Annotated in this window: 105 protein-coding genes, 1 tRNA gene and 7 pseudogenes (2 of these 113 running past the window's edge); 42 read left to right on the top strand and 71 right to left on the bottom strand. The window is 63.2% G+C overall.

Going from position 1 to position 114,005, the window contains the following annotated elements; all coding sequences use genetic code 11:
• Window positions 1-431 carry the 5' portion of a zinc ribbon domain-containing protein gene (locus DU484_RS20710; RefSeq protein WP_114605511.1) on the bottom strand. 100 nt of this gene lie to the left of the window's left edge, so the window shows 431 of its 531 coding nt (coding positions 1-431); the start codon lies at window positions 429-431; the stop codon falls past the left edge of the window.
• A 520-nt stretch (window positions 432-951) separates the two neighbouring features.
• Between DU484_RS20710 and DU484_RS07165 the strand changes: the two genes are divergently transcribed.
• The gene (locus tag DU484_RS07165; RefSeq protein ID WP_114605510.1) at window positions 952-2,526 is read left to right on the top strand and encodes a carboxypeptidase regulatory-like domain-containing protein; all 1,575 of its coding nucleotides are present in this window, start codon (window positions 952-954) and stop codon (window positions 2,524-2,526) included.
• A 26-nt stretch (window positions 2,527-2,552) separates the two neighbouring features.
• On the opposite strand, the pseudogene DU484_RS07160 reads toward DU484_RS07165, so the two are convergent.
• Window positions 2,553-3,401, bottom strand: a pseudogene (locus DU484_RS07160) (RNA-guided endonuclease InsQ/TnpB family protein); the annotation flags it as partial.
• Window positions 3,402-3,536: 135 nt separating this feature from the next.
• On the opposite strand from DU484_RS07160, the gene DU484_RS07155 reads away from it, so the two are divergent.
• A complete protein-coding gene (locus tag DU484_RS07155) occupies window positions 3,537-4,787 on the top strand; it encodes an RNA-guided endonuclease InsQ/TnpB family protein (protein WP_114605509.1) in 1,251 nt (416 codons plus the stop codon).
• 57 nt (window positions 4,788-4,844) lie between these two features.
• Here the strand turns inward: DU484_RS07155 and DU484_RS20705 are convergent.
• The 6 genes and pseudogenes from DU484_RS20705 to DU484_RS07130 form a co-directional block, all read right to left on the bottom strand.
• Window positions 4,845-5,253 (bottom strand): annotated as a pseudogene (locus tag DU484_RS20705) (RNA-guided endonuclease TnpB family protein); the annotation flags it as partial.
• A 1,152-nt stretch (window positions 5,254-6,405) separates the two neighbouring features.
• On the bottom strand, window positions 6,406-6,996 hold the full coding sequence (locus DU484_RS07145; RefSeq protein WP_187347779.1) for a Cdc6/Cdc18 family protein: 591 nt from the start codon (window positions 6,994-6,996) through the stop codon (window positions 6,406-6,408).
• Window positions 6,975-7,439 (bottom strand): AAA family ATPase, encoded by a 465-nt coding sequence (locus tag DU484_RS07140; protein WP_157969527.1) that lies wholly within the window; start codon window positions 7,437-7,439, stop codon window positions 6,975-6,977. The genes DU484_RS07145 and DU484_RS07140 overlap by 22 nt, the downstream gene beginning before the upstream one ends.
• Window positions 7,440-7,499: 60 nt before the next feature.
• Complete coding sequence (locus DU484_RS07135; protein ID WP_114605505.1) at window positions 7,500-7,790, bottom strand: hypothetical protein; 291 nt, start codon at window positions 7,788-7,790, stop codon at window positions 7,500-7,502.
• A 120-nt stretch (window positions 7,791-7,910) separates the two neighbouring features.
• Complete coding sequence (locus DU484_RS19490) at window positions 7,911-9,131, bottom strand: hypothetical protein (protein ID WP_157969526.1); 1,221 nt, start codon at window positions 9,129-9,131, stop codon at window positions 7,911-7,913.
• Window positions 9,132-9,178: 47 nt separating this feature from the next.
• Window positions 9,179-9,469 carry a hypothetical protein gene (locus DU484_RS07130; RefSeq protein WP_114605504.1) on the bottom strand — a complete coding sequence of 97 codons (291 nt, stop codon included), beginning with the start codon at window positions 9,467-9,469 and terminating at the stop codon, window positions 9,179-9,181.
• Between the two features lie 113 nt (window positions 9,470-9,582).
• Between DU484_RS07130 and DU484_RS07125 the strand changes: the two genes are divergently transcribed.
• The 3 genes from DU484_RS07125 (at window position 9,583) to DU484_RS19480 (ending at window position 11,261) form a co-directional block, all read left to right on the top strand.
• Window positions 9,583-9,930, top strand: a complete 348-nt coding sequence (locus tag DU484_RS07125; RefSeq protein WP_114605503.1) for a hypothetical protein — start codon at window positions 9,583-9,585, stop codon at window positions 9,928-9,930.
• 71 nt (window positions 9,931-10,001) lie between these two features.
• A complete protein-coding gene (locus DU484_RS19485; RefSeq protein ID WP_157969525.1) occupies window positions 10,002-10,433 on the top strand; it encodes a hypothetical protein in 432 nt (143 codons plus the stop codon).
• Between the two features lie 366 nt (window positions 10,434-10,799).
• Entirely contained in the window at window positions 10,800-11,261 is a 462-nt protein-coding gene (locus tag DU484_RS19480) for a hypothetical protein (RefSeq protein WP_157969524.1), read from the top strand.
• Between the two features lie 20 nt (window positions 11,262-11,281).
• Here DU484_RS19480 and DU484_RS07120 read toward each other — a convergent pair whose 3' ends face one another.
• Entirely contained in the window at window positions 11,282-12,112 is an 831-nt protein-coding gene (locus tag DU484_RS07120) for an IS5 family transposase (RefSeq protein WP_114605502.1), read from the bottom strand.
• 146 nt (window positions 12,113-12,258) lie between these two features.
• On the opposite strand from DU484_RS07120, the gene DU484_RS07115 reads away from it, so the two are divergent.
• The 3 genes from DU484_RS07115 to DU484_RS07105 all read left to right on the top strand — a co-directional run bounded on the left by DU484_RS07115 (window position 12,259) and on the right by DU484_RS07105 (window position 17,827).
• Entirely contained in the window at window positions 12,259-14,376 is a 2,118-nt protein-coding gene (locus DU484_RS07115; protein WP_114605501.1) for a hypothetical protein, read from the top strand.
• Window positions 14,377-14,612: 236 nt separating this feature from the next.
• Window positions 14,613-14,957 carry a hypothetical protein gene (locus DU484_RS07110; protein WP_114605500.1) on the top strand — a complete coding sequence of 115 codons (345 nt, stop codon included), beginning with the start codon at window positions 14,613-14,615 and terminating at the stop codon, window positions 14,955-14,957.
• A 269-nt stretch (window positions 14,958-15,226) separates the two neighbouring features.
• Window positions 15,227-17,827: an outer membrane protein assembly factor BamB family protein gene (locus tag DU484_RS07105; protein ID WP_114605499.1), complete on the top strand. Its 2,601-nt coding sequence runs from the start codon at window positions 15,227-15,229 to the stop codon at window positions 17,825-17,827.
• Window positions 17,828-18,790: 963 nt separating this feature from the next.
• On the opposite strand, the gene DU484_RS19475 is transcribed toward DU484_RS07105, so the two are convergent.
• Window positions 18,791-20,797, bottom strand: a complete 2,007-nt coding sequence (locus tag DU484_RS19475) for a carboxypeptidase regulatory-like domain-containing protein (RefSeq protein WP_187347778.1) — start codon at window positions 20,795-20,797, stop codon at window positions 18,791-18,793.
• Window positions 20,798-20,944: 147 nt separating this feature from the next.
• Window positions 20,945-24,397 carry a hypothetical protein gene (locus tag DU484_RS07090; RefSeq protein ID WP_157969522.1) on the bottom strand — a complete coding sequence of 1,151 codons (3,453 nt, stop codon included), beginning with the start codon at window positions 24,395-24,397 and terminating at the stop codon, window positions 20,945-20,947.
• 350 nt (window positions 24,398-24,747) lie between these two features.
• Between DU484_RS07090 and DU484_RS07085 the strand changes: the two are divergent.
• Together DU484_RS07085 and DU484_RS07080 are read left to right on the top strand one after the other, a co-directional pair.
• Window positions 24,748-25,146, top strand: a pseudogene (locus tag DU484_RS07085) (DDE-type integrase/transposase/recombinase); the annotation flags it as partial.
• Between the two features lie 164 nt (window positions 25,147-25,310).
• Window positions 25,311-26,435, top strand: a complete 1,125-nt coding sequence (locus DU484_RS07080) for a hypothetical protein (protein WP_114605497.1) — start codon at window positions 25,311-25,313, stop codon at window positions 26,433-26,435.
• A 184-nt stretch (window positions 26,436-26,619) separates the two neighbouring features.
• Here the strand turns inward: DU484_RS07080 and DU484_RS07075 are convergent, their stop codons facing one another.
• Window positions 26,620-26,943, bottom strand: coding sequence for a HalOD1 output domain-containing protein (locus DU484_RS07075; protein ID WP_114605496.1), 324 nt, complete (start codon window positions 26,941-26,943; stop codon window positions 26,620-26,622).
• Window positions 26,944-27,181: 238 nt separating this feature from the next.
• Between DU484_RS07075 and DU484_RS07070 the strand changes: the two genes are divergently transcribed.
• Window positions 27,182-28,438, top strand: coding sequence for an RNA-guided endonuclease InsQ/TnpB family protein (locus tag DU484_RS07070; RefSeq protein WP_114606731.1), 1,257 nt, complete (start codon window positions 27,182-27,184; stop codon window positions 28,436-28,438).
• Window positions 28,439-28,551: 113 nt separating this feature from the next.
• Here DU484_RS07070 and DU484_RS19470 read toward each other — a convergent pair whose 3' ends face one another.
• Together DU484_RS19470 and DU484_RS20700 are read right to left on the bottom strand one after the other, a co-directional pair.
• Window positions 28,552-30,093, bottom strand: coding sequence for a hypothetical protein (locus tag DU484_RS19470; protein ID WP_157969521.1), 1,542 nt, complete (start codon window positions 30,091-30,093; stop codon window positions 28,552-28,554).
• A gap of 63 nt (window positions 30,094-30,156) precedes the next feature.
• Window positions 30,157-30,342, bottom strand: a pseudogene (locus tag DU484_RS20700) (RNA-guided endonuclease TnpB family protein); the annotation flags it as partial.
• Between the two features lie 152 nt (window positions 30,343-30,494).
• Here DU484_RS20700 and DU484_RS07055 point away from each other — a divergent pair.
• Window positions 30,495-31,811 (top strand): RNA-guided endonuclease InsQ/TnpB family protein, encoded by a 1,317-nt coding sequence (locus DU484_RS07055; protein ID WP_262342884.1) that lies wholly within the window; start codon window positions 30,495-30,497, stop codon window positions 31,809-31,811.
• Window positions 31,812-32,607: 796 nt separating this feature from the next.
• Here DU484_RS07055 and DU484_RS20335 read toward each other — a convergent pair.
• Window positions 32,608-33,021 (bottom strand): annotated as a pseudogene (locus DU484_RS20335) (zinc ribbon domain-containing protein); the annotation flags it as partial.
• 350 nt (window positions 33,022-33,371) lie between these two features.
• Complete coding sequence (locus DU484_RS07040) at window positions 33,372-34,061, bottom strand: DUF4352 domain-containing protein (RefSeq protein ID WP_157969276.1); 690 nt, start codon at window positions 34,059-34,061, stop codon at window positions 33,372-33,374.
• Between the two features lie 178 nt (window positions 34,062-34,239).
• Between DU484_RS07040 and DU484_RS07035 the strand changes: the two are divergent.
• Window positions 34,240-34,879 (top strand): annotated as a pseudogene (locus DU484_RS07035) (IS6 family transposase).
• A 107-nt stretch (window positions 34,880-34,986) separates the two neighbouring features.
• Here DU484_RS07035 and DU484_RS07030 read toward each other — a convergent pair.
• The 8 genes from DU484_RS07030 to DU484_RS06995 all read right to left on the bottom strand — a co-directional run bounded on the left by DU484_RS07030 (window position 34,987) and on the right by DU484_RS06995 (window position 44,658).
• Window positions 34,987-35,089, bottom strand: a tRNA-Gln gene (locus DU484_RS07030).
• A 61-nt stretch (window positions 35,090-35,150) separates the two neighbouring features.
• Window positions 35,151-35,531 carry an HNH endonuclease gene (locus tag DU484_RS20330; protein ID WP_262342883.1) on the bottom strand — a complete coding sequence of 127 codons (381 nt, stop codon included), beginning with the start codon at window positions 35,529-35,531 and terminating at the stop codon, window positions 35,151-35,153.
• Window positions 35,532-35,959: 428 nt separating this feature from the next.
• Window positions 35,960-36,394, bottom strand: a complete 435-nt coding sequence (locus DU484_RS07020; RefSeq protein WP_114605492.1) for a metal-dependent transcriptional regulator — start codon at window positions 36,392-36,394, stop codon at window positions 35,960-35,962.
• Window positions 36,391-36,882, bottom strand: coding sequence for a ferritin family protein (locus DU484_RS07015; protein ID WP_114606730.1), 492 nt, complete (start codon window positions 36,880-36,882; stop codon window positions 36,391-36,393). The genes DU484_RS07020 and DU484_RS07015 overlap by 4 nt, the downstream gene beginning before the upstream one ends.
• A gap of 90 nt (window positions 36,883-36,972) precedes the next feature.
• Complete coding sequence (gene sufD / locus DU484_RS07010; RefSeq protein WP_114605491.1) at window positions 36,973-38,187, bottom strand: Fe-S cluster assembly protein SufD; 1,215 nt, start codon at window positions 38,185-38,187, stop codon at window positions 36,973-36,975.
• Between the two features lie 2 nt (window positions 38,188-38,189).
• Complete coding sequence (gene sufB, locus DU484_RS07005; protein WP_114605490.1) at window positions 38,190-39,620, bottom strand: Fe-S cluster assembly protein SufB; 1,431 nt, start codon at window positions 39,618-39,620, stop codon at window positions 38,190-38,192.
• A 26-nt stretch (window positions 39,621-39,646) separates the two neighbouring features.
• Window positions 39,647-40,567, bottom strand: coding sequence for an ABC transporter ATP-binding protein (locus tag DU484_RS07000; protein WP_114605489.1), 921 nt, complete (start codon window positions 40,565-40,567; stop codon window positions 39,647-39,649).
• Window positions 40,568-40,671: 104 nt separating this feature from the next.
• The gene (locus DU484_RS06995; protein ID WP_114605488.1) at window positions 40,672-44,658 is read right to left on the bottom strand and encodes a DNA polymerase domain-containing protein; all 3,987 of its coding nucleotides are present in this window, start codon (window positions 44,656-44,658) and stop codon (window positions 40,672-40,674) included.
• 90 nt (window positions 44,659-44,748) lie between these two features.
• On the opposite strand from DU484_RS06995, the gene DU484_RS06990 reads away from it, so the two are divergent.
• From DU484_RS06990 to DU484_RS06980, 3 genes are read left to right on the top strand one after another with little or no spacing between them, the layout of a single operon-like run.
• Entirely contained in the window at window positions 44,749-44,955 is a 207-nt protein-coding gene (locus DU484_RS06990) for a DUF7331 family protein (RefSeq protein WP_245957295.1), read from the top strand.
• Between the two features lie 42 nt (window positions 44,956-44,997).
• A complete protein-coding gene (locus DU484_RS06985; protein ID WP_114605487.1) occupies window positions 44,998-45,360 on the top strand; it encodes a DUF7322 domain-containing protein in 363 nt (120 codons plus the stop codon).
• Between the two features lie 25 nt (window positions 45,361-45,385).
• Window positions 45,386-45,817: a DUF7346 family protein gene (locus tag DU484_RS06980; protein WP_114605486.1), complete on the top strand. Its 432-nt coding sequence runs from the start codon at window positions 45,386-45,388 to the stop codon at window positions 45,815-45,817.
• A gap of 101 nt (window positions 45,818-45,918) precedes the next feature.
• Here the strand turns inward: DU484_RS06980 and rad50 are convergent, their stop codons facing one another.
• Both rad50 and DU484_RS06970 read right to left on the bottom strand, forming a co-directional pair.
• Window positions 45,919-48,603 carry a DNA double-strand break repair ATPase Rad50 gene (gene rad50 / locus DU484_RS06975; protein WP_114605485.1) on the bottom strand — a complete coding sequence of 895 codons (2,685 nt, stop codon included), beginning with the start codon at window positions 48,601-48,603 and terminating at the stop codon, window positions 45,919-45,921.
• A complete protein-coding gene (locus DU484_RS06970) occupies window positions 48,600-49,925 on the bottom strand; it encodes a metallophosphoesterase family protein (RefSeq protein WP_114605484.1) in 1,326 nt (441 codons plus the stop codon). The genes rad50 and DU484_RS06970 overlap by 4 nt, the downstream gene beginning before the upstream one ends.
• 133 nt (window positions 49,926-50,058) lie before the next feature.
• On the opposite strand from DU484_RS06970, the gene DU484_RS06965 reads away from it, so the two are divergent.
• A complete protein-coding gene (locus DU484_RS06965; RefSeq protein WP_114605483.1) occupies window positions 50,059-50,370 on the top strand; it encodes a hypothetical protein in 312 nt (103 codons plus the stop codon).
• Here DU484_RS06965 and DU484_RS06960 read toward each other — a convergent pair.
• A complete protein-coding gene (locus DU484_RS06960; protein ID WP_049935510.1) occupies window positions 50,360-50,620 on the bottom strand; it encodes a MarR family transcriptional regulator in 261 nt (86 codons plus the stop codon). The two genes, DU484_RS06965 and DU484_RS06960, sit on opposite strands and share 11 nt — an antisense overlap.
• A 140-nt stretch (window positions 50,621-50,760) precedes the next feature.
• On the opposite strand from DU484_RS06960, the gene pan1 reads away from it, so the two are divergent.
• Window positions 50,761-51,975 (top strand): proteasome-activating nucleotidase Pan1, encoded by a 1,215-nt coding sequence (gene pan1, locus DU484_RS06955; RefSeq protein WP_114605482.1) that lies wholly within the window; start codon window positions 50,761-50,763, stop codon window positions 51,973-51,975.
• A gap of 13 nt (window positions 51,976-51,988) precedes the next feature.
• Here the strand turns inward: pan1 and DU484_RS20325 are convergent, their stop codons facing one another.
• On the bottom strand, window positions 51,989-52,111 hold the full coding sequence (locus DU484_RS20325; RefSeq protein ID WP_262342882.1) for a hypothetical protein: 123 nt from the start codon (window positions 52,109-52,111) through the stop codon (window positions 51,989-51,991).
• A gap of 165 nt (window positions 52,112-52,276) precedes the next feature.
• Here DU484_RS20325 and DU484_RS06950 point away from each other — a divergent pair, with 165 nt between their 5' ends.
• The gene (locus DU484_RS06950; protein ID WP_114585390.1) at window positions 52,277-52,705 is read left to right on the top strand and encodes a DUF5796 family protein; all 429 of its coding nucleotides are present in this window, start codon (window positions 52,277-52,279) and stop codon (window positions 52,703-52,705) included.
• Here the strand turns inward: DU484_RS06950 and DU484_RS19955 are convergent, their stop codons facing one another.
• Window positions 52,706-52,846 carry a DUF7128 family protein gene (locus tag DU484_RS19955; protein ID WP_187347777.1) on the bottom strand — a complete coding sequence of 47 codons (141 nt, stop codon included), beginning with the start codon at window positions 52,844-52,846 and terminating at the stop codon, window positions 52,706-52,708.
• A gap of 48 nt (window positions 52,847-52,894) precedes the next feature.
• A complete protein-coding gene (locus DU484_RS06945; RefSeq protein ID WP_114585389.1) occupies window positions 52,895-54,223 on the bottom strand; it encodes an adenylosuccinate synthase in 1,329 nt (442 codons plus the stop codon).
• Between the two features lie 213 nt (window positions 54,224-54,436).
• Between DU484_RS06945 and DU484_RS06940 the strand changes: the two genes are divergently transcribed.
• Window positions 54,437-54,742 carry a hypothetical protein gene (locus DU484_RS06940; protein WP_114448036.1) on the top strand — a complete coding sequence of 102 codons (306 nt, stop codon included), beginning with the start codon at window positions 54,437-54,439 and terminating at the stop codon, window positions 54,740-54,742.
• Here the strand turns inward: DU484_RS06940 and DU484_RS06935 are convergent.
• From DU484_RS06935 to DU484_RS06920, 4 genes are all read right to left on the bottom strand, one after another.
• Window positions 54,739-56,673, bottom strand: coding sequence for a DUF7527 domain-containing protein (locus DU484_RS06935; RefSeq protein WP_114605481.1), 1,935 nt, complete (start codon window positions 56,671-56,673; stop codon window positions 54,739-54,741). The two genes, DU484_RS06940 and DU484_RS06935, sit on opposite strands and share 4 nt — an antisense overlap.
• A gap of 83 nt (window positions 56,674-56,756) precedes the next feature.
• Window positions 56,757-56,981: a CDGSH iron-sulfur domain-containing protein gene (locus DU484_RS06930; protein ID WP_114585387.1), complete on the bottom strand. Its 225-nt coding sequence runs from the start codon at window positions 56,979-56,981 to the stop codon at window positions 56,757-56,759.
• A 24-nt stretch (window positions 56,982-57,005) separates the two neighbouring features.
• Entirely contained in the window at window positions 57,006-57,236 is a 231-nt protein-coding gene (locus DU484_RS06925) for a DUF7385 family protein (protein ID WP_114585386.1), read from the bottom strand.
• Window positions 57,237-57,372: 136 nt separating this feature from the next.
• The gene (locus DU484_RS06920; RefSeq protein WP_114585385.1) at window positions 57,373-58,224 is read right to left on the bottom strand and encodes a cytochrome c oxidase subunit 3; all 852 of its coding nucleotides are present in this window, start codon (window positions 58,222-58,224) and stop codon (window positions 57,373-57,375) included.
• Window positions 58,225-58,321: 97 nt separating this feature from the next.
• Between DU484_RS06920 and DU484_RS06915 the strand changes: the two genes are divergently transcribed.
• Both DU484_RS06915 and DU484_RS06910 read left to right on the top strand, forming a co-directional pair.
• Complete coding sequence (locus tag DU484_RS06915) at window positions 58,322-59,704, top strand: hypothetical protein (protein ID WP_222844886.1); 1,383 nt, start codon at window positions 58,322-58,324, stop codon at window positions 59,702-59,704.
• A 2-nt stretch (window positions 59,705-59,706) separates the two neighbouring features.
• On the top strand, window positions 59,707-59,970 hold the full coding sequence (locus DU484_RS06910) for a DUF7410 domain-containing protein (protein WP_114585384.1): 264 nt from the start codon (window positions 59,707-59,709) through the stop codon (window positions 59,968-59,970).
• Here DU484_RS06910 and DU484_RS06905 read toward each other — a convergent pair.
• Window positions 59,967-61,040 carry a phytoene/squalene synthase family protein gene (locus DU484_RS06905; protein ID WP_114605480.1) on the bottom strand — a complete coding sequence of 358 codons (1,074 nt, stop codon included), beginning with the start codon at window positions 61,038-61,040 and terminating at the stop codon, window positions 59,967-59,969. The two genes, DU484_RS06910 and DU484_RS06905, sit on opposite strands and share 4 nt — an antisense overlap.
• A gap of 114 nt (window positions 61,041-61,154) precedes the next feature.
• On the opposite strand from DU484_RS06905, the gene DU484_RS06900 reads away from it, so the two are divergent.
• Window positions 61,155-62,438, top strand: coding sequence for an LEA type 2 family protein (locus DU484_RS06900; protein ID WP_114605479.1), 1,284 nt, complete (start codon window positions 61,155-61,157; stop codon window positions 62,436-62,438).
• 17 nt (window positions 62,439-62,455) lie between these two features.
• On the opposite strand, the gene DU484_RS06895 is transcribed toward DU484_RS06900, so the two are convergent.
• The 3 genes from DU484_RS06895 to DU484_RS06885 form a co-directional block, all read right to left on the bottom strand.
• On the bottom strand, window positions 62,456-63,487 hold the full coding sequence (locus DU484_RS06895; protein WP_114585381.1) for a phosphate signaling complex PhoU family protein: 1,032 nt from the start codon (window positions 63,485-63,487) through the stop codon (window positions 62,456-62,458).
• 80 nt (window positions 63,488-63,567) lie between these two features.
• A complete protein-coding gene (locus DU484_RS06890; protein ID WP_114605478.1) occupies window positions 63,568-64,626 on the bottom strand; it encodes an ATP-NAD kinase family protein in 1,059 nt (352 codons plus the stop codon).
• 211 nt (window positions 64,627-64,837) lie between these two features.
• Complete coding sequence (locus DU484_RS06885; protein WP_114605477.1) at window positions 64,838-65,521, bottom strand: competence/damage-inducible protein A; 684 nt, start codon at window positions 65,519-65,521, stop codon at window positions 64,838-64,840.
• 138 nt (window positions 65,522-65,659) lie between these two features.
• Here DU484_RS06885 and DU484_RS06880 point away from each other — a divergent pair, with 138 nt between their 5' ends.
• Complete coding sequence (locus tag DU484_RS06880) at window positions 65,660-66,040, top strand: DUF5684 domain-containing protein (protein WP_114605476.1); 381 nt, start codon at window positions 65,660-65,662, stop codon at window positions 66,038-66,040.
• A gap of 77 nt (window positions 66,041-66,117) precedes the next feature.
• Here DU484_RS06880 and DU484_RS06875 read toward each other — a convergent pair whose 3' ends face one another.
• The 7 genes from DU484_RS06875 to metG form a co-directional block, all read right to left on the bottom strand.
• Window positions 66,118-66,906 carry a DUF5803 family protein gene (locus DU484_RS06875; RefSeq protein ID WP_114585377.1) on the bottom strand — a complete coding sequence of 263 codons (789 nt, stop codon included), beginning with the start codon at window positions 66,904-66,906 and terminating at the stop codon, window positions 66,118-66,120.
• 3 nt (window positions 66,907-66,909) lie between these two features.
• The gene (locus DU484_RS06870) at window positions 66,910-67,578 is read right to left on the bottom strand and encodes a DUF2110 family protein (RefSeq protein WP_114585376.1); all 669 of its coding nucleotides are present in this window, start codon (window positions 67,576-67,578) and stop codon (window positions 66,910-66,912) included.
• A complete protein-coding gene (locus tag DU484_RS06865; RefSeq protein WP_114448050.1) occupies window positions 67,578-68,102 on the bottom strand; it encodes a transcription factor in 525 nt (174 codons plus the stop codon). The genes DU484_RS06870 and DU484_RS06865 overlap by 1 nt, the downstream gene beginning before the upstream one ends.
• Before the next feature lie 48 nt (window positions 68,103-68,150).
• The gene (locus DU484_RS06860) at window positions 68,151-68,768 is read right to left on the bottom strand and encodes an NfeD family protein (protein WP_114585375.1); all 618 of its coding nucleotides are present in this window, start codon (window positions 68,766-68,768) and stop codon (window positions 68,151-68,153) included.
• Window positions 68,769-68,840: 72 nt separating this feature from the next.
• Entirely contained in the window at window positions 68,841-69,035 is a 195-nt protein-coding gene (locus DU484_RS06855) for a DUF7312 domain-containing protein (protein ID WP_114585374.1), read from the bottom strand.
• Window positions 69,036-69,080: 45 nt separating this feature from the next.
• Window positions 69,081-70,835, bottom strand: coding sequence for a pyruvate kinase (gene pyk / locus DU484_RS06850; RefSeq protein ID WP_114605475.1), 1,755 nt, complete (start codon window positions 70,833-70,835; stop codon window positions 69,081-69,083).
• Between the two features lie 66 nt (window positions 70,836-70,901).
• Window positions 70,902-72,977, bottom strand: coding sequence for a methionine--tRNA ligase (gene metG, locus DU484_RS06845; protein WP_114605474.1), 2,076 nt, complete (start codon window positions 72,975-72,977; stop codon window positions 70,902-70,904).
• Between the two features lie 85 nt (window positions 72,978-73,062).
• On the opposite strand from metG, the gene DU484_RS19465 reads away from it, so the two are divergent.
• Window positions 73,063-73,239, top strand: a complete 177-nt coding sequence (locus DU484_RS19465) for a hypothetical protein (protein ID WP_157969275.1) — start codon at window positions 73,063-73,065, stop codon at window positions 73,237-73,239.
• A 12-nt stretch (window positions 73,240-73,251) separates the two neighbouring features.
• Here the strand turns inward: DU484_RS19465 and DU484_RS06840 are convergent, their stop codons facing one another.
• Window positions 73,252-74,007: a class I SAM-dependent methyltransferase gene (locus DU484_RS06840; protein ID WP_114585371.1), complete on the bottom strand. Its 756-nt coding sequence runs from the start codon at window positions 74,005-74,007 to the stop codon at window positions 73,252-73,254.
• An 80-nt stretch (window positions 74,008-74,087) separates the two neighbouring features.
• Between DU484_RS06840 and DU484_RS06835 the strand changes: the two genes are divergently transcribed.
• Together DU484_RS06835 and DU484_RS06830 are read left to right on the top strand one after the other, a co-directional pair.
• Complete coding sequence (locus DU484_RS06835) at window positions 74,088-75,248, top strand: pyridoxal phosphate-dependent aminotransferase (protein WP_262342881.1); 1,161 nt, start codon at window positions 74,088-74,090, stop codon at window positions 75,246-75,248.
• Window positions 75,249-75,288: 40 nt separating this feature from the next.
• Window positions 75,289-76,353 (top strand): molybdopterin-dependent oxidoreductase, encoded by a 1,065-nt coding sequence (locus tag DU484_RS06830; protein WP_114605473.1) that lies wholly within the window; start codon window positions 75,289-75,291, stop codon window positions 76,351-76,353.
• Here the strand turns inward: DU484_RS06830 and DU484_RS06825 are convergent.
• A complete protein-coding gene (locus tag DU484_RS06825) occupies window positions 76,348-77,100 on the bottom strand; it encodes a 4-phosphopantoate--beta-alanine ligase (RefSeq protein ID WP_114605472.1) in 753 nt (250 codons plus the stop codon). The genes DU484_RS06830 and DU484_RS06825 overlap by 6 nt on opposite strands.
• Before the next feature lie 121 nt (window positions 77,101-77,221).
• On the bottom strand, window positions 77,222-78,082 hold the full coding sequence (locus DU484_RS06820; protein ID WP_114605471.1) for a pantoate kinase: 861 nt from the start codon (window positions 78,080-78,082) through the stop codon (window positions 77,222-77,224).
• 97 nt (window positions 78,083-78,179) lie between these two features.
• Between DU484_RS06820 and DU484_RS06815 the strand changes: the two genes are divergently transcribed.
• Entirely contained in the window at window positions 78,180-78,758 is a 579-nt protein-coding gene (locus DU484_RS06815; RefSeq protein WP_114585367.1) for an LURP-one-related/scramblase family protein, read from the top strand.
• A gap of 168 nt (window positions 78,759-78,926) precedes the next feature.
• On the opposite strand, the gene aspS is transcribed toward DU484_RS06815, so the two are convergent.
• The gene (gene aspS, locus DU484_RS06810) at window positions 78,927-80,228 is read right to left on the bottom strand and encodes an aspartate--tRNA(Asn) ligase (RefSeq protein ID WP_114585366.1); all 1,302 of its coding nucleotides are present in this window, start codon (window positions 80,226-80,228) and stop codon (window positions 78,927-78,929) included.
• Between the two features lie 57 nt (window positions 80,229-80,285).
• Window positions 80,286-81,389: a mandelate racemase/muconate lactonizing enzyme family protein gene (locus tag DU484_RS06805; protein ID WP_187347776.1), complete on the bottom strand. Its 1,104-nt coding sequence runs from the start codon at window positions 81,387-81,389 to the stop codon at window positions 80,286-80,288.
• A 198-nt stretch (window positions 81,390-81,587) separates the two neighbouring features.
• Here DU484_RS06805 and DU484_RS19950 point away from each other — a divergent pair, with 198 nt between their 5' ends.
• Together DU484_RS19950 and DU484_RS06800 are read left to right on the top strand one after the other, a co-directional pair.
• Complete coding sequence (locus DU484_RS19950) at window positions 81,588-81,911, top strand: helix-turn-helix transcriptional regulator (protein ID WP_187347775.1); 324 nt, start codon at window positions 81,588-81,590, stop codon at window positions 81,909-81,911.
• Window positions 81,912-81,960: 49 nt separating this feature from the next.
• Window positions 81,961-82,221: a hypothetical protein gene (locus DU484_RS06800; RefSeq protein WP_114585364.1), complete on the top strand. Its 261-nt coding sequence runs from the start codon at window positions 81,961-81,963 to the stop codon at window positions 82,219-82,221.
• A gap of 6 nt (window positions 82,222-82,227) precedes the next feature.
• Here the strand turns inward: DU484_RS06800 and DU484_RS06795 are convergent, their stop codons facing one another.
• The 6 genes from DU484_RS06795 to DU484_RS06770 all read right to left on the bottom strand — a co-directional run bounded on the left by DU484_RS06795 (window position 82,228) and on the right by DU484_RS06770 (window position 88,120).
• Window positions 82,228-82,941: a phosphoglycerol geranylgeranyltransferase gene (locus DU484_RS06795; protein WP_114585363.1), complete on the bottom strand. Its 714-nt coding sequence runs from the start codon at window positions 82,939-82,941 to the stop codon at window positions 82,228-82,230.
• Between the two features lie 156 nt (window positions 82,942-83,097).
• Window positions 83,098-85,614 carry a DNA topoisomerase I gene (locus DU484_RS06790; RefSeq protein ID WP_114605470.1) on the bottom strand — a complete coding sequence of 839 codons (2,517 nt, stop codon included), beginning with the start codon at window positions 85,612-85,614 and terminating at the stop codon, window positions 83,098-83,100.
• Between the two features lie 102 nt (window positions 85,615-85,716).
• Window positions 85,717-85,959, bottom strand: a complete 243-nt coding sequence (locus tag DU484_RS06785; protein WP_114585361.1) for a hypothetical protein — start codon at window positions 85,957-85,959, stop codon at window positions 85,717-85,719.
• Window positions 85,956-87,083: a PASTA domain-containing protein gene (locus DU484_RS06780; RefSeq protein ID WP_114605469.1), complete on the bottom strand. Its 1,128-nt coding sequence runs from the start codon at window positions 87,081-87,083 to the stop codon at window positions 85,956-85,958. The genes DU484_RS06785 and DU484_RS06780 overlap by 4 nt, the downstream gene beginning before the upstream one ends.
• Window positions 87,084-87,467 carry a hypothetical protein gene (locus DU484_RS06775; protein WP_114585359.1) on the bottom strand — a complete coding sequence of 128 codons (384 nt, stop codon included), beginning with the start codon at window positions 87,465-87,467 and terminating at the stop codon, window positions 87,084-87,086. It abuts the gene before it with no gap.
• Window positions 87,464-88,120: a hypothetical protein gene (locus DU484_RS06770; RefSeq protein WP_114585358.1), complete on the bottom strand. Its 657-nt coding sequence runs from the start codon at window positions 88,118-88,120 to the stop codon at window positions 87,464-87,466. Before DU484_RS06770 ends, DU484_RS06775 begins: the two co-directional genes overlap by 4 nt.
• A gap of 242 nt (window positions 88,121-88,362) precedes the next feature.
• Here DU484_RS06770 and DU484_RS20695 point away from each other — a divergent pair.
• The 3 genes and pseudogenes from DU484_RS20695 to DU484_RS06760 all read left to right on the top strand — a co-directional run.
• Window positions 88,363-88,554: pseudogene (locus DU484_RS20695) on the top strand (helix-turn-helix domain-containing protein); the annotation flags it as partial.
• Between the two features lie 59 nt (window positions 88,555-88,613).
• Entirely contained in the window at window positions 88,614-88,880 is a 267-nt protein-coding gene (locus tag DU484_RS20120; RefSeq protein WP_222844884.1) for a helix-turn-helix domain-containing protein, read from the top strand.
• 63 nt (window positions 88,881-88,943) lie between these two features.
• Complete coding sequence (locus DU484_RS06760; protein WP_114605468.1) at window positions 88,944-89,303, top strand: group I truncated hemoglobin; 360 nt, start codon at window positions 88,944-88,946, stop codon at window positions 89,301-89,303.
• A 130-nt stretch (window positions 89,304-89,433) separates the two neighbouring features.
• On the opposite strand, the gene DU484_RS06755 is transcribed toward DU484_RS06760, so the two are convergent.
• The 9 genes from DU484_RS06755 to DU484_RS06715 form a co-directional block, all read right to left on the bottom strand.
• Window positions 89,434-89,979, bottom strand: a complete 546-nt coding sequence (locus tag DU484_RS06755) for a DUF7529 family protein (RefSeq protein WP_114605467.1) — start codon at window positions 89,977-89,979, stop codon at window positions 89,434-89,436.
• Between the two features lie 126 nt (window positions 89,980-90,105).
• The gene (locus tag DU484_RS06750) at window positions 90,106-90,522 is read right to left on the bottom strand and encodes a DUF7555 family protein (protein ID WP_114605466.1); all 417 of its coding nucleotides are present in this window, start codon (window positions 90,520-90,522) and stop codon (window positions 90,106-90,108) included.
• Window positions 90,523-90,598: 76 nt separating this feature from the next.
• Window positions 90,599-93,091 carry an ABC transporter ATP-binding protein gene (locus DU484_RS06745; protein WP_114605465.1) on the bottom strand — a complete coding sequence of 831 codons (2,493 nt, stop codon included), beginning with the start codon at window positions 93,089-93,091 and terminating at the stop codon, window positions 90,599-90,601.
• Window positions 93,088-94,578: an ABC transporter permease gene (locus tag DU484_RS06740; protein ID WP_114585353.1), complete on the bottom strand. Its 1,491-nt coding sequence runs from the start codon at window positions 94,576-94,578 to the stop codon at window positions 93,088-93,090. The genes DU484_RS06745 and DU484_RS06740 overlap by 4 nt, the downstream gene beginning before the upstream one ends.
• A gap of 4 nt (window positions 94,579-94,582) precedes the next feature.
• Window positions 94,583-95,629, bottom strand: a complete 1,047-nt coding sequence (locus tag DU484_RS06735) for an ABC transporter permease (RefSeq protein WP_114585352.1) — start codon at window positions 95,627-95,629, stop codon at window positions 94,583-94,585.
• 99 nt (window positions 95,630-95,728) lie between these two features.
• The gene (locus DU484_RS06730; protein WP_114585351.1) at window positions 95,729-97,528 is read right to left on the bottom strand and encodes an ABC transporter substrate-binding protein; all 1,800 of its coding nucleotides are present in this window, start codon (window positions 97,526-97,528) and stop codon (window positions 95,729-95,731) included.
• Window positions 97,529-97,678: 150 nt separating this feature from the next.
• Window positions 97,679-99,169 carry an Asp-tRNA(Asn)/Glu-tRNA(Gln) amidotransferase subunit GatB gene (gene gatB, locus DU484_RS06725; protein ID WP_114605464.1) on the bottom strand — a complete coding sequence of 497 codons (1,491 nt, stop codon included), beginning with the start codon at window positions 99,167-99,169 and terminating at the stop codon, window positions 97,679-97,681.
• 31 nt (window positions 99,170-99,200) lie between these two features.
• Window positions 99,201-100,235 carry a hypothetical protein gene (locus DU484_RS06720; protein ID WP_114605463.1) on the bottom strand — a complete coding sequence of 345 codons (1,035 nt, stop codon included), beginning with the start codon at window positions 100,233-100,235 and terminating at the stop codon, window positions 99,201-99,203.
• Window positions 100,236-100,271: 36 nt separating this feature from the next.
• On the bottom strand, window positions 100,272-100,451 hold the full coding sequence (locus DU484_RS06715) for a hypothetical protein (RefSeq protein WP_114605462.1): 180 nt from the start codon (window positions 100,449-100,451) through the stop codon (window positions 100,272-100,274).
• A 75-nt stretch (window positions 100,452-100,526) separates the two neighbouring features.
• Between DU484_RS06715 and DU484_RS06710 the strand changes: the two genes are divergently transcribed.
• The 4 genes from DU484_RS06710 (at window position 100,527) to DU484_RS06695 (ending at window position 104,405) form a co-directional block, all read left to right on the top strand.
• Window positions 100,527-101,693 (top strand): acyl-CoA dehydrogenase family protein, encoded by a 1,167-nt coding sequence (locus DU484_RS06710; RefSeq protein WP_114605461.1) that lies wholly within the window; start codon window positions 100,527-100,529, stop codon window positions 101,691-101,693.
• A complete protein-coding gene (locus tag DU484_RS06705; protein WP_114585346.1) occupies window positions 101,693-103,432 on the top strand; it encodes an acyl-CoA carboxylase subunit beta in 1,740 nt (579 codons plus the stop codon). The genes DU484_RS06710 and DU484_RS06705 overlap by 1 nt, the downstream gene beginning before the upstream one ends.
• A gap of 159 nt (window positions 103,433-103,591) precedes the next feature.
• A complete protein-coding gene (locus tag DU484_RS06700) occupies window positions 103,592-104,044 on the top strand; it encodes a MaoC family dehydratase (protein ID WP_114605460.1) in 453 nt (150 codons plus the stop codon).
• Between the two features lie 145 nt (window positions 104,045-104,189).
• Window positions 104,190-104,405, top strand: coding sequence for a DUF7511 domain-containing protein (locus DU484_RS06695; protein ID WP_114585344.1), 216 nt, complete (start codon window positions 104,190-104,192; stop codon window positions 104,403-104,405).
• Here DU484_RS06695 and DU484_RS06690 read toward each other — a convergent pair.
• Complete coding sequence (locus DU484_RS06690; RefSeq protein ID WP_114585343.1) at window positions 104,402-105,355, bottom strand: 3-hydroxyacyl-CoA dehydrogenase family protein; 954 nt, start codon at window positions 105,353-105,355, stop codon at window positions 104,402-104,404. The two genes, DU484_RS06695 and DU484_RS06690, sit on opposite strands and share 4 nt — an antisense overlap.
• A gap of 91 nt (window positions 105,356-105,446) precedes the next feature.
• On the opposite strand from DU484_RS06690, the gene DU484_RS06685 reads away from it, so the two are divergent.
• Both DU484_RS06685 and DU484_RS06680 read left to right on the top strand, forming a co-directional pair.
• Window positions 105,447-105,683: a DUF7542 family protein gene (locus DU484_RS06685; RefSeq protein WP_114605459.1), complete on the top strand. Its 237-nt coding sequence runs from the start codon at window positions 105,447-105,449 to the stop codon at window positions 105,681-105,683.
• A 58-nt stretch (window positions 105,684-105,741) separates the two neighbouring features.
• Complete coding sequence (locus DU484_RS06680) at window positions 105,742-106,140, top strand: acyl-CoA thioesterase (protein ID WP_114585341.1); 399 nt, start codon at window positions 105,742-105,744, stop codon at window positions 106,138-106,140.
• Here DU484_RS06680 and DU484_RS06675 read toward each other — a convergent pair.
• Together DU484_RS06675 and DU484_RS06670 are read right to left on the bottom strand one after the other, a co-directional pair.
• Window positions 106,137-108,191, bottom strand: coding sequence for a DEAD/DEAH box helicase (locus DU484_RS06675; protein WP_114585340.1), 2,055 nt, complete (start codon window positions 108,189-108,191; stop codon window positions 106,137-106,139). The genes DU484_RS06680 and DU484_RS06675 overlap by 4 nt on opposite strands.
• 78 nt (window positions 108,192-108,269) lie before the next feature.
• Window positions 108,270-108,650: a cupin domain-containing protein gene (locus DU484_RS06670; protein WP_114605458.1), complete on the bottom strand. Its 381-nt coding sequence runs from the start codon at window positions 108,648-108,650 to the stop codon at window positions 108,270-108,272.
• Between the two features lie 96 nt (window positions 108,651-108,746).
• Between DU484_RS06670 and DU484_RS06665 the strand changes: the two genes are divergently transcribed.
• Complete coding sequence (locus DU484_RS06665) at window positions 108,747-109,142, top strand: VOC family protein (protein WP_114605457.1); 396 nt, start codon at window positions 108,747-108,749, stop codon at window positions 109,140-109,142.
• 85 nt (window positions 109,143-109,227) lie between these two features.
• Here the strand turns inward: DU484_RS06665 and phnE are convergent, their stop codons facing one another.
• From phnE to DU484_RS06650, 3 genes are read right to left on the bottom strand one after another with little or no spacing between them, the layout of a single operon-like run.
• The gene (phnE, locus tag DU484_RS06660) at window positions 109,228-110,223 is read right to left on the bottom strand and encodes a phosphonate ABC transporter, permease protein PhnE (RefSeq protein WP_114605456.1); all 996 of its coding nucleotides are present in this window, start codon (window positions 110,221-110,223) and stop codon (window positions 109,228-109,230) included.
• Complete coding sequence (phnC, locus tag DU484_RS06655; RefSeq protein ID WP_114605455.1) at window positions 110,220-111,020, bottom strand: phosphonate ABC transporter ATP-binding protein; 801 nt, start codon at window positions 111,018-111,020, stop codon at window positions 110,220-110,222. Before phnC ends, phnE begins: the two co-directional genes overlap by 4 nt.
• Window positions 111,021-111,026: 6 nt before the next feature.
• A complete protein-coding gene (locus DU484_RS06650; RefSeq protein WP_187347774.1) occupies window positions 111,027-112,004 on the bottom strand; it encodes a PhnD/SsuA/transferrin family substrate-binding protein in 978 nt (325 codons plus the stop codon).
• Window positions 112,005-112,256: 252 nt separating this feature from the next.
• Here DU484_RS06650 and DU484_RS06645 point away from each other — a divergent pair, with 252 nt between their 5' ends.
• Window positions 112,257-113,444: a CBS domain-containing protein gene (locus DU484_RS06645; protein WP_114605453.1), complete on the top strand. Its 1,188-nt coding sequence runs from the start codon at window positions 112,257-112,259 to the stop codon at window positions 113,442-113,444.
• Window positions 113,445-113,508: 64 nt separating this feature from the next.
• Window positions 113,509-114,005 carry the 5' portion of a hybrid sensor histidine kinase/response regulator gene (locus DU484_RS06640; RefSeq protein WP_114605452.1) on the top strand. 1,942 nt of this gene lie beyond the right edge of the window, so only the first 497 of its 2,439 coding nucleotides appear in the window; it begins with the start codon at window positions 113,509-113,511; its stop codon lies off the right edge, out of view.

Raw genomic sequence — 114,005 nt, 5'->3', positions numbered from 1 at the left:
TGAGCACCCCCGTTCACTGTCCCTGACTTCAGCACAACCTGACAGTTTGTGCGTCCAACACCAGACGTGGGCCGGTACTCGACAAGAAACCATCCGATATTCCGAACGGCATTGTAGTCCACGTGGAGTTCTTTTTTGCACTTCATCCACTCGAACTCGTTACCATCACCATGGTCCTCGCGGGTGAATTCACACTCCGAATGACTACACCGTTGCGAGATGTGCTGCGGAGGTACATCACCAACAAGAATCTCAGACTCCTTTCCTTTGCACACGACGTGTTCTTGGAGTCCGTTGAACGCCCACTGCTGGAACCGCTTCGCGTTCAAGATACGTGCTCGAATCCATTCCAAGTTCTCAACCACGATGACATCGCAGTCGTGTCGGCGTACTTCGACCACGATTGTGGGGCGGCCCGATGCAATTGACATTCTCCCCGCGCTAAAGCGCGAGGATTCCTCCGTTAGGGGTTCGGCTACCGACCCACGGAGGTGATCTTCGCTTCAGTTTCCGAACGAGCCACCATACTTGGATCATGAAATGGGTCGAGCGCATACTAGTCTTAGTGTAGGGTGTCGCTCTTGCGCTCGTACCGTCCCGGTTGGGTTCAAAAAGTCTACATTCCCGAGGAACCCCCACGTACTGATGGTCGCCAGATAGCCATTGACCTTACAATCGACACCCAGAACTGTTCTGTTCTCGACTGGCGAAATGTCTGCTCTAGGCTCTTTCTGGAATCGGACGTGCAGGTAGAACGTTCCATCGGGCTTGTGTAACGTCGCAATAGACGTTGTCGGACTCCCAGTATGTCCCGAAAGCGTGTCACTTGTCCCACGGCTCAAACTGGAGTTCACCTTGAATCTCTATGACGAATGCCACCTGGAATCGTTAATTGGATAGCATTTATTTTCCTGATAAGTTTTTTAAACACGAATAAAAATAAATGTCACCATGAGTCGTAGAAGTGTCATCCTGCTCTTGCTCACAGTTACCATCGTGGTCGCCGCCCCTACTGGAAGTGCTTTCGCAATCAGTGAGGCCGACGATCAAACAGTCCCCAGCATACACGAGCGGACAACCGGTCTCACTACTCCTGACGAGACCGGATTCTATGCGACTGAAGACACGGCAACAGGGTTCATTTCTGGTCGTATTTCCGATGCTGAGAATAATGACATCGCCGCGGCCGGCATTGAGATCATTAATACACAAACAGGTGAAACCGCGGCAACAACTACTGCCGGATCAGATGGGTCGTATCTGGTTGAAGTAGAGGCTGATCAAGAATATCAGGTTGACGCTGAAGCAGAGGGGTACGAGAACGGCTCAACCACTGTTAACGTTGCCGAGAATACCACAACAACTGCAAATATTATTCTTCAACAGAAAGAACTCCAGTCGGGTTATATTTCTGGGGATATTGTAGATACTGATGACAATCCCATACCCAGCGCTGAAGTAACGGTCGTCTCGATACAAACAGGTGAAACCGCTGCGACAACTACCGCCGGGTCAGATGGATCGTATCTGATTGAAGTAGAGGCTGATCAGGAATATCAGGTTGACGCTGAAGCAGAGGGGTACGAGAACGGCTCAACCACTGTTAACGTTGCCGAGAATACCACAACAACTGCAGATGTTGTTCTCACGGAAGCAGATGACGCTACTGAACAAGTAGAGATCTCCACGGATATATCAGGGCCCGTCACACCGGGTAATGAAGTAACAGTCACGGTCACACTCACCAATACTGGAAGTGCGACTGCCGACGCTGGCGCATTAGAAGTAACAGTGCCTGAAGAATTCTCAGTAGTTGGGGTTACGGGTGACGGGACGAACCAACCAGACCGGTTCTACCTTGATTCTCTCTCGCCCGATGATTCTGTCACTACCACGTATACCTTCAAGACCCCTCAAAACGCTTCTCCGGGAATCGTTGGCGTCAACGTGACGGGGAGCCTTCAGTTCGCTGATGGATCTCGCTCTGCATCAACGACCGCAAACATAGAGGTTTCGGATGGGGGTACTGCAGATGTAGCAGTTTCCGCCGACACGCCTAAAACCGTCAGGCCGGGTGATGAAGTGGCAGCCACTATTACACTTACCAATACTGGAAATATGACGGCCGACGCTGCCGGATTAGAGGTAGCAATACCTGGAGAGCTCTCGTTGATTGAGGTTGCTGGTGATGGCGAGAATCAACCGGATCGATTCTACCTTACTCCAATCTCACCCGGCGAGTCTGTCACTACCACGTATACGTTCGAAGCCCCCAAGGACGCCTCTACAGGAACTGTTAGCTTTGATGTGACGGGGACACTTACTGCTAATGATGAATCTCGTTCCGCGTCAACGACTGCGGATATAGAAATCACAGACACTGGTCTCCCCACTGAACCGGGCGAACCGGAATTCATAGATGTTTTACAAGTGATTGACGCTTATAACACAGGAGGGCCGTATAACGGCGTTAACGTCCAATTTATTGATGTCTTGGAGGTGATTAGTGCGTATAACGCCGGGTAACCCCAGTACGACATCAAATTATTGAGCTACCCACCGCTAAAGCGGTGGGATTCAGCGTGGACTCCCGTTCTGGCCGACACGTCGGCAGGTGATTCATACTCACCGTTCACGTTCAGCGTCCCGCTGTTCAAGCGCACGCCCAAGGGTGCGCCTTCGTCGCCCCCGGTTTGGTTGCGACGAAGATACCGTAGTCCAATGTTCTTTGCGGCGTTGTAGTCGGCGTGGTTCTCGCACCCGCATTTCTGACACTTGAAGCGTTCGCTACCCCGATTGTCCGGGTGCGTGAACCCACAATGGGAACACCGCCGAGAGGTGTTCTCCGGGTCTACCTGCTCTACGTCGATCCCGCACTCTACAGCCTTGTATTCGACGTATTCGTACAGGCGGTTGAACGCCCACTTGTGACCCCACGACGCGCCAGTACGCTCCCGAATGTCTGTGAGGTCTTCGAATACGATAACCGAACACCCGTAGTCACGCGCTTCCGCAACGATCTCGTTGCTGATCTGGTGGAGTGTCTGCTTGAATCGGCCTTCTTCTTTCCGACCGACTGACTGGATGTTTTCGTGCGCCCATCGTGTCCCGCACACTTGGAGATCACCACGCCGCTTCTCGTATTCTTGTCGCCAGTGGTCGAACTCGTTACCCGTCCAGAATGTGCCAGTTGAGGCAGCGGCCAGATTGTTCACGCCGAGATCAACCCCAAGAACCGTTCCGTTCTCGGTGGTTGCTTGATCTGCTACGTCGGACTCCACGTCCTTCTTGCAGTGGATGTGAAGTTGCCACTCGCTGTGCTTTCGGTGTAACTCCGCCCCTGTTGTCTCGTACTCGTCGGAAAACAGGTACTCCGCATGGGGCGTGTCAGTGTTCCTATCTTTCTACGAGGAGAGAATCCCGGCGTTTACGCCGGGAGTGAATCCAACAACGCTGACCCAATCCCTCACGGACGGCAGGTTGGATATTCCACGCACATCCACACCATTAAGTTAGTTTATCGAGACAGTCTATGTATGGCGATTAAGGCCACACGTACCTACGTTGGTTCCATCCAGAACCACCAACAGGTCTGTGATGGTCTTGATTCGCTCGGAGACTCCGCCTCCAAAATCTGGAACGTCGCACGATGGACAGCCGACCGTATCTGGGACGCAACCGGCGAAATCCCAAACGGTAGTGTGCTGAAATCGTACATGAAGAACCAGTCGTGCTGGAAAGATTTGAACGCACAATCCAGTCAGAAAGTCATCGAAGAACTTTCCGACGCTTTCCAGTCATGGTTCGATCTGCGACACTCCTCCAGTGAGGCGAATCCGCCCGGCTACCGCAAACACGGCGACAGCCGACCACGTTCCACGGTGACGTTCAAAGAAGATGGGTTCAAACACGACCCTGACAACAATCGGGTCCGACTCTCGAAAGGCTCGAATCTGAAAGAACACTTCTCAGACTTCCTGCTTTGCGAGTACCAGACTCGACCTGATGTTGACCTCTCGGAGGTCAACAGCGTACAGAACGTTCGGGCCGTCTGGAACGGCGACGAATGGGAACTCCACTTCGTCTGTAACGTCGAGTTCGAATCTGCTGACACAGCAGGCGACGGTGTTGCGGGGATCGACCTCGGAATTAAGAATATCGCCACGGTCGCATTCCCGGATGAATACGTCCTGTACCCCGGCAACTCGCTCAAAGAAGACAAACACTACTTCACCAGAGCTGAGTACGACACTGAGGGAGAAGACGGGCCGTCAGAGAAGTCGATGTGGGCGGGTCGGAAACTCTCTGAACGTGAGACACACTACTACCACACGCTGACGGACGCTATCATCACGGAGTGTGTCGAACGCGGTGTCGGCACGCTCGCGGTGAGTTGGCCTGAAGGCGTCCGAGAGTCAGACTGGGGCAAAACCGGCAATAAGAAACTACACTCGTGGGCGTTCGACCGAATCTACCAGCACCTCGAATACAAAGGAGAAATACGGGGTGTTGAGGTATTGAAAGAGAACGAGTGGAACACCTCGAAAACGTGTTCAGCGTGTGGTGACGATACGAAATCAAACCGTGTCGAACGTGGCCTGTACGTCTGCTCGTCGTGCGAGTTGGTAGCCAACGCAGACTGTAACGGGGCGGAGAATATGCGGCAGAAGATAACTCCGAGTCCTCACGGCGAGGATAGGAGTAACGGCTGTGTGGCACAGCCATCGACATACTTGTTCGACCGCGAGAGCGGGACGTTTCACACGAGAGAACAGGCCGTGTCGTAGACCAGCAAATATCCCACCTGCGGCACGGGAAGCCTCGCCGTTTACGGCGAGGAGGATGTCACCTGGCAGCACGTAGTCGGCTTCAATTCGACCGTCTGTGGTGGCGAGGGATACGTAGTCGTCGTAGAACGTAGCGGTTCGGTGGTCGTAGACGACATGCGGCGAAGTCATCCGCGGTTTCGACGCTTTGTTGCCCTGCTTCCACCGTTCAATTACGCTCTTACAGGCTTCAGCAGCTTTGTTCCGGGCATTCTGGACAAGACCCGTGTTGAGGTGTCTGGTCGCACACATCGTCGTAGGTTTCGTCTTGGAGTTGCCCTTTGCTTGTGGTGACGTATTCACCTTGGAACGCGTAGTCAACCACGTATTGTGCCGCGAACAGAAACTCGTCGACGGTGTTGCGGAGAAGTGCATCGTCGTCACTGTCCACGTCAAGCGTAACGGGGACAGTCCGGCGCACTTCCATACATTAGATGTGATCTAGATTATTTATTAACGTTTGAGAGTCAGGGTCGTTACGTCCGGTGGTTTGTAACACGGAGCGTACGGATTCATCCCACGGCTAAAGCCGGGGGGTTTCTCCTGTACCGTCTCTAACTACGTGTAATATCTTCGTAGAGGGGGAAAGTATCAGAAACAGACGGATTGAGTGGGGTTGGGGAGGGGGGAATGAATCCGTCTGATCGGGCCTGAATGGACGACCCATCTCCATCTGTTCATTCCGTATTAAAAACTCTAATCATACGGAAAGGAGTCAACAAACTACTTTAGACGCTGGATGACTGAACTGGTGAAGAAATGCAAACGAAGGACTATGGTGAGACGACCGCTTGCCCAGAGTGCCAGTCAGCAGACGTGTATCAACGGACACAAAAAACTCCTCCGTGGCGTTGTCCCGAGTGTGAGGCAGAGTTCGATTTGCCAATCCTTCGTGAGCGTCGTTCTGGCCGGAAAGCGGATCAAGTGTTGCAGCGAGAGATTCGGGCTGTTCGTGAAGCCCATCAGGATCAAACCGAGACGTCAGTAACCAACGACTGAAGTCGTGGGCTTGTCAGTGGACTCCCCTCTGCCGTCTTGACATCCTCCCCGCGCTGAAGCGCGAGGATTCCACCGTGGGACGGCGGGCCGCTCCCACGTCCCCGTTGGCAACTTCTCGCCTGCCGAACGGGGTTCGACGAGGCGATACCGGGTTCGTGCGCGATACGTCGGCCCCGCGAGGGGTGTGGCGTATTCGGCGTCCGTTCGGACGCGGTATCCGCTTGCACCGTGCATCCCGTTCGTCTCGGAGAGACGGCGGGGATGCCCCCCAGTCGCAGGTTTCCCTGCGTCCGGGCACGGGCCGTGCCATCGGCCTGCCTGTCCTTCGTGCCACGGTGGGCAGGCACAAGCGGGCGAGGGTCGCTTTTTGCCTGCCGTGTCGCCACGGCCTCGGAGACGCCCTCTCGGGGACGGTGTGGTAGCCTTCGTCATCGGGGCGGATCCCAATCCAACCGCCATTTTTTGCCCACTGTGCTTACCGCTCGATTCGCTGTCACGGGCCTTAATTCCGGCGGTTGGGGCCCTGTTGTCGGATTCATCCCCGCCATGAACGGCGAGGCTTTCTCCTCGAACTTCGTAATCACGCCACGCTAGGGTCGACGTAGCCGCCGCGGTCCAGGGTATACCGACGATCCCTGCTGGTTCCTTCGACGTCAACGAGACCGTAGTGAGCCATCTTCGTCACGTACTTGCGAACGGTCCGCTCCGATTTGGCCTCTCGAACCGACGTTGCATAGCGGTCGTAGAGAGCGCCGGGCTCGATTTCCTCCGCGTCGACAATCGTGTCGTACAGGAGCTGCTGGTGGTCGGAAAGGCGGTCTAAGGTTTGTCTGTGCAGTCGGCGCGTGGCGTTCTTCACCGCCGGCTCGACGTCCTGGGGATAGATCACGTCCCGAGACGCTTCGACGTCGGTCTCGACAGCCGCCTGGAGTGCCGCGATCCCCAGGCGGGCGTCACCGTCCACGGCCTCGGCAAGTTGCTCGATGGCGCGCTTCCGAACAACACCGTCCCGAATCCCGTGTTCCGCACGGGCCTCGAGGATGGCGATCAACTGCTGCACGGAGTAGGTGGCAAAGTCGAGCGTGGTCGCTAGATCGAGCGTTGCCCGAACGTCGGCGGGATGATCCTCGACGAGCTCGCCAGTATCGTTCACGATACAGACGACATCCAAACGGGGCGCTCCCGAAGCGTCCGGAACAGGTTGGCGTCAGTGACCATCTCGGCCTCGTCGAGGACGACCACCCGCCGTTGGTCCGTAGTAGCCTGCAGTGCGTCGATCAGTTCGCGAGTCGGAGTCGAGTTCCGATGGATGATCCCACCAACGTCCAGGGCGCTCGCGACCTCGCACAGGGCGTGATGTTCGCTGTAGTGTTCCCAGCAGTCGACATAGGCCGTCTGGAGCGCATCCTGTTGTCGGAGCCGGCGGAGGACTTCGCAAGCGATCATCGTCTTGCCCGTCCCCGGCGGGCCGTGAATGACGAGACAGGAGTTCGTCGGCGCGTCAGCGAGGAGATCGAGCGCGGTGCGACAGTCCTCGAGCTCCCGTCCACGATGAACGATCAGCTCCTGATCCGGCACGGCCGTGGAATCGAGGACTTGCCGGTCGAGTATCACGGTCCTGGTTGATTCCCGCTGACACATAAACCGCCCGAGGGGGTTCCAGAAAGCTGAGAGTTACCCCACGGTATAGATTATCTCCCAATTTGTGGGGTAACCTGATCCGAACTGAAGGTGCATCAACTCACGCCTGAGGTGTTCGTCATCGAAGACGCGCGGGAGGTGATCGGCGTCGAGGTGCCTGCCGACACAGGTGACGATAGCGAACTCCGCGGCCGCCTCCAGGACGCCCACGAATGGATCGACGGCCTCAAAGCCGAGAGAAGAGGAGCAGTTGGCCGACATCGTCGTGCTGACATCAGGGATAGCCTCGCCGAAGGTGTCCTCGATGCCGTGATCGACACACATCGGCGTCCGATACCACACGCCGGCCTCGTTGTACCCGATGCCGGTGTGTTGCTTGCTTGGTGTGTCTGCGTCAAGATCGTGACCAAGACCGGAATAGTAGTCAAACAGCCATATTTGATGTCAAAGCTTGACGATACCCACCGAAATTGCAAGCATTATCAATAACGTACTGATTGCCGTTGCGGCCGACATCTGTGGATCATTTACTGCCTCTCCAATTATTAGGAAAATTGCTGCTAAAACAAAGAGAGAATATATCCCGATAAGTCCGATCCCGACTGTGCGGAGAGACAACAGCCACTTGATTGGATCTGGAGCCCTGTTGGTTATTGATTTTCTTATTCTTGGCAGTACAGTTGCTCCAAAGGTAGTGAAGAGGAGAAAATCTCCAATAGGGCTCCCAGATCCTGAGATCGAAAAAAACCCCGCCCAGATCAGCAGCATCCCTGCAAATACGGACGCGATCGGATACCTCGTCTCATCATGTGTCGGCGCTTCTGAGGAAGTGTCCCTCTCGGTGTCGTTCTTTGGTTCTATTTTTTCCGGAGATGTCGAGAGAGAAAATGCATTCTTGAGGTCCCCTGTCACATTATCTACATCAGTCACTATGAATAGATGTTCTTCACCCGTTTGTAACTCAACTCTGAGTCGTGTCCGTAACCCGCCTGCATAAAGGGTATCTCGTATTCCGCGTTGGCGAGGGGGCTCTTTCAGTACCTGACTGACGTTTCCTTTCCGAATCGTCAGTTGGTCAGCACTCCCATTGTTGTGGACTTCTTCTGGAAATATCTTTACTATATTGTTTATAAATCCGATCATATTAAAAAACGAATCAGACGTTTCGACAATACGTGGGTTAAAGACGAGCCTAGTCTCATAGAGTTCTAGTTCACCCCCAACTGCTCTTCCGCCGTAAACCCAGTTTGCACTCCGGGTCCAATGCTTTGTATCCGCACCATGGCCCTCTTCTTCAGAGGATTGAATCAAGGATTCTGAACTGCCTTGGGGCGATTGAGTTTCGATGAAAGTTTGATTAAGGATCTTGATATCGTGTTCGCTTGCGGCTCCTTTGGCAGTGTCTGTAATCTCAACTGCCGAGGCAATCCTCATATCAGATACGCTATTTTTCTTTGCAGTCTTGAATAAGTATTTCAGATGAGATGTGGTCAGTTCGGATTCGGGTTCATCAACAACTAGCGTTAACATTCGAGAAGAATCATCTGCCCCGTCTTGTGATCCTGCAATGACGTAAGTACCTTCTCGAATTTCTCTCGTCGTTGTATTCCAACCTTGACTATCCAAGTACTCCGACACTGAATGCGGATAGTCTGGCGAGTCCATCAAACACTAATCCCTTGTTTCAAGTATTAACGGTGAGGGACAAAATATCACAGTTGGAAATTTGTGAGAATCATCTGCCCGACAATATACGCTACACTGACACAGTCTCGTAGGCTCGCGGACAGACGGTGCAGTAATGCGGTGAGTCGGACGCGGACTGAGTCGACGAGCTGAAGCAGGAGCGCGACCGCATCCAGGAGGAACTCGACGGCGTCCAAGCTGAGCGCGACGAGCTCGCCGAGGAGAACGATGCCCTGCAGGAGCACATCGTCGACCTCAAGGCCAACATCCAGGAGCTCCAGCCCGCCTTCGAGGGCGCCGGTCGGACATCGCGGCACTCGTCGAGACGTTCGACGTCGACGTCGATCTCGCTGCACCGGCGGAGGCGGAGACCACAACCGATGACTCCGGGACCGAGTCGCTGACATCGTCGACGGTCGATGGGTCGATCATGGCGGAGTTCCAGCAGGAGGCTGTCGGCCAGATCATGGCGATGGTCGAGGACTTGAACGAGCGCCAGTGTCGCCTCCTGAAGTATATCGAGGCGCACGACCAGACGCTCAGCAGTCAGAAGGCGTGGGCGCAGCGGACGTTCGGTCTCCAGGGCGAACCGAACGGCACGCACTACGAGGACATGAGCGGGGTGATCGACAAGGGATTCGTCCGGAAGAACAACGACGGCTCCATCGCCCCGAACGTCCGCGGGAAGGTCGAGGACGAGCTCGGGAACTACGACGTCAACGACGCGACGGTCAAGGAGACCTACGAACAGGTGCTGGCGGAACTGGCGGCGGACTGATAGAGCATGTCTTCACCTGCTGATGAGAGGATCTCGGCAGGAAAATAACAGAAGCGGCACAGGCTTGCTGTATGGCGCTCCCAACTGACGTTCAAGTCGCGCTTTCGATACTACAATCACTTTGGCTCCTACTTCCAATCGTGTTTCTCGGACTGCAGCCCTTTTACGATCCAAATGTACGGGAACGGACGAAACAGGGGCGTGCGAACAATAGAAACCCACCAACGAGGGATTTCGGTGGCGGTCTCATGCGTGAACTTGATCTGGCAACGATGGAACTTCGATTCGGCGTTGTCATCGTCGCCCTACTCGCTGCCTCGGCAGTCGCAGCCGGCGTAAGAGTCGCGAAGTTCCTGTGGGGCTCGTGGGTGATGGTCATGAGTCTTGGTTTCTTACTGGCCGGTGTGATATGCTTGGCAGTATTACTCTACCTGATTCGTGATCGATATCGTGAAATATCGACTCCGTCTGAAATCTACCCCTTTGTTTCAGCTGTAGGCTGACGCCTGTCTGACGGGGATTTATACAGTCACCAGTGCTGTGACCGGATGCCCATAGTTGGGCGCCCGCCCGCGAGTTGGTCTCCTCATAACCGTCACCCCGCCCTCCCCCCAGCGTTCGTGAGCGTCGCCACTACTCACCCTGCTATCGACGTGTATTCGAATCCTTGTTTTAACCGTACGCTGATGGCTATCTGACGGGAATTTACGATCTGTTCGGAGATACTGATGCGTGCCACGGGTGCCGACAGATTTCCGCTGCCGTAACTCGCGTACTGGGAGCACTCAAACGAACGTTATGTTAATATAATTCTCAACAGAAACGTAACTTCAATTACACCTAAGTGGGGTGGTACGGTAATAACCCACATGCCTGGGGAGGGTGATGACGGGGGCGATTCTGAACAAGAGTCAGTTAGCCAGCAGAATCGAATCAATCTTGCACGGCGAGGGTTCTTAGTTGGGGCTCTCGGTTCGGTTGCGTTTGACAGCCTACCGGTGACAGCAGACACAGACGGGTTCGAAGAACTGTGGTCGATCCCACTCTCCCACGACAAAACCGAATTAATGGCGGTGGATGCTAATGATGACGGGACACCGGAAGTTGCAGTCGGTGATAATGGCGATTTCGGCCCCGGTGAGTTCGGTATCGTTGATAATGGAACATTTGTTTGGAAGGAGTCATCGCCTGCGGAGGTCCGGCCCAAAGCCACAGGCGACATCGACGGCGACGGCACGTCAGAGGTGATTTTCGCTGCGAAGGTCGCTCGACAGTGGGTGCGGCCATACACGTACGACGGTGATTTCCTTTGGAGTGGTCTGCTTTGTTGAATCCGATGATGGCGTCGGGGTCACTGTTTGAGAGCCTGTTCGAGATTGGAGACGGTGGCGGTCACCACGAGTTCGCGGAACTCGCGGTACCAAGCGCGAGGGTGGACAGCGGGGCCGAATCGACGCTTGATGGCCGAAAAGGCAGTCTCGGCCATCCAGCGCTGGCCGTATAGCTCGCTGTCCAACCGTGCGTTGTGTGCGTGATCGTACGCAGCGAACAGCCGGTGACGCAGCAAGGGCCGGACGCCCTCTGAACGGAGGGCGTCCCGGAGAGATTGGTCGTCATACCCTTTGTCACCGGCGAGACTCTCGATTTTCTCGGTGTTACGAAGGGCAACTCGACGGCCAGTTTGGGTGTCGTGAGGCCAGTGTGCCGAGCAGTGAAGATCGAGGATGGCACACGAATCTGTATCGACGAGCGCCGTCGTTTTGAGCGTCCGTATGTGGCGATCCGAGCGGTGTTGGTAGTGTCTCGATGCCGTTTCGCGGTCGAAGAATGTGGCATCGATGGCACCGTGCGAGCCCGGATCGCAGATGGTCGCGGACTCACGAAGGAAGCCGCGCCACACGGACATGGGCACCCTCTCAAACGACCGGTACAGCGTTGAGGGTGCGGGAAATGCCGTTCGAGCGAGCTGTAACAGCCCACGAACCCGATCCATTTCACTCGCCCAGTCAACAATCTCGCGGTACGTCGCATCCATATGAACTCGCAAAAAGTGGAGCGTGACATGCTTCCAGCCGGGAAATCCGTTGCCAGTCGGATCACTCACCGCCGTTGGACTGGCGGCACAGCGCTTTTGAGCCAGCGACACGGCTTGCTTAACGAAGCGGAAGAGTAGTTTGGTCACATTCGGCTCTTCCGCTTCGCTTCCACCTTCAGAGCGACGCTATCCCGCCGCCTTCTGCGGATTCAACAGAGCAGAGTGGTCAGAATGGCGGCTGGGTCACTGAGTCCGACACCGACGACTTTGACGACGACGGGCGTGATGAGGTCATGTCGACGACCGAGAATGCGGGCTATCTAACAGTCTGGGATGACGATGGGTCATCACAACTGGAAGCGCAGGATGCGGACCTGATCGAGTATACTGTCGATTTCACAACGGGGTTCAAGGATATCGACGGCGATGGCGCGGGTGAATTGTTGAGCTTCCAGCCACCCGATAATGACAAGCGCGGCCTCCAAGTCGTGGATACGAGCGGTGGGGAGGCGACGTTGGAGTGGCGTTATGGGCCCGACGAACCGCTCAAAGCAACGTTTGCTGACGTGGATGACGGGTCTCCGGGTGCATTAGTCGCGTACACGACGCTTGGAGAGGTACGGGCTGTAGACGCTACTGGATCGGAACTCTGGACAACTGACACTGATCTCTCTGACGCCGAGGCGACCATGATTGATGTCGTTGGCGACGACACTACCGATATCGTTCTTTGGACCGGATCGGATGTGGCTATTGTCGATGGAGCCAGCCAAGATGTGACCGAATTCAGCATCGATAGCTCGATCCGGAGTGTGACCGACTATGAGCAAGAGCGACTGGTGGTGGAAACCGAGGAAGCTGTCACAGTCATTGATTTGGATGGCACCGCGTTAGATTCGAAATCACTCCAGCGGCAGCCGTCGGATATCGTGACTGGCGATATCGACAACGATGGGACGATAGAGATCATTATTGGATTCTCAAACGAATTAGTTGCTTATCGGCCAAACCTGGCGCCAGAAGAGCCGCCCAACCCTCTCTCAGACTTCGATCCAGCTATCCACGGGTTCGGATTTCAAAACTGGTCTGGTGAGGGGGAGTTTAATCCACCACATAACCATGAGACAATCGCTGAAGATACCTTCAACACTCAATTTGAGCAGGAATGGCTTCCTGAACTGAAACAGAACACCTCGCTCCCGCTCCCCGCTTCTATTGCCACACAAATTGCTGATGCACTCTATGAAACGCTTCGACAGGGACCAGAAAATGTCTATTCAGATGGCCATTGCTTTGGAATGTGCCTCGCCGCTCAACAGTACTTCGAGAATGGAGTTCCCGATACGCTGCCAGCAGAAATCTCTGCCGCTGCCGATATCCCGCGGCCCACAGGGGAGTACGCTGACATCGGAGGTGAGATTGACGAACTCCATCGGTCACATGCGCTCAACTCCAACACAGCAGTGGAGATGAAACAATTCCTGTCTCCCAACTCGTCACAAAACGAAACAGCATATGACGCTGAAAAAGAAATTGAGGCGATTCGCTCGGCCATCAAACAAAATGGTACCGCACTTATTGGAATCGGATCAAGTCCTTCAACATCTCCGGATGACAGCTACTTACACCAACTTGTTGGCTACAATGTCGAGGTTGAAGGAGAATCGCTGGAATCCGCCGATACAGCATATATTGATGTCTATGATCCGAACTATGAGGCAGACTACTATACGACAAATTCACAGCGTCTTGAGATAGACATATCACAACCGACAGATATGCCACTTGTAAACAACGACGGCAAAGGCTATATTTTTCGTTATCAACGGTTCGCGCTTGTCGGACCAAGACGGACAGACTTTCGAGGGGCGGTTATCTTCACATCTAAATTATGGGGTGATTATCTGGAAAACGTTCTAGAAAATATTCTCGGCGGATATATGATTATCTGGGCGAACTCACCGGTTCGTATCAATGCAACAGCGCCCGATGGAACTCAACTCGCACACCCGGATGAGCCCGTTGATGAAATACCACCTTCAGAAATCGTCTATCTGTCGGAGGCACCTGCAGGTGACTACGAGATAGAAGTGGAGGGGATAGGAACCGGGGATTACATGCTCAACATCAAGAGCTCAATCAAAGACGGAGGACAAATCGATAAGCAAGTCATCAGAGAGATCACCGAAGATGAAACACAGATGCTGACTGCGACTATTCCTGAAAATCCTGATGAGGAAGGAACTATCTCAGAGGGGCGTGGTAGTGAATTACCGACTGATCCTGGTGAACCGACCTTCCGAGACGTGTTGGGTGTGATTCGAGCCTATAATGTTGACGGGAGATATAATGGCGTCAAAGTCAGCTTCAGAGACGTTTTGGAGGTGATCAGCGCGTATAACGCTGAGTGACTCACTACAGCGCTAATCTACAGTCAATTCTGTCACGTTACTCATATGCTATCCAAATTACGATTTCGACCATTTCAACACACTCGCAGAGACGTTCGATATCGACGTGGGTGCCAACGGCGAAATCGGAGACGAAGAAGCAGATCTCCGGGGGTTGGCTGCAGGATGCCCCACGAGCGGACTGACCCGAAAACGAATGCCTGCGCGAGAAGATTGAGGAGGCCGACAGCGTAATCGTGCCAACGGACTACGAGGCCTTCGTCGACGACGAGGCTGTCCGCAAGCAGATCGCGGCTGCGAAGGATGCCGAGATGACCTCCGAACGCTACGTAAAGGCGATCATCGCGAAGATTCTATCGGCCGACGAGGTGGTGACATTCGGCGATATCGAGGAGTTCCCCGACGTCAGTTCTCGGAGTCACATCTTTCGGGCGGCGAATCAACTCGCGAAGCGCCGCGTGATTACGCTCGACGAGAGTGGTGACGACTCGGGCGTTGATTTCAACATCGATGGTATCCGCGAAGTCCAGGAACAGTCGCGTCGACTGAAGAAACGCGAAGAGCTGATGGAGCAACTGTGAGCGCACAGGCCCGTACCTTTGGTGGGGACTCACTCTCGCTGCCGATTTTTGAGAATCCCGTATCTCTGGCTGGCTGATCCGCTTCTCGGAGAAGTATCCGCCAGGGGAAAAATGCGACGCTGGGTGGTTAAGCAAACATATTCTATACAAACTCGTAGATTCATTCCTTATAACTCCACGAGATTTAAGCAATTACTCGACATACATGTCAGAGAATACTAACTAATCACCATATTTATTTCGGTAACGAAGTACAGCATGTCGACACGATGTTAGATGATAATTCGAAAGGTCAAAAAGGTAAAAAATGTGATATTATGACTAATACATCCTCGATCTCAAGTCTTGGACGCCGAACTTTATTGAAATTCGCGGGGGCGAGTGCGGTGGTCGGAACTGCTGGATTGTCAAGTGCTCAAAGTGGATCGGCCGACGGCGGAAGCAGAGAGTGGACATTTTCTACGGATGGTGCCGTTCAGAGTTCACCAACGGTTGTTGATGGTGTTGTCTACGTTGGTAGTGACGATGAGAAATTATACGCACTAGACGCCGCTGATGGGACCGAGCGGTGGCAATTTAATACTGGTGGACCGATTTACTCATCTCCAGCTGTCGTAGAGGATACGGTCTGTATTGCCAGTGAGGCTGGTACTGTTTTTGCAATAAATACCGAAGATGGCACACAGAAATGGAAATTTGAAACCGGACATGATATAAATTCGTCACCAACAGTCGCTGGGGGGACCATTTACATCGGAAGTGGGGATAAAAATGTCTATGCATTATCTGCTTCAGATGGGAGTGAACAGTGGGAGACTCCATTTTCAACTGGTGGAGTAGTTGATTCGTCTCCGACCGTCGTTGACGGGACTGTCTATATCGGGAGTAGTGATAATCATGTCTATGCCATTGATGCTGCAGAAGGTACTGAACAGTGGAGATTTTCGACAGGCCACTCAGTTATCTCATCACCAACAGTCGCTAATGGAACTGTGTACGTCGGAAGCTACGATCGAAATTTCTATGCGATTACTGATGGTTCTCAAAAGTGGAAGACGGACATGGATTCTTCGGTGTATACGTCCCCGACTGTAACTGACGGCTCTGTATATGCCGCAGATTATTCGTTCGGAACCTTGTTTGAACTTGACACTGAGACTGGCGACAGGACACCGATTGCTCCTGATAAGACGAGTAATCCACTCATGTCCTCTCCGACAGTTGCTGACGGTGTCATCTATATCGGAGACGGCGATGGAATGATCTACGCCTTTGACCCGGACGCGAAATCACTTGATCAAGTCACACAGTGGCAGTTTGAAACTGGTGACGTGATTGAATCGTCCCCGACAGTTGTTGATGGTACCGTCTATGTCGGAAGTAATGACGGGTCCGTCTATGCACTCAACGCAGGCGTTTCAGGGGCAAGTAGTGGGACACGAGTTAATCTTGGCACCCTCGGCCACCATTTCAAAGCCGCTAAGTCGGATTCGTCCGGCACTCCGACACCCGAGATCTCACTTGATCGTGATTCACTGCAGTTTGGGGCCACTCTTGTTGGCTCACAGCCGAAAAAGAAATTCACAATTACAAATACTGGCGAGAGTGAGGTAACAATCTCTCCTAAGGTCACCGAAGAAACTTCCTTCATACAGGACTCTTGGATTGTGGAGAAATTTGAGTCGAATGTACCGCCATTTGCGATCCCAGCTGGTGAGACTGTGCCAGTAACTCTCAAATTAGATGCGACTAAAGCGTTTGAACGACTGGGCTCTGATGCTACTTTCTCAATTCCATTCCATGCAGATGGTCAAGAAGTAGCATCTCTCTCGGTTGAAGTGCCGATAATCGGCAGTCCAGACACTTTAACTAAAATGTCCACTGCCGCCACACGGACAGCCGCGATGTTTAGCGAGAGAGAGCAGTATGAAGAGGCCTTTGTTGATGCGATGAATATGTATAAATCCATTGCTAAGATAACATATGAATTAGCTGGGAAAGATTATCAAGATGCCCTCTCGGCATTATTCGATTTGCGAGAGTATTGGAGGGGTTACAGGGAATCGCTTCTGATATCGGGGGCGATTGAGGAATTCTCGGCTAGCAATACGTATAAGACAGCTTATGAGGACGCAGCCGGCCAATTCGAGAAGGCTGCCACAAAACTCAAAGACGGAGATAATCAAGCAGCTGCAGAGAAATTTGACAAAGCCTTGAATAAGATTCTCGCCCGCGTGGATGAGTGGAAAGCTACTGATAAGGAACAGTTTGAGACTGACTTGAAAGTTGAAAGACCGACTTCTAACCTTATCACAGATATTGTTGACACATATACTGAATCAATCGAGGCCCTTGCTAATGTAACTACAATACGAACGCCGATGCTTTCACTTACGGCTTCACCAGTCAACACGACTGTTACCGATCCAGAGGGACGCACTGTTGGCCCGAACCGTAGCGAAATCCCGAATTCATCGTATAGTGAACTACAGCTTGAGGGGACTGACTCAACGGAAGAGTTGATTTTTATCCAGGATCAGATTCCGGGATCATATCACGTTGAAGTAGAGCCGGAATCGGATGCAGAGCCGACTGATACGTACACAGTTGCCGTCAGATCTGATGAGCAGAGTACCCAGATAGCAGCCGAGGAACAGATTCAGGACATCCCATCTGATGGTTACTCTGTCTCAGAGCCTTCGACATCAACTGACAATCAGCTTCCGACGGAACCCGGAGAGCCTTCCTTCCGGGATGTCTTAGGTGTGATCAAAGCGTACCAAGCTGGTAGTCAGTATAATGGCGTGGAGGTGAGCTTTCAGGACGTATTGCAAGTAATCCAGGCATATAATGAGGGACGTGATCAGTAGATCGTAACTTCGGGGCTAAGGCGTCCGCGGAATCACGATCTCCAGTCAAAACCGTATCGCTTTCGTGGGGAAACAATAACTAGCTGTTATTTCCTCCGGCTGAGAAGGAGAGACAGCCAAAACGAAGGCTGAAGAAAATGCCTCAGGGCCGTTGCAGTTAGTGGCTGATTGTATGCACTCGTCAAGCGATTCGACGTGAACATCCATGTCAAACTATCGGAACCGATACTGACGACGAGGCAGACGTGGTTTTCAACATCGGCGGGATCCGCGAGGTGAAGGAGCAGTCGAGACAGCTGACGAAGCGCAAAAGTCTGATGTAGAGATATGAACGCACAGACACGCATCATTACTTCCTCACCCCCGAAGTGTAGACCACCCCTGTTCTGACTGTAGGCTGACGCCTATCTGACGGGGTTTTAGAATACTGACTGGTATACCACCCGTGCCCGGTTACGGGCACATGCATTCGGAGCAGCCGACACCACTGGTTCCCGCACGCGGTCTGTTCAATCAAGCCTTCTTCCACGTTTGCGTGTTACTACAGTATCGCCACTATCGAAGTGTAGCTGAATTCCGCTCCGTTTCGACTGCACGCTGACGTATGTCTGACGCGCATTTATTGTAGCGGCGGTCTGAGTCCAGGTTGCCCCGCTACGGCACCCCGAATCCCGGCCTATAGGCCGCTTCCCACCCCATCCGCGGCCTGTTCGATCACTCAACCCCAGCCCTCCATTTCCGTGATACGATAGCTGTCGCTACACACCCCTCTGTGCGAGATGTACTCTGTGATGCTAGAAATCCCCTAAAGAGGGGGGATACGAATCGCCCATTCCCGAGTGAATGGGTACCGCGCTACCAGTCAAGCATATACATGCGGCAATCAATCTTAGCTGTTGCTATCAAGGCAACTGGAGACACCCCGCCTGATACCTACTGTTAATCTACTAACGCCGGTACGGCTTACCCAGCATTATATGCTGCAATCACTTCCAAGACATCGATAAACTCCACCTGGACACCATTGTATGTCCTTCCAGTATTATAAGCATCAATCACTTGTAATACGTCAACAAAATCAGGCTCGCCCGGCTTCGTGGGAAGACCAGCTTCTGAGATCTCTGTGAGAACAAGGTTGGCAGAACTTGTTTTATTCTTAGAGACATTGACGATGGCGGAACTACGGTCGTATCCATCTGCGGTTGCTTCTATTTGATATTCGTTATTAGCTGCGACCTCAATTGTATATTCTCCCTCTGATCCCGTCTCCGTTCGAGCTACTGTCTCTCCTGTATCCAAATTTACCGCCTTTATTTCAGCCTCTTCAATCGGAGTTCCATTCTCATCATAAACTAAACCGTGAATGGATTCCCTTTTACCTTGTTCAATAGTTAATTGTTCATCGTATATCTGGACATTTTCATATAAATCATACTCATTAATTTCGTCATCTGGATCTACAATCACGCCGACGTAGTAATCTCCTGATGGACGATCAACGGACACGTTCGCAGATACCGTTACACGTTGATTAGGAGCGAGCGAGCAGACCGTAGCATTGGCTAATTCAGGATCATCAGCTGTGATTTCAGAATCAGATGAAACGCGAAATGAGACCGCAAAGCATCCTGTTGTTTTTGGGCCTTTATTTTTAACCACTTGTCGTAGTTTTAATATATCATTGCCAGCTGTGATTGTTGACGGCGAATATCCTTTGACATCTATATTGTCGGATTCGATAGGGTCCAAAACAGCCAACTCTGGTCTATTGTCTACTTTGATTATTTCATTACCCCGTTTAATCCAAGAGCCGAGGTCATCAAATCGGTCGTGAGTAATGCGGGTCCCAACGTTGGGTCTGTTTGGACTTATGAAACCGTGGCTGATGATCGATAGAATATAAGCACCATCGGTTGAATTGTTCAGCTCTCTATACTGCCATACAGGGCCCCCGCTTTGACCCGCAGTAGTGATCATCCAATATTCATGGCCTAAACATGACTGAGAGACCCTACAATAGGTCACCCCCGCTCCAGAATCAACATGATCCCACATAGTTAGGCTTGGGATGGAGTTAGATGGCGGAACCGCCGGGAACCCCGTTGCGTGAGCGGAAGTGCGGTACACACTACTGTTTGCATCAGCTGTTGTATAACCAAATCCGCCCGTTAGATCGCCGATATCCCGGTCAAGCGTTAATAGCGCCATATCGTATCTGTAATCACGATTATTACTCCATTCAGAATATGTCTGCGCGTATTCAACTTTTGCAATCCCAAACGGTTGTTTATATTGATCGGGGGAGTTCGCACCCGGTATAACAACAATATCCTTTGCCCATCCAATGGAGTTTCCTTGTTCGCCGTATAGATACGCGCAGTGGCCTGCTGTCAGTACGTGATTATCGTCAACTAGTGATCCAGAACAAAAATAATCATATATACCATTGCCATCAGCATCAATACGGAGTAAAACTATCCCACTCCAAGGATATTTTTGGGTGTTTCTAATCAAATTTCTGACGCCGTCAGGAGCTGTACTAGCGTCTTTTGGTTGTAAATTGGCCTCATTCTCGCCGGAATTGTTGACAGTTGCTGCCCCGAAATCTGCCCCTGCATATCGTGTTGAATTGTTAGTTGATCCCGTTCGGAATAGAGTGGTATTATTCTGCGATTCACGGTCGGTTTGGTTTGTTCTTAGATTGTATGAATGAACACCGCTTCCATTGTCAGTCGCATTTTTTGTTCCGTTCCGGGGAGGAATCGGAGCAGGTGGAAGAGTCCTATTGTCCTCTTCTATACTTTCGTCACTAATATTTCTGTCACGTCTATTTTTTGCATTTTCTGAATCATATCGCACATGTGGTTCGTTTTTTATGAAGTCTGTTTTTTCTTTCTGTATTTTTGATGTATGCTGAGATTTCGGCTCAAGCGTAGCAGAGGTATACCCAGAAACAGGGGGCGCAAGCACTACCGCAGTCAAACAGAGGACGGTAATGATAGTATGCCGACGCACGAATTCCGTTTCACGTCGTCTGTATAAATTTCATCTGGTATGTTTGCATACTGATTGATCGTGCTCAGAGAATTAGAGATATAAAAGCAATCTGAATGTCATTCAGCTAGCGTTGTACGCGCGGATTACCTCCAAGACATCAACAAATTCCACTTGGACACCATTGTACGTCTCGCCCGTATTATAGGCGTTAATAACCTGCAGTACGTCTCTGAAATCGGGTTCTCCCGGTTCGGTCGGGAGAGCACCCGAGATCTTGATTTCCACACCGACGACAATGGTCTCGGCGTTTGAGGACGTTATCTCAATCTCACCACTATGGGTTCCGACGCTCGCGTCTTCTCCAGTTGAGATGGTCACCTCCACGGGTGTCGAGTCGGAAAGTTGGAAATTATTGTCATCGAAGCTAATATTATCCGAGCTAATAACACTAGCGTCATCAGTGTGCGTTAAATCGGTTGCCGACAGCGAGACATCCTCGGCAGCATTATCGCCATTCACCTCTTCAAGATAGAGCCGGAAACTGACTGAATCGCCGCGCGATATTCCCGCATCCGTCGATAGCGTCGATGGTGTGACTGATAACTCTGGTGGGAGCTCTGGAACCTCAATCTTCTCCAGTTTGAACTGTGATTGGACTGTTGCAGCCTTTGCCGAAATTCCTGCCTGATCCTCCTCAGTCTCCTCTTCACGGTTCTCCTCTGACGAGTCGCTTGTCCCGTTGTAACTGTTGGATGTCGCACTGAACTCCTCAATGCCTGTTCCGATTTGGGGTGCGTGTACCTCCACTGTGTACTGCTCGGTGTTGTTCGTCGGGAAAGAAATCCACTCACTACCAGTCTCGCTGGTGGTTTGCCCTGAATATGTGGCACCGGTGATTTCGTTTTTAACGGTGTCAGCTTGGTAATTGTAACCAACTTCGTTTCCTTGTTCGTCGGACAGGAGTAGGTGAGATGTGTAATTGTCGAACGAGAGATCAAGCGTCGTCCGATTGGTTCCTGGGGCTGGTGCGTACGTGTACTGCTTGGTTGTTCCAGATTCTACGGACGTTTCGGATACCGCTTCTATACTGACGGATTCAGAGACATTGAAAGAGTCTCGCTGTCGGTCCACGTCAATCGCTTTATAATCTAGCGCACAGACACTGACCGGAATCGCATCACCGGGATCGGGAATGTTACCAGACGGAGAGATTCCCAGCGAGACAGCCATCTCTCCGGAAAGGAATCCCTTGTCAGTTGGAACTTGATAGGTGACATCATAGGTCTGAGAATCACCCGGCAGGAGGGATTCTCTTGGTCCCTCGATAGACGCTTTATACGCGGACCCAAATTTATCGCGACTGTTCCTGAGTTGATAATCAATCTCAAATGTTGGTTTGAATGAAACGTCACCAACATTTGTGATTTCGATTGAACCGCTCGCTTCCCCGTTCGTCGGGGCACTGAAGTTGAGCCAATCTCCGACGACCGGGAGATTATCAATAAATTGCTTGATACCGTTTATGAAGGTGTCAAGCCGGTCAATATCTGATGTCTCGTTGATATCAGGGAGATTCAAGTTCGAGATCTCGGCGTCCGCTTGACGCGCGAACTGTGACTGAATGAAGAGTTCGGCACTACTGAGACCGGTATCAACTGCACCCGCCTTCGCCCCTGCTATAAATTGCGCAGACAGGAAACTGGTAATAGCTGCCTTGGGGTCAACAGTTTCCTGAGTCTCTACTCCTTCCCCCAGCTGCGATATTGACCCGGCAAGATTGATGCCAGTCATAAATGAAGAGAGAGCAGCATTATCATGTCTACTTACCGATAAGTCTACCCATTCGAACTCAACTCCTTTGGCCTGAGCGATTGCGCCACTGGTGCTACACTTGGATGCCAGGTACCCGCCTGCGTACGACACTATGCCTGCAGCTGCTGTCGCGAGGAGGATGGTGGAAGTGATTGCGATCTGCGGCTCTAACTCGCCATCCTGTTCCTCAACGGCATTCGGGTCAATCTGTTGTACTTGTACTTCCTTGGTATTGGGATCGAAATTATTTGTGATCTCTTCGGCTGCTTTCTCTTTGCTGGCTATGAATTGATTTCCACGAGTTTCTAACCGTGACGCTTTCTGTGAGATTCCCGTTGCAATCTGTTGAATTTCTGCCTGCGTGAGGGTTCTATTCTCAGTCAATTTGTCGTATACTTGGGTCGCAAGGTTCCAGTTCTCGTCAAGTAACTCCCCCAGTGGCTTCCCCTCATCAAAACTGATGTAATTCTCTTGGTTCGGATGAGTTCCCATATAGTATTGTGCCCCAATTCGTTTGCGTTCCTCGGATGTCTGGGCACTGGCCATTTCGGCAAACATGTCATCGTAGAATTCATAGAGAATGTTCGCATCGCTCTGACTGTACTCAATATTTCCTTGTTCTCGAGCCATATTCAAGGCCGATTTTCCTAACTCACGGGTGCTGTCTCGTACCTCCTCTTCAGATAGCTCGCCAGCTTTGAACCCCCAGTACGCAGTCAATCGGTCAGCATAGGTGTCGCCGAACTCCTCGTAGAGCTTTGCTTCATGATGCCCTTGCCCCTCAAATTCTCCCCTCAGCAGGTCTTTGTAGGCTTGTTCGAACGAATCCAGCGCACTCATTAGCGGGGCAGGGTCAGTCCCGCCTCCACCAACCGGACAAGTCCCAGACTCAACTTCGAAAGCCCGATACTTGTTTTCATATGCATCCTTGATCAGAAGCGCTTCGGAGGGCGCATAAGTAGCGGGGTCGCACGTTATACCCTCGACCCGATAATCTACGTCTGTGAAGGTTGTAACGTTCTCTCCATTGTCTGCGAAAACACGAACTACCTTATTTACATCACCTCCTCCTTCCCTCGCATTATCTCCGAGGTAGAGCGTCGGCCGACCGTTCTTTTTTGCCCCGACCGCAACGCCACTGATGTATTCAAACTCATCGCCAGCATCGTTAACTTTAGGTATTATTTGCTGCTCCTGGCTCCCGTCTGTTCCAAATTTCCAGACTGCACCGCTGTTATCGTAGCTCCACCAAAGAGAGTCGTCATTTCCGTCGTATGCGAATCCGTCAGCTGGCCAGCCACGTTTGTCAGGTGAGAGCGTGAACTGCAAATCCATGCTAGCAACACCCCCCGAGATGGAGGGAGAACCCAGATCAACGAGCCAAAACTTACCGTCCTCTCCGAGCGTGGCCCAGAGCTTTTCGCGAGTGTGATCCCATTCGATCCCACTGATCTGTTCGGGCAAACTCTTCGTAGCGATTGGGGTTGCGGATCCATCTCCTTCAGCTGGCGGTTCGTAAATATCGATTTGGTTTGATTGGAATCCCTCTACCACGATCACGTGATCTCCAGTGAATGTTATGCCGACGCCGCTATTTCCTGTGTTCGGTAGGTCTACCGTGCCAAGTGTGTCTCCCAGAACTGCAGCGCTTCTTTCTGGCAAGAATCCGAGGGTTCCGGCTCCGATACTTCCGGCAGCTAGCGCATTAAGTACGGTTCTCCGTGAAACGAAATTGTCGTTTCCTGTCTTATCAAAATTCATTCTTTGTTATTGAGCACCCATATTTCAAATGGAATAACTTTTGCAAGGGGGTTCTTATTATGTCCCGTGGTATTAGATCTCTTACCAAGGGATAGTTCGCACAATTATCGGATACAACTTAATATTTTTGTCGTGTTACATAGTTATCTACCGCCAGTGATGCCAATTCGAGTTATCTGATTTCGTTAAATTATGCTTGCAACATAGTCGATCATTCTCCGCTCCGGCCGGCCCCTGCGGATGCCAGCAGTCACTCATCCGAAGTTTCAGAAATCCTTATAGAGGGGCTACAAATCAGCCATTCGGCACCGTCTAGTTAAGGAATGAACAGGTCGAAGAGCTAGTGATTCATGCTACTCTCAGACCTGCTCAAGGAAAGTTTGGACACCGCTACGCTTGAATGTTGGCAGCGGGAGCGGACGGCGACGCCCGTCAGGGCGTTCGCCGTCCGGCTCCATGCGGCCGGTCTTTCTCTCCGAGAAACAGAAGCGATTCTTCGACTTCTCGGCGTAGATCGCTCGTTTCAAGCGATCTGACAGTGGGTGCATCGACTCTCTGACAGCCTGCCAGACCCGCCGAAGGCGAAGCCGAGGCGGGTGGCGGTCGACGAGACGGCTGTCAAAATAAATGGAGAGCAGTCATCGTTGTACGCTGCAATAGACCTCGATACGAAGCTGATCTTGGACGTCGCGTTGTTCAAACGTCACGGTACCGATCCGGCGGCTGCGTTCCTTCATGGACTCACCGAGAATTGTCAGCGACATATATCGCTAGGGGAATCCAGTGGCTTGATGCATATGCGCCCTGTATTCAGCACGAATGCGACAAACTATCAGCGCCTGAGGATTTCAACAGAGCGTCTCAAGTAATTCTCCCCCGCACTATTTTCAGGCCACTTGACCATCCACAGAGCATGAGTGACCAATCGAGTGAGTCGCTCCACAGTGGCGTGTTTGACGGCACGGAAGTCAAGGTCACATCTAATCAGCCTCTTATCGAACCGTTTGCTGACGATCTGTGGCTTGATCGCTTGGCCCGCCGCATTGGGTTTGGCTGGCTTTCACGGCGCCTCCCGGGAAACCTTCCGCCTTCGTACCTGTTTGCAGTCATCTTAGTCGGGACGATCGTCCCGACGATTAATATCTATGCCTACCTCGCGGGTGATCCTGTTGTCTACATCGAAAACCCGCTGTTCGTCCTCCAACCGCTTGCCATCGTCGGCGGTGTGTTCGGCGCCCGGGCCCTCCGTCGACGCTATCACAGAGTCACCCAGGAAATGAATCTCGAAGAACGAGCGGATGACCCCGAGCCACTGCTCAACATCGTTCCAACTTGGTTACCATGGATCCTCTTTGCCGCTGCACTACTCCAGATTGGGGCGCGTGTGTGGGCCCTTGGTGGGTTTTCGGCTATTTACCGAGAAGGCGGATTGACGATGGTCGTGGGCTGGGGAATATTGAACCCACTTTGGTCCGTCCTTGCTGTTCAGTTCGTGGCGGTGTACCTTGCCATCGAAATCATCGCCCCGTGGCGATTATACAAGTCGGACATTGGGGTCGATTTCCTCGATCCGGAGGGCCTTGGTGGACTCCGGCCGATTGGTGAACTCGTCAAGCACGCATACTACTACATGGTCGCTGGACTGATCGCGTTCGCACTCGTCGTGTACGGGCCGATCGTTTCAGCAGCGAGTTGGGGCCCGACAGCTACCACTAGTCTCGTGTTCACAGTAATCTGGCTCGGGACCGTAGTGACAGTAGCGTTCGCCGTGTTCATCCTTCATCAGTTTATGCGTGAGGAGAAACGCCAGGAGTTACACCGTCTTGATCAGATGTTCCGAGAAACTGTCGACAACCCGTGGGACATCAAACGCTACAATGTCGACGAAAAAAAGCAAGCCTTTGTCAAGGAGTTACAACAACGAACCGAGACTGTAAGTGCAACACGCGAGTACCCAGCGACGTTCAGCATCTGGTCGCAACTCCTGATCAGTATCGTGCTCCCGAAAGCCGTCCAGTTGTTACTGGCAACGGTATAGGCATCGACACGCCGATCTCTGGGCACATTACACGCCCTATATTCAGCAACTGCTGAAAGAACTACCTCTCCGCTGTCAGAATCATCGTGACCGATACAGAGGATGTAGCTAGCAGAGCGTTACCGGTGGGACACAAGGTTTCCGAAAGCCGACCCGAGATTCGAACCGGTGTCCCAGATGAAGTTCAGAACAAAGGCGCCGATTCTCCCACCCCGGCAGGGTCACCGATAACGATAGACCCGTCACCGCGAACGAAGACGTTCCACCCCTGATAGTCGAAACAGACGACAAGGGTGGACCCAGCTTCAGCCCTGTCCTTTCCGATGAGTTGGTCTAGTGCAGTGGAATCCACGGACTCGTATATTGGAGGAAGTGATGTAGGATCAACGTCTTCGAGCTTCGCGATGGCTTCCACGATGGCGACCGACGGAGGTGTCTTCTCCAGTTCGGGATGTAACTCGCGGACTGGTGTACATTCAGCCGACAGCGCCAGGTTGGAACCGGCCATTACGGCCCGCAAGTTATCACCCTCTATTTGTAACTTTTTATAATTTGGTGGGAGAAGTGTAGTTCTGGTGCAATTCTGAATCATTAGTAAAAGGCAAGGAGAATACCCGCGTTTTTAGGCGCGGGATGAATCCGACACTCTGACCGGCAATCCACCGACGACATTCCAGCCGGATATTCTACACTCGGCCGTTGATTTTAATAATTATTCTCCCATAACATGTTAGGAAGTCAGTATGATGCTGGAGACAACCCGCACCTACGTCGCACGCATCACGAACCACCAACAGGTTCGTGACGACCTCGACCAGTGCGGGTTCTCTGCATCTAAACTGTGGAACGTCGGACGCTACTACATCCAAGGCCGGTGGGACGAAGATGGCGAGATACCCGATGAAGCCGAACTGAAATCGGAGTTGAAAGACCACGAACGCTACAGTGACCTGCATTCTCAGTCAAGTCAGCGAGTTCTCGAAGAACTTGCTGAGGCGTTCACCGGCTGGTACAACTCTGACGACGCCAACAACCCACCGGGCTACCGGAAACGTGGCGACCGACACCCTCGCTCCACCGTCACGTGGAAGAAACGAGCCATCAAGCACGACGACAAACATGGCCAACTTCGCCTCTCGAAAGGGTTCAACCTGAAAGAGAGTCGGTCTGACTTCATCCTTGCAGAGTACGAAACCCGTCCCGACGTAGAAGTCGAGAACATCCAGCAGGTGCGTGCCGTCTGGAACGGCGACGAGTGGGATCTACACCTCGTCTGCAAGAAAGAAATTCCAGTCGAAAACGCACCGGGTGACAAAATGGCGGGGATCGATCTCGGTATCAGCAACTACCTCACCATCGACTACGAAGATGGCACGAGCGAGCTGTATCCGGGGAACGTGCTGAAAGAGGACAAACACTACTTTACCCGCGAGGAGTACCAGACTGAAGGCGAGAACGGGCCGTCGAAGCGTGCGCGGAAGGCCCGGAAAAAGCTCTCTCGACGCAAAGACCACTTCCTCCACACCCTCTCGAACCACCTCGTTGAGAGGTGTGTCGAAGAAGGTGTGGGGAGGATTGCGGTTGGCGACCTTAGCGACATCCGCGAAGACGATAACGGTGACTCGCGGAACTGGGGTGGGTCGGGGAACAAAAAACTCCACGGATGGGAGTTCGACCGTTTTACCCGTCTCCTCGAATACAAAGCCGAAGAACACGGTATTCTCATTGACCGTGTGGACGAGGAGAACACGAGCAAGACGTGTTCGTGTTGCGGACAGATTCGGGATAGCAACCGAGTGGAGCGCGGTCTATACGTCTGTTCGTCGTGCGAAACGACGATGAACGCAGACGTGAACGGCGCGGTGAATATTCGCAGAAAGATAACTCAGAGTCCCCCGACGGGGGATATGAGTAACGGCTGTTTGGCACAGCCCGGAGTCTTCCTGTTCGACCGCGAGAGCGGGTCGTTCAATACCAGAGAGCAGGGAGACTGCAAACCCTAATATCTCAACGCTTGAGATTCCTCCGGCTTTAGCCGGAGGAGGATGTCAAACTAGGCGCCGAATCCAGTCGAAAGTTGAGGTGGTTAGATTTTCTCGACAGCTCAGTCAAGGTTCTACTGACTCCCCAGGTGTTTGGCCATGAGCTGTTCGAACGCCTCCGAGAACCGATCACCGAGCCGAGTGGGAACCGTTATTTGAGACTCTTCATTATTGCTCGTCCAAAGCTGCTGCCACGTGGTGATAAATTGGTCCGCGTGTGAGGGGTACTGGTACAAATAAACCGGTGGTAGACAACTATTCGCTTCTCGCCGCCCCAGCGGCGCACCTAGTGTTCGAAGAATACGGCCTAAGAGCGCGCCGTGTTCAGCGGGACGCATTTCTGTTGAGCGCTTGGTGTTGTCCTCTCGGCGAACGACGTGGAACGGGATACCGAGATCGTCGCCGATATCTTCCAACACCACCTGTTCGGCCGCTGATTCAATTGGAAAAATCGGATAATGGGTATCGGGTCGAACAGAACCCCGTCGCATGATCCAGGCGAGTAGGGCGGTTAGCCCTGACGCAATCTCGCTTTCCGGTGCTGGCATTATCCAGCCTAAGTCGTGAGCGGTGGTGATCGCTCTCTGGGCATATGGTTTCTGCCCTCGGCGCCAGCTTTGAACCATCGCTTCGGAAAGGTCTGGATATTGATCGGCGAGCGCCGCTCGAGACTGGTCACTCTCGACCACGGTAGTATATAGTTGCACGGAGCGGTAGCCTCCGGGTGTTTGTGTCCGGCGGTACGTTGATGCGAGCGCTCGCTCCGTGGGCGGTGTCAGTGACCCAAATGCGATCTTCGTAGCAAGAGCGGGTTGGAATGGCTCGGTTTCGGCGAGATCACGCATTGACTGAGAAGATACCCAGACTCGCTGTTTCGCCCCAACCGTCCCTTTTCCGGAGGTGGTAGAATTAATAAGTGTTTGAATTTCGTGAGCGAACTGTTCGGAGGACAGTCCATGAACGTACGATCCTGCAGTCCCTGATGAATCAAGATCCTTCGCTCGATTCAGCACATACACCCGGGCAAAGTCTCGTTGATGCTCTTTGCTGACTGCATTGAGATAGGATGGCAGGGAGAGAGACTCTTGGTGTGCTTTGACGCCTCGCGGAGCACCAAGTACGTCGAGAACACGACCACACACTGACGCATCTTCACAAGGCTTGACCTCAAGCGCGTGGTGTGATTCCTTCGGGTTGCGAACTTGATATGGAATGTTTGCCCACTGCAGGAGTTGATGGAGTGCGGCGAGGCTAACATGATCATCAACTGAAAATACTGGAACGAACACCTCGTTCGCTAAGCCGCCGCCAGCAAACACCCAGGCGACAAGCTGATTGAATGCTCGGAAGCGTTCCGAGGTTGATTCGATATTGAGCCATCCTCGCTCGCGAGCAACTCGAAGTCCTTTCACGACCTGTGGGGTCTTCCCTTCAACTAACCACCCCCGAACGGCACTTGGCTTCCGTCCTACACGCCGCGCGATTTCGGCACGCGCTATATCCGGCTCTTCGGTACGGAGCTGCTTTGCCTCGCGAAACTGCGTGACCGTCTCCCAGCCTTGTTCAGGATCATACGTCTTGGCTAACTCTTTTTCCGAGACAAACCGAGATACCACAGTTGTATGATGGGACGCTATGCAGGATTACATCGATTTCGGTTAGTGATGTGAATGGTTGAGCTACCCACCCCTAAAGCGGTAGGATTCAGCGTGGACTCCCGCTCTAGTCTCATCTGAGGCAGGAGAATAGCTTCTCTTCGCGTTCAACCTCCCGCTGTTCAAGCGCACGCCCAAGGGTGCACCTCCGTCGCCGCCAGTTTGGTTGCGACGGAGGTACTGCAAGCTGATGGTTTTCGCCACATTATAAAGAGCAAGGAGAATACCCGCGCCTTTAGGCGCGGGATGAATCCGACTACTCCTACACCGTCCACCGTACAAACGCTCGGCAGGATATTCTGCGCCTGAATCCAAACTTTTACAACAGAAATTCACATAACCAGTTATGGAAGCGTTCCGCGTTGCACATCCACCGCACCTACCGAGCGAAAATCTTCAACCATAGCCAAGTGGCTGAGATGCTCGACCGGCACGGATGGAGTGCATCGAAGCTCTGGAACGTTGCAAACTACCACTCTCGACAAGAGTGGCATGAAACGGGCGAGATTCCCGACGATTCGGACTTGAAACGCGAGTTGAAGACTCATCCAAAATACAAAGGACTACATTCTCAGTCCAGTCAGCGCGTTCTGGAAGAACTCGCTGAAGCCTTCAACTCGTGGTACGGCAAACGCAAGAACGACTCTCGTTCGAACCCGCCCGGCTACCGCAAGAAAAACTACTACGACCAAGAAGGCCGTCGCGCCCACGAAGAACACCCCCGTAGCACGGTGGCGTGGAAGCAGAAAGGTATCCGTCACGACACCAAGAACAACCGCGTCCGACTGTCGAAAGGCGCGAATCACAAGGAACACCCCCGAGCATGGGAATACATCCTTGTCGAGTACGAAACGCGCCCCGGCGTCACCGTTGAGAACCTGCAACAGGTCAGGGCCGTCTACGACAAGGCAAAAGGACGCTGGGAACTTCATCTTGTATGCAAACACAAAGTGGATACTCCTGACGCGCCCGGTGATGAGACGGCGGGTGTTGACCTCGGTATCTGCAACTTCGCGGCTGTCGCGTACAGTACCGAGGAAGCCGACCTGTACCCCGGCAACCGCCTGAAGCAAGATGGGTACTACTTCCCGAAAGAAATGGCTAAGTGTGACGATTCAGGTGGCCAAGAAGCCACTCGTCTCCACGCGAAGTGGTCGGAGCGGCGCACCCACTTCTTCCACAGCCTCGCTAAACACATCGTTGAGCGATGTATCGAGAACGGTGTTGGGCGTATCAACATCGGAAAACTCGCTGGTGTCCGCGAAGACGAGGACGGCGACTCGAAGAACTGGGGTCGCCACGGCAACCTCGACCTGCACGGGTGGGCGTTCGACCGCTTCACTAAGATACTCACGTACAAAGCGAAAATCGAAGGGATTGAAGTCGTAGACGTGTCTGAACGCGACACGAGCAAAACGTGTTGCGTGTGCGGTAGGGAAGACGATAGCCAGCGCGTTGAACGTGGCTTGTACGTCTGTGAGTCGTGTGATTCGGCGTTCAACGCTGACGTGAATGGGGCGGAGAATGTCCGTCTCAACTTGAATCAAAGTAACTCCGAGTCTTCGACCAGTTTGGACGAGGATAGGAGTACCGGCTGGTTGGCACAGCCAGCAGTCTACCTTCACGACTTGTCCAGCGGATTCCAACCGCAGGCACAAGTGGTAGACTGCAAACCCTAATATCCCAATCCAGCGGTGCGGTGCCGTGGGATTCCCGCGTCTTCAGGCGCGAGAGGATGTCAAAAGTAGTTGACCTTAGGCGGGAGTCACGCCCAGGCGCCGCAGATCACCGCAATGTTGGACGACAGATGCGCGGGTACTCGAAAGCCTGCCCCCCTAAAGGCAGGCTGACAAAACATAACAGACTATAAGGTCTGTCTGGCAGTGATTGCTGCCATATCATATCTTGAGGGCCAAAATAATAAGTATTGATACCAAAGGCCTGAAATTCTGGTCTGATTTCGCCCGAAAACCCACAGCAGATGCTACTGTTTAGCTTCTGCGGTGAGGGCACTAAGCCCCTTCCTCCACGGAGCGGCCGAAGGGAGCGAAATAGGGAGGGATACAGCGCCCGCACGGTTCGCAAACACGTTCTCCGTCATGCTTACCACCCCCACGGTCGAAAGGGGTTGTAAGATACTCATCACGCCTCCGACGGTGTTCAAACGCGACAAGAAGCGTGCGTCGTCGATTGTGGCCGAGTGTCGAATTGGTAGGAGTGGGACACTCCGAACCGCCCGTGAAGGGAAATCGCCTGCGGAGTCTGGAACCGCTGTGTCCACGCCGGATGCAAGTTCCGACACAGAAACAGGAAGCCCCGACCTCAACAAGCGAGGGCCGAGTAGGCCCGAGCGCGGGAGGTCGGGGTAGGTCACAGAGTTCTAGCCAACTTACCGTGTGCTAGTTTAAAGTCAACAAGCAGAATTGGCATTCTCCCCGCCCTAAAACGCGAGGATGCCTCCGTTAGGGGGTTCAGCTACCGACCTACGGAGGCAACTGGCGGGTTCGTGCGCACTTCTTTGGAGGTGAGCGCGGAGACACTGATCATCGGTACTCGTCCCACTCAAATCGCACAGGCTGTGCCATCGACCTGATTTTGCAATCACTGTGTTCCCGAAGGAACGTCTCCGACGCCGTGAGGTCGGCGTGTCCCTCGAACCACACGGACACGTCAGCGTATCTCCGCGACGACTCATCTTCTCGCGGTAGCCACACTCGGGGCACGTCTGATTCGTCCACGCTTCGGGCGGACTTCGACATCGATGCCGTACTCCTCGGCGGTACACGCCAACCAGTCGATGAACGCGCGGAACGTCCGGAAGTGGCACATCTTCTCATTCACCCTAACCTACCAGTGCGTTTCCAGCACGTCGGTCAAGTCGCAGGTGTACGGGTCGGACAGCTCAAAGATCGCGTTGAAACCCCGCTCATGCCATCTACGGCGGTTGAATACGGTTCCGGTGTACGAATAACTCGTGTGCGGTTCAGCAAGATCACGCTGCCCGGAATGCGAGTGTGAACGTGGCGTGGGGAGCGTGGGCGAAACACGCAGGAATCGACGTTGAGTCGGTTAATTACCGGAGTCGCAAAACCCAACCAAGTGTTCGGAAGGTGAGCCTATCTGGGTCGGGGTGTTCCGTAAACCACCCATCCTCATCCCGCGAAATCGCTTCGCGTGGAGTGCTATCGGCGTAGGCTGAGGAAATTAGAAAAGCCACGGGTCTCCCGACCCGTGGTCGTTTACGTCAGCGAACTCTGAAGTTCCTGGATCTCGGAGGCGAGGCCGACGGGTACGTAGTGGGTCTCGCCCGAGTCGCCGGTCGGGGTGACTCGAATCCAGTAGTTTCGGTCGGGATCTACGTCGAACACGACGGCGCCGGTCTTGGTGTTGCCTGAGAGGACGGTCGCCGTGCCAATCGGTTCGATGTCGATCCGGTCGTCGTTGCCGATCTGTGGCGTCGCCCCATCGTCGAGATAGAGGATCTGCTCCTCGTTCCAGACGAGGAAGTTGTTGTTCGGGAACGAGAGTGCGGAGTCCCGCGGGTTGGTCAGGTCGAGAACGACGATCAAGTACGTGCCGTTAGCGGTGGAGTTGTTCGCGCTGCTGCCGACCCGGTCGGCGCGGAAAAAGTCGACGATCCGGTAGCCGATGGCCTCGTTGTCGCTGCCGACGGTGAACGACTCCCCGACGTCATGGGTCGGCCCGTCGAGACTGGACGCCGCCTCGGTGGCGGTCGGTGCCTCTGTTTCGGTCGCCGTCGGCTCCGGCGTCTCCGTCTCGGTGGCGGTCGGCGCCTCGGTTTCCGTCGTCGTCGGGTCCGCCGCCTCCGTTCCCGTCGGCGTCGCGTCTCCGCCACCGCCACCGCTACAGCCAGCGAGCATCCCTGTGAGAACCGTCCCGCACGCTGTCAACACGTTTCGACGTTCCATAGGGTGGTTACGTGTGAGTAAGGGTAAAGAAGTTGGTGTCTGATTCGACCGGCTAGCGGCGTGTAACCGGAACCGGTTCACCAGTGACAGCCTCGCCCGGCCTAAAAGGTGGGGCTTCCTACAAGCTTTGTGTTTAGTTAACGATGAAGAGTGAGGCGAGTGAATTTCTTGCTGGTCTATGGCAGAAATCACACGCCTCAGCGGGCATAACGACTGGATTGATTTGGATTTTGTGGAGCGAGAGCGGACACCCGAGCCGGCGATGAAGCTCGGTATTCAGATGCATCTGGCTGGACTATCACTTTCGAATACCATCTCTGCTCTTGACAGTTTGGGTGTCGAACGTTCTCGGAAAGCGGTTCACGATTGGGTCCAGAAGGCCGATCTACAGCCGGTCAGCGGAAGGGCTTCGAATCAGGTTGCGGTTGACGAAACGGTGATTCGAATCAACGATCAGCAGTTCTGGCTGTACGCCGCCGCCGCGGATCCACAGACGAACGAATTACTCCATTTACGGCTGTTTTCGATCACTACAACCGCTCTTACTGAACTCTTTTCTCAACGAACTGCGGGAGAAACACGATGTCGAATCCGCCCTATTTCTCGTCGATGGCGCCAAACATCTCCAAACTGCACTCGACCGAGCAGGGCTCCGATTTCAGACAGAACGCCACGGAAATCGGAATGCCATCGAACGTATCTTTAGAGAAGTAAAACGACGAACCTCTTCGTTTTCAAACGGTTTTAGTCACGTCGAACCAACAACAGCTGAAAACTGGTTGCAGAGTTTCGCTCGCTGGCACAATGCTCCAAACTAAACACGAAGACCGATTCTCTCCATAGCATGAAGTGAGCGCACGTACCGCGAGAATCTCAAGCATCGTTAGGGGACGCTTCTCAGCCCGAGCTATACGAGATTTATTAGTAGTCCCGGGCGGATTCGAACCGCCGTCCTGGGCTGTCTTCCGCGCCGGGTATTCCCGAACACGTCCAAAGGCCCAGATGATTGGCCGCTACACCACGGGACTGTTAGTAAGGCCCCAGCAACCGTCTCCCGCAGCGTCAGGTAGCTAGCCGACGCATAATAAATTATCCTTCTGAGTTCCGAGAAGGCGAGGGGATATTGCCGGCCTCTACGTGCTGGTGACACGAGCGACAGAGGGATATGACATTCGAAAGCGTGTGAGCTTCGCGAGGGTCTTCGAAATCACGAACCCTCTCGATGTGATGAACGTCAGGATTACGTCCAAGTTCTTCACGGGGACGACCGCACTGTTGACACCGATAGTTGTCACGGGTTAGCGCGCGTCTACGTACTCGCCACCACGAACCACCGTAGTCAATCGTTCCTCCTTCCCACTGATGATGGTTTGGTCCGACAACGTGTTTCGAAAGCCATGCACCGTGGCATGTTCGTGTGCAGAAAACACCCTGATTCGAGTTATCTATCCGGGATGGGACAACACTCATAACAGTTCCACAGTACGTACACTGCGTTTCTATTCGGTTTCGTTCGGCAGGATTGTCTGGTAACAAGCCATCAGCAGCCAGTATACATTTTTTACAGTACACACCATCCTTTTCCGAGGGATAGTACTCGAAAGAAGTACCGCAGGTTCGACAGACAGCAGTCTCTTTCGCATCACTCCAATTACCGTTGTTTCGACCCACATTCGGATCACACGAACTGCAGTATTTTCGTCGTGACTTCGGATCGTGGAACTCGGAACCACAATCTACACAGGTCCGATTCGGAAGCGGTGTGTCGTGCGCCATAGCGTGATGTTGACGCATTCCTCGCTCTGACGCGAGCGTTTTGTCGCACGACGGACAGTCCATACAGTCCGTTGCCGCCTACTCCTATTTGAAGAATAGGACTGAAATAGCGAGAGAATTCGTCAATCAGCCGGCTTCTCGCACTCCACGTCCAGTTCGGCGCAGGCGTCGGTCTCCGCGTCGAAGCAGTCCGGACAGTTCGGGTTCCGGTCGATGATCGTATCCAACCGATCGGCCACCGTGTCGTCGATGACCGCCTCGAGTTCGCGTGCCTCGCCCCGGAAGTCCTCCACGTCGAGGACGTTGGCGAGGAAACGCTCGATGATGCAGTACGTCTGGAGCGCGTCGCGGGCGCGGACGATCCCCTCCTCGGTGAGCCGGACGCCCTTGTACTTCTCGTGGTCCGCGAGCTCGCGGGCTTCGAGTTTGCCGATCATTTCGTTGGCGCTCGCCGGACTCACGTCGAGCATGTCCGCGAGCGCCCCGGTCGAGGCCGGGCCGTCTTCCATCTCCTGAATCAGGTAAATCGCCTTGAGGTACTGGTCTGCCGTGTTCATTCCCGTGTCTCCATGACGTTCGTCACTTCCTCGACGCCCGCTGCCTCCTCCTCGCGGATGGAGCGCAAGACGTCGAGCAGTCGCGCTCGATCCACCGAGAACTGCGCGTCGCTCTCCTCGATGGCGGCGACGAGGTCGTCGTAGAACTTGTACGCCGTCTCCTCGTTACAGAGCTGGTCGTAGAGGACGCCGTCGAAGTCCTCGGGTTTCGTCTGGGCGTACTGCGCCTCGACGAGCGCCTCGATGTCCTCGAACGGGATCGACTCTGCGTCGAGGTCCGCGATCAGTTTCTCCAATCGATCGCGGTGGTCGGCCGACTCCTCGGCGGCGTCGGCCAGGAGTGCCTCGATCTCCGGGTCGAGGTCGTCGGGGGCGAGCGACTGGTAGTGGTGGTGGGCCCGCGCCTCGACCACCTCCTCCAGCACGATGCCGATCTGGAGGAGGCGTGCGAGCTGGTGATCGGAGCCGACCCGGTGGCTGACGCTCATCGGCTCGAACACCTCCGGTCGATACGTGATGCCGGGGCGGTCATACGCCAAGTCGGGGTGTAGGGAACTTAAGCCGTTCCCTGTTCGGCGCTACTCGCGAAGCCGGGCCGAAATCCGACGTTCGAGGTCCTCGCGGAACTCCTCGACCGCAATCTCCTCGAGGACGGGCACGAAGAAGCCCTCGACGAGCATGTTCCGGGCGTCCCGCTCGGGGATCGTCCGCGAGGTCAGGTAGAACAGGTCCTCACGGTCGACCTGCCCGACCGTCGCGGAGTGGGAGGCCTCGGTGTCGTGGTTGTTGATGATGAGCTTCGGCGAGGCGTCGGCCTCGCTGTCGTCGCTCAGCATGAGCGTGTTCTCGCGCTGGTAGGAGCTGGTGTCCCACGCCTCACGACCCACGTCCTGGACGCCCTCGTACACCGACCGGGCGGTGTCGTCGAGGACGCCGCGGGTGACGAGGTCGGCCGTCGTGTGCTCGGCCTGGTGCCAGACCCGCGCGTTCACGTCGAAGTGCTGGTCGTCGTGGCCGAAGAAGGCGCCGACGATCTTCGTCTCGGAGCTATCGCCGTTGAGCTCCGTCTCGACGTCCGAGCGGGTGAGCCGCGAGCCGAGGTTCCCCTCGATCCAGTTGATCGTCGAGTAGACGTCAGCGTCGCCGCGCTTGAGCGTGACGTTGTACGTCTCCTCGTCGAGCGTCTGGAGCGAGCCGTACTGGACGTAGCTGTTCTCGGCGGCGTCGACTTCGACGAGGTTGCTGAAGTAGCGCTCGCCGTCGACGGCCGCGTCGCCGGAGCTGATCCGTTCGAGAATCGTCACCGACGACGAGTCCTCGGTGACGACGAGGGTGTGACTGAACAGCGACCGGGAGTTCATCTCCGTCCGGATGGTCACGTCCTCGGCGTCGACGCCCTCGGGGACGTAGATGAACGTCCCCGTCGTGAACAGCGCCACCGACAGGGCGGTCAGGTAGTTCGTCTCCGGATCGATGACGGAGCCGAATTTGGCCTGCATGAGCTTCGGGTGCTTCTCCACCGCCTCGGTGAAGGGCAGCACCTCGACGCCCTCGTCCGTGACGCGCTCGGTGTCGTCGGCCTGATTGAGGGGGTCGGCCAGCTCGTCGAAGTCGAGCTGGCCGAGGTTCGTCCACCGGCGGCCGGGCGTCTGGATGACGTCGGGCATCTCCAGATCGTCCATGGCCTTGAGCGCCTTGAGCCGCGTCTCGCGGAGCCAGTCCGGCTCGTCGCGGCTGTTGGCGATCTCGTGGACGGTCGCTTCCGAGAGGTCTGCTGGTACCTGCGCACTCATGATTATCCGAGACTCCCCTCCATCTCGAGTTCGACGAGACGGTTGAGTTCGACCGCGTACTCGATGGGCAGTTCCTCCGTGATCGGCTCGATGAAGCCCGAGACGATCATCTGCTTGGCGTCGTCGTCGTCGAGGCCACGGCTCTGGAGGTAGAACACGTCCTCGTCGCCGATCTTCCCCACCGTCGCCTCGTGGGCCACGTCCACCGTCGACTCGTTGATCTCCATGTACGGCATCGTGTCGGAGGTGGATTCGTTGTCGAACATCAGCGCGTCACACTCGACCGACGTCGAGGAGTCCGCCGCGCCGTCCGCGATGTGGACCAGCCCGCGGTAGTTCGTGCGGCCGCCGTCCTTGCTGATGGACTTGGACTCGATGGTCGATTTCGTCTCCGGCGCGTTGTGGTACACCTTCGCCCCGGTGTCGATGTTCTGGCCCTCGCCCGCGAAGGCGATGGTGATGTGGTTGTCCGAGGCGCCGGGGCCTTTGAGCACCGTCGAGGGATACAGCATCGTCGCCTTCGACCCCATCGACCCCGAAATCCACTCCATGCGCCCGTCGGCCTCGACGAGCGCTCGCTTCGTGTTCAGGTTGTAGGTGTTTTTCGACCAGTTCTGCACGGTCGAATACTGCACGTGAGCGCCCTCGCCGACGAACACTTCGACGCCGCCGGAGTGGAGGTTGAACGCCGAGTATTTGGGTGCGCTGCAGCCCTCGATGTAGTGAACTTCCGAGTTCTCTTCGGCGATGATGAGCGTGTGCTCGAACTGGCCCATCCCCTCGGAGTTCATCCGGAAGTACGCCTGCACGGGCATCTCGACCGTCGTGTCCTCGGGGACGTAGACGAACGAGCCGCCCGACCAGATGGCGCCGTGCAGCGCCGCGAACTTGTTGTCGCTCGGGGGGACGCACTTCGTCATGAAGTGCTCGCGGACGAGGTCCCCGTGCTCCTGCACGGCCTCGTCCATGTTACAGAAGATGACGCCTTTCTCCTCCCACTGCTCCTGCATGTTCTGGTAGACGACCTCGGACTCGTACTGGGCGCCGACGCCCGAGAGGGCGTTCTTCTCGGCTTCCGGAATCCCCAGCTTGTCGAAGGTGTCCTTGATGTCGTCGGGCAGGTCCGTCCAGTCGTCGACGCTCTCGCGCGTCTCGACGTCCGGTCGGATGTACGGGATGATCTCGTTGACGTCGACCTCGGAGAGGTCGGGCTGGCCGGGCCAGTCCGTCGGCATCGGCATCTCCTGGAACTGTTCGAGCGCACGGAGGCGCCGCTTCAGCATCCACTCGGGTTCGCCCTTGTCTTCCGAGATGACGCGGATTGTCTCCTCGGTGAGACCCTTCTCGGCCTGGAAGGAGGAGCGCTCCTCCTTCTTGAACTCGAAGCGGGCCTCGGTGTCCGTCTCTTTTAGATGGTCTTGATCTGAACTCATGGTTTGGTGTTGTGGCTGCAGCCGTATTACGCTGTCTCGTAGACCTGCTCGCGGACCCAGTCGTAGCCCTCGTCCTCGAGCTTCTCGGCGAGATCCGCACCGCCGCTCTCAGCGATCTTCCCGTCGATCATCACGTGAACGTGATCCGGCTCGACGTAGTCGAGGATGCGCTGGTAGTGCGTGATCTGGAGCACACCCGTCCCCTGCTCGTCGCGGAGGGCGTTGATCCCCTCGGAGACGTCCTGCAGGCGGTCGATGTCCAGCCCGGAGTCGATCTCGTCGAGCACCGCGATGGCGGGTTCGAGGATGGCCGCCTGCAGCACCTCGTTTTGCTTCTTCTCGCCGCCGGAGAAGCCGGCGTTGAGATACCGCTGGGCGAACTTCTCGTCCATGTCCAGCAGTTCCATCTTCTCTTTTAGGAGCTGCTGGAACTCGGCGACGCCGATCTCGCCGTCGTCGGGGTTGCCTTCCATCGGGGAGGTGTCGTAGCCCGACTCCTCTTCGTCGGCCTCCGCCTCGTCTTCGTCCTCATCTTCGAACAGTTCCTCTCGCTCCTCCGCCTTGGCGTTGAGCGCCTGCCGGAGGAAGTTCGTCATGGTGACACCCTCGATCTCGGCCGGATACTGGAATCCGAGGAAGATGCCGAGCGCCGCGCGCTCGTTCGGTTCGAGGGCGAGCAGGTCCCACTCGCGCTTCTCGGCGGGTACCTCCTCGTCGATGTCGGCGACGTCCTCGTCGTCGAGGACGAGCGTGATCTCACCGTCGGTGACCTCGTAGGCCGGGTGACCGGCGATCACCTTCGCTGTCGTCGACTTCCCCGATCCGTTCGGCCCCATAAGGGCGTGAATCTCGCCCGAGTTGACCTCCAGGTCGACGCCACGAAGGATGCTCTCGCCGCCCTCTTCTGCGACTTTCGCGTGAAGATTGTTGATCTGTAGTGTTGCCATATCCCTACCGTGAGGGTGGGTTGTTAGACGCATAATGCTTACGCATTCTCCCCCTTCGAGTTCTCTCTTCGAGAACTATTATTTTCGGAGGAGAAAATACAGTTTCAGAACTGACCGAGACCGGTCTGTCGCTGGCCGCTCTTGACCTCGTCCCACGAGAGGCCGAGCGCCTCGATGATCCGCTCGATGGGCCCTTTGAGCGTCTTCACCAGCATCTTGTCCCAGTCGATTTCGAACGCGTCCGGCACCTGGTCCGCGTACTCGAAACAGATCACGTCCGGGTCGCGCTTGAACTCGGCGTACAGCGGGTCGGCCTGAGGGTCGAAGCGACCCTCCTCTTCTAGCTGCCGGAAGAAATCCGGATGCACTTTCTTCAGGTACAGTCGCTTGGGCTTGCTCCCGCGCTGGAAGTTGGTGCCGAGTAAGAGGTTCGCGTACTTCGCCCCCCGGACCTGCGCCGTGTCCGTGTCGTAGGCGCCCAGACGCTTGCCGATACCGCCGGGAATGCCCACGTCGTCGAGGTCGACGTTGCCCGCCTCGAAGTCCTCGATCACGTCGTAGACGTACTCCTCGATGTCGTCGACGTCGTCGCCGGTGACGATCATCTCGATCACCCGGCGCTGGACCTCCTTCGTGATCGGGGCGATGTCCGAGCGCTTGTACTCGAAGCCCGTGATGTCGATGTCGTCGACGTGTTTGCCCTCCTTCCAGACGATGTGGCCCGCGTACCGTTTCTTCTTGCCCGCCTGGAAAAAGCGTCTGTAAAGCTTCTCGAACTCGATCTGGAAGCGGTGGTGGTGGGCGTTCAACTCGTCGAGGGCGAACTCGTCGTAGGAGTCGTTGATCGCCTCCTCGAGTTCGTAGCCTGTCTCGATGGCGCCGGCGACCTGCTGGAGGTCCGACTCGCTCATCTCGGGGTGGGCCTCCCGAATCTCGTCGGGCACATCCTCGATTTTCGATTCCTGACCGATTTCCAACATGACAGAATCCGTATCCCCGTAGGCCACCTCGTAGCCCACGTCGTTGGCCGCCGACTGGGTGTGTTCGATCACGTCGCGACCGGTGGCGGTGACGGCTGCGCCCATCTCCCGGTCGTACAGGCGGAAGCGGTCCCATCCGAGGACGCCGTATAAAGAATTGCCAACAAACTGATATTTTCCGTTACGGCCTGCGAGGAGCGTGTTGTTATCTGCGACGGTGACACAGTACGCGCCGTCGTCGGCGGTGCTCCGGTTTCCCGAGCGATGCATCCGGAAACTGTTCGTACCGTTCTCGGTGCAGTAGATGCGCCACGAACCACTGTCGCGGTTGTAGCTGGCCGTCAGCCCGAGGTGCGCACACAAGCGTAACACGTCGTCTCGGAGCCGTTCACTCGACGTGGTGTATCGCCAACTGTTCACCTGCCGGTCGCCGTCGCCCGCGACGAGCGTGTCGAGGAATCGCTCTTTCTGTTCGCGGTTGGCCGCGAAGACAAGTTCGGGGATTCGCTTCTCGAAACTGTTCTCACCACACGCGTCTTCGAGCCACCGACCGAGTAGTCGTGAGGTGAACTGATAGCATCGGTCGTCGACGTAGTAATCGAAGCCTATCCGGTCGAGAAGTTCACCGATGGACGTGTGGCCGTCGTTCTCACCGCCGTCGGCAATCGCCTCCTGTGCAAGCTTGATCGTCGTGGCACTTCCTCTGAATTGCTCCCCGAACTGTTTGTCTTCGGACATGTACACCGATCCCTCGGTGATGTACCACGCCAGTAGATCGAGGAAGTCGTCGCCGTCGTAGTATCGCGGAATCCACTTCCGGCCCCGTTCGGCGTGAACGTAGAACTCTGAACAACACTCGTCGAGGTACTCGCGGTGCTTCTCGAACTCGGTGGCCGAGAAGACGTAGCCCGTCCCGTCGGACCCCTGTTTCTCCATCTTGTCCGGGTAGTAGCCGACTTCGGCGGCGAGGGTGTGCCCGTGTACGTCGTTGTTCGCCCACACCTCGTAGTCGCCGTCGAGGAGTTCAGTAAGATCGACCGTCTCCAGTCGCTCGCCGTCCGGTCCCTCCCATCCGTGTGGTAGTTCGTAGTGCGACGACTCGTTCAGGTCCCCGGCCTCGACGAACCGGAAATCGTCCCACGACTCGCCGTTCGTATCGTCCTTCCGGACGAGCATCCGGTGGTTCGGCGTGACGCTGAAGTCGATCTTGCTCGTCTCGATGTCGACGAGGTCACCACGGTAGTCCGGATACGCGTGCGTCTCAGTTACGGGCTTGACCTCCATCCGTAACGTCTCGGGGTCGAGCGAGTACACCTCGTCTCCGACGCCGAGATCGCGGATGTTCCGGACGCCCTCGGGCGTGAGCACGTCGGTGTCCGGCGTGAAGCAGTTCATGATGACCTTCACCGCCTGTTGCTCTCGGTCGTACTGCTCGTACGCCTCGCTGCCGGGGTCGTTGGCGTTCCGTTCGGCCTTCTTCTCCTCGCGCTCCTCCAGCAACTCGTCGACCATCTCCCGGATGACGCCGTCCGGTTCCTTCCGGAAGTGAGTCCCGTTGGGAGCGTGGTAGGTGTCGCCGTCGTAGGCGCCGGGGTCGACTTTCGTCTCCGGGGAGGCGTTGATCGTCACCATGCACATCGGATAGAGCGACTTTAAGTCCAGTACGCTGACATTTTCTTTGACCCCCGTGATCGGGTCGAAGACGGCCCCACCCTCGTAGTCCTCGGCGTCCGCCCGACCCTTCGAGGGGAGCGCGAAGTCCCCGTGGACCTTGTGGAGGACGTAGACGTCCACCGCGTCGCCGGGCGTCGGGGCGTCCTCCAGTTTACAGCCGACGAACGTCCGCACTTCGTCCCAGAAGGAGACGATGTCGCGCTTGCGGTCGAGTTCGACACACAGTTCCACGTCCCGAAGGTTGTACTCCAGCAGTCGTTCGGGGTCGTCCTCCCACAGGTCGCCGATGTCGCCCGCGTAGCGCTCCTTCCCCGCGTCGAGTTCCTGTTCGCCCACCGCGTCGAGGCGGTAGGACTCCAGTTCGGTGAACTGCGTGCGCTTGTACGCGTAGAGCAGGTCGAAGACGACCCGGCCCTTGATCGTCGGGCCGCCCCAGTCGCTCTGCCACACCTCGTCGACGCGGGAGAGGCGGTCGGGGTTCAGATTCCGGTCGACGTCCGGGCGCTTGCCGACCTCTTCGAGGCGGTCGATGAGGTAGGGCGCGTCGAAGTCCTCGAAGTTCCAGCCCGTGAGCACGTCCGGATCGGTCCGCTCGAGGTAGGTGAGGAAGGCGTCGAGCATCGCGGCCTCGGAGTCAAACGTCCTGACCTCGATGGCCATCTCGGCGAGACCCTCGTAGTCGTCGAGGCTGTCGGGGACGGCACCCTCGCCCGCGGGCGCCTCGTACAGCCACACGACGTACTCGTCGCGCCGGGAGTCGTGGCTCGTGAGACAGATGATCGGCTCCTCGCCGTCCTCCGGAAATCCCGAGCGGTCGTCGACTTCGATGTCGAAGGTGTTGACGCGGAGGTCGGTCGGCACCTCGACGGCCTCGATCTCGTCGTGGGGAATCTGGATCGACCCGCTCTCCAGCCGCCGCACCGGGACCCGTACGCCGCTTCCGATGTCCTTGTCGATCAGCAGACGGTTGGGAAAGAGGATGTCCGCCTCGAAGTGGTCGAACTCGTCGCGAATGTTCCCCACGTCGCGAGGCGTCTTCGTACAGATTTTCGTCAGTTCTTCGCCGCGGATGCTCTCGTAGCCCGTCTCGGTCCGCGTGATCACGTCGCGGTCGAGATCGTCGTCGTCGAGGCTCGCGGTCGGTGCGTAGAAGTACGGCTCGAATCCGAGGACACGAACGTGTTCGGCGGTACCGTCGGACGTCCGGCCGAAGAGGTGGACGACGGGGTACTCGTCGCTGCCCTGTCCCTCGACCGTGTAGTCGACCTGCGTGACCGCGAGGTCGACCGTCCCGTCCGGATCGGGGAACTTCAGATCGGCCGCGTCGACTACCTCGGCGACCGACTGCGCGGCGTCGCCCGCGACGGCGACCGCCTCAGCGTCGGGCCTGTCGGAGTCGTCCGTGTCCCAAGACCCGGTGAGTTCGGTCTGAGTCATGCCGCTCCCTTCGGCACTCCCCGGTAAAAACCCAGCCACTCACCGGCCGGCGGGGCCCGAAAACCCTGTCACGACGACAAAACATATACCATGTCACTTCGTACCACGCTCGTGACGATGTCCGACCACGTCGATGCAGGCCGGTGGGACAGTACGGACACGCGACGTCCGGATCACGACGGTATCGACACCGTCGAGGCGTACGAAGTCGAAGACGGGACCGTACTCTACGACGCGGAGAACCCGCTCGCGTGGGTCGAGTCGTCGACGGCGGTGCCGATTCGCGAGCTGGCCTGAGCCAACCGAACCCTTTTCCCCTCCCGTTCGCTCTCAGAGAGCGTGTTCGATCCGTGGCCCGACGAACCCGAGGAGACGAACCCGGAGTCGCGCTGGGGTGACCCGGAGCGCGACCTGCCACGGATTCCGGAGCCGGCAGTGGCGGAGGAAGACGTCGACCCCGAGATTCTGGAGACGTTCTGGCGGAGCGTCGTCCTCGCCAACGTCGCCCTCTTCGGCCTCTCGCTCGGCCCGATGCTCGTCTACTTCCGCGGCTGGTGGCTGTGGGGTGGCGCCGCCATCGCCTTCGGCGCCCTCGCTGGCCTCCGAGTGTACCACCACTACCGCGCCTTCGAGCGGCGCCACGGCGACGGCGAGGAACCACGGTCCGCGGACGGCGACGGCGACGCCGAACGGAACGCCTAACTCCGCGGCTCGTCACCACTCGACCATGCGAACCGTTCGGGACGACGAGGGCCGGCGCTACCTGCTCGTGAAGCGCTCGTCCGAGTCGAGTCTCGTCCGTGACCCCGACACCGGCGCCGAGGAGTACGTGTCGAACGCCGACCTCACGGTCGAGGACGACGCCTCGCCCCTGTCGACCGCCGCGGGCGCCGTCCCCGCGTCGGTCCGGCGCGTCCTCACCGCGACGCCGAACGACCGGGCGCTCGGCCTCCTCGTCGAACTCGTGGATCGGGGACCGGTCGGCGTGCGGACCCTCCTCGACGCGTACGACCTCTGTGAGAGCGACCTCCACGGCCTGCTCGCGGAGTTCCGGGCGGCCGGACTCGTCGCCGAAACGACCGTCGTCGGGGAACGCGGCTACGAGGCGACCGAGACGACCCGGGACGCCGTGGCGCGGCTCCGGGCGACCGAGGAGTGACGGGTACGACGAGCCGTCTCGTACGGTTTATCGTAAGCCAGTACCGGTGGGTCGCCGGACCGTCTTGGCGGACCACCGGCAGACGGTTACAGTAATCAGTCTCAGTCGTCGTCGGTGATGCCGGCCGCTAGCTCGTCGACCGCCGACTCCGCCCGCGTCACCGTCGAGCGGTTCGTCCGCGGATCCTTCTCGACGCGCACGAGGTCGTCGGCCGCGCCGACGAGTTCCTCGTCGTGGCTCACGATGACGATCTGCGCTACGCCCATGTCGCGCATCTCCGCGACCAGATCGACCAGCCGCGAGACGTGCCCCGAGTCGAGAAAGACGGTCGGCTCGTCGAGGATGAGCGGCGGCATCGGCGCCGCGCCGTCGATCCCCTCCGCGAGGAGCCGGTAGATCGCACACCGCAGGCTGAGGTTGAACAGGGCGCGTTCACCGCCCGACAGCTGGGTCGGATCGAGTTCGCTGCCGTCCTTCTGGACGACCGAGAGTTCGTACTCGCCGTTCAGGCGGAGGTGGGCGTAGGCGTCGTTGCCGTAGACGAGGTCGAACGTCTCGTTGAGGAGGCGTTCGAGCGTCTCGACGTTGCGCTGGCGAAGCTCCGCGCGCAGATCGCCGTACGTGGCTTCGAGGCGCTCGGCCTCCTCGTGGAGGGCATCGAGGGCGGCGACGCACTCGGCCAGTTCGTCGCGTTCGTCCCGAAGCGACTCCAGCGCCTCGATTTCACCTCTGACGCCGCCGATTTTCGTCTGGATCGAATCGCGTCGCTCCCCGAGCGCGTCCAGTTCGTCCGCGACGTTCTCCAGATACTCCTCGGCGTTCGCCCGCTGCTCGCGGGCCGATTCGATGGCGTCCTCGTCGACGGCGTCGCGGAGTTCGTCGCGGCGGTCGCGTTTCTCCGCGAGCCGTTCCCGGCGTTCGTCGTTGGTCTCTTCGATGCCCGCCGCCCGTTCGCGACGACGCTCGATTTCGTCTTCGAGGTCGGCGATTCGCTCCAAGCGCTCCGAAATGGCGTCGACGCGCTCGCGAGCCTCGGCTATCGACTCCAGCTCGGCGGTCAACTCGTCGACCCGCGCCGCGGCCTCGTCGGCCTCGTCGCGCTTCTGGGTCGCGACCTCCCGGGTCTCGGCGGCACGCTCGCGCAGGTCCGTCGCCTCCGCCTCACGCTTCTCGGCCGCCTCGCGTTTTTCTGCGGCCGTCTCATGGGCCTCCGTCACGCGGTCCTCGAGCCGGTCGTGCTCCGTCTCGATTTCGGCCAGTCGCTCCTCGGCCGCGACCAACTCGTCGAGCGCGTCGATCCGGTCGTCGAGCGTCGTCACCTGCTCGCGTGCGTCGGCCAGTTCGGACTCCAGTTCCGCGACCCGCTCGCGGTCGTCCTCGGGGTCGGCGTGGGGCGAGTCCGCGACCGGCTGCCCGCACTCGGGGCATTTCCCCGCCGCCAGCAACGCCTCGGCCTCCGCGACGCGCTCCGTCGCCGACTCCAGTTTGGCTTCGAGTTCGGCCACGCGTTCACGGACCTCACCGCGGCGCTCGCGGAGGTCGTCCCGCCGGGTCGCGGCCTCGCCGCGGTCGACCGGCGCGTCCTCGAACCGGGCGGCCAGTTCGGCCGCCTCGTTCTCCAGGTCGGCGACGCGCGCCTCGCGCTCCTCGGCCGTCGCCTCGGCGTCGTCCGCCTCGGCGCGCAACTCCGCCGCGCGTTCTTCGACGTCGGCCGCCCGATCCGCGAGGTCGTCGGCCTTCTCCGCGAGGTTCGTCGCCTGATTCCGGAGCCCCGTCGCCGACGCGTTCGCCTCGGTTCGGGTCTCCCGTATCTCGGCCTCGCGCTCGCCGAGTTCGTCACGCCGCCGGTCGACGGCCGCCTCCGTGGCCGCGTCCAGCCCCGCCGCGTCGAGGCGGTCGTCGACCTTCTCATCCAGTTCGTCGATCCGCTCGCGCGCCTCGGTTACCCGCTCACGCAGCGTCTCGCGCTCCGACTCCGCCTCGTGGATCGCCGCCTCCAGGTCGTCGATGTCGCCCTCGACCGAGTCGAGTTCGGCCCGCTTCGATTCGTACTCCTCCAGCACCGCTTCGGCCTCACTTTTCGTCTCTTGGGCCTTCTCGCGCTGTGTCTCGTAGTGGTCGATCTGCGAATCCACCTCGGACAGCGTCGACTCCAGGTCGTCGAGCGCGGCGTAGAGGTTCTCGGCCTCCTTCTCCTCGATCTGTGACTCCACCTTCCGGAGTTCGCCCCGCTTCCCGGAGCGCACGTCCTCGATGCCGAGTCGAGCGTCGCCGGCCCGGTCGCGGTACGCCTCCAGTCGCCCGAGCTGCAGGAGGTCGTCGATCACGTCCTGCCGTTGGGCCGGCGAGGCGTTGATCAACTGGTTCACCTCGCCCTGCCGCACGTACGCGCAGTTGACGAACGCCTCGGCGTCCATCCGCAGCAAGTCGACGACGAACGCCCGCACGTCGCGGGCGCCCTCGACCGTCGCGTCCGGTCCCTCCAGCACGCAGTCCGCGGTGGTCGTCCGCTCGCCCGACGCCCGGAGGCGACGGTGGACGTGGTAGGCCGCGTCGGCGTGGGTGAACCACAGGTCGATTTCGGCCTCCTCGGCGCCGTTGGAGACCACGTCGTCGAGGGTCCCCTCCAGCGCTTTCGACCCGTAGAGCGCGAAGAAACACGCCTCCAAGAGCGACGACTTGCCGCTCCCGTTGAGGCCGTGGATGACCGTCACGCCGTCGCGCAAGTCGAGGTCGGCGTCCGCGTACGGGCGGAAGTTCCGCAGGCGAATCCGGTCGAACTTCACAGGAAGTCCTCCATGGAGACCTGATCGCGTCGGTCGTCGATGCCGTCATCCTCCCCGGCCGCAGCGTCCGAATCCGCCGCCTCGCCGTCCGCCGGCGATCCGTCGAGCGCGCCCGCCGCCACGGCCTCCCCGACCGCCGACGCGACCCGGTCGCGGACGTTCGAGTCGGCCACCGCGTCGTCCCGGATGGTCTCGTCGAGTCGGCGGCCGAGATCCGAGAGCTCCATCTCGCGCACGCGCTCCCGCACGGCGGCGTCGGGGTCGGCGAAGTCCACGTCCGGCGTCGCCTCGGCCGTCTCGCCCCCGACCGCCCGGTGGTCGGTGACGCGCGCGAGCAGGGCGCCCTCCTCCAGCGCCGCGTCCTCGACGGCCGCGGGCGTGACGGGGTCGCCGTCGCCGGTGATCGAGACGACCGCGACGGCGTCCGAGAGGTCGTATTCGCGGACGCGTTCGCGGACGCGCTCGACCCCCTCGCCCGCGGCCAGTTCCACGTCGACGAAGGCGAACGGCCGGGTGTCGAGCGACCGGCGTCGGATGTCGACGGTCGCCGATCCGCCCGCGTCGGCGCCGAACTCGACGAGGTTGTAGCCGCGGGCGTCGCGTTCGTCCGTACTCGCCCGCTCGGTCGAGCCGCAGTAGGTCACCCACGTGTCGGCCACTTGGGCCGTGTCGGCGGCGTGGTTGTCGCCGAGCAACACGGCGTCGAAGTCGACCGTCGCCGCGTCGAGCAACGCCTCGGTGTCCCAGTCGGCGTGCGGGAATGGGGTGAAGAGGCCGTGGGCGACGAGTGCCGTCGCGTCGGCGTCGGCGGGCGGAGACGCGAAGTCGTAGTCGAGGTCGTCACGCCGGGAGCGAGGGACGTGATCGAGGCCGTAGAAGGCGGTGTCGCCGACGACCGTCGGTTCGGCGTCGAGCCGGATCGCCAGCCCCAAGTTCTCGAAGAGGTCGAGCCACTGGCTCCCGCGGGTCGCCTCGTGGTTGCCGACGACGGCGAGGAAGGGCACGTCGGCGGCGTCGAGACGCCGAAGGGCGGAGAGGACGCCGAGCAGGTCGGAGAGGTCGGGACGGCGGTCGTGAAAGAGGTCGCCGGCGTGGACGACGGCGTCAACGGCTTCGCCGTTGGCCCGAGGGGTCTTCGATCCCTCGCTGTCGACGGCCGCGCCGTCGGCCCGAGGGGTCTTCGATCCCTCGTCGTCGACGTCACCGTCGACCGCGTCGTCGATCACCGCCTCGAACGCGTCGAGGAAGTCCTGCCGGCGCTCCGGCGAGTGGTACTGTCGGTAGCCGACGTGGGTGTCGCCGGTGTGGATCACCCGTGTCATCGTGGTGGGCGTTGCGCCCCGTCGCTCAAAACCGTTCCGTGACCGCGGTGAATAGGGGGGCTCGGAAGTCATCGTAGATGCTCGCCGGGACGGTCCGGCGAGCATCTACGGACAGTTACGATCCCCCCTAAAAGTGGTTGGCGGCGGCTCGCCGGCACCGTTCGAGGGCGTCGAGGGCGTCACGCCCCCGGCGGACGGCCGCGTCGTCGCCGGCGCGGTCCGCGCGGTCGATGGCCCGGCGGAGGCGCGGGAGGCCGTCGGCCGCGACGAACGCCGCGGCGTCGCGAACGTCGTCGAGGGCGGCGGCGGCCTCGTCGATGGCGTCGGTGTCTACGGTCGATACACCGTCGTCGGTCGCGAGGGCGTGCAGGGCCGCGCGAACGTCGGCGTCGGCGTCGCGGAGGTCACGGGAACGGATGGCCGCCCGTTCGGTGTTAAATCTTGAGGGAGTAGAGGCGCTTGCGCGCGTCGGAGAAGGAGAACCGTGACTCGACGGCGTCGGCGTCTTCGAGCCGTGTCAGCGCGTACCGGACCGTCCGCGGCGGCAACAGCGTCTCCTCGGCCAACTGGCTCTGACTCAGCGTCTCGTTGTAGTCGAGGACCTTCGCGACGAGTTTCGCACTCGGCGGCAGGTCGCGCACGTCGGCCCACCGATCCGCGCCCTCGTCGCGGGTGACTGCCTCGGTCGTACTCATCTTACACCAACCTCGCACATACAGGATAATAATATTTGTTATCGAGTTTGATGCTCATTGGTTATATCTTGGGACGAGGAGTCACGGCGAACTCCGCACCCACCCGAAGTCTCTTATGAATCAGCGACTTAAAACGGCTAATGACCGATACTGTGGACGATGTCGACCTCCCGTACGACGACGAGGCGACGTCGCAGCAGGAGAAAATCGAAGCCCTCCGTGAGCGCCTCGACGTGCTGGAGGGACAGAACGAGGAGATGCGCGACAAGCTGCTGGACGCCAACGCCGAGAACAACAAGTACCAGCAGAAGCTCGAACGGCTGACCCACGAGAACAAGAAGCTCAAGCAGTCGCCGCTGTTCGTCGCGACGGTACAGGAGGTGAACGACGAGGGCGTCATCATCAAACAGCACGGCAACAATCAGGAGGCCCTCACCGAGGTCACCGAGGAGATGAAGTCGGAGCTCGAACCCGACGCGCGCGTCGCGGTGAACAACTCCCTCTCCATCGTCAAACGGCTCGACAAGGAGACGGACGTTCGCGCCCGCGTGATGCAGGTGGACCACAGCCCCGACGTGACCTACGCGGACATCGGCGGCCTCGAATCGCAGATGCAGGAGGTTCGCGAGACGGTCGAGATGCCGCTCGACCGCCCCGAAATGTTCCAGCAGGTCGGCATCGATCCGCCGTCGGGCGTCCTCCTCCACGGTCCGCCGGGGACGGGGAAGACGATGCTCGCCAAAGCGGTCGCCAACCAGACCGACGCCACCTTCATCAAGATGGCCGGCTCCGAACTCGTCCACAAGTTCATCGGGGAGGGCGCGAAACTCGTCCGCGACCTCTTCGAGGTGGCCCGCGAGAACGAACCCGCCGTCCTCTTCATCGACGAGATCGACGCCATCGCGTCGAAGCGGACGGACTCGAAGACGTCCGGCGACGCCGAGGTCCAGCGGACGATGATGCAACTCCTCTCGGAGATGGACGGCTTCGAGGAGCGCGGCGAAATCCGCATCATCGCGGCGACCAACCGCTTCGACATGCTCGATCCGGCCATCCTTCGCCCCGGCCGGTTCGACCGCCTCATCGAGGTGCCCAAGCCCGACGAGGCGGGCCGCGAGATCATCTTCCAGATCCACACCCGCAACATGAACGTCGCCGACGACGTGAACTTCGTGGAACTGGCCGAGATGGCCGACGACGCCTCCGGCGCCGACATCAAGGCCGTCTGCACCGAGGCCGGCATGTTCGCCATCCGCGACGACCGCACCGAGATCTACATGGACGACTTCGTGGCGGCGTGGGAGAAGATCAGCGCCGAGACGGCCGACGATAGCGTCTCGCGGGCGTTCGCGTAGTCGACGCGGTTTTTTACACGGCACCGAAGACGACGTACGGGCCGACAAAGAGCAGGACGAACAGCGCCGCGAGGGCGACGAGGTAGGCGATACCGGTGGCGGCGGCGGTGCGCCAGGCGGGACGTGAGACGGACACGAACGGAAGGACGGACGGCGTTATTATAACCGTATCCTTCTCGGTCGGGTGAGACGGTGGGTCGAGCGTCGTGACCGGTGGATCGCCGTGGCGATCCGGCGTCCCACCGGGAGGCAGCGGCTCCGTAGACGCGACGTTTTTGCCTCGGCGCACGAAACCGGCCGTATGAGCATCCGAAGCGACGTGGCACCCAGTACGCTCCCGGTCGAGCTGCTCGAGGAGGGCGTGCAGGTCGAGTATCTGGACGGGCGGACGACGCTGTACCGGGGCGTCCCGCAGAAGGCCGAGGGGACGCTCACGGCCGCACCGGGCAAGGAGGTTCACGTCCTCGTGACCGATCCCGAGGGGACCGAGGGCGTGATGCTGTACGTCAACGACCGCAAGACCCACGACGACATCCTGGAGTCGACCGGCGTGGGTCGGATCGTCCTCGACGGCGGCGAGGCGGAGGAAATCTTCCCGGGCGTTACCGTCGCCACGCCGGACGGGATGCGGTGTCGGATACAGGCCGACCTCGACGTGGCCCGCGGGCGGGTGTTCGTGTTCGTCGAGGACGACTGGGGCGAGGAGTCGTACGAACTGGTCGACGAATAGCTACTGCAGGTAGGAGGGGTCGGCGGTGTCGTCGTCGCACGTCTCCTCGTGCTGTTTCGCGTCCTCCCGCGCGTCGAACAACATCCCACAGACCTCACACTCGTACCACGTCATGCCGTCCCGTTCGGTCGTGGTCACCATGCGTGTACGTGGACGAGCGGAGGCTAAAACGGTTGCCCCGGTGACGGATCAGTCCCGATCGAACGGATCGACGAGTTCGATGGTCTCGGCGCGGTCCGGGCCGACGCCGACGGCGTAGACTGGCGCGCCGACTTCCCCGCTCAGGTAGTCGAGATACGTCCGCGCGCCGGCGGGCAGGGCGTCGTAGCCGTCGGCGGCGACGGCGGCCCAGTCGACTTCGGGCCACGGCTCGAACTCCTTCAGGATCGGCTCGCAGTCCGCCCAGCGCTCGGTCGTCGCGGGCATCGTCTCCAGTCGCTCGCCGTCGAGTTCGTAGGCGTCGCCGACCTGCACCTCGTCCAAGCCAGCCAACACGTCGAGGTGATTGACCGCGATGCCGGTGAACCCGCTGGCGCGTGCGGCGTGGCGGAGCATCGGCACGTCCAGCCAGCCGATGCGACGCGGTCGACCGGTGACGGTGCCGAACTCGCCGCCTTTCTCGCGGATGTAGTCCGCGAGGTCCTCGTCCTCGCCGTCGAGTTCGGTCGGGAGCGGACCGGTGCCGACCCGGGAGAGGTAGGCCTTCACGATGCCGACGACTTCGCCCTGTCCGATCACCGTCGGGCCGACGCCCGTCCCCGTCGAGGCGCCGCCGGCGGTGGGGTTCGAGGAGGTGACGTAGGGGTAGATGCCGTGGTCGATGTCGATGGAGGTGCCCTGCGCGCCCTCGAACAGCAGGTTCGAGCCGTCGTCGAGTTCGTTGCCGAGGAAGTCGCCCGCGTTGACGGTCATGTCCTCCGCGGCGAGGCGACGGCCGACGGCCGCGAACTCCTCGTGGAGCGCGTCCACGTCGAACTCCTCGCCGGTCTCCATCCCGAAGACGTCCTCGACCACCGAGCGCTTCTGCGGGACGACGTACTCCAGTCGGTCCCGGAGCACGTCGGGGTCGAGCAGGTCGCCGACGCGGATGCCGCGCCGGCCCACCTTGTCCTCGTAGGTCGGGCCGATGCCGCGGCCGGTGGTGCCGGCCTCGAGGTCGTCGTCGCTCTTTGCTTCCTCCTCGATGCCGTCGAGGACGCGGTGGTACGGCATGATGACGTGCGCACGGCGTGCGACGCGCACGTCGGGGTCGAGCCCCCGCTCGCGGAGCGCGTCGAGTTCGTCGAACAGCGTCCGCGGGTTGACCACACAGCCGTTGCCGAGGACACCAACCTTGTCCCGGATGGCGCCGCTCGGCACCAGGGAGAGTTTGTACTCCTCGCCGCCTTCGACGACGGTGTGGCCGGCGTTGTCCCCGCCCTGGTATCGGACCACGATGTCGGCGTTCCCACCCCACAGGTCGACGAGGGCGCCCTTGCCCTCGTCGCCGAGCTGGGACCCGACGATGGTGACAGTCATGTCCGGGCGAGGATTCCACGCCACTCGCTAAACCGATTACGATACGCTCACGACGCGGTGGCCGAACGAGTTCGGGACGAATCGGCCGACGGCACTCGTTCCGCCGCAACCCGAAGCGTTAACTACTCTCACTCCTGTGACCTAGATGTCCATTTTCGCACGCCGGGTCCCACAGCAACTTTTAAAACCCGCTACGACAAGTTAACAAGTGTCATGATAGACAGGCTCGAGAAAGAAGTCGATATGCTCGAACGCCATCTACAGGTGCTGAAGATGGTCATCGGCAACGAACCGATCGGCATCGTGAAGATGTCCAACGAGACGGGATACCCCCACCACAAGGTCCGGTACTCGCTCCGCGTCCTCGAGGAGGAGAACCTCATCGAACCGTCGAGTCAGGGGGCGATCACCACCGAGGACACCGCCGACTTCGTCGACGAACTCGACGAGAAGATCGACGCCATCGTCGAGAAACTCGATTCGATGAAGATCGAAGAGACGGCCGAGATCCAGAGCTAGAGTTCCGGTACGGTCAGGAAGAAGTCCTCGTCTCGCGCCTCGACCAGACAGAGGTGGAACCCGGATTTGCGCGACAGTTTGACGTAGCTCTTCCGTGAACTGCGGCTGAACAGCCCGCCCCGGGTGGCGTCGATTGCGACCTCCATCGCGTCGGCGTCGAAGAAACTCGTCGTCACGACGAAGGCCGCGGCGAACGCCTCGACCGCTTGACTCACCGACCGCGCACCGTCGACGAGCGACCGGATCGCCCCGGCGCGCGTCGGTTCCCGCGAGTCGTCGAACGCCGCCGCGAAGAGCGGATCGCCCATCTTGTCCCGAAACACGACGTCGAAGGTCACCGTCGTGGACTCCGCCCCGCTCTCGCCGTCCTCGACCGTCACGTCCACTTCCCCGTCGAGGTCGATGCGGTCGACGTTCTCGATGGCCTCGTACAGTTTCGACAGCTCCGCCCGCGTGTCTGTCTGCCGAATCTCGTAGACGACGGCGGTCAACAGCCACTCGGCGAACTGGTGTTCGGGGGTCGCCCGGAGGAACGCCTCGAACGGTCGGCCGTCGACGCTGACGCCCTCGCTCTCGAACTCGGTGTGGTACTCCAAGCGGAGGTTGTCGCGCAGCTCCGCCGCCGAAATCCGGCCCTCCGCGGCGCGTTCGACCGTCCCGTCTGCCTTGTCGGCGTAGCGAACGAACAGGTTCGTCCCCGAGAGCGCCTCGTCCGGGTCGAGCGTCCGGTCCGGCGGCGCCTCGGCGTCGTCGGCCGACTCGGCTTCGAGCCGTTCGACCGCCGCCTCCAGTTCGGCCACCCGCTCACGGAGGCGGTCGGCCTCCGCGCGGAGGTCGTCGCGCTCGCCCGCGATCCGATCCCGTTCGGTCTCCAGTTCCGCGATCCGCTCGCGCGCGGCGTCGAGTTCGCGGTGGAGCCGGTCACGGTCCCCGGACGTGGCCTCGGCTTCGGTCCCGCCGACCGCCTCGTCCGTCGCGTCGGCGTCCGTCGCCACGTCGTCGGACGACGAGTGGTCGGTCTCGGCCTCGGCGTCGTCCGTGTCGGCCGGCGACGCCGACTCGACCGTGTCGGCCTCGGTGTCGTCGACCCCCGAGAGTTCGCCGAGCGACTCGAAGTCGTCGCCCCCGGAGGGCGCGCCGTCGTCCACCGCCTCCGTCGCGCCGTCCCCGTCGGCCGCGTCGTCGGCGTCGGTCGTCGACTCCGATTTCGACGTGACCTCGTCGTCGGTGACGGTGGAGGCAGCGGCCGCGTCCCCCGACGCGGCCCCGCCGTCGGCGTCGGTCGCCGGCTCGGATTCCGTCGCGGCCTCGTCGTCGGCGTCCGGGGCGATCACGACGCCGGACTCGTCGGTGGAGTCGGACTCCGACTTCGATGCCGCCGCGCCCTCGGGTCGCTCCGGCAGGTCGACCACCTCGATATCGGCGTCGACGACGGAGTAGATACCCACCTCGTCGGCGGCGCGTTCGAACGCCTCGTCGCCGGAGAGCAGGCGGCGGTTGTTCCCGACGAACGCGACGGGGAGCGCGCGGCCGCCGTAGTAGACGACGTAGTAGTCCCCCGAGAGGACGTTCTCGGAGAGTTCGACGTAGCCGACGAACTTGCCCGACGAGAGGGTGTCGTCGAGTTCCGACAGCGGCGTGTCGTTCGAGTAGTACTGCCCCCGGACCTCGCCGCCGCGGGCCTGCATCGCGTAGAGCAGCGGCAGCGACAGGTCGGGAGCGGTGTAGGCCGTCAGCGAGGCGTCCTCGAAGTCCTCGACGACGCCGTCGAAAACGCCGACGAAGCGACCGTTGAGGACGAACGCCCACGTCGTGCCGTCGGAGACGGCGCCGGTGAACTCCCCGTCGGCCAACTCGTACAGGCCGCTGACGCCGTCCGCGACGGGACGGGTCCCCCACTCGGCCACCGCGTCGAGAATCTCGCCGTCCATTTGTGTAGGGATGGACGAAAGCGAGCCAAATAGTTTCCGGCACCCGGGATGGGTCGGCCACCCGAAGCCACTCGCCCGCGCCGTCAGGAATCCTCGAACGCTATCGAGATACGCCGGCGCTCCCCGTCGACGTACTTGTACCGCTCGTCGGGGTCCTCGTCCTCCGCCCGCTGGTGGGAGCCGTCACAGAAGGGGTAAGAGCCGCTCAGCCCGCACAGACAGATGGCCACGTCGCCTTTCTCGTCGTCGATGTCCTCGGGCGTGATGATCTTCGGCCCGGTCGCGGTGTGGGTGACTTCGCGCGCCATACCACGGGGTCGGGGTGCGGAGCCTTATGAGTGCTTGTGCGTGAACAGCAGCGGACTACCCTCGTACACGGTGACGCAGATGTCGAGCGGTTCGATCTGTTCGAGGCTCGTCTCCTCGTTCTTACACACCACGAGGTCGTCGAACGGGTTCTCACAGACCGGACACGCGACGGAGACGGTGTTCTGGTAGAGTTTGATCTCGTCGTTCTCCTCACGGGGCGTCAGCGACGACACGAGTTGGTCGAGGTCGTCCATGCTCACGAGTGTCGCGTGAGACCACATAAATCCACGGCGGCAGGGGGCCGACACATACGGATCGTTGTACCTGTGTACCGGTGGTTCGTCGGACCGTCCAGACGAACCACCGGATAATGACGTACAATAAACCGTATCAGGCGCCGAGCGCGCCGCCAGCGTACAGGATGACGACCAGGAAGATCCAGACCACGTCGACGAAGTGCCAGTACATCGAGACGGTGCTGACCGAGACGTGGCGCTCGGCGGAGTACTGACCCGCGAGCGCTCGGATGGTGACGATGGCGAGGAGCGCACCGCCGAGCGAGACGTGGAGGCCGTGGAGGCCGGTCAGGCCGTAGAAGGCCGAGCCGAACAGCCCGGAGGTGATCGTGAACTCGGTGTGGACGATGAACTCGTAGTACTCGTACACCTGTCCCCCGATGAAGACGACGCCGAGCAGGAGCGTCGCCAGTAGGCCGAGGACGAACTTTCGGCGGTCGTCCTTTCGGATGGCGACGTGTGCCCAGTGGAGCGTCAGGCTGGACGCCACCAGAATCACGGTGTTGATGATGACGAGCGATCCCGTCAGGTGCGGGAGTTCACCCGGCGGCCACGTCCCCGCGCGGATGAAGAAGTAGTACGTGAAGACGGCGCCGAAGGTGGCGAGTTCGGACCCGAGGAAGGCGATCATCCCCCAGCGGAGCGCGGACGCGCTCGTCTCGTTGGTGCCTCGCGACCAGAACTCGGCGACGAAGGCGTGATACAGCCAGCCGTACAGCCCGAGGAGGAAGGTCCCGACGCTCGCGGCGGCCCCGATCGGAGCGAGCATGGGGTTGATCGTCGATTCGTCGCCGCCCGCGACGATGTACAGGGCGGCCGCGAGATAGAGTCCTCCCGCGCCCAGCGCCGTGATGAACGGCCACCAACTCGCCTCGCCGAAGCCTCGCGGCCAGTCCTCGACGGCCGGGAGGTGATGTCCGTGATCGTCACCGTGATCCGTAGCCATATCCCCCCGTTGCGATTCAACTACCAAAAATCCTCCCAACCGCCGCGGCCAGTCGCTTCCGGAAGCTACTCGTCGGGGAGTCCCCAACCGGGGGACGATGGTCCCGGTCCCCCGAGCGACCCGCCTCACCCTCACGGCCACCGTCGGTCTGTCGACGTGGGTCGGCGTCGTCGCCGCCCACAGCGGAGGTCTCGCCGGCGCGACGCGCGATCCGCTCGCCGTCCCGACGTGGCTCTTCCTGCTCACCGGGGGCGGCGTCGTCGGCGTCTCCTTTCTGCTCGCCAGCTTCGTCACCGACCGCCGACTCGTCGCCGCCGTCCACGACTGGGGGTGGGCGCTGCCCGACCCCGGCCGCGCCCTCCGGGCGCTCGTCCGCGTCGCCGGCGTTTCCGTCCTCGCCCTGACGCTCCTCGTCGGCTTCCTCGACCGAGCCTCGGGAGTGAGAAACCTCGCCATCCTCGTCGTCTGGGTGGCGTGGTGGGGTGGCTACGTCGCCTCCACGTACCTCCTCGGCAACTCGTGGCCGGCGCTCAATCCCTTCCGAACCCTCGCCGAGGCGCTCCCGTCACTCGACCGCCCCTACCCCGACCGGATCGGGTCGTGGCCCAGCGTCGCCGGCCTCCTCCTCCTCGTGTGGATCGAAGTCGCGACGCCGCTCGCCGACGACCCGCGACTGCTCGCGTCGGTGCTCGTGACATACACCGTCGTCACCGTCGGCGGCGCCGTCGTCGTCGGCGCCGACACCTGGTTCGAACGCGCCGACCCGCTCGCCCGCGCGTTCCGCTACTACGGTCGGCTGGCACCCGTGGGCGTCGAGGACGGCCGCCTCCGCCTGCGGCTCCCCGGCGGCGCCCTCCCCGACACCGTCCTCGACGGCCGCGACGACGTGGCGTTCGTGGTCACGCTCCTCTTCGTCACGACGTACGACGGCTTCGTCGCGACCGGCCCGTGGGCGAGCGGCGCCCGCGCCGTCGTCGGTGCGGGCGTCCCGCCGGTCGTCGTCTACCTCGGCGCCTACCTCCTCGGCGCCGCGCTGTTTTACCTTGCGTACCGTGCGTCGGCCCGTCTCGGCCGGCGGCGCGCGGAGACGTATCTCTCCGCGACGTACCTCGCCCGGCGCTTCGCCCCCTCCTTGCTCCCCATCGCCGCCGGCTACCACCTCGCGCACAACCTCGCGTCGGTGCTCGTCCTCTCGCCGACGCTCGTCGCCGTCGCCGCGTCGCCGCTCGCGCCGCCGCCGTCGCCGCCCCAACTCGCCGGGTTGCCCGCGTGGTTCGGCGGCCTCGAACTCGCCTGCGTCCTCCTCGGCCACCTGCTCGCGGTGTGGGTGGCCCACGCCACCGCCTACGACCTCTTTCCCTCGCGCCTGCAGGCCGTGCGGAGCCAGTACGGCGTCACCGCCGTCATGGTCGGATACACCATGCTCAGCCTCTGGATCGTCGCCGAACCGTACGTCACACCGCCGTTCATCGCCACCTGATCATGACCGACTTCGACACCGACGTTCCCCCCGACGCGACACCCCACGTCTGTGAGCACTGTGGACGACCGTTCGCCCGCGAGCGGTATCTGGCGCTCCACCGCGGTCTCGACCACGCGGCGGCGCTGTCCGACGACGAACGGGCGGCGTACGAGACGGCTCACGACGCGGAGACCGACGACCTCCGCCGGTTCCGACTGCTCGCGCTCGCGGGGGTCGTCGCGCTCTACTTCGGGTTCCTGCTGACGTACGCGGTGGTGACCTAGTCCGCCTGCCCGCTCGCCCGGTGGTACGGCTGGCCGGCGATATCCTCCCGGAGGTCCGCGAGCGAGTCGGAGGGGGTTCCCGTCATCTCGGTGACGACGGCGAACACCTCCTGGCGCGAAATCTTGACCCCGGTCGCGGAGAGGGCGTCCTCGGGGCGTTCGAGCAGTTCGCGGAGCGTCCCGACCGCGAGCAGGAAGGGGATGGCCCACGCCGCGACGGTGTTGCCGTCCGTCGTGGGGACCGTCTCCAGGTAGGTCTGGGCGTCGTCGAGGAACGACCGCGCGTGGCGGGCGGTGCGCCGGACGACGGCCGCCGCGCCCGACGCGTGTTCCGGCGCGAGCACTTCGTCCTGTGGAACGTCCTCGGCGGCCAGCCACTCCGCCGGCAGGTAGACGTTGTCCTCCTCGGTGTAGTCGTCGTAAACGTCCTTGGCGACGTTGACCAGCTGGAGCAGGAGGCCGAACTCCTCGGCGGTGTCGTAGAGCCGGGCGCGGCGCCCCTCGCTCAGGTCGCCCCGCGCCAGCAGGTTGGTGACCAGGTTGCCGACGGTGCCGGCGGCGTAGTAACAGTACTCCTCCAGTTCCTCGCGGGACTGGATGCGGAGGCCGCCCTCGTCGGCGTAGCGCTCGACGAACATCGCCATCCCCTGGACGAGTTCGCGAGCCGGCGGCGTGACCGCCTCCCGGACGTCCTCGGGGAGCGCCTCGAACGTCCGGACGATCCGTGGCGTGCTGGCGACGACGTTCCAGTCCTCGGATCGCCCCTCCGGCTCGGGGAGCCACTCGTCGACCGACGCCCGGAAGTCCTCGGCCCCGGTCTCGTCGGCCGGATCGAGCACCCGGTCGTACTCGCGGAGGAGGCGGGCCTGTTCGGTCGGCGGAACGTGGTCCGCGTCCTCGATAGTATCAGGAACGCGACAGAGGAGGTAGCCGATACAGATGTACGACGCCATCGGTTCGTCGAGCACGTCGACGGTCAACGCGAACGTTCGGGAGACGCCCTGCACCGCCTCGTGACACCATTCGAGGTCGGCCCGGTCACCGGGAGGTCTAGCTGCGTGTCGAGACATTCGGAGCGATTGCGGGTTACGACCGAGGGGTTAAAAAGTCTCGTGGGCGATTTCGAGCGAAGTGACCGGCACGAAGCCACAAGCCGTATGTCTCCGGGCGTCCGTCCGAACCGTATGCTCTCTTGGCTTCGCCGGATCGTATCGACGACTAGACGAGTAGTGACGTTGGCCGTCGTCGCCGTCCTTCTCCTCGCGGGCGTCGCCGTCTTCTTTCTCAGTCAACCGTCCGTCGCCGGCGTCGACAACCGGTTCGGCGCCGTCAACGAGACGACGACCACGATAGAGAGCGACCTGCGGGTTCGGAATCCGAACCCCATCGGCGCCACCCTGGGCGGCCTCACCGTCGACTACGCCATCGACATGAACGGCATCCGGATGGCGACGGGCACCAAGGGCGGCCTCTCCCTCCCACAGGGGCAGTCGTCGGTACCGATGACGACCCGCCTCGCGAACGAACGCATCCCCACGTGGTGGGTGAGTCACGTCCGCAACGACGAGCGGACGACCCTCGCGGTCAACGCCGACGTCCACTCCTCGACGCTCGGCGCCTCCTTCGGCGCCCCGCAGGTGACCCGGGACATCGAGACGGACATCATCTCCGCGTTCAACTCCACCGAGGACCGCCCCGTCGGGTCGTCGCCGACCGGCGGTCCCCTCCTCGTCATCAGGGAGACCAGCGCCCAGTGGGGCGAGGTGAGCGCCGCGGAGACGAACATCGACATGCGTTTCGTCGTCTACAACCCCAACTCGTACGCCATCCCCGTCTCCGAACTCAGCTACCGGGCGACGATGAACGACATCGAGATGGGGAACGGGACGACGGAAGACCAGGGCGTCATCCCGCCGGGGGAGACCCGAACCATCCGGGCGACGACGACCCTGAACAACGACAACATCGACGAGTGGTGGGTGAGCCACCTGCAGAACGATCAGGTGACGGATCTCCGCATCGACTTCTCGGCGCGATTCGAACTCCCGACCGAAACCGTCGACGTGCCGCTCGATCCGTTGACCTACACCCGGACCATCGAGACGGACATCTTCGACAACAAGGCCGAGGAATCGGACGCCGCGGACGGGACGGCCACGCCGACGCCGTCGGGCACGTCGACGCCGACCCCCACGCCGAGCGACGACGACGGCCTCCTCGGCGGCGGCGATGGCACCGCCACACCGACCCCTACGCCGGAGCCGACGTCCACGTCCGACGACGGCACCGCGACGCCGACCCCCACGCCGAGCGACGACGACGGCCTCCTCGACGACGGCGACGGGACGCCGACGGCGACGGCGACGCCCACCCCGACGCCCACGGCGACGCCGACCGACGACGACGACGGCGGCCTGCTCTCGGTCGGGATACCGGGATCGGCGACCCTGGACGCGGCGGTTCGATAGCGGTCGAAAAGAGGGGATTACTCGATGGTGACGTGCTCGGACTCCTCGTTGAGCGCGAGGTTCGCCGCGATTTCGGCGTTTCGCATCGCGTACTGCGCGGTCTGCTGGAGGCTGACGAGCACCTCGCGGGTCCGAAGGAGTTCGACTTTCGGCATGTCCGGCAGGCTCCGGATCAGTTCCATCTCCCGGTCGGTGATCTCCTCGTACATCCGCCCGACGGCGATGGCCTTGTCGTAGTCGCGTTCGACGACGGCCTCGACGGCGGTGGCGGTGATTTCGTCGACCTGGTCGGTGAACTCGCGGATGCGGCGCATCGTCGATCCGTCCACGTCGAGGGTGTTGTTCTTGGCGTCCAGGGCGATGTTCCCGATGTCCTCGGCGTTGTCGGCGGTGAGTTCGAGGTTCTTCGCGACCGACCGGTAGCCGATCAGCGGGAACCCGGATTCGAGACCGACCGCCCGCGCGAGGTTCGGGTTCTGGTAGGCCATGAAGATCAGACGCAAGAGGAGGACGAATATCTTGTTCGCCTGTCGCTCGCGGTTCAGCGCCCGTTCGGCCAGGTCGGCGTTGCCGTGGGCGAGCGCCTTGATCGACTCGCCACGCATCGTACTCCCCGTGTTCTCGAGGCGTTCGAGGAGGTTGTCGAGGGTGAAGTCCTCGGGGTCGACCGAACACCGGATGGCGATTCGCTCCGGCGTCTCCTCGATGACGCCGAGCCCCATCAACTGCGTCTCCGCGCGGTAGACGGCGTTGATGTGCTCGCTGTCGAGGGCCCCCTCCGATTTCTCGATGTGGATGACCCGCCGTCCGAGGACGTACTGCGCGACGATGGCGCGTTCGAGCGCCCGGGAGTCGAGGTTGTCGGCGTGGATGGTCGCCGTCGACCCCTCCGTGCTCGCCGACTCGGGGAGGACGGTGAGCGTCCCCTTGCCCCCCATCCGGAGCGACACCTCGTCCCCCTTCTCGACGTTGTGTTCTTTGGCCCACTCCGCCGGGAGCGTCATCGCCAGCGTCGAAGGGCCCAAGCGTTGCACTTTCCGTGTTTCCATACCACACCTATCTGTTCCAGCGACCTTAATCTTGACTATGCATCATTATACCTCATGATAGATATTGATGTGTGGCGGTTTTACCGAACTTCGAGCAGGCGGGATTCGAAACGCCCGACTCGGACGCGAGTCCACCCCCGCAACTCGGCGTCGAGGTCCGGGTCGTCGGTGTCGACTCGGAGCGCCCCGATGTCGTCGAGTTTCGACCGCGAGGCGACCACCTCGACCTCGCATCGCCGGATCACGTCCGGCGAGAGCTGGGGGTTGCCACGCCCGAAGATGAACCCCTGCCCGCCGATGGGCGAGACGACGATCACGTTTCGGTCGCCGAGGACGTCGAGGATTTCGGCCTCGCTCGCGTCGCGGGCGAGCACCTCACCGTCGCGCCAGACGTCGACGCCGAGGGGCGAGCCCGCAAAGCCCAGCGCCTCCTTGACCGCCCCGACCGTACTGCCGGGGCCGAGGACGTAGGTCACGCCGGGTTCGACCTCCTCGGCGACCCCCTCGGCCACCGCCTCGACGTTCCCGCTGCCCGTCTGCTTCGAGGACTGGAGGTCCTCCCCGACCGGCACCCACGCCACCGCCCGGAGTTCCGGGTTCACCGATCCCTCGCGATACTCGTCCTCGTCGATGTCCATCACCTCGCGGCGCTCGGTCCGCTCGAAGGAAGCGAGTACGTCCGCGGCGTCCTCGGGCGAGACGGCGAACACGGAGGAGTATACCTTCACCCCGCCCGGAACCCCGAGCATCGGCACCTCGGTTCCCTCCAGAGCCTCGGCCACGTCCGCGGCCGTCCCGTCGCCGCCGACGAAACAGACGAGGTCGGCGTCGGCGTCGAGGAAGGCCGCGACGGCGGCGCGGGTGTCGGCCGCCGTCGTCTCCGACCCCTCGGGGTATCCCAGCACCTCGGGGTCGAGTCCCACGTCGCGGGCGATGTCGGCACCCATCGGTTCGCCCCACGTCAACAGCGTCACGTCGGGGACCGTCTCGGCGATGGCCGCGAGGGCACGGCGGGCGCGGTCCGGTGACCGGGGCGTGGCCCCGCGGGCGCGCGCCTCCTCGACCTTGTCGTCCGTGCCTTTCAGGCCGACTCGTCCACCCATGCCGGCGATGGGGTTGACCACGAACCCGAGTCGCATGCTCATCCCTACGGTAGCGCGGGGAAAAGCCTCGCGGGTCGGGCGTCAGCGGCGCGCGATGAGCAGTCTTAAGCGAGTCCCGTCGCTACCCCCGCTCATGATCCCGCTTCAGTCCGGGGAACCCCTCCCCATCGCGGAAACCGGCGCGGCCGTGTTGCTGCTCAGCCTCCTCGTCACCGCCCTCTGGCTGCTGTATCTGTACCGCTGACGCTCACTCCTCGACTCGCTCGCGGAGCCACGCGGCCGCCGCGGCCGCCGTCTCCGCGTCCGTCGCCATCACCTTCAGCCGCACATCGTCGCCCGGATAGCTCCCGACGGTCACGTCGAACTCCTCGCGGACGGCCGCGATGCGGTCGAGCAGCGCGCTCTCCGGTTCGCTCGTCCGCACCATCTCGACGTGGGTCGGCTCCCCCTCGAACTCCGCGGCCACCGTCTCGAACATCGCCTTCATCTCCGCCGGAACGCCCGGCATGACGTAGACGCCCTCGAGGGCGGCCCCCGGCGCGACCCCCTCCGGATTGGGGAGGAGCCGCGCCCCCGCGGGGAGGTGGGTCGTCCCCTCCGTCAGGTCCGCGACGGCGTAGTCGCCGTGCTCCGCGATCCACGCTTCGGCGTCCTCGTTGGGGACTACCTCGCGTCCGAACGCCGCGGCGACGCCGTCCATCGTCACGTCGTCGTGGGTCGGTCCCACGCCGCCGGTGACGAGCACCGCGTCGTACTCCGCGCGGTACTCGTTGACGACGCGGGCGATGTCGGCGATCCGGTCCGGAACCGTCGTGATCCGCTCGACCGACACGCCGCGCTCGTCGAGGCGGTCACACAGCCACGAGGCGTTCGTGTCGACCGTATCCCCGGACAGCAGTTCGTCGCCGACGGTGACGACCGCGACTCGCATGGGGTGTCGTAGGCGGCGGGGCGTGAAAAGGGTCGTGACGGAGACGGGGGCGAGTGGACGCGGGAATCGGTCGCCGTGCCGGGCACGGTGAGCGTGTCGAACCGGTATGTTCTTTTGATCGCGTTCGACACGGCCGGTATGGTCCCGTCAGTGATGTCGATCCCCCTCCAAGGTAGCGACGCGGCTGGTGGTCTCGTCCTCGTGATTCAGGTGCTCTTCGTCCTGATCCAACTCGCGGGCATGTGGCAGGTGTTCGAGAAGGCCAATCACGCCGGCTGGAAGGCTATCGTGCCGATATACAACCTGTACGTCATGCTCAAAATCGGCGAGAACGCCTGGTGGTGGCTGCTGGTGCTGATCGTCCCAATCGTGAACTTCTACGCGCTGTACCGGATTCACGCCGGCGTCGCTCGCGCCTTCGGCAAAGGTATCGGCTTCGGACTCGGGCTCGCCTTCCTCGGCGTCGTCTTCTTCCCGCTCGTGGGCTTCGGGAACTACCGATACGTCGGGCCGACGTAACGCCACCCCCGACGCGGGCGAATCGACACTCGATCCGAACGACCGCAGAGCGGTTCGTGCCGGCCGACCGGGTCGTTTCAACCCATCCCCGGCGGCGGATCGTCGCGGAACTCGTCGTCCTCGGTATCCACGTCGAGGCCGAGTTCCTCCCGCTGCCGGCGGAGTTCGTCGATCCGGCGTTTGTAGTAGAAGAGGCCGACTGCGCCGACGACGGCGAGAACCGCCGCCGCGCCGCCGAAGATGTAGAGGTCACGCTGGAGGTAGAACTGGACCGAGACGGCGTCCGTCTCGACGCTCGCCCAGCGGATGATCCGCCGGTCGCCGTCGGTTTCGACCTCGTAGCCGCCGGGCGTGACCTTTCCGAACGGGAACACCTCGACCCGGCGGTTCGGCGGCAACACGACCGCGTAGGAGCCGTTGACGAACGTCGGGAGGCTGAATCGCTTGGGCGTGCTGTCGGAGGTGAAGGCGAGTTTGCCACTCTCGGCGCCCGAGGGGAGCGTGATCGACACGCGCGATCGCGAGCGGTCGACGGCGCCGCCGCGCGCCTGCAGTTCCGTGCCCGTGATGACCGTCCCGTTGGGGTAGCGGTAGCGGACCGCCGAGATGGGTATCGCATTCCGCCCGCCGAAGCCGTCGCGACGGAACAGTTCGACCGACGACCGGTTCAGTCGGTACACCGCCTGAAAGCGGGCGTTCTCCGTGAGCGTGATGTGGGCATTCACGTCGCTGTCCCAGACGTACGGGGCGGGTGGCTCCTCGTCGAGTCGGTCGTCGGAGATCGAGTTCGACCCGAAGAACCCGGCACAGCCGGACGTGAGGGCGAGGACGACGAGCGCGAGGGGAAGCAGGTGCCGGCGGTTCATCACTCAGGGAATGACACATTTGAGCTCCGCGGGCAAGTATTCGCCGACGCTAGCGAGCAGCCCCGGCGGATCGGTGCCCTCCGCGCAGACGACGCTCTGTTCGAGCAAGCCGAGACGCTCGACGGTCACCACGTCGCGGGCGTGCCCCGCGCGGTTCAGCGTCGCCCGCACCTCGCCCCGCGTGGCGCTGTTGACGTTCAGGCGGCCGTTGTCGCTCCGCGTCCACTCGAAGAGCCGGTCGCGCTCAACGTCAGCCAGCCGCGGCGGGTCGCCGGCGACAAAGCGGAGCGGCACGTGCTGGACGAGGCCGAACCGATCCCGGATCTGGGACGGGGTGCCGGGGCCGAGTCCCAACTCGTCGGCCGGAATCCGAACCCGCTCGCCGGCGTCGAGGACGAAGCCGTCCTCGTCCCACGATTCGAGCGTGCCGACGTAGACCTCGCCGTCCTCGAACCCCGTGCCGACCGTGCCCCACTCCTCGCCGAGAGCGTTGCGGGCGACCACCGCGTCGTCGCCGGTGATCGTCACCGAGACGAAGTCGTCGTGGCGGACGCCGACCTCCCACTCCACGTCGAGGTCACCGACGACGTTGTCCACGAGGGAGTGCATCCCGTCGAGTGCCCGCTCCCGCGCCGACCCCTCGACGTAACATTTGGTTGCGAGAACGACCATCAGCGGGTGACGTCCACGTTGAGTTCGTTCCGAAGCTCCTCGATGCGGCGTTCGGTCGCCTCGACGAGATCGTCGTTCTCCATGGGTTCGAGCGGGGCGCCCGTCTCCGGACACTGGAAGTCGAACTCCATCGCCTCACTGAACTCGAAGCGGATGCCCGCGGGCTCCGAGAGGTAGAACTCGTGGGTCCGTTCGTACTCCAGTCGCTCCTCCAAGGCGTCGAGCAGGCGGTACATCTCCTCCTCCAGGTTCTCCGGGATGTTCTCGTACTCGAACGTCCAGAGGTAGGTGAGCCACCCGGAGTCCTCGTCGCGGACGCGGCGGTAGCTCGCGAGGTCGTTCTCGTAGAGGATGAAGAGGGCACGGCGCACGTCGTTCAGTTCGAGCCCCAACTCCTCGGCGAGTTCCTCGTCCGTCACCTCCCCGTCCGGCGGCGCGGCGGCGACCGGCATCCCCGTCGGTCCGACGAGCTCGTGGAGGTACTTCTGGATCACCGGATCGCTCAGCAGCTCCTCAAAAGCCATTGTGGTCCGTTCGGAGCGGCCGCGATTTAAACGCCACGGTGCCGGCCGCTACGCTCGCTCCGGTTCGCCGTCGGCGTCGGCCGTCTCGGCGTCCTCGTCGGCGTCGGCGTCGGCGTCCGCCTCCATCGCCGCCCGCCCCCGCGCCAGTTCCGCGTCGATGTCGTCCTCCACGTCTTCCAAGGACGTGACGGTGAGGACGTTGCCGCCGCCGGGGTCGACCACCAGCACTTCGGTGCCCTCCGGAATCGTGCCGTCGATGGAGCGGGCGGCGTAGTTGGGGTTGAAGCCGCCGCGGTCGAGTTTGACGCTTCCCGACTGCGGGGTGACGCGTTCGGTCACCCGGCCGGTGCGGCCACGGAGCGACGCCGAGTCGCTCGTCTGTCCGGCTCCCGAGTCGCCGTAGAAGTCGAACCGGCGGTAGCCGGCGAGCGCGAGGCTCCCGAAGACGAGGACGAGGACGGCGAGGACGAGCGGCCCGGCGAGCGGCCCGAGGAGGAAGCCGACGATGCCCGCGGCGAGCAACGCTACCCCGAGGACCGCGAAGTGGGCGCCGGGCGCCATCGCCTCCGCGATGGAGAGCCCGAGCCCCGCCACGATCAACAGGAGGGGAAGCGTCTCCGGGCCGAGTTCGAACCCCGCCTGGAGGACGCCCATGGGAACGACCATACGCCGAGGTTTGGGCCGGAGGCGTTTATACTGTCGGCTGGGGCGACGTGTGGCGTGGCGAAGGCGGCCACCTCACAGACTGCCGAACGCGGCGTAGAAGATCAGCGCCGAGAGCGCCACGCCGAGGAGGACGAAGACGACGTTCTCCGCCTCCGGCGTCTCGGGGTCGATGGTCTCCGGTTCGGGGGCATCCTCGCCGACTTCGTCGACGGCGAACCGCCACGGCGACTCGTCGTCGTCGCGTTCGTCGTCGGACAGCGCACTCATAGGCGCCGGTAGGAGGTAGCGACGGAAAGGGGTACCGGCCGCCCGCTATCGCTGGTGTTCGCGCGGGGTCACGTCGCCCTCGTAGACGATCCCACGGTCGGCGTGGAGCGTCACCGTCGCGCCGTCGGCCACGTCGTCCGGGAGGGGCGCGCCGCTGATCATGGGGACGCCGCGCTCGCGGGCGACCATCGCCGCGTAACTCGTCATCCCCGGCCGGGCGTCGACGATGCCGCCGATCCGACCGGTGTCGCCCGCGAACTCCCCGTCGAACGTCGCCGGGAGGACGACGATGGCTCCATCCGGAGCGTCCGAGAGGTCGCCGTCCGGACACCGGAAGACGGGGCCGGCGACCCGGCCGCGGGCGACGCTCCGCCCCGTCGCGACCGTCTCCGAGGCGACGTGGACTTTCAGCATGTTCGTCGTGTTCGTCCCCTCCAGTTCGGTCATCATCCCCGAGAGCACGACGACGGTGTCGCCGCTCTCGACGGCGCCGGCCTCGATGGCGGTGTCGACCGCCGCGTCGATCATCCCCTCGATGTCCTCGCGGTAGGCGGCGTACTGGGGGTCGACGCCCCACGAGAGCGCGAGTTGGCGGCGCACCCGGTCTCGGGGCGTCGTCGCCACCACCGGCACGCCGGGGCGGAACTTCGCCGTCGTCCGTGCCGTGTAGCCCGACTCCGAGACGGCGACGATGGCCGCGGCGCCGAGGTCGCGGGCGAGAAAGCGGGCCGCTCGCGCCAGCGCCTCCGTCTGGGAGCCCTCCGCCGCCGGCGGCACCCGCCCCTCTCGCGTCTCGGCGTACTCGTCGCTGCGCTCCACCTCGCGGACGATACGGTCCATCGTCTCGACGACGCGCACGGGGTGGTCGCCGATGGCCGTCTCGCCCGAGAGCATCACTGCGTCCGTACCGTCGAGGACCGCGTTCGCCACGTCCGACGCTTCGGCCCGCGTCGGCCGCCGCGAGTGGACCATCGAGTCCAGCATCTCCGTCGCCGTGATGACCGGGACGCCCGCGTCCTGAGCGCTGTGGATGATTCGCTTTTGCACCATCGGCACGTGTTCCAGCGGGCACTCCACGCCGAGGTCGCCGCGCGCGACCATCACGCCGTAGGACGCCTCGACGATTTCGTCGATGTTGTCGACCGCGCCCGCGCGTTCGATCTTCGAGACGACCGGGATGTCGCCGCCCGCGTTCTCGATGGCGTCGGTCACCTCGTAGACGTCGTCGGCGTCGCGGACGAAACTCGCCGCGACGAAGTCGGCGTCGCCCTCCACGGCCACCTCGATGTCCCGGCGGTCGCGGTCGGTCACCACGTCGAGGTCCAGGTCGACGCCGGGGATGTTCACGCCCTTGCGACTCCCCAACTCGCCGCCGGAGACGACGCGGGCGGTCACGACGTCGCCGTCGACCGCCTCGACCCGCGTCTCGATACGACCGTCGTCGAGGAGGACGGTGTCGCCGGGTTCCACGGTCGAAATCGCGTAGGAGAGGCCGACATCCTCCGGCGTCGCCGTATCGCCCTCGACGAACCGGACGGTCGCGTCCGTCGGCAGATCGATGGGGTCGTCGATCTCCGCGGTCCGGACCTCGGGGCCCTGAAGGTCGAGCATCGAGGAGAGCGGATCGTCGACCGCGGCGTCGACCGCGTGGATGCGGTCGATCACCTCCGCGCGGTCCGCGTGCGTCCCGTGACTCGCGTTCAGCCTGGCCACGGCCATCCCGGCGTCCGCGAGTTCGCGGATCGTTCCCCGGTCGTCGGAGGCGGGGCCCAACGTACAGACGATCTTTGCCCGTCGCATACCGCCCCTTCGCCGGGGGCCGACAAAAAAGCGGGCGGCGACGGGAAACGTTCGTGAAGGACCGGCCTATCGAACCCGCTCGCCCGGCCGCGCGTCCCCGAGCGTCGTCAGCAGGTCCGCCTCCTCGCCCGCGGCCAGCACCATCCCGTTCGACTCGACGCCGAACAGTTCGGCTTGCTCCAGGTTCGCCAGCACGATCACCCGGGTCCCGGGCAGCGTATCGAGGTCGTGGAGTTGCTTGATGCCCGCGACGATCTGTCGCTCCTCGACGCCGATGTCGACGACGAGGCGGGCGAGTTTGTCCGCCCCTTCTATCCCTTCGGCCTCCAGAATCTCCCCGACGCGAACGTCGAGGTCCTGGAACGTCTCGAAGTCGATGCGGTCGGATTCGATGGGGTCGAAATCGGTCTCGGTCATGTCGGAATCACTCTCGTCGTCGTCTTCGTCGTCGTCGGCTTCCGCCGCCTCGACGCGCTCCGCCAGTTTCGCGTTCAGTTCCTCGACGCGCTCGTCCGGAATCTTCTCGTAGAGTTCGGCCGGTTCGTCGAGGTCCGCCGCGGGTGGTTCGAGCGCCGCGTCGACGGTCACGTCGTGGACCGATCCCTCGCCGCCGACCTGTGACCACAGGCGTTCGCAGGTGCCGGGTGCGACGGGGGCAAAGAGGACGGCGACGGCCTTCGCGATCTGGACGCAGTCGCGGATCACCTGCGCCGCGCGCTCGGGGTCGTCGTCCACGAGGTTCCACGGTTCGTTGCGCTGGATGTACTCGTTGCCGAAGCCCGCGAGGGCGACGGCCGCGTCGCCCGCCTCCCGGATCGAGTAGTCGTTGACCGCCGCGGCGAAGTCGTCGATGGCCGTCTCGATGCGCTCGCGTACCTCCTCGGAGAGTTCGGCGTCCGGCGTCCCACCGAACTCACGGTGGGCAAAGAGGAGCGCACGGTACGCGAAGTTGCCGACCGTCCCCACGAGTTCGTTGTTGACGCGCTCGCGGAAGCGCTCCCACGAGAAGTCCACGTCCTGCTGGAACCCGCCGTTGGTGGCGAGGTAGTACCGGAGCAGGTCGGGGTCGAAGCCCTCGTCCAGATACTCGTCGGCCCAGACGGCGCGGTTCCGGGAGGTGGAGAAGCCCTTGCCGTTCAGGGTGATGAACCCGCTCGCCATCACGGCGCGGGGTTCGGTGTAGCCCGCGCCCCGCAGCATGGCGGGCCAGAACACCGTGTGGTGCTGGATGATGTCGCGGCCGATGACGTGGACGATTTCTCCGCCGCCCTCGCGCCACACTTCCTCCCAGTCGTAGACGTCGGCACCGACGCGCTCCGTGTACTGCTTGGTCGACGAGATGTACTCGATGGGGGCGTCGACCCAGACGTAGAGGACGAGGTCGTCCGCACCCTTTCCTTCTGGGTAGTCGATCCCCCAGTCCATGTCGCGGGTGATACACCAGTCGCGGAGTTCGCCCTCGATCCACTCGCGGGGCTGGTTTTTCGCGTTGGCCGTGCCTTCGAGGCGGTCGATGAACTCGCCGAGGTACTCCTGGAACGCCGAGACGCGGAAGAACTTGTGAGTCTGTTCCCGGTACTCGGCGGGGTTGCCCGTTATCGTACTCTCGGGGTTCTCGATTTCGCCGGGTTCGAGGTGACGGCCACACCCCTCGTCGCACTCGTCGCCGCGGGCCTTGGCGCCGCAGTAGGGGCAGGTCCCCTCGACGTAGCGGTCCGGGAGCGACTGCTCCTCTTCGGGGTCGTAGGCCACCATGATCTCCTTCTCGTAGACGTGGCCGTTGTCCTCCAGCGCCCGGACGATGTCGGTCGTCGTCTCGACGTTCGTCGCGTCGTGGGTGTGGCCGTAGTTGTCGAAGTCGACGCCGAACTTCGGGAACGTCGCCTCGTAGGTCTCGTGCCACTCCAGCGCGAACGCCTCGGGCGAGACGCCCTCCTGTTCGGCGTTGACCGCGACGGGGGTACCGTGCATGTCGGACCCCGAGACGAACGCCGTCTCCTGCCCGAGTTTGCGCAGGGCGCGGGCAAACACGTCGCCGCCGACGTACGTTCGGAGGTGCCCGATGTGGAGGTCGCCGTTGGCGTAGGGCAACCCGCAGGTCACCACCGCCGGCCGATCCGTGGGGAACTCCTCGTGGTTCATACGCGTTCACAGGTGGATGCGACCCTAAAGCCCGCCGGTTCGTCGCATGCAACAGAATTATTTTCGAGCGTCCGAAGCGCCGACCGTGGTCGCACCCGCCCTCCGCCTCCTCGCCTGCCTGCTCATCGGGTCGATGGCGGGGAGCGCCCTCGGAATCCTGTTCGTCCCGGACCCCACTGGCCTCGTCGCAACCGGCCTCGCACTCCTCTGTACGGCGATTCTCACCGGCTACCTCTACCGGAGCGACTGGCTCCGCGGGTAGCCAAATTCCGACTCACCGCGGTGTCGCGGCGATGGCGACGTACGGCTGCCCCGGCCGCCGCTCCCGTTCGACCGTCGTCACCCGCTCGACCCGTAACCCCGCGTCCTCCAGACACCGCCGCCAGTACGCCTCGTAGTCGCTCACGCCCTCGGGCGTGATCGGGAGTTCCAGCAGGCCGACGGTCCCGCCGTCGGCACACACCCGTCGAAGTTCGTCGAAGGCCGCGTCCCGTCGCTCCACGGGCACGTCGTGGGCGACTCGGCAGGCCGTCACGAGGTCAAAGCTGCCGTCGTCGAAGGGGAGACGGGAGGCGTCGCCTCTGACGGGCGAGACGTCGACACCGGCTCGGGCGCCGTTTCGCCGCGCTAGCTGGGGCCCGTTGCCGAGGATCACCCGGTCGTCGAAGACGTCGAGGCCGACGACGTGGCAGTCGTCGGGCAGGTGGGGCGCCAGGCCAACCAGCGACCGGCCGGAGCCACAGCCCACGTCGAGGTGGCGGTCGATATCGTCGAGCGAGAGGACCGACGCCAACCCGTCGTACTTCGCGCAGTCGAGCGCCCACGGGGGCGGCGTGAGGAGGCGACGGGCGGCGTCGCCGCCGCGGTAGGCCGCACCGAGACCGACGGCGACGGCGGCGAGGCGGACGAGCCGACGACCACGTCGAACGGCCGCGGCTGCCGCGCAGATCAGCAGCGTCGAGAGCGCGATCCGTGACAGCCGCTCGCGCCAGTGGTAGACGCCGAAAAAGTAGGTGGGTCGGAGTCGCATCGTCCACAGTGTGGCCGCGCCGGGCCATGTAGCTGACGGGGGATCGAACCCCTTTTCGCACCGCCGGGCCACCGCTCAGTATGACTCTCGGTCCCACCGACCGCGTCCGCAACGTCGACCGCTCCAGCATCCGCTACATGTTCGATATCGCGGAGGAGATGGACGAGGACCTCGTGCGGCTGGAAGTCGGCATCCCCGACTTCGACACGCCCGCTCACGTCGTCGACGCCGCCTGCACGGCGGCGCAGGACGGCCACACCAGTTACACCACCAACGCCGGCAATCCGGAACTCCGCGACGCTATCGCCGATCACATGGCGAGCGACTACGACGTCCGGGTCACCCCCGACGAAGTGATCGTCACCGCGGGCGGGATGGAGGCGCTTCACCTCGCCGCCCTCTGTACCGTCTCGCCCGGTGAGGAAGTCGTCTTCCCGACGCCCGGCTTCCCCAACTACTGGGTCCAGACCCGGATGGCCGACGGGGTTCCCAACCCGGTTCCCATGCCCGCCGAATCGGGGTTCACCCTCGACGCCGACCGCCTCGTCGACGCCATCGGTCCCGACACCGCCCTCGTGATTCTCTGTTCGCCCAACAACCCCACCGGGCGCACCTACGACGCCGACGAGGTCCGCGCCGTCGTCGACGCCGCCGCCGACAACGACGCCTACGTCGTCGCCGACGAGGTGTACCTCGGACTCAGCTACGACCGAGCGCCCGAGGGCGTCGCCGCCATGGCGGGACACCCGGAGAACGTCCTCACGGTCAACTCCTGTTCGAAACGCTACGCCATGACCGGGTGGCGCGTCGGATGGCTCGCGGGAACGACCGACATCGTCGATCAGGCGACCAAGATCCACGAGTCGACCACCTCCTGTGCGTCGAGCGTGAGCCAGCACGCCGCCCTCGCGGCGCTGACCGGACCACAGGATGCCGCCGAGGAGATGTACGACGCCTTCCACACGCGCCGCGACTACGTGGTCGAACGCGCCGCGACCATCGACGGCCTGACCTGCCCCCGGCCGGAGGGTGCCTTCTACGCCTTCCTCGACCTCGACCTCCCCGGGACGAGCCTCGAGATTGCCGAACACCTCCTCCGGGAGTACGGCGTCGTCCTCGCGCCGGGTGACGGCTTCGGCGAGGTCGGATCGGGCTGGGTTCGCCTGAGCTTCGCCAACAGCCTCGACCGTCTCGAAGAGGGCTTCGACCGGATCGAACGCGCCATCGACGACGCACGGTAGGCGCGACGGGTTCTTTGCGCGCCGAGTGATACTTTCTCACATGTCCCTCCGGGCGCGCCTCGCCCACCTCGACCCGCCGCCGCGACTCGTCGACTGGTCGCTGTTCGCGCTGGTCGGCCTCGCCGCTGCCACGGGACTCACGAGCTTCTGGGTCGGTCACCCCTCCGACGCCGCCATCTTCTGGATTCACGCCGTCGCCGGCCTCTCCATTCCCCCGCTCCTCGTCGTCAAGTTCCGCCGCGTCGCCGGCCGGGTCCGCGACCGGCGGGCGTGGGACCGGGCGACACCCCTCTCGATCCTCCTCGCCGCCGTCGCCGTCGCCGCCGCGGCGACGGGCGTCGCGTGGGCCGTCGGCGTGGTCGTCCCCCTCGGCTTCTGGACGCTCCTCAACCTCCACATCCTCTTTGGCCTGCTGCTCGTCCCCCTGCTCCTCGTCCACCTTCGCGCCCGCTACCGGCCGCTCCGCCGCACCGACGTGCGCGAGCGACGGGTCGCCCTCCAGTACGCGGGCCTCGTCGTCGCCGCGGGGGTCACGTCGGCTGGGCTGCGGGGGCTCGCGACCCTCTTCGGAACCCCCGCGGCGACCCGCCGATTCACCGGGTCGCGGGCGCTCGATTCCGACGCCGACCTGCCCGTCACCAGTTGGGTCGCCGACGACCCCGACCCGGTCGACCCGACGACGTGGACGCTCTCGGTCGGTGGGCTAGTGGGGCGGCCGCTCGAACTCGGCGTCGACGACCTGAATCCGACCGCCGAGCGCCAGGCGCTCCTCGACTGCACGAGCGGCTGGTACGCCGAACGCGACTGGCGGGGCGTCCGCCTCGGCGACCTTCTCGACGTGGCGGGCGCCAGCGAGGACGCCGCGTGGGTGACCGTCCGCTCCGTGACGGGCTATCGCTGGAGCCTCCCGCTCGACGAGGCACGGGACGCCGTGCTCGCGACCCACCTCTCCGGCGAGCGCCTCGACCACGGCCACGGCTATCCGATTCGGCTCGTCGCACCCGGGCGCCGCGGCTTCCAGTGGGTGAAGTGGGTCGAAGGGATCGAGGTACGACGCCGGCCCGACCCCCGGCAGTGGATCGCCATCTTCGTCAGCGGCCTATAGGTCGCCGGATCGGATCGCCCGCTCGGCGTCGTCGAGCGCCGCCGCCGGATCGAACTCGGCGACGATCCGTTCGAGTTCGTCGCGGTCCGCGTCCGCCAGTTCGCGGGCGTGAGCAGTGATGTTCGGGATCGCCCGCAGGATGTTGTCGACGACCGGCACGTCGGCCACCTGTGCCGACCGGGAGAGGGGGTTGAGGTCGATCACGATTTCGGCCTTCCCGAGGTCGGACAGGGCCGCCGCGCGGTCGCCGTCCTCTAACGGCACGAGCACCACGTCGGCGTCGGCGATGCCGTCGGCGTCGACTTTCGCGCGTTCGTGATCGAGACCCGGAATCCGGGCGTCGGCGTCGAGGCCCTTCACCTCGCTCGCACCGTGGTCGCGGAGATGGTCGGCGATGGCGGCCATCCGCTCCTCGGTCCGGTTGAACAGGTTGATCTCCAGGTCCGCGCCGACGGCGTCCGCGAGGGCGACAAGTTCGTCGGGCACTAGCGCCGCCGCGTTCCCGTTGACGGAGACGACGGGGTGGCGGGCGAGCAGGAGGTGGGCGGCGGCCGCGCGCGCCGCCGCGTCCGCCGAGGGGAGCGTCCGCTCGCCGAGCAGGTAGTCGAACGCCTCGCCCCGCCCCTCGGCGATGAGGCCCTGTTTGCTCGTGATGCCGGCCTCGACGCCGTCCTCGATGCGGTGGCGCGTCACCAGCGAGTCGTGGCGGGGGTGGTCCGCCGGGATGTCGGTGTCGCCCTCGGCCATGTCGCGTCGGTAGCCGTGACGAGTAAAAAGCGCCCCGATCATACGGATCACTGTAACTGTGTCCCAGTGGTTCGCCGGACCGTCTCGGCGAACCACTGGAACTGACTTACAGTAAACCGTATCAGCCCGTCACGTGCGCCCCGGCGTCACAGGTCCGGCACGCCTCGGCGTCGAAGCCGGCGTCCGTGAGCCCCGAATCGAGCGCGAAGACCGTCTCGCCGAGCATGACCATCGACGCCTCGCCGCCGGCGTCGACGACGGCGTCGACGGCCTCGCGTACCCGGTCCGTGAGCAGTCCGGCGTCGCGGGCGAACCGGCGCGACTCCGCGACGAGGGTCGGAAGCGTCGGCCGGTCGACCAGTCGGGTGAGCGCCGCGTCGCCCGCGGCGACGAGCGGGTCGGTGTCGCCCGCGAGCACCTCGGCCGTCGAGAGGTCGCCGAACGTGACGTACTCGACCCGTCGGGTCGCGGGGACGCCGTCGAGGCGGCCGTGTGCCGGCGCGCCGGGGTCGAGACGGATCGGGACGCCGCCGCGGGCCTGCGCCACCACGTCGCCGAGGCCCGTGCCCGCCTCGACTTCCGCGCGGTGGGCGAGTGTCACGAGGTCGTTCGCCGACCGCTTGCGGCCGAAGCGGTCGTTGGCGGCCAGCGCCGTCCCCAGCGTCATCGCGCCCGAGACGCCGAAGCCCGTGCCGAGGGGGAGGTCGCTCTCGGCGACGACCCGCGCCCGGTCGGCCACACCGAGTCCGTCGAGGACCGCCTCGACCGGCGGCATAGCGATGGGGTCGCCGTCGAGGGTGACGGGCGGGGCGTCGTCCTCGGCCGCCCGGACCGTCACCTCTACGCCGTCGGTGAGGGTGAGGCCGGCGCCGCGCGACCCCGCTCGTTCCGGGTCGTCGTCGGGGTACGGGGCGAAGAAACTGGTGACGTGACCGGGGACGAACGCGGTCGATTCCCCGTTTCCCCGTAACTCCTCGCTCATACGTGTCACGACGAGCAGGGAGTCGTTAAGCCCTGTCGAAACGCCACGGACGACCGCAGGCCGCCATTCATATCCGATGGCGCGGACAGATCGGTGTATGTCGGTCGACGACCGCGGCTTCTCGGCCATCGAACTGCGCGGAGACACGTACACAGTCGAGCAGTCGCTCGTCCGCAACAAGTACGCGGCGTCCGACGAGAACGGGGACGTGGTTCTCCGGGCCAAACAGAAGCTGTTCAAACTCAAAGAGGAGTTCCCCTTCGTCGACGCCGACGGCGACGAGGTGTTTACCGTGAAGGCGGGAGGCATTCTCGACGTTGCGGGCAACTACGCGATATTCGACGCCGAGACGGACGAGCGGGTTGTCGTCCTCGACAACGACTACTCGATCTTTCAGGACACGTGGACGATCCGCGACGGCGAGACGGAGGCGGCGCTGGCGAAGATCACCTCCCGCGGCGCGGCCGTCACGCTCGCGCGCAACCTCCTGCCGTTCGGCGAACTCATCCCCCACAAATACGAGATCACCGACGGGCAGGGCGGGCACGTCGGGCGCATCGACGGCCAACTCTCCCTGCGCGACAAATACGACATCGTCGTCGACGACGCCGGCGACGTTCCACGGGACGCCGTCGTCGCCGCGGCGATGGTCATCGACGCGATTCAGGGGAACTAGGACGCTACGGGCTCAGACGCTGCCGGTCCCGCGAGACGCTCGCATCGCTCGCGTCTCGCTGGCTCACAGAGACTTCGTCCTACGGACTCAGTCTCTGTCGATCCCGCGGGAACACGGTCGTTCCGTTACACTCCACTCCCTGCGCCCACGCTCCCGGACGGCTTCGTCCTACGGACTCAGCCGCTGCCGGTCGCGTGGGAACAGCACCGCCTCGCGGATGTTCCCCAGATCGAGCATCGTCATCACGAGACGTTCGACGCCGTAGGCCCACCCGGCGTGGGGCGGCATCCCGTATTTGAACATCTTCGTGTAGTAGTCGAACTGCTCGGGGTCGAGTCCCTGCTGTTCGAAGCCAGCGACGAGTTCGTCGTAGCGGTGTTCGCGCTGGCCGCCCGAGACGAGCTCCATCCGCGGGTGCATCAGGTCGAAGCCCTTCGAGAGCTGCGGGTCGTCGTCGTAGTCCTGAATGTAGAACGGCTTGATCTCCGAGGGCCAGTCGGTGATGAAGTAGTGGCCGCCCACGTCCGAACCGAGGGCCTTCTCGGCCTCCGTCGGCAGGTCGTCGCCCCACACCAACTGCTCGTCGAGGGCGCCCGTCGCGTTGATCCGCTCGATGGCCTCCTCGTAGGTGAGCCGCGGGAAGTCGGCGTCCGGAACCGCGAAGTCGTCGTAGCCGAGGAGTTCCAGCTCCTCGGCGCAGTTCTCGGCGACGCCCTCGTAGGCCGCCTTGAGCGTCCCCTCGCACACGTCCATCGCCTCGTGGTGGTCGACGAAGGCCGACTCGAAGTCGATCATCGTCGCCTCGTTGAGGTGGCGGGGCGTGTTGTGCTCCTCCGCGCGGAAGATGGGGCCGATTTCGAAGACCCGCTCCAGCCCGCTGCCGACCATCAGCTGTTTGAACAGCTGTGGCGACTGGTTCATGAACGCCTCCTTCCCGAAGTAGGTGATGGGGAAGAGTTCGGTGCCGCCCTCCGTCCCCGTGGCGACGATTTTCGGCGTGTTGATCTCCGTCGAGCCGACCGAGCGGAAGTACTCGCGGACCGAGCGCAGAATCTCGCTCCGAATCTCGAAGATGGCCTTCACCTCGGGCTTGCGGAGGTCGAGCGTGCGGTTGTCCAGCCGGGTGGGAAGTTCGGCGTCGACCTTTCCGGAGGGGTCGAGGGGGAGTTCGGGATCGGCCTCGGCCAGCACGTCGACGGAGTCGGGCACCATCTCCAGCCCCGTCGGTGCGCGCGGCTCCTCCTCGACGGCGCCGGTGACGGCGACGACGCTCTCGCGGTGGGCGCCGAGTCCCGTCTCGACGAGGTCCTCGTCCATCTCGTCTTTCTCGAATTTGACCTGAAGTTTGCCGGATTTGTCCCGGAGAATCAGGAAGGCGATACCGCCGAGGTCCCGGATTTCGTGGACCCAGCCGGCGACCGTCGCCGTCTCGCCGGCGGCGACGTCGGCCGTGTAGGTTCGGTCCTGCATACACCTTCGTATCGGACCCCGCGTCTTAAACGCGACCGTTTGGAGTCGTCGCGCCGCTCAGTCGACGCGGAACTCGCCGATCACGTCCTCGTCGAGGTGGACGCCGAGTCCCGGCTCCTCGGGGAGTGCGATCCGGCCGTCCTCGATTTCCGGCGGCGTCTCGAAGAGGGGTTCGTACACCTCGAAGTGCGTGGGGTCGAACTCCAGCCACTCACAGGCCGGCGACGCCGCCATGACGTGCATCGTCGCCGCGAGGCCGACGCCGGTGGTGAAACAGTGGGGAGTACAGACCGTGTTGTACGTCTCCGCGAGCGCGCAGATCTTCTTCGCCTCCGTGATGCCGCCACAGCGCATCACGTCGGGCATCGCGTAGTCCACCGCGTCGGCCTCGAAGAGGTCGTGAAAGCCCCACTTCGTGTACTCGTTCTCGCCGGACGCGATGGGCACCGAAAGTTCCTCGCGCAGCGCGGCGAGGCCGTCCACGTCGTACGGCGTCATCGGCTCCTCGTACCAGTAGACGTCGTACTCCTCCAGCATCCGCCCGACGCGGCGAGCCTCGGGGCGGTCGTAGCCGCAGTTCATGTCGACCATCAGCGCCGTGTCGGGGCCGATGGCGTCGCGCATGGCCGCCACGCGCTCCTCGTCGGCGTCGAGGCCACGGCCGAGATGCGTCTTCACGCCCGCGAATCCGCGGTCGACGTACGATCCGGCTCGCTCGGCCATCGTCTCCGGGTCCTGCCAGAACAGGTCGCTCGCGTACGGCTTGAGCGACTCCTCCATCGGCCCGCCGAGCAGTCGATAGACGGGGACGCCGTGGTGTTTGCCCGCAACGTCCCAGAGCGCGATGTCGACGCCGCTGGCCGCCGATAGCCCCTGTCCCTTCCGGTCCTTGTAGACCGTATCGGTCACCATCGACTGCCAGTGACGCTCGATGTCGAGGGGGTCCTCCCCGATCAGCAGGGGCGCGTACTTCTCCTCGACGATGCGCTCGATGATGTACGACTCCGGTCCCACGCCCTCGCCGATGCCCGTGATGCCTTCGTCCGTCTCGACGACGACGAAGGCCGCCCCACGGGCGGACATGGAGCGGTCGCGAGAGACGCCCAGCGGTCGGTCGAGGGGCACTTCGATCCGTTCGACGCGTACGTCGGTAATCTCCATCGCCCGGGGCTTCGGCTGACGACGAGAAAAATCCCGGTGCCGAACGGGAGTCACCCGTCGACCACTCGCGACGACGCCCCCGGCTGCCGGACCAAGAGGAGACGAGTGGGCGGTAGTTACTTGCCGCTTCGCACGCCTCGTGGTAACGACTGCTTCGGGGACCAGTTCGGTCCCCGTCGCGGCTCGTGGACACAAAAAATGAGAGACGGGGACGACGGCTCGCTCGACGAACTGTTCGAACTCCTCAGCCACGAGTATCGCCGATACATCCTCTGGGCGCTCGCCGACCCGGACGGACGGACCGACGAACCGATCCGAACGACCCTGTTTACCGGGGACGACGAGCCGGACATCCTCCGAATAGAACTCCGTCACAATCATCTCCCCAAGCTGGACGACGCCGAACTCGTCGACTGGGATCCGGAGACGGAGACGCTCGAACGCGGCCCGCGGTTCGAGGAGATCGAGCCGTTCCTCGAGATGATCGACGACCGGGAGCGGTTCTCACGCGACGAGTCCTGAATCCCGGTCCGATGGTTTATATCCCATGCCGAGGCCATCCCGCCTCGCAATGACGGACCTCGACTCGCTGCTTCGCTGGCCGCTCGACACCGACGGAGGGCGACACACCCTCCTCGTGGGGACGTTACTGGTCGCGACCCTCCCGCTCGCGGTGCCGGGCGTCGGGCCCCTCCTCGCCGCGGCCGTCAGGTTCTACGGCGGCCTCGTCGCCGTCGGCGTCTGGAACGGGAGTCGGCCGGCCGACGACGCGACGGACGGCGGATCGGGGACGGGAGCGACGAGGTCGGCGGCGACCGCGGACCCGGCCTGATCGGAATCAGTCGTCGGCGTGGGCGTCTTTGACGCCCTCGACCGTCTCGCGGACGGCCGCACACCCCTCGTCGTGGAGGAGGTCACCGACGACCACCACGTCGGAGTACTGCCCCATCTCGTGGGCGGTGTCGTAGTCGCCGACGCCGCCGCCGTAAAAGAGGGTGGACTCACAGAGGGCGTCGGCCGCGGCCGCGACCGTCTCGGGGTCGCCGAAGGTGCCCGAATACTCGATGTAGACGATCTCTTGGCCGAACAGTTTCTCCGCGACGGCGGCGTAGGCGGCCACGTCGTCCGGCGACTGGTCGCAGTCGGCTTCGGTGTACTCCGCGACCGACGAGTCGGGGTTGAGGACGATGTACGCCTCCGTGTGCGTACGGCTCCAGTCGAGACCGTTCTCGATGCGAACCCACTCCTTGTGGGCACCGGTCACCCAGAAGCTGTCGCCGGCGTTGAACACCGTCGGGATCAGGTAGCCGTCGAGGGCGTCGTCCTCGATGACGACGGCCGGATTCGAGGGCTCCTGATACAACGGGACGCCGTACTTGCTACAAGCCTCGACGACCGTCTCCATCTTCTCTTTGGTCATCCCTGTCGTGCCACCGATCTCGATGGCGTCGGTCCCGGTCGCACAGACGTCCTCGAAGGTCTCGCCGTCGACGAGTTCCTTGTCGGGGTCGACCTTGAGAACGTGATCCCAGTCGTCCCACGGCGCGGTCATTGAGACACCCTACTCCGCGGAGCCGATAAAAAGGGTCCGACTCGCGGTCACTCGAGCGCGGTTACCGGTCTGGGTCTCATACGGGTCATTAGTCAGTACCGGTCGTTCGTCGAGAGTGTCCGGCGACCCACCGGTAACCAGTTACACTAATCCGTATCAGTCGGCGTCGGCCTGCCAGTTCCGCACCGTATCCGGCCCGACGCCGTCGATTTCGTCGGCGAGCGAGTCGGGTTCGGCCGACTTCAGGCCGGCCACGTCCTCGACGCCCGCGTCTTTCAGTTTCTCGGCCGTCTTCTCGCCGATGCCGTCGATGGCCTCCAGTTCCGTCCCCGCCTGCCGGGCCTGATACTCGCGGTAGTTACAGATGGGACAGCCGAGGTCCCACGGCTCCCGGTCGGCGTCCTCGTAGGTGATGCGGATGCCCGGCAGACCGTGTTCCTCGCACGTCTCGTCGGTGAGTTCGGCCTCGCCCCGCCGGGGCATCGGCAGGGAGTAGTCGCAGTCGGGATAGCGCGTACAGCCGACGAGCCGACCGCCCGAACGGAGGCGCTTGATCGCGAGTTCGCCGCCCTCGTCCTCGCCACACTCGGGGCAGGGGCCGACGATCAGGTCGGGTTCCTCGTCGGCCGCCTCGGCGGCACACAGCGGACAGCCGTGGACGAACGTCTTGCGGCCGGCGAGCATCTTCACGTCCGCGAGGCCGTGGTCCGGACACGTCTCGTCGAGCAGGATGGGCTTGCCCGTCGACGGGAGCGGCAGCGTGAACTCGCAGTCCGGGTAGCCGTCGCAGCCGACGAAGTAGGACCCGTGGCGGCTCCGCCGGATCACCAGGTCGTGGTCCGACTCGGGACAGGGGCCGACGGTCTTGTCCGCTTTCAGCGAGTCGCGGAGGTGGTCGCCGAGTTCCTCCCGGGACTCCGTGAGGCGGTCGAAGACGCGCTCCAGCATCTCGCGGGACTCGTCGGTCACGTCCTCCAACGTCGCCTCGCCGCGCGCGATGGCCTGCATGTCCGCCTCCAACTGCGCGGTCATCTCCTCGCTGACGATGAGGTCCGCGAACTCCTCGGACGCCTCGACGACGCCGCGGGCGAGGCGGGTCGGCCGCGGCGGGTCGCCCTCGATGTACCCCCGGTCGTACAGCTTCTGGATCACGTCGTGTCGGGTCGCCTTCGTCCCGATGCCCATCTTCTCCATCGTCTCGATGAGGCGGGACTGCCCGTATCGGCGGGGGGGCTGGGTCTGCTTGGCCTCCATGCGGGCGTCCGTCAGGGCGAGTTCCTCGCCCTCGGCCACGTCGGGGACGTAGTTCTCCGTCGTCGAGCGGTACGGGTAGACGGCGTGGTAGCCGGGGTCGACCAGCCGTTTGCCGTTGGCCTTGAGCGAGGGCTCCATCCCCTCGCCCGCGACGGTCGCCACGACGCGCAGGTGCTCCCACGTCGCCGCGTCCGCGACGGTGGCGAGGAAGCGCCGCACGACGAGTTCGTACACCTCCCACTCGTCCTCCGAGAGGTCGGTGGGCGAGGGGAGTTCGTCCGTCGGATGGATCGGCGGGTGGTCGGTCGTCTCCTCGTCGCCCGCAGTTGGGGTGATGTCCTCGGCGTCGAGGAGGCTGGCGGCGTCGTCGCCGAAGCGCGGCCCCGAGGAGAGGGCGTCGAGCAGGTCCCGTGGCTCCAGATCCTCGGGGTAGACCGTGTTGTCCGTCCGCGGGTACGTGATGTAGCCGGCGGTGTAGAGGTCCTCCGCGATGCTCATGGAGCGCTGGGCGGAGTAGCCGATACCGCTCGCGGCGCGGATGAACTGCGTCGTGTTGAACGGTGCCGGCGGGTCGTCGGTGCGGGTGCGCCGGCGCACCTCTTCGACCGTCGCCGTCGACGCCGCGGCGAGGACGTCGTAGACGGCGGTGGCCGTCGCCTCGTCCCAGACCCGGTCGGCCTCCGTGTCGTCCTCGTCGAGGTAGAAGTAGCCCGCCTCGAACGTCTCGTCGTCCTTCGTGAGGTCCGCGAACAGCTCCCAGTAGTCCTCGGGGTCGAAGGCGTCGATTTCGCGCTCGCGGTCGACGATCAGCTTGAGCGTCGGTCCCTGCACCCGGCCGACGGAGATGAAGTCGTCGCCGAGCTGCCGGGCCGAGAGGGAGAGAAACCGGGTGAGCGACGCGCCCCACATCAGGTCGACGATCTGTCGGGCCTCGCCCGCAGCGGCAAGGTCGAAGTCGAGTTCGTCGGGGTCGGCGAAGGCCTCGGTCACCTCGCGGTCGGTGATCGAGGAGAAGCGCACGCGGTCGATGGGCGCCTCCTCGTTCACCTCGCGGACGAGTTCGTACGCCTCCTTCCCGATCAACTCGCCCTCGCGGTCGTAGTCGGTCGCGATGTGGATGCGCGAGGCGTTGCGCGCCATGCGGCGGAGCGCGGCGACGATGTTCTCCTGCGTCGGCCGCTTCTCCACCTCGGCGGTGACGAGTTCGACGGGTTCGACGTCGCGCCAGTCGCTGTACTCGGACGGGAAGTCGACGCCGACGACGTGGCCCGAGAGCCCGATACACCGCTTGCCGCCCCACTTGTAGACGTTGACGCCGTTGACGCGGTCGGCGTCCGCACTGCCGCCGCTCAGAATGTCCGCGATGCGGCGGGCGGCGTTGTCCTTCTCGGTAATGATCAGTTCGGGGCCGCGTTTCATCGCCGACTCGTAAGCCGACCACCCGCCTAAAGCTTTCGTGGGCGTAATCGCCGGACGTGGGTGGTGTGAACAGTTCTCAATCGGGCGGTGGCGCCCCGCCCCTCACTCCGGGGGCGGCCGGCGGATCCGAACTGGCTCCCGATCCGGTAGCGCCACGCCGCCGACGTGGGCCACCGCCGGGTGGGCCGCCGCCGCGTCCGCCACGGCCTGTGGCGCGCGAACGACCACCCCCGCGCCGGCGACGACGACGAGTTCGCCGCCCGCGGCGACGACCCGGTCGAGGACGGCACGGATCGCCGCCTCGTCGCTCGACGGGGCGAAGGCGAGCAGGTGTGTGTCGGTCATTCGTCCTCCAGCAACCGCCTCGCGTCGACGAACCAGTTCTCGACCCGACTCGCGGGTGCGCGGGTCACTTCGGCCACGGCCTCCACGTCGCGGTCGAGCAGCGTCGCCACGTCCGCGACGCCCGACTCGCGCAGGCGGTCGGCGTACGTCGGCCCGATTCCGTCGACGGCTTCGAGGTCGACGGTCGCTCGCTCCTCGAGCCCGTCCGACTCGGGTGGTTCGGACGCCGCGTCGGCCGCTGCCGACCCGGCCGAGACGGTCAGATCGACGGCGGTCCCGACCGGCACGGACTCGCCCGCGGGCGGGGACTGACCGACGACGGCGTCGGCCGGCGCGTCGCGCGCCTCGGCGTCGACGGCGCCGACCGTCAGGCCGGCGTCGTCGAGCGCCGCCGCCGCGTCCTCGAGGTCGAGTCCGATCACGCTCGGCACGTCGAGTTCGCGGCGTTCCGAGACGGTCAGATCGACCGGCGTGCCGGGCTCCGCCACGGACCGGGGCGACGGGAACTGATCGAGCACCACGTCGTCGGCGTCGCCGGGTTCGGTCGTCACCTCGCCGACGGTGAAGCCGGCCCGCTGGACGGCCCCTCGGGCCTCGGCCAGCGAGCGGTCGCGAACGTCCGGGATCGGATCGTAGACGGTCGTCTCCTCCGCAGGAGCCGCCGGCCGGAGGTCGAAGCGGAGCGTACTCAACGTCTCGCGGTTCACCGGCTCGGCGAGGTCGGGGAGCTGGAACCGCGGGCCGTCGTCGCCGCCGACGACGTTCGCCTTGAGGTCGACTTCGACCCGACCGATGGCGTACTCGGCCGCCGAGAGGTCGTCGCGGGCGCTCGCGAGGGCGTCGCCGAGCGACGCGACGAGGCGGTCGGGGGCGACGCTCCCCCGGTCGGCTTCGAGGCCGTCAAGGCGCTCCCGGAGGGAGTCGCGTTCGGCCTGCAGGCGGTCGACTCTCGTCCGGAGCAGGTCGCGTTCGCTCTCGACCTCGATCAGCCGATCACGGAACTCGGTGGCGAGATACTCCTTGGCCCGGTAGAGCCCCTCCACTTCGCGGGCCTCGGCCCGGTCGAGTTTCGTGGCGTCGAGCGCGGTGAGTTCCCTCGTGAACCGGAAGTCGTCGCCGGGCATCTACTCGGGGCCGGGGACGGGGACGATGTCGAGGCTCACGCGACTCGACGCCGCCACGTCGTAGTCGGTACGGGTGGTGAACTCGGGGTCGGTGGGCGCGGCGACGAGCGTCGGCCGGTAGGCCCGAATCTTGCCACTTTCGTCGCGTTCCGGGCGCCCCCGCATCGACAGCGAGACGTTCAGGTCGGCCTCGACGCCCGAGAATCGGAACCACGGCGTCTCGATGGGCGTCTCCAGGTCGCCGTCCTCGACCGCCCGCCGAACGTCGCGCCGGGTGGCGAGCGAAGCGCGGTCGAGTTCGGTCTGTCCCTCCGCCACCGCGCGGGCGACGCCGGTGACGAGTTCGCCGAGGGGGCGGGCGACCCAGCGTTCGGCGCCGCTCACGACGACCCACCCTCGGCCGGCCGCGTGATGACGTCGGGCACCGAGCGGTCGGGCGCCGGCTTGGGCACCAGCGTCGTCTTCAACCGGCAGGCCGCGCTCGCGTCCAGACCGTAGACGCGGCTGTCGTACTCGGAGTGGGTGCGCACGTCGAGTTCCACCTCGCGTTCGCCCTTGACCTCCTGTTTCTGGTAGCCGCCCTTCCCCCCGATGGAGAAGAAGCCGAGGTTGAGACCGACGCCACCGCCGCCGCCGTACTTCTTGCGGGACTGCTCGTAGGACGTGCGCATGTCCCGCGAGAACGTCGAATCGCTCTCGACGTGCGTGCTTCGGGTGTGCCACCGAACCCAGAACTTGAGATCGATCTCCGTCTCACTGAACTCGTAGAACGTCGGCGTGACGCCGTACGCGAGGAGCGAAAGGGGCTGGTCGTTCGTCAGCGTCGAGACGTTCGTGACGTTGCCGTCCTCGTCCGTCTCCTCGACGATGCCGAGGATGACGGCGCCGGCGTCGAGTTCCATGTCCGCGAGCGTCTGTGCGGTCTGGATCGAGTTGAGGTCGAGTGCGGTCTGCCCGTCGGCCACCGCCAGCGCGGCCTTGCGCACGAGTTCGGCGAACGGGATTTCTTTGACGATTTCGTTGACTGGGTCTGCCATGAGGATATGTCCATAGTGAACGATGATGTGAGATATCTTAACCGTTTAGGCAGATCACAGGATGGCGGCGGCGACACGAACGGCGTCGCTTATCACTCGGGATCGATGTCCGGGACGCATGGCGACAGGAATTCACGCCCAGTTCGAACTCCACGGGGCCGGCTGTCCGGCGGCGGCGCTGAGCGAGGCGGGGACGGTGGAGTCGGTGGCGGTCGACCGGGGGGGCGGGCATCGTCGGCGAGGTGACCGTCGAGGGGACGGACGCGGGGGCGACGGTCGACGACGCCGAGGAAGTGTTCGCGGACGGGTCGCGGTCGGTGTACCGGTTCAGCCACGACGACGAGTGTCCGTGCTCGCGCGTGCCGAACCACGGCTGTCCGGTCCGGGAGATTCGGGCCGAGGGCGGTCGTCTCCGTCTCACCCTCATCGTGCCCGACCGCGAGACGCTCCGCACCGTCACGGCGGCGCTCCGAGCGTGCTGTGCCGACGTACGGTGCGGCGGCTGGTGCGGTCCGGCGACGAGGACCGGACGCTCCTCGTCGCCGACCGGAGCGCCTTCACCGACCGGCAGTTCGAGGTGCTCGAAACCGCCCACGAGATGGGCTACTTCGACTCGCCGAAGCGTGCGACGGCCGACGCCGTGGCCGGCGAACTCGGCATCGCCGTCTCCACGTTCGTCGAACACCTGTCGACCGCACAGACGAAACTGTTCGATCAGATCGTCCCCGCTCGGCCGTGTGATTCGACCACACGAACGTAAATAGGACCGAGCATCCTAGGCGACGGCCGTATGCCCACGCCGTGTCGATCATCCCGCGACGCAATGTCGCAGACGATCTATCGGGATATCGGTGGTCGAGACGCAGTCGAATCGGTGGTCGACGACTTCTACGAGCGAGTGCTCGCCGACGAGCGACTCGAACCGTACTTCGACGGCATGGATATGGACGAACTCCGCTCCCATCAGGTGCAGTTCATCAGCGCCGTCGCCGGCGGCCCCGTCGAATACTCGGGGGCGAACATGCGCGAGGCACACGCACATCTGGGGATCGAGGAGGACCATTTCGACCTGGTCGGGCGCTACCTGCAGGAAGCGCTGGAGAAGAACGGGGTCCCGGAGGAACACGTCGAGGCCATCATGAGCGAAGTCGTCGCGCTCAAAGAGCCGGTGCTGGGTCGCTGATGGGACGGGTGGGCGGACGACGGTCCACGGCGGCGGCATCGAGTGGCGCGCCGTCGTAGTGATCATCGTCAGTCGGTACCGCTGGGTCGCCCGACCGCGACGGCGGACCACCGGTGAGCAGTTACGATTATTACCGGCAGTCCTCGCCGCTCGACTGCGATCCCCGGTCAGTCACCGGGAAGAACTTCTCGGGGGTCGCGTGTTCGAACGATCCCAGGTGCGTCCCGTCCAGCGTCCGAACGTGGGTGTACATCCGCCCGGTCCGGGCGGCGGTTCGGGCGAGTGCCCGAGCGTCGTCCCGTCGAACGCTCCCGGCGACGAGGATGGCGGTCCGGCTTCCCGGGTCGAGACACTCGGTCACGAGAAAGAGTCGCGTGTCGGTCGTTGCCCGGTAGACGTCGTATCGCGGGTACTCACCGCGCTCGTACGCCGTCGCGAACGAGTCGGCGTCGCTCTTGGAGACGACGTGGACGAGTCCGTACCGGTCGGTGCCGCCGGTCTCGCGGGGCCGGGGCGCCGTCTGTCCCGCCACGACCGTCACCACCTCCCACCCGTCGGTCGCCCGGCCGGCCGCCAGCTCGTCCACGTCGTCGAGGGTCGCCTGCCACGCCCGCTTGTTCCCCGCCGCGTGCGCCGCGAGACGCTCGGCGCCGTCGTCGTCGCCGGCCGTCGGCATAGTCTGGCCTACGGACCGCACGATCAAAAGTCATCGTGATGACATCACCTCACGATACTCGTGCCGTCGGCTGGACGCGGCTACCGATTTCGCCACCACCATCTCGAAACGGGGACGCCGATCGCGTCAGACCCCGACGCCGAACACTGCCTCCAGCAGGAAGGAGGCGCCGAACAGCAACGCGGCGGCGGCGTACAGTTTGGTTCCGGGGTGGAACCGGCCGTGGGGATCGACGCGGAGCCACCGCCAGGGCGGAACGCGATCTAGCAGGGCCTCGAACCCCGTCGGCCGTCCATCGCGGCCGGATCGGCTCGGCGTCGCGGCGGGATCCGACTCCGACCGTGACGGCCACCAGAGGACGGTCGCGTAGCCGACACAGGCGACGCCGGCGAGAAACAGGCCGACCTTGACACCGACTAGGCCGCTCCCGGTCGCCACACTCACCGGCGCGATCAGCGAAACCGCCGCGACGAACAGCCCGGCCGCGTAGCCGACGAGATCCAGCAGCCGCCGACCCCACCGTCTCGCCGAACGCGGCGTCATACCGACCGTCGCGAGCGGGCGCGGGTGACTGGCCGGAACGGGACGGCGACCCACGGGCGAGCGGGGGCGATTCGTGTCATTGGTCTGATTGATTGTCGGAATCTTGGGCGTATCGCGCGCGGTCGACCGCCGAGCGGGGATCGGTCTCGGCCTCGCGGTGACGGTGACACCAGCTCGTGCGGTCGGCCGGTCCGGTCCGGTGGGCGTCGGGCATCACGGTGTCGCAGTCGCTGTCGAACGCGTCGGCCAGGACCCGCTGTGCAGCCCCAAGTTCGCCCGCGTCCAGTTTCGCCAGCGCCTCGTCCACCGGGCCTTGCGCCGTCGGGGGAAGCGTGACGTCGCCGAACAGGTCGCGCCGAAGCTCCGCGGCGTCGGCGTCCGTGGCGTCCCGACCGAGTAGCGCCGCGACCCGATCGGTCAGCGACCGATCGGCCCGCGCCCGCTCCCGGAGGACCGTCCGAAGCGTCTCGATCCGCTCGAAGAGGTCGTCGTCGAGGTCCTCGAACGCGGGCGGTCTGATCTTCATGGGACAGCGTGTGCTGAACGGACAGCCGGACGGCGGATCCCGCGGCGTCGGCGGCTCGCCACGAAGCGTGATCCGATCCGTCTCCGCCGTCGATCCCGTCGGCTCGGCCGTCGGCACCGCAGACAGCAGCGAGATGGTGTACGGGTTCGCCGGCTCCTCGAACAGCGCCGCGGTGTCGCCGCGTTCGAGGAGGGTGCCGAGATACATCACTGCGACTCGATCACAGACATGGCGCACGACCGAGAGGTCGTGGGCGATAAGCAGGTACGTGAGCCCGTACTCCGCCTGCAGGTCTTCGAGGAGGTTGAGCACCTGCGCCTGGACGGAGACGTCGAGTGCCGAGACGGGTTCGTCGAGGACGAGGAACTCGGGGTTCAGCGCCAGCGCCCTCGCGATGGCGATTCGTTGCCGTTGCCCGCCCGAGAACTGGTGTGGGTAGCGGTGGTAATGTTCCGGCTGGAGACCGACGGTGTCCAGCAGATCGCGAACCCGCCCCCGCCGGCGCCGTGGCGTCTCCCAGTCGTGGACGTCCAGCGGTTCGCGGACGATTTCGCCGACCGTCAGCCGCTCGTTGAGGCTGGATTCGGGGTCTTGGAACACCATGCCGACGTTGCGCCGCCACCGCTGTCGCTGCGCTGCCGTCATCTCGGTCACGTCTTGGCCGCCGTACCGGACGGTGCCGCCCGTCGCCCGCTCCAGGCCGAGGAGCGTGCGCCCGAGCGTGGTCTTTCCACAGCCCGACTCCCCAACGAGTCCGAGCGTCTCCCCGCGTCGGATGTCGAAGCTCACCCCGTCGACCGCCTTGACCGGCGGCGTCTCGAAGAGGGTCGCACCGGCCTCGTAATGCGTCTCGAGGTCGCGTACCTCGACGAGCGTCTGGTCCGCGGGATCCGACCGACGCCGGCCGTCGGCGTCCGTGGCTACCGACGACCGCCGGCCGGTCACCGCGGCCTCGGCCCCGCGCCGATCCGGGTCGTCGGGGAGACCGTCCCGTCCCGTCTCGCTCGCGGCGTCGGCGTCGCGGTCCTCGGGATACAGCAGGCAGGCGACCGTGTGATCCGGGTCGGTCGGGGACACGTTCACCGACGGTGGATGACTCCGTTCGCAGTCCTCGAACGCCTGCGGACAGCGGGGCGCGAACCGGCACGCGGTCGGGGCGTCGGTCGGCGTCGGCACCTCGCCCTCGATGGTCCGCAGGCGCCGCGTCGGCGACTGCGCACTCGGGACGCTCGCCAGCAACCACCGCGTGTACGGATGTGCCGGCGCGGCGAACAGCTCCTCGACGGCCACCGTCTCGACGATTTCGCCGGCGTACATCACGTTCACCCGGTCGCAGACCTCCGCGATCACGCCCATGTCGTGTGTGATACACAGGATCGCCAGATCACGCGCGGCCTGCAGTCGCTCGAGGAGCTCGAGGATCTGTGCCTGGGTGGTCACGTCCAGCGCCGTCGTCGGTTCGTCCGCGATCAACACCTCGGGGTCGCAGGCGAGCGCCATGGCGATCACCGCGCGCTGGCGCATCCCGCCCGAGAACTCGTGGGGGTGTTCGTCGAGTCGGCGCGGCGCGTCGGCGATGCCGACGGCCTCCAGCAACTCGATCGCTTCCGCCGTCGCCGCCGCGCCGCGGAGTCCCTGGTGGAGTCGCAGGGACTCCGTGATCTGGTTGCCGACGGTGTACACCGGGTTGAGCCGCGAGAGGGGGTCCTGAAACACCATCGCGATCCCGCTCCCGCGAACCGCGCTCCACTCCGCCTCGGACCGCCCGGTCAACTCCTCGCCGTCGAACCGAATGCTGCTGTCGGGATCGATCCGTCCCGGCGCGTCGATCAGTCCCATGATCGAGCGGGCGGTCACGCTCTTGCCCGACCCGGATTCGCCGACCAGCCCGACCGTCTCGCCCGGATAGACGTCGAGGTCGATCCCGTCGACCGCCCTGATCGTCTCCTTGTCGGTCTCGAAAGTCGTCCGAAGGTTCTCCACGGCAAGGATGGGGTCGTCGCGGTGGCGGGCGTTCGCCGCGTCCGCCGGGGTGTCGGTCACGCGCCACCTCCACCGGCCGCCGCGCCCTCGACCCCCGACCCGCCCTCGCTCTCCGGGTCGATGGCGTCGCGGATGCCGTCGCCGAGCGCGTTGAAGCCGGTCACCACGAGGGTGATGAGGATGCCCGGCAGGAGCGAGATGTGCCACGAGGCGGTCGCCACGTACGGCTGGCCGACGCTGACGGCGCGACCCCACTCCGGCGTCGGGGGGGTGATCCCGAGACCGAGAAAGGAGAGGCCGGCGACGGCGATGATGACTCCGCCCAGGCTCATCGACGTGTACACCATCATGTACCCGACGACGTACGGCGCCATGTGTTTGCGCATGATGACCGCGGGCGATTGGCCGAAACTCCGGGCCGCGTCGATCCACGTCGCTTCCGCGACCTGCAACGCGGGCCCCCGAACCGCCCGCCAGAGATACGGCCAGTTGACGAGCGCCAGCACCGCCGTCAACAGGACGGCGCCGTCGTAGAACTCCGCGAGCCACGTGCCCTGAAACACCACGACGACGAGGATGAGGACCATCAACAGTGGGAGTGACTTGATCGAGTCGCTGGTGAGGACGACCAGCAAGTCGGTCAAGCCCTTGTAATAGGCGGTGAGGGTCGCCATCGCCAAGCCGAAGACGCCGGAGACGAGCATCGACGCGACGCCGATGCTCAGGGAGATGCGCGCCCCCTCGGCCAGGAAAGTGAACAGGTCCTTGCCGCTCGGGAGCGTGCCGAACGGGTGGAACCGGCCGTACGCGTCGTAGGTCCACGGCCCCACGTTCTGGCCCGCACCCTCCGATCCCGACTGGAGGTTGGCGTTCCCAACGGTGATCGTGTCGACTTCGCCCGTCCCCGCGTCGTAGTATCTGATCTCGTGGTCGTAGGGGTTGAGGACGTTCCGGTCGACGGTGGTCGGTCCCAAGGCCGGCGCGAAAAGCGCCATGACGACGAACACGAACACGACGACGAAGCCGAACTGGCCCCAGCGGTGGCCGCGCAGTCGGTCGATCACGTCGTCACGCGGCGTCCAGTCGGCGAGCCGGTAGTGAGTCCGGTAGCGGCGATACCCCAGCCAGAGCCACGCCAGGAACGCGAAAGCGTAGGCGTAGACGAGCGCCACGCGGACGAGCCAGGCGACCTTGGGTTCGAGGCCGGCGAACGTCGCCCGCCAGGGACCGTCCGGCCCACGCCGCCAGCCCTGATTCGGCACCGTCTCGCGCGAGAGGAGGGTCGGCACCGACTCGGCGGCCGTCCGGAGCCCCTCGACCGTCTCGGGGGAGAGGACGGACAGTGCCCGCCCGAGCCCCGCGAGGAGCGCGGTGCCAGCCTGCAGGACGGCGCCGAACTCGACGCCGACTAGGAGCAACAGGCCGACGGCCCACAGTGCCGCGGGCGTGGGCGTCGACGCGACGCGCTCGACGAGCGACGTTCCACCCGCTGGGCCGTGCGCCGAGCGGCCGTCGTCCGATTTCGTCGGTGATGTCCCGTCGTGCATCGTCTCACCGTCGTTCGTATCCCACGCGCGGATCGATCAGCGTGTAGAGGAAGTCCTGCAGGATGTTCGCGGCGACGAGCAGGAGGATGAAGATGTACATGAGCGAGATCACGAGCGGCAGGTCGCCCTGGACGGCGGCTTGGAAGAACAGGGAACCGAGGCCGTTGATCGCGAAGACGGTTTCGACCAGCACGGACCCGCCGACGAGTAGGAACGCCTCGGCCGTGATGATCGGCACGAGCGGAATGAGGGCGTTCCTGAAGACGTGCTTCCAGACCAGTCGGCGACCGGAGACGCCCTTCGCCCGCGCGGCCTCGATGTAGTCGGCGTTGATGATCTCGAGGACGGCGGTCCGACCGATGCGCATCTCGTTGCCCATCGATGCCGACCCGAGAACCAGCGCGGCGGGGGCGATCTGCTTGACCGCGACGGCGACCTGCAGCCACGCCTCGCCCGGCGTCGTGACGAGCGTCGTCGGCTCGGCGAAGACGCTCAGATCCGGCGGCGTCACGACCTGTGTCGACACCCACAGCCCCTCCCAGTCGATCCCGAACAGCGACTGGGACTGAGAGAGGAGGGTGACGAGGATGACCGCGAGCCAGAAGTTGGGCATGGCACGCCAGACGATTCCGCCGAAGGAGGCGAAGTAGTCCCCGAACGTGTTGGGGTTGAGCCCCGCGTAGAACCCGAGCGGGATACCGATACAGAGCGCGATCAACACGGACCAAAGACCCAACCAGATCGTCCGCGGGGCGTAGACGGCGATGAGGTCGTTGACGCGCGTGCCGGGACTGATCACCCACGAGCGCCCGAGCTGGAAGGTGACCATCCGCCACATGAAGTCGGTGTACTGTTCCCACAGCGGCTGCGTGAGGCCGAGCTGTTCGCGGAGCTGGTAGTACTCCGGGGACCCGATCTGCTGGGCACCGAGGATGGCCGCCGCGGGATCGATCGGTCCCAACCGAACGATGAGGAAGGCGACGGTCGTCCCCAGGAACACGACCGGGACGGCCAGCACCACCCGCTGTGCGAAGTAACGCCAGCGGCTCACCGCTGGACCCTCGGGTTGTGTCCCGTGTGCGGGGGCGGTCGTCTCGCGTCCCGGTCGGCGTCTCCGGTCGTCGCCGCTCGAAGCGCGGTGGTGCCGGCGTCACTCATGGGCGAAGATCCTCACGTCGTCGAGTTTCTGCCGCGAGCCACCCATCCCCCCGTCGGGGTCGATGTCGACCCAGTCGTACCAGAACCGTTCGCCGAGCGAGTGGTAGATGTTGAGCATGCCGACGTCCTCCCAGTTGGCTTCCTCTATCTCGACGTACGCCCGCTCGCGGGCTTGCTGTGCGGCGTCGGTCGGTTCGGGATTGTCTTCGATGGTTCCGTAGGCGTCGGTCGCGCGGCCGGCGGCGTCGCCGGTGTCGGCGCTCCAGTTGATAAACGAGATGGGAGCGTCCATCGAGGTGTCGGTCTGGGGTGGGTTGAGCAGCTGCAAGAAGTTGTCCGGCGCCGGCCAGTCGGCGATCCAGCCCAGCGTGAACGCCTCCAGGTTCCCGTTGCGGCCCCGCTCCGTCAGCGTCGAGAACGGCGCCTGTTGAATCTCCATCTCGATGTGGGCGCTCGCCAACTGATCGCGTAGAATCTGGGCCATCCGCCGCCAGGTGTCGGACTCGTACTGCGTCCACTCGATCCGGAACTGGTTGTCCGGACCGTAGCCCGCGTCCTCCATGATCTGCGTGGCCATGTCGAGGCGGCTCTCGTCGTACCCGTACGGATAGGCGTTGCGCGCGTGGTCGGCGTACGCCTCCGCGCCGCCGGGATAGATGCTCGGCGGCGTGAAGTGATACGCCGGCTCGCCGCGCCCTTTGAACACCTCGTCGACGAGCAGGTGCTGGTCGGTCGCGTACGCGAACGCCTGCCGGACCGGCTTCGGGACGACGGCGGTGTTGAAGCCGACGTAAAACACCGAAATCTCCGGGACGGCCAGATAGTTCGCCGTCAGCCCGTTGCGCAGGTCGCCGTAGGTGCCGTGTTCGCGCCCCCGGTCGTCGGTTCGCTCGACGCTCACCTTGGCGGGGTCGTACTGCGCGGTCGGGAGACCGAACACGTCGGCGTTCCGATTCATCGCGTGGTTGTACGCCGCCTGATCGTCCTCGATGACGTCCCAGTGGACGCCCCCGTTCGAGACGTCACCGCCGTGGTAGTCGTCGAACCGCGTGATGTCCGCGCTAGTCCCCTGCGTCCAGTCTTCGAACTCGTACGGCCCCGCTCCGATCGGGTCGCTCTGTGCGAAGGTTTCGTACGCCATCTCGCCCTCGTACCCCTCGACGTCGCCGACGATGCCCTCGGGAACCGCGGCGAACGAGGAGTACGCCAGCATCTCGAGGACGGCGTGGAACGGCTCCTGCAGCTGGATCTCGAGCGTCTCGTCGTCGACGGCGCGGACGCCGAGTTCTCCCTCCGCGGGCCGCGTGACGCCCAGCGAGTCGAGGATGAACCGCGTTCGTCGGCTGTTGTCGGAAAACGCCAGCCGGTACAAGGAGTAGACGAAGTCCTGTGCCGTGACCGCGTCGCCGTTGTGGAACTGCGCGTCCGCGAGCGAGAACGTGTACGTCGTGAAATCATCCGAGGTTTCGTAGTCGGTCGCCAACAACGACTCGACCGCCGCGACCCCGTTCGGGTAGTTCATCAGGCCGTCGAAGACGTTCTCGATGATGGCCCCCGACGCCGTGTCGGTCGCCGCCACGGGATCGAGCGTCGTGATCGTCGAATTGATGAGGTTGAGCGTCGCGTCCGGAACCGGCTCGCCCCGGCCCGCCCCCTCGCCGTCAGTCCCCGCCGTCGGGTCCGAATCCGCCCGTCCGCCACACCCCGCGACTGCGGCCGCGGCGGCGACGCTCCCTGTCCCCTGCAGGAACGTCCGCCGCGAGACGCCGTCGTTCGAGTTGTTTGTTGTCATACCACACGTGTCAAAGGCATTGAACGTCTGTGTGGTAATAAATACCACGCTCACTAACGCGGTCGGAGCGGTGACCGTCGGCTACGCGATGCCGATAGCGGGTGGCAGTCGGGTCGGCGCCGGCGTGTCCTCCATCGACGGCGGACCGTCTCAGTCGTCGAGTCGCTCGCGAAGCAGGCCGTTGACGGTGCCGGGGTCGGCGCTCCCGCCCGTCTTGCTCATCACCTGTCCGACGAGGAAGTTGAGGGCGCCGCCCTCGCCGGCGTGGTAGTCCTCGACGGCGTCGGGGTTCTCCTCGATGGCTTCCTCGACGGCGGCGGCGACGGCGTCGTCGCCCGCCTTCCCTAACCCTTCGCGCTCGACGACGTCGTCGGGCGCCAGGCCCTCGTCGAGCATCGTCCGGAGCACCACCTCGCGGGCGTTTTTCTCGGTGATCTCGTCGCCGTCGACGAGTTCGATCAGGCGCGCGAACTCGTCGAGTCGCCCCTCGACGTCCGTAACCTGCATGTCGCGGTAGTTGAGTTCGCCCAGCAGGTCGTCGGCCACCCACGTCGCCGCTATGTCGGGATCGAAGCGGTCGGCCACGTCCTCGAAGAAGTCCGCCACCTCCTTCGTCGAGGTGAGCTTCGACGCCGCCTCGGCGTCGAGACCGTACGCCTCGCGGAAGCGTTCGCGTCGGGCGTCGGGGAGTTCGGGGATGGGGATGCGATCCTTCCAGTCGGCCACCTGTAGGGGCGGGAGGTCCGCCTCGCGGAAGTAGCGGTAGTCCTTCTCCTCCTCTTTCGAGCGCATGGAGACGGTGATGCCCCGGCTCTCGTCCCAATGGCGCGTCTCCTGTTCGACTTCGCGGCCGCGCTTCACGGCGTTTTTCTGTCGGGTCACCTCGTAGGCCAGCGCCTTCTCCGCCCCCTTGTGACTGGAGATGTTCTTCACTTCCGTCCGGTTGGCGTCTGCGAGCGTCGCCTCGTCGACGACGCCGTCCGCGTCCATCTCGTCTGCGGGGACCAGCGAGATGTTGGCGTCGATGCGGAGGCTGCCGTCCCGCGAGGCGTCGAAGACGGCCAGATACTCCAGCACCTCCTCCAGTTTGGCGAGAAACGCCCGCACCTCGCCCGGCCCGCGGAAGTCGGGATCGGTGACGATCTCCATCAGCGGCGTGCCCGCGCGGTTGTAGTCGACGAGGGTGTGCGACGCCGTCTCGATGTTGCCACCCTCGTGCTGGAGGCTCCCGGGGTCTTCCTCGAGGTGGGCGCGGCCGATACCGATGTCGCGGCGGTCGCCCTCGACGCTCACCTCCAGCGTGCCGTCGGCACAGATCGGCGCGTCGTACTGCGTGATCTGGAAGTTCTTCGGCAGGTCGGGGTAGTAGTAGTTCTTCCGGTGGAAGCGGGTCTCCTCGGCGACGTCGGCGTCGAGGGCCTTGCCGATCTTGACGGCGGCCTCGACGGCCGCCTCGTTGAGGACGGGGAGCGCCCCGGGAAGGCCCAGACAGACGGGGCAGGTCCGGGTGTTCGGCTCCTCGTCGTCGGCCGCCTCGGTCGAACAGCCACAGAAGATCTTCGTGTCGGTCTCGAGCTGGACGTGAACCTCCAGCCCGATGACGACCGCGAGATCACGTTGCTGGAGCGCCTGCGCAGTCATTGCGCGGGCTTATACGGCCGATGGCTAAAGGCTAACGGGACTCGCCGTCGTCCCACTCCACTTCCTCGACCTGCTCCGTCTCGCGCAGGATGAACGGGCCGATGGAGAGGGTGTGTTTCGTCACCGTCGCGATCCGCAGGACGTAGGCCAGCAAGACCAGAAAGGGGAGGACGGACACCGTCGACGTGACGGCGACGACGGGGACGATACCGACCGTCCGACTGACGTCGCCGGCGGGATCGAAGAAGGCGATCATCCCGACGGCGACGAGGAGGGCGGGCAGCGCCGCCGTGAGGATGCCCCGCGACAGGTTGATCAGCTCCCACTGGAAGTAGAGCGTCTTGAAGTGCTCGCGCGCGGGGCCGAAGAGTTCGAGCGTGTCGACCAGCGAGTCGAGTGCCGCCTCGGCGTCGTCGTCGAGAGTCTCCGTCTCGCGGATGCGTTGGGCCGCGAATATCTTCCACGAGTAGTTGAAGTTCAGCGCCGCCGAGAGGACGTCGAACTCGCCGAACTGTGCGCCGTCGAGATCGGACGCGACCGCCTCGGCGTTGTCGGTCAGGCTCCCCGTGAGGTCGTCGACGGCGGCGTGGGCCGAGTGTTCCTCGGCCACGGCGTCGCGGAGGTCACGGGCGTGCCGGCCGGCCATCTGGACGAGCGCACGCAGGAACTGTGAGGGGCGGGCGGGACTGACCGGTGCCTCGACGAGGTCCGCGGCGTCCTCGCGGAATTCGAGAGCGCCGACCATCCGCTCGCGCTGGTCACCGACGGCGCCGAGCTCCTGCGAGAGGACGAGCTGGTTGAGCGTCAACACCAGGGTCACGCCGGTGATGGTTGCGGTGAGAAACCCTTGAAAGAGGGTCTCCACGGCGTCCGTGCCGCGGAGTTTCGTCGCCGCGCCCGGGAGGAGGAAGCCGACGACCAACAGGGCGAGCAACACCGCGCCGACGAGGCCGGCGACGACGAGACGGCGGTCGGCCTCCAGATAGAACCAGAGCTTCGTCCGGCTCTCGGCGGCGCGGGCCCGCAACTGGTCGTTGGGGCGCCCGTCGTCGGCGTCGCCGTCCATGTCAGCCCGTGGGGTCGGCCCCCGCAAAAACCCCCGTCACGACGGGTCGGCTACGACGATCAGTTCGTTCACCACCCCGGCGACGAGGAGGAGGACACTGAACAGGCCGAGCAGGATTGCCTCGGCCGGGTTGCCGCCGTCCGCGGGTTTGACCAGCAGGGCGTACAGGACGAAATGCAGGCTCACGACGAACGCGAGCGTCGACTTCGGGGACACGGGCCCCCTTCCCGGTGCCCGCCTCAAAAAACATCGGACCGCAAGTATACGTTTCCACGCCACGGAGAGGGAGGTATGGAGTTCGACGCGCCCCCCGAACACGCGCTGATCCGGTCGACGGCCACGGACATCGCGTCCGAGTACGGCCCCGAATACTGGCGCGAGAAGGAAGCGGACGGCGAATTCGCCGGCGAGTTCTGGGACGAACTCGGCGAGGCGGGCTTTCACGGCCTGTTGATTCCAGAGGAGTACGAGGGCGCCGACATGGGCCTTCAGGAGATGGGCCTCGCGATGGAGACGCTGTGTGCCGAGGGCTGTGGGATGGCCGGGACGTGGTATCTCGTCGTCACCGCGGGCATGGCCGCCATCGCCCTCCGGGAGTCGGGGACCGACGAGCAAAAGGAGGAATACTTGCCCGACGTGGCGACCGGGGACCGAATCTTCTCCTTTGCCATCACCGAACCCGACGCGGGGACGAACACGCTGAACGTCGGCACCCGCGCCGAACGCGACGGCGACGAGTACGTCCTGAACGGCAAGAAGGCGTGGATCACCTTCGCGGACCGCGCCGACGACCTGATCCTCGTCACGCGTACGACGCCCAAAGAGGAGGTGGCGAAGCCGACGAAGGGCCTGAGCCTCTTTCTCGTCGACATGGACGACCCCGGGATCGAGGTGTCGCCCATCCCGAAACACGGCCTGAACTACTCCAAGTCGTGTGAGGTGTTCGTCGAGGACGTGCGCGTTCCCGAGACGGCCTTGCTGGGCGAGGAAGACGAAGGCTGGTGGCATCTGGTTGAGACGCTCAACCCCGAACGCATCGGCTTCGCGGCGGGCGCGACGGGGGTCGCCGAACTCGCCGTGTCGAAGGCCGTCGACTACGCCAACGACCGCGAGGTGTTCGACGCACCCATCGGCACCCACCAGGGCGTCTCCTTCCCCATCACGCAGGCGTACACGAACGTCGAGACGGCACGCCTGATGCGCCAGAAGGCGGCGTGGCTGTTCGATCAGGGACGGGAGTGTGGATACGAGTCGAACGTCGCCAAGGCCGCGGCGGTGGAGGCGGGCATCGACGCCGTCTACCACGCCATGCAGGCGTTCGGCGGGTGGGGGTACGCGACCGAGTACGACGTCGAGCGGTGGTGGCGGGAGATCAACCTCACCCGCCTCGCGCCCGTCACCCAGCAGATGGCGTACAACCACATCAGCCAGGAGATGGGGTTCCCGAGGTCGTACTGATGGACGTTCGCGTCGCCGACCCCACGGCCGAGGAGGCGGAAGCCATCGCGCGCGCCCTCGCCGCGCGCTTCGGCGAGCGTGTCCGGGTGTTCGACGCCGACGGGGGCGACGACCCCCTCGCCGAGGGCGACCCGCCCGAGGGTGGCGTGAGCGGCCGCCCGAGCGACGACGACGCCGGCCCCACGGACCGGGAGGCGGCTCTGTGGGACGAAATCGAGGACATCCTGCAGGGCGGCCCGGAGAAGTACCGCGAGCGACAGGCGGAGGCGGGGAAACTGTTCGTCCGCGACCGCCTCGACCTGTGGTTCGAGGGGCTGACCTTCGAGGACGGGACGTTCGCCAACTTCGACGCGTGGCACCCGAACGCGCCGGACGCGGACACGGACGACCGCCTCCCCGCCGACGGCCTGATCACTGGCGCCGCGACGTTCGAGGGGCGGGCGGTCCACGTCATGGCCAACGACTACACGGTGAAGGCGGGGTCGATGGCCCGGCGCGGGGTGGAAAAACTGCTCCGCATGCAGAATCGGGCGCTGCAAAACGGCAAGCCGGCGCTCTACCTGATGGACTCCTCGGGCGGCCGGATCGACCAACAGACCGGCTTCTTCGCCAACCGCGAGGGGATCGGGCGAGTCTACTACAACCACTCGATGCTCTCCGGGCGAGTGCCACAGATCTGCGTGCTCTACGGCCCCTGCATCGCCGGTGCGGCCTACACCCCCATCTTCGCCGACTTCACGATCATGGTCGAGGGGTCGGCCATGGCCATCGCCTCGCCGCGGATGGTCGAGATGGTGACCGGCGAGGAGATCAGCCTCGACGACCTGGGGGGTCCCGCCGTCCACGCCGCCGAGTCCGGGAGCGCCGACCTCGTGGCCCGGGACGAGGAACACGCCCGCGAACTCACGGCCCGACTACTGTCCTACCTCCCCGACAACGCCGACGCCGATCCGCCGCGGACCGAGGGCGTCACGCCCGCGAAGTCGCCCGACGGCATCGACTCGGTCGTTCCCGAGGCGCCCCGGAAGGGGTACGACGTGCGCGACCTGATCGAACGCGTCGTCGACGCCGACTCGGTCCTCGAACTGAAGTCGGAGTACGGCGCCGAAATCGTCACGGCCTTCGCCCGCCTCGACGGCCGGCCGGTGGGCATCGTCGCCAACCAGCCCGCGACCCGCGCGGGCGCCATCTTCCCCGACTCCGCGGAGAAGGCCGCGGAGTTCGTCTGGACCTGCGACGCCTACGGAATTCCGCTGCTCTATCTCTGTGACACGCCGGGCTTCATGGCCGGGTCGGGTGTGGAGAAGGAGGGGATTCTGGAGAAGGGGAAGAAGATGATCTACGCGGCGGCGTCGGCGACGGTGCCCAAGCAGTGTGTCGTCGTGCGGAAGGCCTACGGTGCAGGAATCTACGCCATGTCGGGGCCGGCGTACGACCCCGACTCCACGCTCGCGCTCCCCGGCGGCGAGGTTGCGATCATGGGGCCGGAGGCGGCGATCAACGCCGTCTACGCCCGCAAACTCGCCGCCATCGACGACCCCGAGGAGCGCGCACGGGAGGAGGAGCGCCTCCGCGAGGAGTACCGCCGCGACATCGACGTGCATCGGATGGCGAGCGAGGTGGTGATCGACGAAATCGTCCCCCCGAGCACGCTCCGCGACGAACTCGTCTCGCGGTTCGAGTTCTACGAGTCGATGGAGAAGGAACTACCCGAGAAGAAACACGGGACGATCCTGTGATACGGTTTCCTGTAAGTCAGTACCGGTGGGTCGCCGAGACGGTCCGGTGACCCACCGGTACACAGTTACAATACTCCGTACGAGGGCTCGTCGGCGTCGCGGGTCGACGCCTCGCGTGATCGGGCCAACCCCTTTGCCCGCGGCCTCCCTCCTCCACCCATGACCGGCCGCTACTACGAGGAGTTCGAGGTGGGAGAGACCTACGACCACGACAAGCGGCGGACGATCACCGAGAGCGACAACCAGCGGTTCTGCGACATGACGATGAACCAGCAGCCACTGCATCTCGACGCCGAGTTCGCGGCCGAGACGGAGTTCGGCGAGCGGGTCGTCAACGGCCTCTACACCATGAGCCTCGCCGTGGGGCTGTCCATCCCCGACACCACCGACGGCACCATCGTCGCGAACCTCGGATACGACGACGTCGAGCATCCGGCGCCCGTCCACATCGGCGACACCCTCCGCGCGCGGACGACGGTGACGGACAAACGCGAGACCAGCGACGGCGAACGCGGCGTCGTCACCATGCACGTCGAGGCGTTCGTCGGGGACGAACTCGTCTGTGCGTTCGACCGCACCGTCCTCTCGCTGAAGGCGGACACGGATCGGTGATCGGTGATCGCCGATCTCCAGTCGAAATGGTAGGGTAGACTACATTGTGAAATGTTGTCACGGGTTTCGGCCCCCGAAGTATCGACGGCCCAGTACGCAACATAGCAGGCACTAAACGTCGTCGTGACCGAGGAATGGATGGGTCATGTCGAACACCTCCGCACCCGACGACGCCCCGCTCGTCCCCGACGCAGACGCCGCCGACCGCGACGCCGACCACCTCCGCTCCGTCGTCGTCGCCTACGAGGGGTCCGCGGATCGGCAGACGCTCTACCCCGCCGACGCGAGCGAAATCGAGCGGCTCACCCACTGGTTGAGCGCCGACGCCGACGCGTTCGTCACCCTCGACGAGATGCGCTAGTCGCCGTCCAGCGCCCGCCGAATCGCCGCCACCCGCTCGTTGCGCCGCCGGACGACGGCCGCTTCCGACGCCCCGTACTCGTGAAAGCCCGCGCCGTCGGCGACGCCGCCCCGCCCCGCGGCCAGTCGCTCCTCGAACAGCGGCCCCGGCTCGTCCGCGTCGCTCAAGTGGGGGTAGAGGTTCGCCGCGATGGATCGAAACAGGTCCAGCCCCGCGAGGTCCGCCGTCTCGAACGGGCCGACGACCGCCGTCCGCAGGGCGTAGCCGTCCCGCACCGCTCGCTCCACGTCGGGGAGCGAGGCGACGCCCTCGCTCACCAGATGCGTACACTCCCGGAGGACGGCGAACTGAATCCGGTTCCAGACGAACCCCGGCACGTCGCGCTCGACGCGGATCGGCTCCCGGTTCACCGCCTCGACGAACGCCGCCGTCCGGTCGACGGTGTCGTCGCTCGTCGCCGTCCCCCGCACCACCTCGACGGTCGGCAGGAGGTAGGGCGGGTTCCACCAGTGACAGCCGACCACCCGGGCCGCGGCGTCCGGCACCGCCGCCGCCACGTCGGTGATCGGGATGCTCGACGTGTTGGTCGCGAGGATGGCGTCCTCCGGCGCGGCGGCCGCCAATTGCTCGAACACCTGCTCTTTCACCGCGAGGTCTTCGGATACCGTTTCGACGACGAGTTCGGCGTCGGCGACGGCGGCCGCGGTGTCGAGCGTGTAGTCGATGCGAGAACGGACGGCGTCGGGGTCGGCCTCCAGCAACCCCTCGGCGGCGAGAAAGTCGAGGGCGTCGTCGACGCCGGTTCGGGCGTCGTCGAGGTTCGACTCGCGGTGGTCGACGAGGGTCACGCCGGCGCCGTGGCGGGCGAACTGGAGCGCGAGGCCGTGGCCCATCGTGCCCGCGCCGACGACGGCGACGGCCGCAGGCGTCGATGTCGTGGGCGAAGTCATGGCCGCACGGTGGGCGGTGGGGCGCATAAACCTCCGCCCCGCACCGGCCGAGCGACGACGTTAAGATTCCACCCGGCGTCGATTGCGAACGATGACCGCGACGCGAGCGACGGTGACCTGCCCGGACTGTGACCGACGGGAGGCGTTCGACGAACTCGGGGCGGCACGCTCGTTCATCGAGCAGCACCGTGACGAGACCGGTCACGAGGCGACGTGGGAACTCCACCGCCTCGACGCCGGCGTCGAACGCGCCGGGCGGGAGGCGGGCGTCTGTGGCCGCTCCGAGTGTACGGCCACGGACTCCCCGCTCTATCTCGGCGATCCGTGACCGGGCCACACGTTGCCCACTCCGGTAGGCACAACTACCCCGTCGTTCACCAACGGGTATGACCGACTTCGAGTACGAGACCGAGTTGCAGGTTCGGTTCCGGGACCTGGACGCGATGGGCCACGTCAACAACGCCGTCTACGCGACGTATCTCGAACAGGCGCGGGTCGACTACTACGCCGACGTGCTCGGCGTCGGCCTCGACGACATCGACACCGTCCTCGTGAACCTCGAAATCGACTACCGCCACGAAGTCGTCCTCGACGACGAGACGGTGACGATAGCGATGGGCGTCCGCTCCATCGGCGAGTCGAGCGTCGTCGTCGGCTACGAGGTTCGCGCGGGGGACCGCGTGGCCGCCACCGCCGAGACGACGCAGGTGTACGTCGACCCCGACGAGGGCGGGTCGCGGCCGCTCCCCGAGGCGTGGGTCGAGAAGATGGAGTCGCTTCGCTAACCCTCTTCGTCCCGGAGTTCGAGTTCCGCCACCAGATCGTAGGGGTCCATGCCCCTCCGGATGCAGTCGAGGATGGCGAAGGCGTCGTCCGGCGCGAGGAAGTGTCGGGTGACGGCGCGGCCGAGCGGCGTCGGTTCGAGGCCGTCGATGAAGTCCCACTCCAGCAGTTTGCCGACCGCCTGCGTCGTCGGCACGTCGCCGAGCATCCGGTCGTTGAGCCGTTTGGCTCCCTTGCCGGCGACGGTGATGTTCGCGAGCGTCTCCTCCGCGGCCGCCGAGAGGTCGTAGACGGTGCGGACGTCCTCCATCTCCCCCTTCAGGAGCTTGAACGCCACCTCGTCTTCCGTCATTTCCATGCTGTTGTGGTAGCTGCAGTCCGGCTCCACGAGGAGGTAGACGACGCCCTGATCGTGGTAGTCCGGCCGGCCGGCCCGGCCGAGCATCTGCTCGAACTCCTGAACCGACAGCCACTCGATGCCCATAGCGAGCGTATCGAAGATGACCTGCGAGGCGGGGAAGTCGACCCCAGCCGCGAGCGCCGCCGTCGTCACCACGGCCGCGAGGTCCTGGTTCCCGAACTGACGCTCGACGCGCTTGCGCCGGCCGTAGTCCAGGCCGGCGTGGTACGGTGCGGAGTCGTACTCCAGCTTTCTGGAGATTTCGTGACAGCGCCGCCGCGAGTTGGTGAAGATGATCGTCTGCCCGCGATACCCTTTCGAGGACTTGCTGTCGAACGCGCGACGAACCAGCCGGTTCTCGATGCGCGTCTTTTCCTGGGCGTCCGCGAACGTGAGGTGGCGCTCGATGGGGACCGGCCGTTCCTCGAACTCGATGAGCGTCGCGCGGAGGTTCTTCGCCAGCCACTCGGGGTTGCCGACCGTCGCGGAGAGGTAGATCCACTGGGCGCCGCCGTAGCCGGACGACCGCTTCGCGCGGTCCTCGCAGTAGTGTTTCAGCCGCGAGATCATCCCGTCGAGGCGGTGGCCGCGTTCGCCCTCCTTCAGCGTGTGAATCTCGTCGATGACGACGGTCCCCACGTCGCCGAGGTCTTTCCCCGTCCGGAGCGCGTGGTCGATGCCCTCGTAGGTGCCGACCACCACGTCCGCCGAGGGGTCGAAGCGCGCGCCGCTGTCGGTGACGCGACTGCCGCCGACCCGGATGGTCACGTCCACCAGGTCGCCGTAGCGCTCCTCGAAGTTCTCCTGTTTCTGGTTCGCGAGGGCGACGAGCGGGACGAGAAAGAGGAGCTTCCCCTCACCCTTCAGCGCGCGGTCGATGCCGGCGATTTCGCCCACGAGCGTCTTCCCTGTCGCCGTCGCGCTCACGACGAGCTGGTCGTCGCCGTCGAGGAGGCCGTTCCGCACCGAGAGGCTCTGGACGGGCAGGAGGGTCTCGAAGCGGTTCGTGAGCTGATTCTTCAGTTTCGGGTGAAGGTCGAGGTCGGCCGTCTCCACGGGGTTCACGTCGTCGACCGTCGCCCCGATCTCGTCGAACTTCGTCAGGTCGGGGTCGAGTTCGCCCTGCAGGAGGTTGGTGATGCGGTCGAGGTCCTGCACCTCCAAGAGCAGGTCCTCGAGGCGGTCCTCGGCCGCGCCGGTCAGCCCGCCCGCGTACGCGAGTTCCGTGTCGAGTTCGCGTTTCGCGCAGTCGGGGCAGATGTAGTCCCGGTCGGCCTTGATCGCGGTGTCGTCCGTGATCGGCGAGTACCGCCCCTCGGAGGCGCAGTATCGGCAGGTTCGGACCGTCAGGGCCTCGAGCTGGTAGCCGTCGAGCATCTCCTGTACGCGCTCGCGGCCCGCCGGCGAGGTCTGTTGGGAGATGCGGATGCGCTCGGCGCGGCGCGCGAGTTCGACGAACTGGTCCGGATCGCGTGGCTCCTCGCTCGACCCGCGCTGGATGCGGAACCGGCCGGGGCGCGGCCCCGCGTCCGTCTCCTTGAGTTCGAGAATCGCTCGAAACACCCGTTCCCCGTCGCGGGTGACGGCGACCAGGAAGTCGCCGTCACGTTCGTGGAAGAAGAGCGTCTCGACGCGTCCGACCTGCCGTGACACGAATGCGGGTACGGGAAGCGAGTATTTCAGCCGTTCGACTCGGTCCTCGCGGATCGACTCCGCCCGGGAGGCCGGGGGTTACTCGTCGACCAGTTCGATACTGTCGTCGCCGTTCGGCACGGCACAGATGAACGCGCCGGTCTCGTCGCCCTCGTTTCGGTACCAGTGGACGACGCCCGCGGGGATCAGCAGCGAGTCGCCCGCCGACACCGTGTGTTCCTCGCCGTCGATGCCGACGACGTACTCGCCCTCCAGCACGTACTGTTCGTGTTCGACCGCGTTGGTGTGTTTCGGTACCGTGGCGCCCGGGTCGATGGTGAACCGCCGCATCGAGAAGTGTGGCGTTCCGTCCGCCTCGTTCAGGAGGACGCCCTTCGAGAGGCCGTCGGCGGCGTCGACGGGGTCGTACTCGACGTCCTCGCTACGCTTGATCACCGGCGCCGGGGAGTGTTCGCTCATGGGATGGCGTACGCGGGGCCGGTGCCTAAGCGTTACGTGCCGGAGCGACCCGTGGCGACTCGAACGCTTTTGGTCCGGACCCGCGTACGAGTGTCGATGACCGACAAGCCGACACCGACGGGCATCGACCACTTCGTCCTCACCGTCGAGAACGTGGAACGGACCTGCGAGTTCTACGAGACGCTCGGCGCCGAGGTGGTGACGTTCGGCGACGACCGCACAGCCGTACAGTTCGGCGACCAGAAGATCAACCTCCACCCCGCCGACCACAGGGTGGCGGCGTACGTCGCCGAGACGCCGGCGCCGGGGAGCGGCGATTTCTGTATCGTGACCGAGACGCCCATCGAGGCGGTGCTCGACCACCTCGACGAGGAAGGGATCGACGTCGTCACCGGCCCGGTCGAACGGGCGGGCGCCGTCGGGACGCTCACGTCGGTGTACGTCCGCGATCCCGACGGGAATCTGGTCGAACTCGGAACCTACGGTGAGTGAGATTCCGGGCGTCGAGGATCGAGGCGGCTGCACCGGCCACGCGGCCACAGTCCGTCGAAACCGCCGGTCGGGGAGGACGGGCGCCCTATTTGAGAAGCGAATCGGACATCCGTTCCGGAAAGCCGACGACGAGCTGATAGAAGCTCAACCGTTCCTCGTCGTCGCCTTCGCGGAGGTACGACCGCACCCGCTGGCTGACCATCTCGACGGAGAGGACCAGCAGAACGATGAACAGGATCGTCGCCATCATATTGGTGAACTGGAACGTCTGTTGCTCGATGGACAGCGTCACGCCCAGGCCACCGGCACCGATGATGCCGAGACCGACCGCGGACCGGACGTTGTTTTCGAGGATGAACATCGCCCAGGCGATGAACGGGCGGACGATCTGTGTGATCATGCCGAACGTGATCACCTGTGGCTCGGCGGCGCCGGTGCTTCTGATGCCCTCGATGGGGCCGTCGTCGATCTCTTCGAGTTCGTCGGTGAGCAGCCGGCCCAGTTCCCCGATAGTGTCCGTGCCGATGGCGAGCGTCGCGGTCACCGGCGAAATGCCGCCCAGCGGGACGTATATCAGCGCCCAGACGAGCGACGGGATCGAGCGAATGATGCTCATCACCCCGCGGAACAGGAAGTTGAGCGGGAACGGGGTGACACGCTCGTTGCCGAGGATGCCGAAGAGCAACGCCAGCGGGGCGCCCATGATGGTGCCCGCGAGGGCGATGGCGAGCGTGATCCCGGCTTCCCCGATCAGTCCGGCCTCGTTCACGAACCGGTAGTAGCGGCCGACGTCGACGAAAGGAATCAGGCCGAAGTACAGCTTCGGGGGGAAGTACTGCCCGAGTGCCTCGACGAACTCGGGCCAGTACGCGAGCCACGCCTCCCGCCAGAACCCGGCCATGACCAGCGAGCCGACGAACAACACCGCAATGAGGGCGAATATGGCCAGCTGCGAGAGGCGCCGCAGCAGCCGAGTGCGTTTCAGCTCGGCGTGTTGCCGTTCGACGGCCGAGTCCTCTCGGCTACCGTCGAGAAAGTCCGGGCGTATCTTTTGGACCAGGGAGTCGGAGTCGGTACTCATGGTTGCGTCCCGATACTCGCGTTCGATTTCCGCCTGGATTCGTTCGTTTCGGTACGCTCGGTCCCTTCGCGGAGTTCGTCGGTCTCGATATCGCCGTAGATTTCCTCGAGAACTCCGGTCGTCAACTCCTCGCGTGGCCCGTCGAAGATCACGTCGCCGTCCTTGAGACCGATGAACTGTTCGCCGAACTCGCGGGCGATGTTGACCTGATGGAGGCTCGCCAGGGTCGTGAGGTTCCGCGTTTCGGCCGTTTCCTCGAGGTACTCCATCACCGTCTCGGCGCTCGACGGGTCCAGACTGGCGACGGGTTCGTCGGCGAGCAGGAGATTGGGTCGCTGTACCAGTGCGCGAGCGATCCCGACGCGCTGTTGCTGCCCGCCGCTCATGCTGTTCACTTTCTGTCCCGCCTCCTCGAGCAGGCCGACCGTCTCCAACGCCTCCAGGGCGAGTTCCCGGTCCTCGACGGACTGGCGATTGAGCAGGCTCCGGAAGAATCCGGTTCGGTTGAGCGTTCCGGTGAGGGCGTTACTGTAGGCGCTCAGCTCCTCGACGAGGTTGTGCTGTTGGAACACCATCCCGACGTCCGACCGCGAGTTGGTGATTTCGTCGCCGTCGAGATACACGCCCCCCGAGGTCGGCTGGGTCAACCCGTTGAGGATTCGCAACAGCGTGGACTTGCCGGCGCCGGACTCACCCAGAACGACGGCAAACGTTCCGTCGGAGATCTCGAAGGAGATCTCCGATAAGGCCGTCGTGTCACCGTATTGTTTGGTCAGTTTCTCGATTCGAAGGGTCATGAGGACTTACAGCTGACCCAGATCGATATCCAGCGTGTTGATCACGTCGATGACCGGCTGGTACTCCTCGATGCTGGCCTCCGTGACGGCGGTGAGCGGGTTCCCCACGTCGCCGTCGGGCTCTCGAAGCGTCCCGTCGTTGATCGAGACGATTGCCTCCTCGATGTCGCTCCGGAGCGGATGCTCCCAGTTACCGCGCGAGATGATGGGGGAGAAGGGGAGCGACGTCGACGCCTCGACCAGTTCCAGTTCGGGCGACTCCGTCCCGACGTCGCCGTCCCACCGTCCGGATCGCTCCCGAACCCGATCCGGCCACTGATCCTCCGGAACGTGGTTCAGGAGAACGGCGATGTCACAGCCACAGGCGACGATGTCCTCGCGGTTGATGAGCGTCTGGACGGCGTTTCGGTGACTCCCGGTCCAGCTGCCGTCGTAGTCGACCGGATCGCCGTACGGGGCTTCGCCGGTGTCGAGTCCGGCCTGACTGAGCATGTAGTTGGGATACAGCGATCCGCTGGTCGAGGGGCGGTCCGCGAACGCGATACTTCGACCCTCGATATCCGTCGTCTCCTCGATATCGGAGTCGGGAAGCGTGGCGAGCGCCGAGAAATACACCGACGCGCCGCCCTCCTCGACGATGCCGACCACGTCGATCTCGTCCGGGTTGGCGAGCAGGACGATGTCGCTGCGGGTCATCTCGGCCTGATTGTTGAGCAAGGCCTGGCCGATCGCCGAGGTGTTGTCCGCGAACTCGACGTTTAGCTCCAACCCGTCGACCTCCGACTGGAGGTACTCCGCGAACGGCTCCCACATCTCTTCCGTATCGCCCGGGGTTTCGGCCGGCGTCTCGAGGAAGGTAATCGGCTCGTAGTCGTTGCCCGACGACCCCACGGTCGTGCCGGAACTGCCATCGGAGCCATCACCGGAACCGCCGGAACAGCCCGCGAGACCGGCGGTCAGTGCAATCCCTGTGCTCTGCAGCACGCGTCGACGTGTCCGACGTGACATCGGGCGTTCCTGATCGAGTTCGCCCATTAGAAGCTTATAATTTCCATCAATAGCGGTGTTACAGGTTAAAAACTCCATTACACCACAGTATCAGTATATATCGTACGGATAGACGAACGTAGCCGGCCGGAACGGCGAGCGGATAGAGATGGGCCGGCTCGGAGGAGCCGCTTCGCTCCACCGGACCCCGCTTGCAAGAGTTAAGTCCGCTCCCCCGCAACGGTCGGTATGCGCGGTATCCGCATCGGAAGTGCGTTCGGGATTCCGATCAAGCTCGATCTCACCTTCCTCATCGTCCTCCCGCTGTTCGCGTGGCTGATCGGGTCGGACGTGGGCAACCTCGTCGGCGTCCTCAACGATATGTTCGGGGCGACGATGCCCGTCGACGCGCTCACCGCGGGGTCGACGCGGTGGGTCCTCGGCGCCGCGGCGGCGAGTGGCCTCTTTTTCTGCGTCCTCCTCCACGAGTTCGGCCACTCCCTGGTCGCCATGCGCTACGGCTACCACATCGAGTCGATCACGCTCTGGCTGTTCGGCGGCGTCGCCCGGTTCACCGAGATGCCCGAAAACTGGAAACAGGAGTTCACCATCGCCGTCGCGGGGCCGCTCGTCAGCGTCGCCCTCGGCGCCCTCTCGTATCTCGCCTTCCTCGTCGTCCCCGGCGCGCTGCCGACCGTGCAGTTCGTCCTCGCCTACCTCGCCCTGACGAACGTCGCGCTCGCGGTGTTCAACATGCTCCCCGGCTTCCCGATGGACGGCGGCCGCGTCCTGCGGGCGTTGCTGGCGCGGCGGCGGCCCCACGCCCGCGCGACACAGATCGCCGCCGAAGTGGGCAAACTGTTCGCGGTGGTGCTCGCCATCGTCGGCCTCTTCGCCAACCTGTTTCTGGTCGCGCTCGCCTTCTTCATCTACATCGGCGCCTCCGGCGAGGCCCAGCAGACGGTGATGAAGGCGGCGTTTCAGGACGTCACCGTCGGCGACATCATGACCCCCGCGTCGGAGCTACAGACCGTCACCGCCGACACCGCCATCACGACGCTGACCGACCGCATGTTCCGCGAGCGCCACACGGGCTATCCCGTCCTCCGACAGGGGAGCCTCGTCGGCATGGTCACCCTCGACGACACGCGCGAGGTGCGCGAGGTGGAGCGCGACGCCTACCGCGTCGAGGACGTGATGGCGACGGATCTGGTGACCATCTCGCCCGACGCGGACGCGATGGACGCCATCTCGATGATGCAACGCGAGAAGGTTGGTCGCCTCCCCGTCGTCGACGAGGCGGGCGACCTAGTCGGGCTCATCTCGCGGTCCGACCTCGTCACCGCGTTCAACATCATCCGCACCCGCGGGTCGGAGAGCGACATCGGGTCCGGAATCGGGCGCCTCTCGACCGACGCGGAGTTCCCCCAGCGGTGACCGGCCCGTCCGCCCACCCCGAGGGTGACAAAGGATACTTCAGTCGGCCGGCGTAGTTGCGTGCATGAGTGTCGACGACCCGGCGCAAGTTCCCGACGTTTCCCGCGGCCGGGGGTCGATTCGGGTCCTCCACGTCGACGACGACGACGACTTGGTCGAGTTGGCCGCCGATGCCCTCGAACGGAGTAGCGAGGCGTTACGCGTCCAGACGGAGACGAGCGTCGACGACGCGCTCACGCGGTTGGAAACCGACGACGTCGACTGCGTCGTCAGCGATTACGAGATGCCCGGGCGGGACGGCCTCGAGTTCCTCCGGGTCGTTCGCGAGTGTGATCCCGACCTGCCCTTTATCCTCTTTACCGGCAAGGGAAGCGAGGAGATAGCCAGCGAGGCCATCTCCGCCGGCGTCACCGACTACCTCCAGAAGGAGCGCGGGCTCGATCAGTACGCCGTCCTCGCCAACCGAATCGAAAACGCGGTGTCGAAACACGGTGCCGAACGGATGGTCCGTCGCGCGTACGGGGCGATGGACACCGCCCGCGAGGGGATCGCCCTCCTCGA

The sequence above is a fragment of the Haloplanus rubicundus genome (assembly GCF_003342675.1).
In the GTDB taxonomy this organism is placed as follows: domain Archaea; phylum Halobacteriota; class Halobacteria; order Halobacteriales; family Haloferacaceae; genus Haloplanus; species Haloplanus rubicundus.
Note: the sequence above shows the minus strand (reverse complement) of the source record. Positions and strands in the feature narration are given on the sequence as shown.

Coding starts and splice junctions, on each gene's coding strand:
- DU484_RS06950 (WP_114585390.1), top strand. CDS start 52,277: ATGAGCATCCGAAGCGACGTGGCACCCAGTACGCTCCCGGTCGAGCTG.
- DU484_RS06670 (WP_114605458.1), bottom strand. CDS start 108,650: ATGAGCGAACACTCCCCGGCGCCGGTGATCAAGCGTAGCGAGGACGTC.
- DU484_RS06960 (WP_049935510.1), bottom strand. CDS start 50,620: ATGAGTACGACCGAGGCAGTCACCCGCGACGAGGGCGCGGATCGGTGG.
- DU484_RS07015 (WP_114606730.1), bottom strand. CDS start 36,882: ATGAGCGTCAGCCACCGGGTCGGCTCCGATCACCAGCTCGCACGCCTC.
- DU484_RS20330 (WP_262342883.1), bottom strand. CDS start 35,531: ATGAGTGTTGTCCCATCCCGGATAGATAACTCGAATCAGGGTGTTTTC.
- DU484_RS06840 (WP_114585371.1), bottom strand. CDS start 74,007: ATGCGACTCCGACCCACCTACTTTTTCGGCGTCTACCACTGGCGCGAG.
- DU484_RS07000 (WP_114605489.1), bottom strand. CDS start 40,567: ATGGCAACACTACAGATCAACAATCTTCACGCGAAAGTCGCAGAAGAG.
- DU484_RS06785 (WP_114585361.1), bottom strand. CDS start 85,959: ATGACCGACACACACCTGCTCGCCTTCGCCCCGTCGAGCGACGAGGCG.
- DU484_RS07105 (WP_114605499.1), top strand. CDS start 15,227: ATGTTAGATGATAATTCGAAAGGTCAAAAAGGTAAAAAATGTGATATT.
- DU484_RS07080 (WP_114605497.1), top strand. CDS start 25,311: ATGAGTGACCAATCGAGTGAGTCGCTCCACAGTGGCGTGTTTGACGGC.
- DU484_RS06915 (WP_222844886.1), top strand. CDS start 58,322: ATGGTCCCGGTCCCCCGAGCGACCCGCCTCACCCTCACGGCCACCGTC.
- DU484_RS06820 (WP_114605471.1), bottom strand. CDS start 78,082: ATGAGCGAGGAGTTACGGGGAAACGGGGAATCGACCGCGTTCGTCCCC.
- phnE (WP_114605456.1), bottom strand. CDS start 110,223: ATGAGTACCGACTCCGACTCCCTGGTCCAAAAGATACGCCCGGACTTT.
- DU484_RS06800 (WP_114585364.1), top strand. CDS start 81,961: ATGACGGACCTCGACTCGCTGCTTCGCTGGCCGCTCGACACCGACGGA.
- DU484_RS06890 (WP_114605478.1), bottom strand. CDS start 64,626: ATGCGACTCGGGTTCGTGGTCAACCCCATCGCCGGCATGGGTGGACGA.
- DU484_RS06900 (WP_114605479.1), top strand. CDS start 61,155: ATGCTCTCTTGGCTTCGCCGGATCGTATCGACGACTAGACGAGTAGTG.
- DU484_RS06695 (WP_114585344.1), top strand. CDS start 104,190: ATGTCGAACACCTCCGCACCCGACGACGCCCCGCTCGTCCCCGACGCA.
- DU484_RS06935 (WP_114605481.1), bottom strand. CDS start 56,673: ATGGACGGCGAGATTCTCGACGCGGTGGCCGAGTGGGGGACCCGTCCC.
- DU484_RS19485 (WP_157969525.1), top strand. CDS start 10,002: ATGGCGCTCCCAACTGACGTTCAAGTCGCGCTTTCGATACTACAATCA.
- DU484_RS06855 (WP_114585374.1), bottom strand. CDS start 69,035: ATGAGTGCGCTGTCCGACGACGAACGCGACGACGACGAGTCGCCGTGG.
- DU484_RS06920 (WP_114585385.1), bottom strand. CDS start 58,224: ATGGCTACGGATCACGGTGACGATCACGGACATCACCTCCCGGCCGTC.
- DU484_RS06860 (WP_114585375.1), bottom strand. CDS start 68,768: ATGGTCGTTCCCATGGGCGTCCTCCAGGCGGGGTTCGAACTCGGCCCG.
- sufB (WP_114605490.1), bottom strand. CDS start 39,620: ATGAGTTCAGATCAAGACCATCTAAAAGAGACGGACACCGAGGCCCGC.
- pan1 (WP_114605482.1), top strand. CDS start 50,761: ATGACCGATACTGTGGACGATGTCGACCTCCCGTACGACGACGAGGCG.
- DU484_RS06740 (WP_114585353.1), bottom strand. CDS start 94,578: ATGCACGACGGGACATCACCGACGAAATCGGACGACGGCCGCTCGGCG.
- DU484_RS06940 (WP_114448036.1), top strand. CDS start 54,437: ATGATAGACAGGCTCGAGAAAGAAGTCGATATGCTCGAACGCCATCTA.
- DU484_RS19480 (WP_157969524.1), top strand. CDS start 10,800: ATGCCTGGGGAGGGTGATGACGGGGGCGATTCTGAACAAGAGTCAGTT.
- DU484_RS06680 (WP_114585341.1), top strand. CDS start 105,742: ATGACCGACTTCGAGTACGAGACCGAGTTGCAGGTTCGGTTCCGGGAC.
- DU484_RS06690 (WP_114585343.1), bottom strand. CDS start 105,355: ATGACTTCGCCCACGACATCGACGCCTGCGGCCGTCGCCGTCGTCGGC.
- DU484_RS06720 (WP_114605463.1), bottom strand. CDS start 100,235: ATGGACGGCGACGCCGACGACGGGCGCCCCAACGACCAGTTGCGGGCC.
- DU484_RS06825 (WP_114605472.1), bottom strand. CDS start 77,100: ATGGCCGAGGGCGACACCGACATCCCGGCGGACCACCCCCGCCACGAC.
- DU484_RS06895 (WP_114585381.1), bottom strand. CDS start 63,487: ATGGAAACACGGAAAGTGCAACGCTTGGGCCCTTCGACGCTGGCGATG.
- sufD (WP_114605491.1), bottom strand. CDS start 38,187: ATGAGTGCGCAGGTACCAGCAGACCTCTCGGAAGCGACCGTCCACGAG.
- DU484_RS06930 (WP_114585387.1), bottom strand. CDS start 56,981: ATGGCGCGCGAAGTCACCCACACCGCGACCGGGCCGAAGATCATCACG.
- DU484_RS06815 (WP_114585367.1), top strand. CDS start 78,180: ATGTCGGTCGACGACCGCGGCTTCTCGGCCATCGAACTGCGCGGAGAC.
- DU484_RS06830 (WP_114605473.1), top strand. CDS start 75,289: ATGTCCCTCCGGGCGCGCCTCGCCCACCTCGACCCGCCGCCGCGACTC.
- pyk (WP_114605475.1), bottom strand. CDS start 70,835: ATGCGACGGGCAAAGATCGTCTGTACGTTGGGCCCCGCCTCCGACGAC.
- DU484_RS06780 (WP_114605469.1), bottom strand. CDS start 87,083: ATGCCCGGCGACGACTTCCGGTTCACGAGGGAACTCACCGCGCTCGAC.
- DU484_RS19950 (WP_187347775.1), top strand. CDS start 81,588: ATGAGAGACGGGGACGACGGCTCGCTCGACGAACTGTTCGAACTCCTC.
- DU484_RS06755 (WP_114605467.1), bottom strand. CDS start 89,979: ATGCCGACGGCCGGCGACGACGACGGCGCCGAGCGTCTCGCGGCGCAC.
- DU484_RS19955 (WP_187347777.1), bottom strand. CDS start 52,846: ATGGTGACCACGACCGAACGGGACGGCATGACGTGGTACGAGTGTGAG.
- DU484_RS06665 (WP_114605457.1), top strand. CDS start 108,747: ATGACCGACAAGCCGACACCGACGGGCATCGACCACTTCGTCCTCACC.
- DU484_RS06795 (WP_114585363.1), bottom strand. CDS start 82,941: ATGACCGCGCCGTGGGACGACTGGGATCACGTTCTCAAGGTCGACCCC.
- DU484_RS06910 (WP_114585384.1), top strand. CDS start 59,707: ATGACCGACTTCGACACCGACGTTCCCCCCGACGCGACACCCCACGTC.
- DU484_RS06710 (WP_114605461.1), top strand. CDS start 100,527: ATGGAGTTCGACGCGCCCCCCGAACACGCGCTGATCCGGTCGACGGCC.
- DU484_RS06700 (WP_114605460.1), top strand. CDS start 103,592: ATGACCGGCCGCTACTACGAGGAGTTCGAGGTGGGAGAGACCTACGAC.
- DU484_RS06805 (WP_187347776.1), bottom strand. CDS start 81,389: ATGGAGATTACCGACGTACGCGTCGAACGGATCGAAGTGCCCCTCGAC.
- metG (WP_114605474.1), bottom strand. CDS start 72,977: ATGAACCACGAGGAGTTCCCCACGGATCGGCCGGCGGTGGTGACCTGC.
- DU484_RS07020 (WP_114605492.1), bottom strand. CDS start 36,394: ATGAACACGGCAGACCAGTACCTCAAGGCGATTTACCTGATTCAGGAG.
- DU484_RS07155 (WP_114605509.1), top strand. CDS start 3,537: ATGGCGATTAAGGCCACACGTACCTACGTTGGTTCCATCCAGAACCAC.
- DU484_RS06995 (WP_114605488.1), bottom strand. CDS start 44,658: ATGACTCAGACCGAACTCACCGGGTCTTGGGACACGGACGACTCCGAC.
- DU484_RS07165 (WP_114605510.1), top strand. CDS start 952: ATGAGTCGTAGAAGTGTCATCCTGCTCTTGCTCACAGTTACCATCGTG.
- DU484_RS06760 (WP_114605468.1), top strand. CDS start 88,944: ATGTCGCAGACGATCTATCGGGATATCGGTGGTCGAGACGCAGTCGAA.
- DU484_RS07070 (WP_114606731.1), top strand. CDS start 27,182: ATGCTGGAGACAACCCGCACCTACGTCGCACGCATCACGAACCACCAA.
- gatB (WP_114605464.1), bottom strand. CDS start 99,169: ATGACTGCGCAGGCGCTCCAGCAACGTGATCTCGCGGTCGTCATCGGG.
- DU484_RS06790 (WP_114605470.1), bottom strand. CDS start 85,614: ATGAAACGCGGCCCCGAACTGATCATTACCGAGAAGGACAACGCCGCC.
- DU484_RS06875 (WP_114585377.1), bottom strand. CDS start 66,906: ATGAACCGCCGGCACCTGCTTCCCCTCGCGCTCGTCGTCCTCGCCCTC.
- phnC (WP_114605455.1), bottom strand. CDS start 111,020: ATGACCCTTCGAATCGAGAAACTGACCAAACAATACGGTGACACGACG.
- DU484_RS07040 (WP_157969276.1), bottom strand. CDS start 34,061: ATGGAACGTCGAAACGTGTTGACAGCGTGCGGGACGGTTCTCACAGGG.
- DU484_RS06645 (WP_114605453.1), top strand. CDS start 112,257: ATGCGCGGTATCCGCATCGGAAGTGCGTTCGGGATTCCGATCAAGCTC.
- DU484_RS06970 (WP_114605484.1), bottom strand. CDS start 49,925: ATGACACGGGTGATCCACACCGGCGACACCCACGTCGGCTACCGACAG.
- DU484_RS06880 (WP_114605476.1), top strand. CDS start 65,660: ATGGTCCCGTCAGTGATGTCGATCCCCCTCCAAGGTAGCGACGCGGCT.
- DU484_RS07135 (WP_114605505.1), bottom strand. CDS start 7,790: ATGTGTGTCGATCACGGCATCGAGGACACCTTCGGCGAGGCTATCCCT.
- DU484_RS07075 (WP_114605496.1), bottom strand. CDS start 26,943: ATGGCCGGTTCCAACCTGGCGCTGTCGGCTGAATGTACACCAGTCCGC.
- DU484_RS07125 (WP_114605503.1), top strand. CDS start 9,583: ATGGCGGAGTTCCAGCAGGAGGCTGTCGGCCAGATCATGGCGATGGTC.
- DU484_RS07090 (WP_157969522.1), bottom strand. CDS start 24,397: ATGAATTTTGATAAGACAGGAAACGACAATTTCGTTTCACGGAGAACC.
- DU484_RS06835 (WP_262342881.1), top strand. CDS start 74,088: ATGACTCTCGGTCCCACCGACCGCGTCCGCAACGTCGACCGCTCCAGC.
- aspS (WP_114585366.1), bottom strand. CDS start 80,228: ATGCAGGACCGAACCTACACGGCCGACGTCGCCGCCGGCGAGACGGCG.
- DU484_RS19490 (WP_157969526.1), bottom strand. CDS start 9,131: ATGGACTCGCCAGACTATCCGCATTCAGTGTCGGAGTACTTGGATAGT.
- DU484_RS06885 (WP_114605477.1), bottom strand. CDS start 65,521: ATGCGAGTCGCGGTCGTCACCGTCGGCGACGAACTGCTGTCCGGGGAT.
- DU484_RS06925 (WP_114585386.1), bottom strand. CDS start 57,236: ATGGACGACCTCGACCAACTCGTGTCGTCGCTGACGCCCCGTGAGGAG.
- DU484_RS07115 (WP_114605501.1), top strand. CDS start 12,259: ATGTCGACGACCGAGAATGCGGGCTATCTAACAGTCTGGGATGACGAT.
- DU484_RS06865 (WP_114448050.1), bottom strand. CDS start 68,102: ATGGCTTTTGAGGAGCTGCTGAGCGATCCGGTGATCCAGAAGTACCTC.
- DU484_RS06980 (WP_114605486.1), top strand. CDS start 45,386: ATGCGAACCGTTCGGGACGACGAGGGCCGGCGCTACCTGCTCGTGAAG.
- DU484_RS06730 (WP_114585351.1), bottom strand. CDS start 97,528: ATGACAACAAACAACTCGAACGACGGCGTCTCGCGGCGGACGTTCCTG.
- DU484_RS06945 (WP_114585389.1), bottom strand. CDS start 54,223: ATGACTGTCACCATCGTCGGGTCCCAGCTCGGCGACGAGGGCAAGGGC.
- DU484_RS06870 (WP_114585376.1), bottom strand. CDS start 67,578: ATGGTCGTTCTCGCAACCAAATGTTACGTCGAGGGGTCGGCGCGGGAG.
- DU484_RS06705 (WP_114585346.1), top strand. CDS start 101,693: ATGGACGTTCGCGTCGCCGACCCCACGGCCGAGGAGGCGGAAGCCATC.
- DU484_RS06750 (WP_114605466.1), bottom strand. CDS start 90,522: ATGACGCCGCGTTCGGCGAGACGGTGGGGTCGGCGGCTGCTGGATCTC.
- DU484_RS06685 (WP_114605459.1), top strand. CDS start 105,447: ATGACCGCGACGCGAGCGACGGTGACCTGCCCGGACTGTGACCGACGG.
- DU484_RS06905 (WP_114605480.1), bottom strand. CDS start 61,040: ATGTCTCGACACGCAGCTAGACCTCCCGGTGACCGGGCCGACCTCGAA.
- DU484_RS06770 (WP_114585358.1), bottom strand. CDS start 88,120: ATGGCAGACCCAGTCAACGAAATCGTCAAAGAAATCCCGTTCGCCGAA.
- DU484_RS06990 (WP_245957295.1), top strand. CDS start 44,749: ATGTCACTTCGTACCACGCTCGTGACGATGTCCGACCACGTCGATGCA.